The 100137-nt window shown below is 60.2% G+C and carries 86 protein-coding genes, 1 tRNA gene and 5 pseudogenes; 51 read left to right on the forward strand and 41 right to left on the reverse strand.

From position 1 onward, the window contains the following. From F4827_RS29350 to F4827_RS29365, 4 genes are all read left to right on the forward strand, one after another. The coding region (locus tag F4827_RS29350) for a hemagglutinin repeat-containing protein (protein ID WP_183730799.1) at nucleotides 1-1884 on the forward strand (1884 nt) is incomplete at its 5' end. A gap of 9 nt (nucleotides 1885-1893) precedes the next feature. Next, entirely contained in the window at nucleotides 1894-2244 is a 351-nt protein-coding gene (locus F4827_RS29355; RefSeq protein WP_311735608.1) for a hypothetical protein, read from the forward strand. After that, complete coding sequence (locus tag F4827_RS29360; protein WP_183730805.1) at nucleotides 2244-2603, forward strand: DUF6572 domain-containing protein; 360 nt, start codon at nucleotides 2244-2246, stop codon at nucleotides 2601-2603. The genes F4827_RS29355 and F4827_RS29360 overlap by 1 nt, the downstream gene beginning before the upstream one ends. Before the next feature lie 73 nt (nucleotides 2604-2676). Then, a complete protein-coding gene (locus F4827_RS29365; protein ID WP_183730808.1) occupies nucleotides 2677-4404 on the forward strand; it encodes a ShlB/FhaC/HecB family hemolysin secretion/activation protein in 1728 nt (575 codons plus the stop codon). A gap of 238 nt (nucleotides 4405-4642) precedes the next feature. Here F4827_RS29365 and F4827_RS29370 read toward each other — a convergent pair. The 8 genes from F4827_RS29370 to F4827_RS29405 all read right to left on the reverse strand — a co-directional run bounded on the left by F4827_RS29370 (nucleotide 4643) and on the right by F4827_RS29405 (nucleotide 12794). Beyond that, nucleotides 4643-4719, reverse strand: a tRNA-Met gene (locus F4827_RS29370). 193 nt (nucleotides 4720-4912) lie between these two features. Then, nucleotides 4913-5848, reverse strand: a complete 936-nt coding sequence (locus F4827_RS29375; protein ID WP_183730811.1) for an amidohydrolase family protein — start codon at nucleotides 5846-5848, stop codon at nucleotides 4913-4915. A gap of 1 nt (nucleotide 5849) precedes the next feature. Further along, nucleotides 5850-7163, reverse strand: a complete 1314-nt coding sequence (locus F4827_RS29380) for an MFS transporter (RefSeq protein ID WP_183731064.1) — start codon at nucleotides 7161-7163, stop codon at nucleotides 5850-5852. Nucleotides 7164-7480: 317 nt separating this feature from the next. Continuing rightward, nucleotides 7481-8644: a porin gene (locus F4827_RS29385; protein ID WP_183730814.1), complete on the reverse strand. Its 1164-nt coding sequence runs from the start codon at nucleotides 8642-8644 to the stop codon at nucleotides 7481-7483. A 69-nt stretch (nucleotides 8645-8713) separates the two neighbouring features. Beyond that, the gene (locus tag F4827_RS29390) at nucleotides 8714-10090 is read right to left on the reverse strand and encodes an MFS transporter (RefSeq protein WP_183730817.1); all 1377 of its coding nucleotides are present in this window, start codon (nucleotides 10088-10090) and stop codon (nucleotides 8714-8716) included. 91 nt (nucleotides 10091-10181) lie between these two features. After that, a complete protein-coding gene (locus F4827_RS29395) occupies nucleotides 10182-11117 on the reverse strand; it encodes an SMP-30/gluconolactonase/LRE family protein (RefSeq protein ID WP_183730820.1) in 936 nt (311 codons plus the stop codon). Nucleotides 11118-11142: 25 nt separating this feature from the next. Further along, a complete protein-coding gene (locus tag F4827_RS29400) occupies nucleotides 11143-12093 on the reverse strand; it encodes a hydroxyacid dehydrogenase (RefSeq protein WP_183730823.1) in 951 nt (316 codons plus the stop codon). Further along, on the reverse strand, nucleotides 12093-12794 hold the full coding sequence (locus F4827_RS29405; RefSeq protein WP_183730825.1) for an RraA family protein: 702 nt from the start codon (nucleotides 12792-12794) through the stop codon (nucleotides 12093-12095). The genes F4827_RS29400 and F4827_RS29405 overlap by 1 nt, the downstream gene beginning before the upstream one ends. 191 nt (nucleotides 12795-12985) lie before the next feature. On the opposite strand from F4827_RS29405, the gene F4827_RS29410 reads away from it, so the two are divergent. After that, a complete protein-coding gene (locus F4827_RS29410) occupies nucleotides 12986-13708 on the forward strand; it encodes an IclR family transcriptional regulator (protein ID WP_183730828.1) in 723 nt (240 codons plus the stop codon). 166 nt (nucleotides 13709-13874) lie between these two features. On the opposite strand, the gene F4827_RS29415 is transcribed toward F4827_RS29410, so the two are convergent. The 4 genes from F4827_RS29415 to F4827_RS29430 form a co-directional block, all read right to left on the reverse strand. Next, nucleotides 13875-15005 (reverse strand): amidohydrolase, encoded by a 1131-nt coding sequence (locus F4827_RS29415; RefSeq protein WP_183730832.1) that lies wholly within the window; start codon nucleotides 15003-15005, stop codon nucleotides 13875-13877. Nucleotides 15006-15007: 2 nt separating this feature from the next. Further along, complete coding sequence (locus F4827_RS29420; protein ID WP_183730835.1) at nucleotides 15008-16315, reverse strand: MFS transporter; 1308 nt, start codon at nucleotides 16313-16315, stop codon at nucleotides 15008-15010. 87 nt (nucleotides 16316-16402) lie between these two features. Further along, the gene (locus F4827_RS29425) at nucleotides 16403-17677 is read right to left on the reverse strand and encodes a CaiB/BaiF CoA-transferase family protein (RefSeq protein ID WP_183730838.1); all 1275 of its coding nucleotides are present in this window, start codon (nucleotides 17675-17677) and stop codon (nucleotides 16403-16405) included. Beyond that, entirely contained in the window at nucleotides 17674-18657 is a 984-nt protein-coding gene (locus tag F4827_RS29430; protein WP_183730842.1) for a hydroxymethylglutaryl-CoA lyase, read from the reverse strand. The genes F4827_RS29425 and F4827_RS29430 overlap by 4 nt, the downstream gene beginning before the upstream one ends. Before the next feature lie 137 nt (nucleotides 18658-18794). Between F4827_RS29430 and F4827_RS29435 the strand changes: the two genes are divergently transcribed. Beyond that, complete coding sequence (locus F4827_RS29435; protein ID WP_221303861.1) at nucleotides 18795-19592, forward strand: IclR family transcriptional regulator; 798 nt, start codon at nucleotides 18795-18797, stop codon at nucleotides 19590-19592. Nucleotides 19593-19877: 285 nt separating this feature from the next. Here the strand turns inward: F4827_RS29435 and F4827_RS29440 are convergent, their stop codons facing one another. Beyond that, the gene (locus F4827_RS29440; protein ID WP_183730845.1) at nucleotides 19878-21203 is read right to left on the reverse strand and encodes an epoxide hydrolase family protein; all 1326 of its coding nucleotides are present in this window, start codon (nucleotides 21201-21203) and stop codon (nucleotides 19878-19880) included. A 357-nt stretch (nucleotides 21204-21560) separates the two neighbouring features. On the opposite strand from F4827_RS29440, the pseudogene F4827_RS29445 reads away from it, so the two are divergent. Further along, nucleotides 21561-22002: pseudogene (locus F4827_RS29445) on the forward strand (transposase); the annotation flags it as partial. 29 nt (nucleotides 22003-22031) lie between these two features. Here the strand turns inward: F4827_RS29445 and F4827_RS29450 are convergent. Together F4827_RS29450 and F4827_RS29455 are read right to left on the reverse strand one after the other, a co-directional pair. Beyond that, nucleotides 22032-22469 carry a hypothetical protein gene (locus F4827_RS29450; RefSeq protein WP_183730848.1) on the reverse strand — a complete coding sequence of 146 codons (438 nt, stop codon included), beginning with the start codon at nucleotides 22467-22469 and terminating at the stop codon, nucleotides 22032-22034. Next, a complete protein-coding gene (locus F4827_RS29455; RefSeq protein ID WP_183730851.1) occupies nucleotides 22466-23020 on the reverse strand; it encodes a Tautomerase enzyme in 555 nt (184 codons plus the stop codon). Before F4827_RS29455 ends, F4827_RS29450 begins: the two co-directional genes overlap by 4 nt. Before the next feature lie 105 nt (nucleotides 23021-23125). Between F4827_RS29455 and F4827_RS29460 the strand changes: the two genes are divergently transcribed. The 7 genes from F4827_RS29460 to F4827_RS29490 all read left to right on the forward strand — a co-directional run bounded on the left by F4827_RS29460 (nucleotide 23126) and on the right by F4827_RS29490 (nucleotide 29534). Beyond that, nucleotides 23126-24163 carry a GlxA family transcriptional regulator gene (locus F4827_RS29460; RefSeq protein ID WP_183731070.1) on the forward strand — a complete coding sequence of 346 codons (1038 nt, stop codon included), beginning with the start codon at nucleotides 23126-23128 and terminating at the stop codon, nucleotides 24161-24163. A gap of 215 nt (nucleotides 24164-24378) precedes the next feature. Beyond that, on the forward strand, nucleotides 24379-24861 hold the full coding sequence (locus tag F4827_RS29465) for a MarR family winged helix-turn-helix transcriptional regulator (protein WP_183730854.1): 483 nt from the start codon (nucleotides 24379-24381) through the stop codon (nucleotides 24859-24861). Nucleotides 24862-24938: 77 nt separating this feature from the next. Next, nucleotides 24939-25931, forward strand: a complete 993-nt coding sequence (locus tag F4827_RS29470; RefSeq protein ID WP_183730857.1) for a carbon-nitrogen hydrolase family protein — start codon at nucleotides 24939-24941, stop codon at nucleotides 25929-25931. A gap of 51 nt (nucleotides 25932-25982) precedes the next feature. Next, nucleotides 25983-27008, forward strand: coding sequence for an alpha/beta fold hydrolase (locus F4827_RS29475; RefSeq protein WP_183731073.1), 1026 nt, complete (start codon nucleotides 25983-25985; stop codon nucleotides 27006-27008). A gap of 325 nt (nucleotides 27009-27333) precedes the next feature. Continuing rightward, a complete protein-coding gene (locus F4827_RS29480) occupies nucleotides 27334-27546 on the forward strand; it encodes a hypothetical protein (protein WP_183730860.1) in 213 nt (70 codons plus the stop codon). Between the two features lie 21 nt (nucleotides 27547-27567). Further along, nucleotides 27568-28920, forward strand: a complete 1353-nt coding sequence (locus F4827_RS29485; RefSeq protein ID WP_183730863.1) for an epoxide hydrolase family protein — start codon at nucleotides 27568-27570, stop codon at nucleotides 28918-28920. A gap of 146 nt (nucleotides 28921-29066) precedes the next feature. Next, complete coding sequence (locus tag F4827_RS29490; protein ID WP_260175480.1) at nucleotides 29067-29534, forward strand: DUF6130 family protein; 468 nt, start codon at nucleotides 29067-29069, stop codon at nucleotides 29532-29534. A 177-nt stretch (nucleotides 29535-29711) separates the two neighbouring features. On the opposite strand, the gene F4827_RS29495 is transcribed toward F4827_RS29490, so the two are convergent. The 6 genes and pseudogenes from F4827_RS29495 to F4827_RS29520 form a co-directional block, all read right to left on the reverse strand. Then, nucleotides 29712-30401: a hypothetical protein gene (locus F4827_RS29495; RefSeq protein ID WP_183730869.1), complete on the reverse strand. Its 690-nt coding sequence runs from the start codon at nucleotides 30399-30401 to the stop codon at nucleotides 29712-29714. A gap of 465 nt (nucleotides 30402-30866) precedes the next feature. Continuing rightward, nucleotides 30867-31418: a GNAT family N-acetyltransferase gene (locus tag F4827_RS29500; protein WP_183730872.1), complete on the reverse strand. Its 552-nt coding sequence runs from the start codon at nucleotides 31416-31418 to the stop codon at nucleotides 30867-30869. Between the two features lie 120 nt (nucleotides 31419-31538). Further along, a pseudogene (locus F4827_RS36045) lies at nucleotides 31539-31855 on the reverse strand (phage integrase N-terminal SAM-like domain-containing protein); the annotation flags it as partial. Nucleotides 31856-32103: 248 nt separating this feature from the next. After that, nucleotides 32104-33009, reverse strand: a complete 906-nt coding sequence (locus F4827_RS29510) for a class I SAM-dependent methyltransferase (protein WP_183730875.1) — start codon at nucleotides 33007-33009, stop codon at nucleotides 32104-32106. Nucleotides 33010-33352: 343 nt separating this feature from the next. Then, on the reverse strand, nucleotides 33353-33988 hold the full coding sequence (locus F4827_RS29515) for an SRPBCC domain-containing protein (RefSeq protein ID WP_183730879.1): 636 nt from the start codon (nucleotides 33986-33988) through the stop codon (nucleotides 33353-33355). A gap of 39 nt (nucleotides 33989-34027) precedes the next feature. Beyond that, on the reverse strand, nucleotides 34028-34867 hold the full coding sequence (locus F4827_RS29520) for a PA4780 family RIO1-like protein kinase (protein WP_183730882.1): 840 nt from the start codon (nucleotides 34865-34867) through the stop codon (nucleotides 34028-34030). 413 nt (nucleotides 34868-35280) lie between these two features. On the opposite strand from F4827_RS29520, the gene F4827_RS29525 reads away from it, so the two are divergent. Then, nucleotides 35281-36483 carry an MFS transporter gene (locus tag F4827_RS29525; RefSeq protein WP_183730885.1) on the forward strand — a complete coding sequence of 401 codons (1203 nt, stop codon included), beginning with the start codon at nucleotides 35281-35283 and terminating at the stop codon, nucleotides 36481-36483. 359 nt (nucleotides 36484-36842) lie between these two features. On the opposite strand, the gene F4827_RS29530 is transcribed toward F4827_RS29525, so the two are convergent. The 3 genes and pseudogenes from F4827_RS29530 to F4827_RS36050 all read right to left on the reverse strand — a co-directional run bounded on the left by F4827_RS29530 (nucleotide 36843) and on the right by F4827_RS36050 (nucleotide 38735). Next, the gene (locus F4827_RS29530; RefSeq protein ID WP_183730888.1) at nucleotides 36843-37412 is read right to left on the reverse strand and encodes a GNAT family N-acetyltransferase; all 570 of its coding nucleotides are present in this window, start codon (nucleotides 37410-37412) and stop codon (nucleotides 36843-36845) included. A 105-nt stretch (nucleotides 37413-37517) separates the two neighbouring features. Further along, nucleotides 37518-38039 (reverse strand): annotated as a pseudogene (locus F4827_RS29535) (integrase). 166 nt (nucleotides 38040-38205) lie between these two features. Next, nucleotides 38206-38735: pseudogene (locus F4827_RS36050) on the reverse strand (GNAT family N-acetyltransferase). 209 nt (nucleotides 38736-38944) lie between these two features. Between F4827_RS36050 and tnpC the strand changes: the two are divergent. After that, nucleotides 38945-39876 (forward strand): annotated as a pseudogene (gene tnpC, locus F4827_RS29550) (IS66 family transposase); the annotation flags it as partial. A 42-nt stretch (nucleotides 39877-39918) separates the two neighbouring features. Next, nucleotides 39919-40389: a GNAT family N-acetyltransferase gene (locus tag F4827_RS29555; protein ID WP_183730898.1), complete on the forward strand. Its 471-nt coding sequence runs from the start codon at nucleotides 39919-39921 to the stop codon at nucleotides 40387-40389. 16 nt (nucleotides 40390-40405) lie between these two features. Here F4827_RS29555 and F4827_RS29560 read toward each other — a convergent pair whose 3' ends face one another. Further along, nucleotides 40406-40585: a hypothetical protein gene (locus F4827_RS29560; RefSeq protein WP_183730901.1), complete on the reverse strand. Its 180-nt coding sequence runs from the start codon at nucleotides 40583-40585 to the stop codon at nucleotides 40406-40408. Nucleotides 40586-40629: 44 nt separating this feature from the next. Then, nucleotides 40630-41190 (reverse strand): GNAT family N-acetyltransferase, encoded by a 561-nt coding sequence (locus F4827_RS29565; RefSeq protein WP_183730904.1) that lies wholly within the window; start codon nucleotides 41188-41190, stop codon nucleotides 40630-40632. A gap of 323 nt (nucleotides 41191-41513) precedes the next feature. On the opposite strand from F4827_RS29565, the gene F4827_RS29570 reads away from it, so the two are divergent. From F4827_RS29570 to F4827_RS29605, 8 genes are all read left to right on the forward strand, one after another. Continuing rightward, complete coding sequence (locus F4827_RS29570; RefSeq protein WP_183731080.1) at nucleotides 41514-41837, forward strand: helix-turn-helix transcriptional regulator; 324 nt, start codon at nucleotides 41514-41516, stop codon at nucleotides 41835-41837. Then, entirely contained in the window at nucleotides 41831-42910 is a 1080-nt protein-coding gene (gene arsB / locus F4827_RS29575) for an ACR3 family arsenite efflux transporter (protein WP_183730907.1), read from the forward strand. The genes F4827_RS29570 and arsB overlap by 7 nt, the downstream gene beginning before the upstream one ends. Nucleotides 42911-42928: 18 nt before the next feature. Further along, the gene (gene arsC / locus F4827_RS29580) at nucleotides 42929-43363 is read left to right on the forward strand and encodes an arsenate reductase (glutaredoxin) (protein ID WP_183730910.1); all 435 of its coding nucleotides are present in this window, start codon (nucleotides 42929-42931) and stop codon (nucleotides 43361-43363) included. After that, the gene (gene arsH, locus F4827_RS29585) at nucleotides 43356-44078 is read left to right on the forward strand and encodes an arsenical resistance protein ArsH (protein WP_183730930.1); all 723 of its coding nucleotides are present in this window, start codon (nucleotides 43356-43358) and stop codon (nucleotides 44076-44078) included. The genes arsC and arsH overlap by 8 nt, the downstream gene beginning before the upstream one ends. A gap of 109 nt (nucleotides 44079-44187) precedes the next feature. Beyond that, a complete protein-coding gene (gene chrA, locus F4827_RS29590; protein WP_183730933.1) occupies nucleotides 44188-45423 on the forward strand; it encodes a chromate efflux transporter in 1236 nt (411 codons plus the stop codon). Nucleotides 45424-45773: 350 nt separating this feature from the next. Further along, a complete protein-coding gene (locus F4827_RS29595) occupies nucleotides 45774-46145 on the forward strand; it encodes a phosphonate transporter (RefSeq protein WP_183730936.1) in 372 nt (123 codons plus the stop codon). Further along, nucleotides 46142-47482 (forward strand): sensor domain-containing diguanylate cyclase, encoded by a 1341-nt coding sequence (locus F4827_RS29600; RefSeq protein ID WP_183730939.1) that lies wholly within the window; start codon nucleotides 46142-46144, stop codon nucleotides 47480-47482. Before F4827_RS29595 ends, F4827_RS29600 begins: the two co-directional genes overlap by 4 nt. Nucleotides 47483-47548: 66 nt before the next feature. Beyond that, nucleotides 47549-48340, forward strand: a complete 792-nt coding sequence (locus F4827_RS29605; RefSeq protein ID WP_183730942.1) for an EAL domain-containing protein — start codon at nucleotides 47549-47551, stop codon at nucleotides 48338-48340. A 72-nt stretch (nucleotides 48341-48412) separates the two neighbouring features. Here F4827_RS29605 and F4827_RS29610 read toward each other — a convergent pair whose 3' ends face one another. The 4 genes from F4827_RS29610 to F4827_RS29625 form a co-directional block, all read right to left on the reverse strand. Next, nucleotides 48413-49027, reverse strand: coding sequence for a hypothetical protein (locus tag F4827_RS29610; protein ID WP_260175481.1), 615 nt, complete (start codon nucleotides 49025-49027; stop codon nucleotides 48413-48415). Between the two features lie 567 nt (nucleotides 49028-49594). Further along, a complete protein-coding gene (locus F4827_RS29615; protein ID WP_183730948.1) occupies nucleotides 49595-51067 on the reverse strand; it encodes an aldehyde dehydrogenase family protein in 1473 nt (490 codons plus the stop codon). Between the two features lie 553 nt (nucleotides 51068-51620). After that, nucleotides 51621-52571 (reverse strand): agmatinase, encoded by a 951-nt coding sequence (speB, locus tag F4827_RS29620; RefSeq protein ID WP_183730951.1) that lies wholly within the window; start codon nucleotides 52569-52571, stop codon nucleotides 51621-51623. A 135-nt stretch (nucleotides 52572-52706) separates the two neighbouring features. Beyond that, nucleotides 52707-53546 carry a helix-turn-helix transcriptional regulator gene (locus F4827_RS29625; protein WP_183730954.1) on the reverse strand — a complete coding sequence of 280 codons (840 nt, stop codon included), beginning with the start codon at nucleotides 53544-53546 and terminating at the stop codon, nucleotides 52707-52709. Between the two features lie 291 nt (nucleotides 53547-53837). Between F4827_RS29625 and F4827_RS29630 the strand changes: the two genes are divergently transcribed. The 10 genes from F4827_RS29630 (at nucleotide 53838) to F4827_RS29675 (ending at nucleotide 68078) form a co-directional block, all read left to right on the forward strand. Continuing rightward, nucleotides 53838-54185: a cupin domain-containing protein gene (locus F4827_RS29630; protein ID WP_183730957.1), complete on the forward strand. Its 348-nt coding sequence runs from the start codon at nucleotides 53838-53840 to the stop codon at nucleotides 54183-54185. Between the two features lie 132 nt (nucleotides 54186-54317). Continuing rightward, on the forward strand, nucleotides 54318-55757 hold the full coding sequence (locus tag F4827_RS29635; protein ID WP_260175483.1) for an FAD-binding oxidoreductase: 1440 nt from the start codon (nucleotides 54318-54320) through the stop codon (nucleotides 55755-55757). Between the two features lie 59 nt (nucleotides 55758-55816). Further along, nucleotides 55817-56746: a LysR family transcriptional regulator gene (locus F4827_RS29640; RefSeq protein ID WP_183730963.1), complete on the forward strand. Its 930-nt coding sequence runs from the start codon at nucleotides 55817-55819 to the stop codon at nucleotides 56744-56746. A gap of 244 nt (nucleotides 56747-56990) precedes the next feature. After that, a complete protein-coding gene (locus F4827_RS29645) occupies nucleotides 56991-58586 on the forward strand; it encodes a cytosine permease (protein ID WP_183730966.1) in 1596 nt (531 codons plus the stop codon). Nucleotides 58587-59064: 478 nt separating this feature from the next. Beyond that, nucleotides 59065-60399: an argininosuccinate synthase gene (argG, locus tag F4827_RS29650; protein ID WP_183730969.1), complete on the forward strand. Its 1335-nt coding sequence runs from the start codon at nucleotides 59065-59067 to the stop codon at nucleotides 60397-60399. 424 nt (nucleotides 60400-60823) lie between these two features. Further along, nucleotides 60824-63331 carry a type VI secretion system Vgr family protein gene (locus tag F4827_RS29655; RefSeq protein WP_183730972.1) on the forward strand — a complete coding sequence of 836 codons (2508 nt, stop codon included), beginning with the start codon at nucleotides 60824-60826 and terminating at the stop codon, nucleotides 63329-63331. Nucleotides 63332-63344: 13 nt separating this feature from the next. Continuing rightward, on the forward strand, nucleotides 63345-64256 hold the full coding sequence (locus F4827_RS29660; protein WP_183730976.1) for a DUF4123 domain-containing protein: 912 nt from the start codon (nucleotides 63345-63347) through the stop codon (nucleotides 64254-64256). Between the two features lie 41 nt (nucleotides 64257-64297). Further along, the gene (locus F4827_RS29665) at nucleotides 64298-64987 is read left to right on the forward strand and encodes a DUF3304 domain-containing protein (RefSeq protein WP_183730979.1); all 690 of its coding nucleotides are present in this window, start codon (nucleotides 64298-64300) and stop codon (nucleotides 64985-64987) included. 26 nt (nucleotides 64988-65013) lie between these two features. Continuing rightward, entirely contained in the window at nucleotides 65014-66741 is a 1728-nt protein-coding gene (locus F4827_RS29670; protein WP_183730982.1) for a DUF2235 domain-containing protein, read from the forward strand. Nucleotides 66742-66920: 179 nt separating this feature from the next. After that, nucleotides 66921-68078, forward strand: a complete 1158-nt coding sequence (locus F4827_RS29675; RefSeq protein ID WP_183731083.1) for an aldose epimerase family protein — start codon at nucleotides 66921-66923, stop codon at nucleotides 68076-68078. A gap of 210 nt (nucleotides 68079-68288) precedes the next feature. Here the strand turns inward: F4827_RS29675 and F4827_RS29680 are convergent, their stop codons facing one another. Together F4827_RS29680 and F4827_RS29685 are read right to left on the reverse strand one after the other, a co-directional pair. After that, nucleotides 68289-68552 carry a hypothetical protein gene (locus F4827_RS29680; protein WP_183730985.1) on the reverse strand — a complete coding sequence of 88 codons (264 nt, stop codon included), beginning with the start codon at nucleotides 68550-68552 and terminating at the stop codon, nucleotides 68289-68291. A 36-nt stretch (nucleotides 68553-68588) separates the two neighbouring features. Next, entirely contained in the window at nucleotides 68589-69488 is a 900-nt protein-coding gene (locus F4827_RS29685; RefSeq protein ID WP_183730988.1) for an NAD(P)-dependent oxidoreductase, read from the reverse strand. Nucleotides 69489-69975: 487 nt separating this feature from the next. Between F4827_RS29685 and F4827_RS29690 the strand changes: the two genes are divergently transcribed. The 5 genes from F4827_RS29690 to F4827_RS29710 all read left to right on the forward strand — a co-directional run bounded on the left by F4827_RS29690 (nucleotide 69976) and on the right by F4827_RS29710 (nucleotide 74776). Then, nucleotides 69976-70896, forward strand: a complete 921-nt coding sequence (locus F4827_RS29690) for a LysR family transcriptional regulator (protein WP_183730990.1) — start codon at nucleotides 69976-69978, stop codon at nucleotides 70894-70896. Nucleotides 70897-70978: 82 nt separating this feature from the next. Next, nucleotides 70979-71653 (forward strand): histidine phosphatase family protein, encoded by a 675-nt coding sequence (locus F4827_RS29695; RefSeq protein WP_183730993.1) that lies wholly within the window; start codon nucleotides 70979-70981, stop codon nucleotides 71651-71653. A gap of 15 nt (nucleotides 71654-71668) precedes the next feature. Then, complete coding sequence (locus tag F4827_RS29700) at nucleotides 71669-72685, forward strand: phosphotransferase (RefSeq protein WP_183730996.1); 1017 nt, start codon at nucleotides 71669-71671, stop codon at nucleotides 72683-72685. Between the two features lie 48 nt (nucleotides 72686-72733). After that, complete coding sequence (locus F4827_RS29705; RefSeq protein WP_183731000.1) at nucleotides 72734-73495, forward strand: SDR family oxidoreductase; 762 nt, start codon at nucleotides 72734-72736, stop codon at nucleotides 73493-73495. A 42-nt stretch (nucleotides 73496-73537) separates the two neighbouring features. Further along, nucleotides 73538-74776 (forward strand): acyl-CoA dehydrogenase family protein, encoded by a 1239-nt coding sequence (locus tag F4827_RS29710; RefSeq protein WP_183731003.1) that lies wholly within the window; start codon nucleotides 73538-73540, stop codon nucleotides 74774-74776. 122 nt (nucleotides 74777-74898) lie between these two features. On the opposite strand, the gene tssH is transcribed toward F4827_RS29710, so the two are convergent. From tssH to F4827_RS29730, 4 genes are all read right to left on the reverse strand, one after another. Then, nucleotides 74899-77613 (reverse strand): type VI secretion system ATPase TssH, encoded by a 2715-nt coding sequence (gene tssH, locus F4827_RS29715; protein WP_183731007.1) that lies wholly within the window; start codon nucleotides 77611-77613, stop codon nucleotides 74899-74901. Between the two features lie 151 nt (nucleotides 77614-77764). After that, nucleotides 77765-78250 carry an Hcp family type VI secretion system effector gene (locus F4827_RS29720; protein ID WP_183731010.1) on the reverse strand — a complete coding sequence of 162 codons (486 nt, stop codon included), beginning with the start codon at nucleotides 78248-78250 and terminating at the stop codon, nucleotides 77765-77767. Nucleotides 78251-78341: 91 nt separating this feature from the next. Continuing rightward, entirely contained in the window at nucleotides 78342-80165 is a 1824-nt protein-coding gene (locus F4827_RS29725) for an OmpA family protein (RefSeq protein ID WP_183731013.1), read from the reverse strand. Beyond that, entirely contained in the window at nucleotides 80162-80905 is a 744-nt protein-coding gene (locus tag F4827_RS29730) for a DotU family type IV/VI secretion system protein (RefSeq protein WP_260175482.1), read from the reverse strand. Before F4827_RS29730 ends, F4827_RS29725 begins: the two co-directional genes overlap by 4 nt. A 562-nt stretch (nucleotides 80906-81467) precedes the next feature. Here F4827_RS29730 and tssB point away from each other — a divergent pair. The 3 genes from tssB to tssA all read left to right on the forward strand — a co-directional run bounded on the left by tssB (nucleotide 81468) and on the right by tssA (nucleotide 85272). Then, nucleotides 81468-81980 carry a type VI secretion system contractile sheath small subunit gene (gene tssB / locus F4827_RS29735; protein WP_183731017.1) on the forward strand — a complete coding sequence of 171 codons (513 nt, stop codon included), beginning with the start codon at nucleotides 81468-81470 and terminating at the stop codon, nucleotides 81978-81980. A 73-nt stretch (nucleotides 81981-82053) separates the two neighbouring features. After that, the gene (gene tssC, locus F4827_RS29740; protein WP_183731021.1) at nucleotides 82054-83589 is read left to right on the forward strand and encodes a type VI secretion system contractile sheath large subunit; all 1536 of its coding nucleotides are present in this window, start codon (nucleotides 82054-82056) and stop codon (nucleotides 83587-83589) included. Between the two features lie 90 nt (nucleotides 83590-83679). Then, nucleotides 83680-85272: a type VI secretion system protein TssA gene (tssA, locus tag F4827_RS29745; RefSeq protein ID WP_183731025.1), complete on the forward strand. Its 1593-nt coding sequence runs from the start codon at nucleotides 83680-83682 to the stop codon at nucleotides 85270-85272. 97 nt (nucleotides 85273-85369) lie between these two features. Here tssA and F4827_RS29750 read toward each other — a convergent pair whose 3' ends face one another. From F4827_RS29750 to tssC (F4827_RS29770), 5 genes are read right to left on the reverse strand one after another with little or no spacing between them, the layout of a single operon-like run. Next, the gene (locus tag F4827_RS29750; RefSeq protein ID WP_183731028.1) at nucleotides 85370-85648 is read right to left on the reverse strand and encodes a PAAR domain-containing protein; all 279 of its coding nucleotides are present in this window, start codon (nucleotides 85646-85648) and stop codon (nucleotides 85370-85372) included. Nucleotides 85649-85678: 30 nt separating this feature from the next. Next, a complete protein-coding gene (gene tssE, locus F4827_RS29755) occupies nucleotides 85679-86110 on the reverse strand; it encodes a type VI secretion system baseplate subunit TssE (protein ID WP_183731031.1) in 432 nt (143 codons plus the stop codon). 7 nt (nucleotides 86111-86117) lie between these two features. Continuing rightward, nucleotides 86118-86807, reverse strand: a complete 690-nt coding sequence (locus F4827_RS29760; protein WP_183731034.1) for a DotU/TssL family secretion system protein — start codon at nucleotides 86805-86807, stop codon at nucleotides 86118-86120. Then, complete coding sequence (gene tssK, locus F4827_RS29765; protein ID WP_183731037.1) at nucleotides 86804-88150, reverse strand: type VI secretion system baseplate subunit TssK; 1347 nt, start codon at nucleotides 88148-88150, stop codon at nucleotides 86804-86806. The genes F4827_RS29760 and tssK overlap by 4 nt, the downstream gene beginning before the upstream one ends. Before the next feature lie 13 nt (nucleotides 88151-88163). Beyond that, nucleotides 88164-89492 (reverse strand): type VI secretion system contractile sheath large subunit, encoded by a 1329-nt coding sequence (tssC, locus tag F4827_RS29770; RefSeq protein WP_260175484.1) that lies wholly within the window; start codon nucleotides 89490-89492, stop codon nucleotides 88164-88166. Between the two features lie 1045 nt (nucleotides 89493-90537). On the opposite strand from tssC (F4827_RS29770), the gene F4827_RS29775 reads away from it, so the two are divergent. From F4827_RS29775 to F4827_RS29810, 8 genes are all read left to right on the forward strand, one after another. Then, nucleotides 90538-92892 carry a type VI secretion system Vgr family protein gene (locus tag F4827_RS29775; protein ID WP_183731043.1) on the forward strand — a complete coding sequence of 785 codons (2355 nt, stop codon included), beginning with the start codon at nucleotides 90538-90540 and terminating at the stop codon, nucleotides 92890-92892. 1 nt (nucleotide 92893) lies between these two features. Further along, nucleotides 92894-93766 carry a DUF4123 domain-containing protein gene (locus F4827_RS29780; protein ID WP_183731046.1) on the forward strand — a complete coding sequence of 291 codons (873 nt, stop codon included), beginning with the start codon at nucleotides 92894-92896 and terminating at the stop codon, nucleotides 93764-93766. Nucleotides 93767-93769: 3 nt separating this feature from the next. Then, on the forward strand, nucleotides 93770-94237 hold the full coding sequence (locus tag F4827_RS29785) for a toxin VasX (RefSeq protein WP_183731049.1): 468 nt from the start codon (nucleotides 93770-93772) through the stop codon (nucleotides 94235-94237). After that, nucleotides 94234-95496 carry a hypothetical protein gene (locus F4827_RS29790; RefSeq protein WP_221303863.1) on the forward strand — a complete coding sequence of 421 codons (1263 nt, stop codon included), beginning with the start codon at nucleotides 94234-94236 and terminating at the stop codon, nucleotides 95494-95496. The genes F4827_RS29785 and F4827_RS29790 overlap by 4 nt, the downstream gene beginning before the upstream one ends. A 2-nt stretch (nucleotides 95497-95498) precedes the next feature. Beyond that, nucleotides 95499-96605, forward strand: coding sequence for a DUF6708 domain-containing protein (locus tag F4827_RS29795; RefSeq protein ID WP_183731055.1), 1107 nt, complete (start codon nucleotides 95499-95501; stop codon nucleotides 96603-96605). A gap of 42 nt (nucleotides 96606-96647) precedes the next feature. Then, nucleotides 96648-96899, forward strand: coding sequence for a PAAR domain-containing protein (locus F4827_RS29800; protein ID WP_183731058.1), 252 nt, complete (start codon nucleotides 96648-96650; stop codon nucleotides 96897-96899). A gap of 9 nt (nucleotides 96900-96908) precedes the next feature. Beyond that, complete coding sequence (locus F4827_RS29805; protein ID WP_183731061.1) at nucleotides 96909-98141, forward strand: hypothetical protein; 1233 nt, start codon at nucleotides 96909-96911, stop codon at nucleotides 98139-98141. Further along, the coding region (locus F4827_RS29810) for an ImcF-related family protein (RefSeq protein ID WP_221303864.1) at nucleotides 98141-100137 on the forward strand (1997 nt) is incomplete at its 3' end. The genes F4827_RS29805 and F4827_RS29810, both read left to right, overlap by 1 nt.

Raw genomic sequence — 100137 nt, forward strand, 5'->3', positions numbered from 1 at the left:
CTAGTCAACACGACCGACACGGATTCGACGCGAAGCACAAACGAGTCCAGCAGTGGAAGCGTCGGAATTTCGTATGGTACGAGTGGCTTCGGTGTTGACGCTTCGATGTCGAAGGCGCACGGCAACGCAAACAGCGATTCCGCTATCGCAAACAACACGCACATCAATGCGGGTAACTCGGTCACGATTCTGTCGGGCGGCGATACGAACATCATTGGCGCGAACGTGAACGCGCGTCAGGTCAATGCAGATATAGGCGGCGATCTGAACATCGCGAGCGTGCAGGACACGATGACCAGCGCGGCGCATCAGGAAAGTTCGGGCGGCGGCTTCTCGGTCAGTCAGGGTGGCGCAAGCGGCAGCTTCAGTTCACAGCATGGCGACGCAAGCGGTAACTATGCAGGCGTGAACGAACAGGCCGGCATTCAGGCGGGCGACGGCGGATTCAACGTCAACGTGAAAGGCAATACCGATTTGAAGGGAGCTACGATTGCGAGCACGGCGGACGCGGCGAACAATAACCTCTCGACAGGTACGCTCACCTTCAGCGATATCCAGAACAGTTCCAGCTACAACGCGCATTCGGGCGGTATCGGCGGCGGCGTGACAATGGGTGACGGCGGGTCGAACTACGCAACGCATGGCAGTACGTCAGGTTCGAATACGGGCGGCGTCGCGCCGATGTTGAGCCAGAACGACAGCGGCAGTGATAGCGCGACGACGCGCAGCGCTATCAGCGCCGGCACGATCAGTGTGACGGACGCGGCCCACCAGACGCAGGACGTTACGAGCCTGTCGCGCGACGCGACGAACACGAACGGCACAGTCGCGAAGACGCCAGACGTGAACAACATGCTGAACCAGCAGGCCGACACGATGCGGGCGGCACAGGCTGCGGGTCAGGTCGTGTCGCAAGGCATCGGCGCATATGCGGACAAGAAACGCGACGACGCGGCGGACGCTTACGACGCAGCGAAGCAACGTGGCGACAGCGAAGGCATGGCGGCTGCGGAGGCGGACTACAACAACTGGAAGGAAGGTGGCGACTCGCGCGCTGAACTGCACGCTGCGGGCGGCTCGCTGATTGGTGGGCTTGGTGGCGGGACCGCGTTCAGCACGGTTGGTGGTGCGGCCGGCGCGGGCATCGCCTCGAGGATGGCCGAGACGTTGAACGATATTTCGAAGGGTGTAGCGTCCGCGACGGGTTCGGACCTGATCGGCAACCTTGCCGCCAACATCGCTGCGGGTGTAGGCGGCGCTGCGGTCGGCGGAACGGCGGGCGCGGCGATGGCGTCGAACGTCCACCTGTATAACCAGTCAGTCGACGATGAACGCGCGTTGTCGGGCGACCCTGCGAGGAAAACAACGTCTCTGTTCTCGCTGGCAATGCAAGGCATTGCGAACGGCTTGAGTGCGATTGTTGGTATGGGTGGTGGCGGCCCGCCCGCTTCACCGGGTATGGCGATGGCGCAATCCTCACCGGGGCCAGCCGCGAACGTTGCTTCGGGCCTCGCCGGATCGTTGTCGAACATTGCGATTTTCAATAGCGGAAACGACGTAAAGTCTGGTGTTCCCGGCAGCGACTTTACGCCGAGCCCCGACGTCACGGGTCCGTATGTGCGACCATCCGGTGCAGGTCCGAATGCCGCGCAAAAGGCGTCAGTTCAAGGCAAGCCATGTGTCGATTGCGGTACTGTTACGGGAAACCAAGTGGCCGATCACATTGATCCGTTGGTGGTGCAATACTATCGCGATGGAGCAGTTGATGTTCCAGCCCAAAGCTCTGTCGATGCAGTTCAGCCGCATTGCCCAACATGCTCCGCTGTCCAGGGTGGGCAATTGGGAGCATTTGGAAAAATGATGCGAAATTATTTTGGGTTTTAACCAATGAACGTGAACCTCAACGACAAGCAAAAGGACGTTTGCTCTCGCTTCGGCGCGTCTTTCGTAGGCTGTGATCTGAATCTAAAGGTCGGTATTTCGCGCAATGTTAAAGATGGCCTGCGTCCCCTGAACGGCCTCCGCGTGAGCCCTGAAGGTGATACGTGTGGATGGTATATCTGGGCTGGCGAGAAAATGTCGGAAGAACCCGATTTCTTCGTCCCTTTGCACGCAGCACACTTGGAGGATTGGGCGCCTTTGGTGATGCCGTATCTTGGTTTGCCACCGGGTTGGCGTTTTCTTGTTACCGAAGCCTACGAAGATGTTTGGGAAGACAAACAATTGCTAGGCGATGAACAGTGATGACAATTTCTGAAACAAACGTTGTTGACGTTATCGGCATCGACGCACCCAACGGCATCGCTCGCTTGGGAATATCCGATCATCTGGAATGGGATCAGGCGGAACAGGATCATCTTGCATTGCTACAAGACAAGATCAACACCTATCTGGTCTATCTGGAAAGTGGACAGGTCTACGAAAACAATCCCAATACGCGGGATTGCAAATTTGTCATTGAGATTGTTTCGAAATACGACCTATCTCCGCGGGCCTTGGATTTTTTCAGAGAAGCAAGGGCTATTGTCCTTGGGGCCGGCTTTGAACTTGCCTACAGGGTTCCACCCTCCGGTGAGTCGTCTCGGACAAACGACACTCATTGAACATCTAAAAACGCTAGACGCTTAATCAGCACGCCGGATTCCTTACAGGGTCCAGCTCTATCTCGCATCTTCTATGAAAATCAGAGAGAGCCTGGCGGCGTTGCCGCTAACGGCTTTGGTCGCGCTCGCGTCCAATGTGCAGGGGCAAAGCCTCGGCGGCATCGAAACCGAACAGAACCAGCAGCAGCGCCGCGACGCGCTGCAGCGCGAAGCTGCGGTATCGGCGCCTGCCGTGCGCTCGACCGTGACGAAGATCGAAACCTTTCCCGCGCTGCCGACCGAAACGCCGTGTTTCCGCATCGACCGCTTCGCGCTCGACGTGCCCGACACGCTCTCGGCCGCGGCACACGCAAAAGGCGCATCCGCGCTGCCGCTCGATCCGTTCGCTTTCGCGCGCGAATGGCTTGACCACTACAAGGGGCAATGCGTCGGCAAGCAAGGCATCGACATACTGAGCAAGGCATTGCAGCAGGCCGTGCTGAGTCGCGGCTATGTGACCACGCGCGTACTCGTGCCGCAGCAGGATTTGTCGACAGGCACGCTGTCCTTCGCGCTCGTACCGGGTCTCGTGCGAGAGGTCCGGTTGGCCGATCCTTCCATGTGGGGAACATGGAAGAACGCGTTTCCGGTCAGCGGCGGCGACCTGCTGAACATGCGCGATCTTGAGCAGGGTCTGGAGCAGATGAAGCGCGTCGCGAGTCAGGACGTGGACATGAAGATAGAACCGACCGAGATACCCGGCGAAAGCGATGTCGTCGTGTCGGTCAGGCGCTCGAAGCCCTGGACGTTCGTCGCGTCGGTCGACAATTCGGGTACGTCGTCGACGGGCAAGTGGCAAGGCAACGTCAGCCTTGGCATCGACAACCTGCTTGGCCTGAACGACGTATTCACGGTCGGCGCGAATCAGGACTTGTCGTTTGGCGACAAGTCACTCGGTTCGCACGGATTCAATGGTTCGTACTCCATCCCGTTCGGCTACTGGACAGCGACGCTGTCGGGCAACACGAACACGTACTACCAGAACATCGCGGCCGTGAACCAGACCATCGTTTCGAGCGGCAATTCTCAGACGGCCGCGCTGCGCATCGCGCGCGTACTCTCGCGCGGCCAGAATGACGTGCTCGGCGGCTATGTGCAGCTATCGAAGCGATTCGGCGACAGCTTCATCGACGACACGACGATACCGACTCAGGCGCGCAACAACACGTTTCTGGAACTCGGCGCGACCGACCGGCATTACTTCGGTGCTGCGCAGTTCGACGGCACGCTCGCCTACCGTCAGGGCATCGGCGGGCTTGGCGCGACGCCAGACCCGTATGTCGACGGCCCGACGTACCGCTTCCACATGGCTGTGCTCGATGCGAACCTGTCGGTTCCGTTCGCCATCGCGAACCAGTCATTCCGGTATGTGACAACGTTTCACGGGCAGTTCACCAACGACACGCTTTTCTACATCGACGACCTGACCATCGGCAGCCGGTACACCGTGCGCGGCTTCGACGGAGAAACGATGCTCGCGGCCGAACGCGGCTTCTACTGGCGCAACGAATTGCAATGGCCGGTGTTCCAGACGGGACAGACGTTGTACGCAGGGATCGACTACGGGCGCGTGTTCGGGCCGAACACGGCGTTACTAGCGGGGACGCAACTGGCGGGGGCAGTGATAGGCATTCGTGGCGGCGTGCCAACGAAGTATGTCGGCGTCTCGTATGACCTGTTTGCAGGGACGCCGATCTACAAACCTGGAGGATTCCCGACCGCGCGATGGACGGTCGGGTTCCAGATTACGGGACAGTTCTAGGCGTGGGCTTGCGCGACGCCGAACGCAGGACGCGTCGCGCTGAAAGCCAAACGCGTTCGCGACAAGGCGATGGAATTACGGGAAGCATTATCGGGAGACGCAACAGCAGAATCACGACAGATTATCGCGAAGCTGATGGGACCGATTGGGATTGAACTGCGAGACGGCGCGTACTTCGCGGCCTTTGATGATGTTTCTGAACGGTTGCTGCTCTCAATCGGAGAAATGTCTCCAATGATGGTTGCGGGGGTAGGATTTGAACCTACGACCTTCGGGTTATGAGCCCGACGAGCTGCCAGACTGCTCCACCCCGCGGCGCGAAGTGTACAGGCATGTCTGCGGCGCGTCAATCGAGTTCATGCAAGACTGGGTTGTGGCTCAGCGGACAAAGGGGTGCGGGCGCTTAACCCCGGGGCCTCTGGAAGGCGCAAAACCCGGGGGAACCTCACCGCGCCGAACAGCGCGGCGGCATCAGCACCTATGATCCTGGCGCACGCGCTTTCAACGACTAGACCGTAAAGCCATAGAGGCGCGCCGGATTCTCCGCGAAGATCATCTGTTGCCAGTCGGCGCGTCCGATCCAGGAGGCGATTACGTCGACCAGCGCGGCATCGTCGGGCTTGGTCGCCTTTTCCGTGGGATGCGGCCAGTCTGTGCCCCAAAGCATGCGCTCGGGCGCCATCGCGATGAACGCCTTGGCGACTGGCGCGACATCGGCGTAGGCGGGCGCGCCGAGCTTCGTATCGACATACGGTCCCGAAAGCGTGACCCACGTTCTGCCGGCTTCGACAAGCCGTCGCGCTGTTTTCATCGCTTCAGATTCGAGCCCATCCGGCTGCGGGATATGCGCTATATGGTCGAGCACCAGCGGGCAGGGCAGCGCACTCAGATGCTTTGCTAGCGCAGGCAGCTTCGCGCCCTGTACGACGAGTTCGATATGCCAGCCGAGCGGTGCGATGCGTGCGGCAAGCGGCGCGAGCATGTCGATAGTCGTCGCGCCCGGATAGCTCAAATTGAAGCGGATCGCGCGTACGCCTGCGTGGTTCATGAGCGCGAGATCGGCATCGGTTACGGAAGTATCGACGACGGCCACGCCGCGTGCGTTACCGCCGAATTGCGCCAGCGCGTCGAGCAGACAGCGGTTGTCCGTGCCGTAGGTCGAGGGCGTCACGCACACGTTGCGGCGCACGCCTAACCGCTGCTGCAAGGCGCGATATTGCGCGACGCTCGCGTTGGGCGGGCGCAATTGCGTGCCGGGCGCGCTCGGAAAGCGGTCGTCGTAGATATGCATGTGGCAGTCCACAGCGCCTTCGGGCAGGCGAACGTCGGGCGCTTCAGTACCGGTGGACCAGGTTTCCATGGCGTCGGCGCGCAGCGGAACAGCGGTGGCAAGCGCGCCGGCACCCAGCGCGCCCAGGAAGGCGCGGCGATCGAATCTGCTCATCTCACGCCACCCCGATTTCGCTTTGGACACTGCCGCCCGAGCGGCTCAGAAGCAGCAGCGTGACAACGCTCACGAGCGTGAGAATGCCGAGCGGCATCAGCGCGAGCGCATAGCTGCCGGTGGCTTCCTTGACCCAACCGTACACGTTCACCATCAGCCCGCCGCCCAGCAGATTGGCGATGGCATTGATGGTGGCGAGTCCGGCCGCCGCCGTGGTGTTCGACAGCATGCTGGAGGCGAGCGCCCAGAATGGGCCCTTGAATGCGTACGCGCCCACGAGTACCGCGCACAGCATCGTCATGGTCGGCACGAGCGAGCCGCTTAGCGAAGTGCCGAACAGGCCCAGCCCGATCAAGAGCATCGGAATCACGGTATGCCAGCGGCGTTCCTGACGGCGGTCCGAGCGGCGGCCCCACCATACCATCAGCACCGATGCGAGGGCGTAAGGCACGGCATTGAGCAGGCCGGTCTCCATCACGCTCAGCCCGTACGACTTGAGCAGTTGCGGTTGCCAGACCGACAGCGTACTACCCGCGCCCGAAGCGCAGACATCGACCAGCGCAAGACACAGCACATAGCGATTGCGGAAAAGCTTCGTGAGCGGCATCGATGCGACCTTCGCTGGGGCCCGCGCTTCGCTGGCGATTTCCGCGGTGAGCCATTGACGTTCTTCGTCGCCGAGCCAGCGCGCGTCGGCGGGCTTGTTGGTCAGCAGCGCAAGGCACGCGAAGCCCAGCAGCACGGTGGGAATGCCTTCGAGCAGGAACAGCCACTGCCAGCCGCGCAGTCCCGCGAAGCCGTCCATCTGCAGCAGAGCCGCGGAAATGGGCGAGCCGATAAAGCTCGCGGCCGGAATCGCCACCATGAACGTTGCCACGATGCGCGCGCGATAGCGCGCCGGCACCCAGTACGAGAGATACAGCAGCACGCCCGGAAAAAAGCCGGCTTCCGCTGCGCCGAGCAGAAAGCGCAGCGCGTAGAAAGCCGTCGGCGTGCTGACGAACGCCGTCGCCGCTGAGATCAGGCCCCACGTAATCATGATGCGGGCGATCCACAGGCGCGCGCCGTAGCGTTGCAGCGCCATATTGCTCGGCACTTCGAAGAAGAAGTACGACACGAAGAACAGACTGCTGCCGAAGCCGAATACGCGACCGGTGAGGCCAAGGTCGTGGTTCATCTGCAAGGACGCCATACCGACGTTGCCGCGGTCGATGAACGCCAGCAGATAGCAGATCATAAGAAAGGGCACGAGACGCCAGACCACCTTGCGGATGGTGCGCTGATCGAGCGCGGTGGCGTCGGGGCGGGATTGCATGTGCATGGATGTCTCCTGCGTTTATTGTGCGCCAGAGCGACGCTGCCTGATGTGATGGAAAACGTTGATGTAGGCGTGTTGCCCCCGGCGAGATCCAGTCCGTGGGCCGTGGCGGCGGTGGGGCTGGAGAGGGCGGCACTGCACATCGACCTTCGGGACGATGCGAAGGCCGTTGCCCTCAACGTCCCGGCGCAGTTGAGGGTGAGGGGCATCGACAATCGGCAGGTTGGGCTCCAAAGCGCTTTCCTCGCGCAGCGCGAGCCAGTCGTCGCGGACGGGAAGAGGCGGAGCGTGGACAATCTGCATGATTCGCCTGTTCAGAACTTCTTGCGCATGCCGATCACGAAGCCCGTCTGGTCGTCGTTCGCCGCGACCGTGCCGTAACCGTTCACGCCAAGCGCCGAACCGCCCTTGTTCCGCGCGAATGCGGCAGTGGCGTAGATATCGGTGCTTTTGGAGAGCAGGTAGTCCGCACTGAGGACACCCATCCACGGATCGGCGCTTGTCGAGTGCACGTCCTGGTAGTAGGCCGCCGCCGTGACGAAGAACGCGGGCGTGAACATGTAGTTCGCGCCCGCCCAGTACAGATTTGCCGAACTCGATTGCGAGCCGCTGTTGGTCACGAGGATCGGATTCGCCGGCAGGAACGCGCGCGAAGCCTGCAGATAGCGATAGCCCGCAAAGGCCTTCAATCCGCCAATCGCGTACGTTGCCGCTGCGGTGGCGCGGCGCTCGGTTCCCGTGTTGGTGGCGACCGTGTTGCTGTTGCGCTGCTCGTACGAGAGGCTCGCAGCAAAGGGTCCGCCCGCATAAGTGAGCGAGCCGCCGAAGTAACGCCCCGTGAGTTCGGCACCCGGCACTTCGCTGCCATAGCCGGTGTCGTAGCGCGTGCTGTACATCGCGGCGACGGTAACGGGACCCAATACGCCCACGTATTTCGCGGAGTTATCCACGCGGCCCGCCATCGCATAGTCGATCGCGAGCGTGGAATAGCGCGAGGACGCGCCCATCGGATCGAATACGACGGCCTGATCGTAGAGCAGCGAATTCTGGCGGCCGAGCGAGAGCGTCTGGCCTCGCGCGGTGAGCCCGACCCACGCCTGACGACCGAACAGTCGCGAGGTGGTCGAGGCATTCGCGCCCAGCCCTTTGGTCGCTTGTGCGCTGGTGCCGTCGTTGACGTTGAAGCCGTTTTCAAGGGTGAAAATCGCCTTGATGCCGCCTCCGAGATCCTCGACGCCCTTCAAGCCCCAGCGCGAGCCGGAAAGGTTGCCCGACGCTTCGCGCGTGAGCGCGCCACCGGTTTGCGTATTGTTGATATGTTCGATACCCACATCGACGATGCCGTACAGCGTCACGCTGCTTTGTGCATGGGCCACATGCGGCGCGAGCGCAAGCGTGGCCGTCGCGGCTGCCGCGGTGATCGTTGCGCCCGATACGCGCTTGATGGCATTCGAAGTGTGGAAGTAGCGTTCCTGCATTGTGTCTCCGTTGATGTGTTTGTGTTCTTTTGGGGCGAAAAGTGAGCAGCGATATAACTCAAGGCGCGTTCAGGCGTGCGATTTTTCTCCCACGCCCGCACCGGGATCGCCGAGCCACGCGATCGTCACGCTGCCGATCAGCAGCACAGCGGCCACGGCGAGCAGCGGCGCGGTAAAACCGCCGGTGAGATCCTTGATGGCGCCGATCATCGACGGTCCGACAAAGCCGCCGAGATTGCCGATCGAGACAATCAGCGCAATCCCGCCTGCTGCAGCGCGACCTGTCAGGAATCCTGATGGAATGGCCCAGTAGGTGGCCTGAAACGCGAGAATGCCGCTCACCGTGAAGCACAGCGCAATGAGCTTGAGGAGCGGTGCATCGAGCATCGTGCTGATGGCGAGCGCTACGGCGGCGATGCAAAGCGCGCCAGCGACGTACGGAATGCGATGCGCGGAGCGATTCGCCCAACGCGCCCATGCGATCATCACCACCGCGCCGATCGCATAGGGAATGGCCGTCAGCCAGCCGATCATGGCGTGGCCTACGCCAAACTGTTTGATGATCTGCGGCATCCACAGTCCCGTGCCGATCGAGCCGACAATGCCGCAGAAGTTGACGAGCGCGAGCACGAACACGCGCCAGTTGGTCATGGCGTCGCGCAGGCTGGAGCCGTGCTTGCCCGCGATGCTGCGCTGCTCGATGGCGAGTCGTTGCGCGAGCACATTCTTTTCGTCGTGGCTCAGCCAGCTTGCTTTTTCAGGGCGATCGGTGAGGATGAAAAGGCACGCGATGCCCAGCGCGATTGCGGGCAACCCTTCGATCAGCAGCAACCATTGCCAGCTGCGCAGCCCGTGCGCGCCGCCGAGTTGCAGGAGCGCCCCGGACACCGGCGAGCCGATCATGTTAGCCACCGGGATGCCGACGAGGAACGCAGCGGTCACTTTCGCGCGCCACTTGCCCGGAAACCAATGCGTGAAATAGAGGTAGATGCCCGGCGTAAAGCCAGCTTCGGCAACGCCCAGCATGAAGCGCGCAGCGGCGAAGCTTTTCGGCCCGGCGACGAAGGCCGTCGCCATCGAAATCAATCCCCACGTAATCATGATGCGCGCGATCCAGATACGCGCGCCGACCTTATGCATGATCAGATTGCTGGGGATTTCGAACAGAAAATAGCCGATGAAAAATAGTCCCGCGCCCAGCCCGAATTGCTGCGCCGTGAGGCCGAGATCCTTGTTCATGGTGAGCGCGGCGAACCCGACGTTGGTGCGGTCGAGGTAGCTGATCACATAGCACGCGAAAATGAACGGCAGGATGCGGCGAAATGCTTTTTCGAGCGTACGTTCGCTGGCGGCGTACTGATCGGCCGACATCGGCGTGCCGGTCGTTTGATGCGGGCTTGCCGCCTGCGTTGCGCTCTCTGCGCGGATGGGCTGGGAAATGTGCATGTGTGCTCCTCCGTTGCATCTCGGTCGGATGCAACTTGCTGTACTGGAGCCGGCGGGCGCGTCGGCGCTGCCGGCTGTTGCGACAGGCGCGTTACGCCGCTTCGCTGTGTCTGGCACGGTGCGGGAGCGGGCCCGCAATCTCCATCTCGGCCTTCAGCACGGTGCCGGAGACGGATTCGGTCATGAACAGCGTCTTCATGTCCGGGCCGCCGAAACACAGATTCGTGAGCGAAGCGCCTGCGGGACTGAGCAGAAGCGCTTCGGGTTCCGCAAGGTGGTTTAGCACCCATGCGCGACCGAGACCGGGGTTGGCGACGAACAGGCGTCCGGCGCTGTCGACGGTCAGACCGTCCGGGCCGCTCGGGCCATACGAGGTAAAGAACTGGCCGACCTTGCTGACCGAACCGTCGGCCTGAAGCGGCACGCGCCACACGCAGTTGCCGCGCGTCATCGCGACGTACAGCACTTTCTCGTCGGGCGAAAGCACGAGGCCGTTCGGGCTCGGGCAATTGCCGAGCAGCATGTCCAGCTTGCCCTCGGGCGCGAGCCGGTAGACGCGGCCAGTCGGATCGTGCAGACCGGTTTGCCCCTGGTCCGTGAAGTACAGATTGCCCTTCGAATCGAACGTGAGATCGTTCACGCCGCGAAAGCGCTCGGTGTTGCGGCGTTCGAGGTACGGCGTAATTTCGCCGCGCGCGATGTCGAGCAGCATCAAGCCGTTGCGGTAATCCGTGATGAGCAGCTGACCTTCGTCGACGAGCTTCATGCCGTTCGGCTCGCCGTCATATTCGACAACGAGCTCCCATTCGCCATCGGTCGAAATGCGGAACACACGGCCGTGCGGAATATCGGTCACATACAGATAACCTTGCGTACTCCACACCGGACCTTCGAGGAAGGAATCGGTCGGCTGGCCGCCGCGATTCGCACGCGACCAGTCCGTCTGCACATTAGCCTTGCGGAAATGCTCCGGCATGCGCGTGAAAACTTCTGCGTGACGGACTTCAGGCTGCTTGAGATAGAACATATCGAACCTGCGATTTTGGTCAGGACTACGCAGCGCTGCGCGCATGTGAATCGATAACGTCGATCACATTTGCGGCTGCACCTTTGCCCATGTTGACGTAGGCCGCGTCGCTAACGCCGCCGATGTGGGGCGACAGGATGGCGTTCGAAAGACGCTGAAAAACGTGAGGCGAGGACATCGGTTCGACGTCGAAGCTGTCGAGGCCTGCCGCGAGCAGATGACCGCTGGCGATCGCATCGGCCAGCGCCGGTTCGTCGATCAATCCGCCGCGCGCCGTATTAACGAGAATCGCGCCGCGCTTGAACTTGCCGAGCGCTTCAGCGTTGATCATCTGGCGGTTTTCGTCCGTCAACGGGCAGTGCAGCGACACGATGTCCGACGCAGCGAAGAGGGCGTCGAGCGCGACCAGCGTCACGCCTGCGGGTGCTTCTTTCGCGTACGGATCGTAGGCGAGCACGTTCATGTCGAAGGCCACGGCTACCGCCGCAACGCGTCGCCCGATTGCGCCCAGGCCGACCAGACCGATGGTGCGGCCCGCGAGTTCGAGCGACTTGTGCGTGGACTTGTCCCAGTGGCCCGCGCGCATACGCGCGTCGAGTTGCGGTACGGAGTTCGCACACGCGAGAATCAGCGCCCACGTGTGCTCCGCGACCGCTGCCGCGTTTGCGCCGACCGCCGCGCGCACGGCGATGCCACGCTCGGCGGCGGCTTTCTGGTCGATCACGTCGATGCCGCTACCGTGCTTGGAGATGACCTGCAGATTGCCGCCGCAGGCATCCATGACCTTTGCATTGATCTTTCCGTAACGCACGATGATGGCGACAGGCTTGTGCGTGGCGCACAGCGCGATCAGGTCGCTCTCGGTCGGTGTGCGGCCGGCGAAGACGATCTCGAAGTCGCGCAGCATCTGAAGCGCATCGGGCGCGAGATCATTGCCGGTCACGATGAGCGAGGGCTTTGGGGTCGCGGCGTTCATCACAGAACCTCGCCTTCGGCCAGCATGCCAGCCGCGCGCAATTCCTTGTCGAGCCACGCCGGACGCAGCGCTTCGCGCTTGCGGATGGCCGCAATACGTGCGGTTTCTGCATCGACCTTCTTTTGCGCCAGCACGAGAATGCGCTCGACGTCCTCACGCGGAATCACCACGACGCCATCCGCATCGCCGACGATCAGATCGCCCGGATTGATCGTCGCGCCACCCGCCGAGATCTGATAGTTGACGCGACCGGCGACGCTTTTCGTCGGGCCGCACGGGTTCAGGCCGGCGGCAAACACGGGGAAACCGTTCTTCGCCAGTTCGGCGGAGTCGCGCACTGCAGCGTCGAGCACCAGACCGCCGAGGCCGCTTTCCTGTGCCTGCGTCGTCATGATTTCGCCGATGAGCGCGCACGCGAGGTCGCCCTTGCCATCGACCACGATGACGTCGCCCGGTTGGGCGATGGCCAGCGCGGCGTGGATCGCCAGATTGTCGCCCTGGCGGACTTCGACGGTGATCGCCGGGCCCGCGAGCTTCATGCCGGCGGCGACGGGCTTGACGCGGCCGTGCAGCGTGCCGCGACGACCCGCGACATCGGCGAGAATTGCGGCCTGGAACTGCGAGGCGGCTTTCACGAGTTCAGGAGAGACGCGCGTGATTTCGCGAACGATAGACGGCGTGTTGCTGGAGATAGCGCTCATTCGATCAACCTCTTTTGGTGCGTTGTACGTAGTACAACTGTGTTGTACAAAGTGAAATCACTATAGCGGTGCGGTGTAGTGCCTTTCCATCGGCGTAAACCCTCCACCCTGTACAACTATGTTGTACAGGGTAAAACAAATACGCCGTCGTTGTACCATGTACAATCGGCGCAACGAGAATCGGAGGGGAGATGGGAAACGACGGAGTGCAGGCAGTCGAAAAGGCGTTGTCGCTGCTCGATATCTTCAAGCCGGGCGCGGAATCGCTGTCGTTGGCCGCGCTGTCTCAAGCGTCGGGCATGCACAAGACGACGGTATATCGCCTGATGAATTCACTTGAGCGGATGAACTACGTGATCCGCTCGGAAAGCGGTTCCTATTCGCTCGGGCCGCGCGTGCTGTATCTCGGCAAGCTGTATGAACAGTCGTTTCATCTGTCGTCGGTGGTCGAGCCGGCTTTGCAGGCGCTCGCGGCAACGACGAAGGAAAGCGCGTCTTACTACGTGATTGACCATGGGCAGCGTCTTTGTCTGTTTCGCGTGGAGCCGTCCGAAGGGCTGCGCGAAACGCGGCTGCCAGGCACGCTGTTTCCGCTCGACGATACGGCGATCAGTCTGGTGTTGAGGTTCTGGGGCCTCGGCGAAGCGGTGTTCGACACGACGCCGGAGTTGCCGCTTTTCACCTCGGGCGCGCGCGATCAACATACGGCGGCCTTTGCAGCGCCGATTTTTGGTGCGGGCGAGAAGTTCATGGCGGCGCTCACGCTGTCTGGACCGGCGTCGCGGCTGGATGCGGCACGCACGTCGGGTGATGTCGCGGCGCAGATACTGCGATCTGCGTTGGAGCTGTCGAGAAAACTGGGTGCAAGCGTCGGTTTGTGTGAGCGGATGTACGGCGATATGGCGTCAAGGTAATAGAGGCGCTTTTAGGCTACCCGAGCCGTTGCGGATGTTCGAGTCGTCGCGATTCCAACGGCAGGAATCAATGGTGGATTCAACCGGTCGATGCAACACCTAAATCTAAAGACTGATCGGCGGCCGGAACACGCAAAGTGGCAGCCCGCCGAACCAGCAGACTCACCTACTCAAGCCGATAGACTTTACTCACCGTCCCGCGGAACAAAGCCTCCCGTTCATCAGCACTGGCATCCACCGTCAATTTCTTGAATGCATTCCATCCGTTACTGAACGGATATGAACCCTTGTCCACCGGGAAGTTGCTCTCGAACATGCACCGGTGCGCACCGAACGCTTCGAAACACGTGTGCATCCACGGCTTCCACGCTTGCGCGAGTTCATCCGATGACGGCGGACGCTCGCCCTTTTCAAACTCGAATCCATTGATCCGCATGCCAAGCCCGCCCACCTTCACGTAGACATTCGGCAACCGGGCGAGGTCGTGCATCGAACGGGACCAGGCATCGAACACTTCCGCGCGCTGATTCGCGTAGCTGGCAATGCGGACCACACCGCCGCAATGATTGATGATGAAAGGCGTCTCGGGATAGGCCTTCGCGAGGTCGAACAGCTCCGGTAACTGCGGGAAAAACAGCCACGCGTCGTACGACAGGCCCAGCGGGCCCAGTTGCGCTACGCCGGCCCGGTAATCGGGCGAGAGCAGCAGTCCGCGCGGTGCCGCCGATAATGGATTGACAAGTGTCTGGTCGGCGTCCCAGGTGACCAGATGTCGAATGCCACGCAGCCGCCCATCACCCGCTTGCAGTTCGGCTTCAAAAACATCGCGTACAGCCGCTCCACGGCGTAGATCTGCGTAGCCCACCATCCCTTTCGCGACCTGCGGCGTGCCCGTTTGCAAAGGCGCCGTGACGCCGGCGACATACTCGATCTCTCCGACCGGGCGCAACGGCTCGGGCCCCTCCGGGCGGTACCTTGTCAGCGCCTGCATGTAGACCGACGCGGTGATGTTATGACCCGTTCGAACATCCTGGAGATATTCGTCGAGAAGATACGTCCAGCCCGGGCGGTCGTAGAAGTGATGGTGTGCGTCGATGATCGGCATTTCCGGCTCGATCGCAGTTTCGGTTCCGCAGGCGAGCCAGTCGGGGCGAACGGAAAGATAGTTGCCGGCTGTAGTCACGGGATGCGTTTCCTCTTTTGCAAATGCCTGACGCGTGGTCAAAGCTGGGAACATCAGTGATGACGCGAGTGCGCCCAGTAGTTGGCGGCGTCCGGACGAGTGCCTTTGGCCCATGACTACTCACCGCGTCCGAAGGCATGGAGAGACAGCGTCAGCAGCGTCGTGATGCCTAGCACGATCGCGAGACCAATCATGCCGGCCGAGAACGTGCCGAAACTGTCTTTCAGATATCCAACCAGATAGGGGCCAGCAAAGCCGCCCAGCGCGCCGATCGAATTGATAAGAGCAAGGCCACCGGCAGCCGCCTGTCCGGAAAGGAACCGGGAAGGGAGCGTATAGAAAATCGTTCGGCCTGCGATGGTGCCGATCAGTGCCAGCGTGATGCCGGCCATCGCCGGAAGCAGATGGTGGAAGTACGTCGAGACGCCGAGCGCGATAGCACCGATCAGAAGACCAGCCGCCAGATTAGCGACCGGACCGCCGCGGCGATCGACCCGCTTTGCCCACCAGAGAAGCGCAATCGTGGCAAAGAAGTAAGGCACCGAAGACATCCAGCCGGTTTGCGTCACGCTCATCCCATGAGCCTTCAGCATCTGAGGCAGCCAGATTCCGATGCCATAAGAGCCCATCGTAAAGCCGAAGGAAATCATCGCCAGGATGTAGGTGCGCACATCCTTCAACGCCGCGCCGAGATTTTTCTCTTTCCGACGGGATGCGCCTTCCCGATCGAATGCGCCTTGCAGGGCCTGTCGTTCCTCGGGAGTGAGCCACTTTGCATCGGCGGGCTTGTCAGTCAATAACTTCAGCACCAGAAAGCCGAGTATGCAGGCAGGCAAACCCTGGACGACGAACATCCATCGCCAGCCTGCCAGCCCCAGCGTACCGTCCATATGGAGCAACCAGGCCGAGAGAGGGCCGCCGACCAGCGACGACAGAGGCGTCGAGACGGTGAACCATGCCAGCACGCGGGTGCGGTAGTTGGCCGGGAACCAGACCGCGAGAAAGAAGATCACGCCTGGAAAAAAGCCAGCCTCGCCGATACCGAGCAGCAAGCGGATCGCATAGAAACTCTTGGGCCCGACCGCGAGCGCGGTGGCGGCCGCGAAAAATCCCCATGTGATCATGATTCGGGCGAGCCAACGTCGCGCACCGAAGCGGTAAAGCGCCAGGTTGCTCGGGACCTCGCATACACAGTAGCCTGCGAACATAATCCCCGCACCCCAGCCAAACTGCGTGGCGGTCAGGCCAAGATCGCGATTCATCGTCAACGCTGCAAATCCAACGCTCGTGCGATCCAGATAATTGAAGAAGTACGCAAGCGCGAGCAGCGGGATGAAACGCCACGCAGCTTTGCTGACCGCGGACTGCTCAAGCGTGGAACGCTCTGCGCTGCCCGCCGCGAGGCTCGATGAAATGGAAGTCATGTCTCGTCTCCGGACGAATCACGGCGCGCAGCAGGGCACGCTGCCCTCTGCGGCTCACGGATTCTTTGTGTTTGTCGCTACGTTACGTCAGGCGCTGGCGAGTTCGTTCGCCGATGGGTTCAACGCATCGCCCGGCTGCGCTTCGCGGCATTTGACGACGCCAGCCTCGGTCAGTTGCCGAAGATCCTCAGTCGTATACCCAAGACCCAGCAGAAGCGCCTGGGTATCCTGACCAAGCGAAGGCGGTGCCGCGCGCAGATGCAGGCGCTCACCATCGAGCGTCAATGGCAACAGCGCCGTTCTCGTCGTGACCGCTTGTCCGGCGCCGCTCGCGTCCGGCGGCAGCGTCACCTCGGCAAGACCGCCGGTTGCCAGCAGGTGCGGGTCATTGAACAGATCCTGCGGTTTCGTGATCGGCGCATAGGGAAGCCCGCAACGTTCGAATATTTCGCTGATTTCAGCGGCAGTGAATGCTTCCATATGCTTGCGAAGTTGCGGCAGCAACCATTCGCGCGCCTGCACGCGCTGATTGTTGGTGGCGATCCGAGCGTCGGCCTTGAGATCGGTGAGACCGAATGCGTCGCAGAAGAGCGCCCATTGCGTGTCCGACACCACTGCAAGGAAAATCTGCTCGCCGTTTTTGACCGAAAAAACGTCGTAGACCGCCCAGGCCGAAATGCGGCTCGGCATTGGCGCGGCAGCCTTGCCGGTCACGGCGTACTGCATCATGTGCTGGGCGACGAGAAACACATTGTTCTCGAACAGCGCGCTTTGCACTTCCTGGCCACGGCCCGTGCGTTCGCGTTGAGCAAGCGCTGCCATCGCGCCGATCGCGCCGAACATGCCGCCCATGATGTCGTTGACGCTCGTGCCGGCGCGCAGCGGTCTGCCCTCGGGTCCCGTCATGTAGGCGAGGCCCCCCATCATCTGCACGACCTCGTCGAGCGCGGTGCGATGATCGTAGGGACCGGGCAAAAAGCCCTTGTGCGACACGTAGACCAGACGCGGATTGAGCCTGGACAGCGCGGCATAACCCAGGCCAAGTTTGTCCATCGTGCCGCTCTTGAAGTTTTCGCTGAAGACGTCCGCCCTGGCCAGCAACTTGTGAACGATCTCAACGCCGCGCGGATCCTTTACATCGACGGCAATGCTCTTCTTGTTGCGGTTGAACGTGCTGAAGAAGCCCGCACCCGACCCGCGCAGGGCGCGTGTACTGTCGCCAGCGATCGGTTCGACCTTGATCACCTCGGCGCCCAGATCGGCCAGCACCATGCCGCATGTCGGCCCCATCACCATGTGCGTCATCTCGACGACGCGCAGGCCGCTATACGGCAAATTCGCGTTTGTGTTCACTTCGCTCATTGCGCTACTCCAGTCAGGCAGCCTTCGGGTTGCGGCGCGCTGGGCGCGCGGCCGTCTGCGTACACGAACCCTTTCGGCAGCCCCGCGTCCTGCACGTGCCCATAGAAAGCTTCGCCGGGCAGCGCGCGGGCGAGAATCGCACGCGCGGCGATGAGTCTGTCGATGTCCACGCCGGTGTCGTAACCCATGGCTTCGAGAAGGAAAGCGAGGTCTTCCGTCACGATGTTGCCAGTCGCGCCTGGCGCGTAGGGGCAGCCGCCCAGACCGGCCTGACTGGAATCGATCGTCGTGACACCTGCTTCAAGCGCCGCGACGACGTTGGCAAGGCCCTGGCCACGGGTGTTGTGGAAATGGGCGCCGCCTGCCTTGGTGCCGAATTCCGTTTGCAGCCTGCGAAACAGTCGGCGTACCTGGGCCGGATTTGCATAGCCACTCGTATCCGAAAGCCCGATTTCGTCGACGCCGCACTCGGCCATGGCCTCGCACATGCGCATCGTCTGGTCGTCGTTCACAGCGCCCGCGATCGTGCAGCCGAAGGCAACCGAAACGCCCGCTTCAATCTGCACGTCCGGAAACCGCTCATTACGCAGCGCGACGATATTGCGGACTTCTTCGATCATCTGCTCAGTGGTTTTGCGGATGTTGGCGAGCGAGTGTTCGTTAGTCACCGAAACGGGAAGTGTGACCTTATGCACGCCCGCTTCGAATGCGCTCTGACTTCCTCGGAGGTTCGGCGCGAGCACGGCGACGTGCAGATCCGGGATCGAGAGGGCGTGCGCGACGACTTCCCCGATGTCGGCCATCTGCGGCAACAGCTTTGCAGGCACGAAAGAGCCTACTTCGATTTCCTTGAGGCCGGCAGCGGCGAGCGCGGAGATCCACTGCAGCTTGGCAGCAGTCGGCATGACGCTCTTGATGCTCTGGAGGCCATCGCGTGGCCCAACCTCACTGATCAGCACTTTCGGATGTGACGTACCCATTTGCTCACCTATGTTCTATCTGATAGATCGGTATTCTGTTGGAGAGAACTATAGATCGAGCTCGGGTCACTTGTAAGGAGGGTAAACCCAAAAAATAGAACTTGAGTTCTGCCAGATGGAACAGTAGGATGGCGCCTATGAACATCACGACAGAGACGACCGGTTCCGAGGGAGCGCCTTCAGTGGCCGAACCTTCGGATCAAGTCGGGGAAAATTCCAGTGGCGTTGCCGTCCTTGACCGGGCCTTCGCGATCCTCAACGCCTTCGGGCCGACGGACGATCAGTTGACGCTCAGCGAACTTTCGCGCCGCACGGGTTTGTACAAAAGTACCACCCTGCGCTTGCTGGGCGCACTGGAGCACGGCGGCTTCATCCGCAAGTTGAACGACGGGCAGTATGGGGTGGGCCACCAGCCCTTACGTCTGGCCGCGCTTTATCAGAGATCCTTCCAGGTGGGACCGGTCATCGAACCGCTTCTCCAGGAGTTGAGCCGCGATCTGGGGGAAACCGCATCGTTCTATGTGCGACAGGGCGATAGACGCCTGGTGCTGTATCGCGTCGAGCCGACACGAAGCGTGAGGGTGTCGATCCGCGTCGGGGAGGAGTTCCCGATCGACAGGGGCGCGTCGGGCAAGGTGCTGCTTGCTTTTACCGAGACGCTCGATACGCGCTGGAGCGAGGTGCGCGACGCGCTATGGGCAGCGTCCTATGGCGAACGCGATCCCGAGACCGCATCGGCGTCGGTGCCTGTGTTTGACGCAATGGGGGAGGTGGTGGGCGCTCTTACGCTATCCGGACCGAAAGAAAGGTTTGGCACGCCTACGATGATCAATGCGGCTGTGGCGGCGTTACTTGATAGCGCAAAGCGTGCGACCGTGGCCCTGGGTGGCAAAGGTGGCCGGTACGATGCCGCTATCGCCGGATGCAAGAGATGAAGCGCGTCGGGCGCGTTCGGATTGATTGATGGGCATTGTCGAATGTCCAAAAATAGCGCCGATTACGGCCTCATGCGTTTCCCATGTGCAACTGCGCCATCGAAGTAGGGCGAACAACCGAGTGCGACCCGTTTCGGCGCTTCAGTCCCCCCGCTGCGGGTGTCACCATCGCACATCAGATCGGCCGTTTTGCCGGTGGCTTCCTGTTCGGTCGCGGCTAGAGACCTCTCATTCATGCTCGCTGGCTGCGGGTGACCCTCGACGGCATCGCCCGCACATTTGCGTTCAACGCAGCGAACGGAAGCTCACGCGAACCTCTTCTGAGAAAGCTTGCGGCTGCTCCCAGGCCGCAAAGTGTCCGCCTTTCGGGAGGCGGTTATAGTGAATCAGCTTGGGATACGCTTTCGCGGTCCAGCTTTGCGGGGCGGCGTAGATCTCATCCGGAAAGACGCTGACGGCAACCGGGATGGCAACGTGCTTCGGGGCAAAGAAATTGAGTTTGTTTTCCCAATACAGACGAGCCGAAGAAATTCCTGTGTTCGTGAGCCAATAGAGCGTGACATTGTCGAGGATGTCGTCCCGCGTCAGCCCCTCGGACTGACCGTTAAACACACGTGCGATGAGTGCCTGGCTGCTCGTATCGTGGTCGAGCATCCACGCCGCAAGGCCTACAGGCGAATCTTCAATCCCATAAAGCGTCTGCGGGCGATTCTGCATTTCCAATGCGTAGCCAAGCCCGTGCCTGTAGAAATAGTCGAGTTGATCAAACGCGCGCTTCTCATCGGCCCAGAGACCTGCTGGCGCCGGCTCGCCCAACTTGAGTGCCTGCGCGATATCGTCCGGTACGGTAGCCGGCATGTTGGTGTGAATGCCGAGCAGTTCCGGCGGCGCCAGCAGGGCCATCTGCTCCGTGACAGCATTTCCCCAATCGCCGCCCTGCGCGACATATCGCGTGTATCCGAGACGCTTCATCAGTATGACCCAGGCCCGTGCGATGCGAACGGGATCCCAGCCGGTCGTTGTCGGCTTGCCTGAAAACCCGTAGCCCGGAAGCGAAGCAATCACTACGTCGAAGGCGTCCGATGCAGTCGCGCCATGGGCCGTCGGATTGCTCAGCGGATCGATAATCTTCAACTGTTCGATGATCGAGCCGGGCCAGCCGTGCGTAATGATGATCGGTAAGGCATCCGTCCGTTTCGAACGAAGGTGAATAAAATGAATATCGAGCCCATCGATCTCGGTGACGAACTGCGGCAGGGCATTCAGCCTCGCTTCGACTTTGCGCCAGTCGTAATCGGTCGCCCAGTAACGTGCGAGGTTCTGCATCGTCGCGAGCTGCACGCCTTGCGACGCGTCAGTCACCGGTTCCTGCTCAGGCCACCGGGTCGCCTTGATACGCCTCTTCAAGTCGCTGAGTTGGGATTCCGGCACATGCACGCGAAGGGAACGAATAGCGGTCTTGTCACCGCCGGTCGACTGTGCGACTTCAGTGATGGATCGATTCGTATCTGCGAAAGCAAGCTGGCTCAATGAGCCCGCAACCGCGGTTGCCGCGGCTACACCAAGAAAACGGCGGCGCGAGGCAGTCTGGGAAAGGATATCGTTTTGCATACAAGCTCCGATTTGCAATATGTACGAGTAGGCGGAGCGATGAATGCCACAGCAACGCAATATCCCGGGCAAGCACTTTCATCATTGCCCAATCGAGCCACCTATGCAGGCCAGCAGTTGGCAAGCCTCACATCGATACCGCCTTGACCGACCGAAAACCGTAGTTCGCGGTAGTTGAAGCGATTGTGTGTAAGCAGGTCACTCGGGTAAACGCCCACAACAGAAGAACACTTGTGTCTGTCGGGAACAAATCCGTCGCATTGATTCCAACGGGAAGCGCGGAGCGCTCCGGCTGGTTAGCGAGGGCGTTCTCATCGTCCAATGCCAAGGATGGGCTGGTGTAGTCGATGACTATTTCCGCGTGCATATAAGCGTAAGCGGGGCAGCAAGGTTCACATGGCGGTCGATACGTTTGGGCAGCTGCTTGCTGTACACATTACACCGGCCAACGAGCAGGAGCGCGCCCAGATTGGCGAACGCGCGCGTCAGGTCCTGGAGGTCACAGGCCAGACGGTGAAGGTCGCGTTTGCCAATCAGGGCTATACCGGTGAGGAAACCTGCTCAGGCAGCGCTGGACGAAGGAATCGAGCTTGAGGTAATCAAACCGCCGGAAGTAAAAAAATGCTTTTTTCTGTTGCCACGCCGTTGGGTGGTCGAACGCAGCTTCGGTTGGCTGAACCGCTTCCGCCGGTTGGCACAAGACTATGAGCGATTGCCCGAAACCCTGGCTGGATGGCATTTCGTCGTATTCGCCGTGCTTGTACTCGTCCACTTCGCAGCCCTTAATACAAGTGTCTAACATGCTCTAGCACAGAGGCCGTCGTCAGATTAAGAAGAAGCCGTTTCATCTGGCGGACAAGATTCCCGTCCCGTCAGATAACAATCGCGGAAGCGTTCGTCGACGCGTTCCCACATCAGTCTGGAAAACAGCATTGCCGCATCGAGCGGGCGATGGTTAATGACCACGGAATCCGTCTCGCCCTGTTCGTTCATATGAGCGACGACCACCGTCTCGATCGGCGTGCCCTGAACCTGTGATCGATAGGACTCCATATACAAGCCGTTTCCAATCACGCCCTTGTAGCTGTGATGCTGGAACTCGTAGAGGGAGACTGCGTGTTTTATGACGGACAGAATGGCGGCGCGTCCCTCGATCGGACGCTTCAGCACGGTGGCTTCGAGCGTCGCGTTTTCAGAGAGGCTCGCCAGCCAGAGCGGCGGGCCGCCAACCGGCGCCATCACGGAGGCTGTATCGTTGAATTTCATGCTGAGCGCTCCAGTTTCGGCGTGCTCGGGATGCCTTCGCCAGCAGCATCTAGCACTGCTTCGAGTGTAATGCGCAGCTTTTCCAGGCGTCGTCGCGCAAGGCGTCCAATGCCCTCGCCGCGCTCGGACTCGCCCTCCAGCAGTGCATGGATATCGGGCAGCGACCAGATCGCGCCGCGCGTCCCCCATGCGCCATCCGGTATCTCGGTCGGGAACACCCAGACGCGCGGCGCGACGTCATCGAGCGGCCGGTTCTCCGCGCGCGCTACCGCTTCCGTGACCTGTCTGACGAGCAACCGACGCGATTCGTCTGTGTATTGTCCTTCGGGCGCAGACGGAATGATCCGGTAGCGTATCGTGTTCGTGCGTTCCCCGCCGATGTAGATCGCAGCCGGCCGATGAAGATGGAACACGGTAACCCGCTGTGCGATCGGACTCGCGGGATCGTACCCTTCCGCCTTGATGAGGATGTCGGTCAGTTCCTTCACGAGGCGCGCTTCGGCCTCGGGCGTCAAGGCATCTTCGGGCCACAGTGCATCGATCATAGGCATGGTGCTGCTCCTGCTTTCAGGTCATTGGATGTGGCCATGATCGAGCTTTACTCGCGTACCCGGAAGTGGCAGCATCGCCATTATTCAAGGAATTTCAGACACGCAATGACCATCGTTCGCATCTGGGTTTACGACGGAATTCTCGCATCCGGCGTCGCGGGACCTGTTGACGTTTTCAGCGCGGCCAATCAGTTCCATACCCGCGAGGCCGCGCCTGGCAAGACATCCGCACCCTTGTTCACATGGCGCGTGGAGTCGCTCGACGGACAGCCGGTCACCGCTGCGTCGGGTCAGATCATTCACGTCGATGGCAGGATCGACCCGCGCAAACGAACGGACGCCGTTCTGCTGACCGCACCGTTTTTCTCGAACATCGACGAGTTCATCGGGCGCCGCGAGCAGTTGAACGCGCTATCTTCCGCGCTGAGGCGTCAACGAAAGGCAGGCGCCGTGCTGGCGGCATATTGCACGGCCAATTACCTGCTCGCCGAGGCCGGCCTGCTGGATGGCCGCGCCGCTACGACTCACTGGGCGAGAGCCGCAGACTTCGCGCGCCGTTATCCGCGTGTCGAAGTTCGCGCACAGGAACTGCTGATCGCACAGGACGGCATCCTTTCGGGCGCTTCCGTGACTTCATATCTGAATCTCGCGGTGCGGCTCGTCGAAACATTCGCCGGTGAAGCGCTCGCCACACGGACGGCGAAGGCACTCTTGATCGACATGAACCGGACTTCGCAGGCTTCCTTTGCAACGCTGCTCGACGAACATGGGCATACCGACACGCTCGTCGCGCGCGCCCAGAAGCAGATGGAGGTTACGTTGCAGCAGGGGTTCAGCTTGAGCGAGCTGGCTGCGTCGCTCGCTGTCAGCGAACGCACGCTGAATCGCCGTTTCAAGGAGGCGGTCGGGCTTGCGCCGTTGGCGTATCTGCAGAATCTGCGTATCGAAGTCGCAAAGCGCTTACTGGAAACACGGCCAATCGGGCTTGAGGCGGTAAGTCAGCGTGTCGGCTATGGCGATATCAGCACATTTCGGCAATTGTTCAAGCGCAAGACCGGATTGTCGCCGCGTGAATATCAAATGGGGTTTTCGCGTGCCCCAGCGCAGAATTCAGAAGCCGAGTCAGGCCTCAACGACGGTTGAAGTCGTGCGAGCTCATCGCGCCACCGCGCTCGCAGTTACCTACCTTCTTTCCCCACACTATCCGTTTGTATCCCAACGTATCTACAACAGATAGGGATACGCACGCTTACGCACAACCGATTTTCGGACACAAGCGCGATACGTTCGTCCGCTCAAATACGCCCATCGCGAGCAGAACACCGCACCGCAAAACTGGGCTGACCGAGATAGTGCATATGCAACACGAGCCGAAGGGAACCGTTGAACTGGACCGCGCCGCGGATGAGCCATTGAGCCGCCGGATCGCGCGCAATTGTCTGATGACGCGCGCCCGGCAGATCTCCCGTGTCCTGACCTCGCTCTATGACGATGCGCTGTGTCCGTTCGGCATCGTAGCGCCGCAGTTTTCATTGCTCGTGCTGATTGCGGAGTTCGGGCCCATCAGCCGCTCGGATCTCAGTCGACGCAATTATCACGAGCGCTCGACGCTGACAAGAAATCTGCAGCCGCTGATTGCGCAGGGATGGGTTGCCGAGGACGTTCCGGCTAGCGATGGTCGAAGCCGGCCGCTTTCGCTCACTCACGAAGGCAAGGCGCTGCTCGATAGCGCGGCCTGCGCGTGGTCGGCGGCACAGAGCCACGTGACGCGCCTCCTTGGCGAAAGCGGCGCCCATGCCCTCATGAATATCGCGCGGGAATTGCCGCTGCGCGTGGTCTGAAGTTTTTTTAGTCGATGTTGCATATGCAATATCGACCCACCCCTGTTATTCCTCCCCCCTTCGTCCAGGAGTTTGAAATGAAAGTCGTCAAAGCCGCTGCCGTCCAGTTCAGCCCGGTGCTCTATAGCCGGGAAGCAACCGTCGCCAAGGTCGTGCAGAAGATCCACGAACTCGGCCAGAAAGGCGTGCAGTTCGCCACCTTTCCCGAAACGGTCGTGCCTTATTACCCTTACTTTGCGGCCGTCCAGACCGGCATCGAGCTACTGTCAGGCAAAGAACATCTGCGCCTGCTCGAGCAGGCCGTGACTGTGCCGTCCGCTGCTACCGACGCCATTGGCGAAGCCGCGCGCAAGGCCGGCATGGTGGTGTCGATCGGCGTGAACGAGCGCGATGGCGGCACGCTGTACAACACACAACTGCTCTTCGATGCCGACGGTACGCTGATCCAGCGCCGCCGCAAGATCACGCCCACCCATTTCGAACGCATGATCTGGGGGCAGGGCGATGGCTCGGGCTTGCGGGCAGTCGACAGCGCAGTTGGCCGCATTGGCCAGCTCGCGTGCTTCGAGCACAACAATCCGCTCGCACGCTACGCAATGATCGCCGACGGCGAGCAGATCCATTCGGCGATGTACCCTGGCTCTGCCTTTGGCGAGGGCTTCGCCCAGCGTATGGAGATCAATATCCGTCAGCATGCGCTTGAGTCCGGCGCTTTCGTTGTCAACGCAACAGCGTGGCTGGACGCAGACCAGCAGGCGCAAATCATGAAGGACACGGGTTGCGGGATCGGTCCGATCTCGGGCGGCTGCTTCACCACGATCGTCTCTCCTGACGGCATGCTGATGGCCGATCCGCTTCGCTCGGGTGAGGGCGAAGTGATCATCGACCTCGACTTCACGCAGATCGACCGACGCAAGATGCTGATGGACTCTGCCGGCCACTACAACCGCCCCGAACTGCTGAGTCTGATGATCGACCGTACGCCGACCGCGCACGTTCACGAGCGCGCTTCGCACCCGGTGATCGTCGACGACCAGGGTTCCGACGATCTGCATACCCAGGCCGCATGAACCTGCGAACCACGAATACCCTCTATAGAAGGAGGATTGGTTGTGAAAGCAATGATCAGGACCGGCATCCTTGCGGCGCTGATGGCGATTGTCTCGCCCGGCCATGCGCAGACGTCTGCAACGCATACCTCAGCCGCCACGCCTGCACACAAGCCCGTGGCCGCGAAGACCGACGTCTCGGACAGGACGCTGGTGAAGTCGCTGCCCGGATTCAGAAATGGCTATGCAACGGTGAATGGCGTACGGCTGCATTATGTCGTCGGCGGCAAGGGCGAGCCGCTCGTGCTGCTGCCCGGATGGCCCGAAACGTGGTGGACCTTCCACAAGATCATGCCTGCGCTCGCCGGGCATTACACCGTGATCGTGGTAGATCTGCGCGGCATGGGCGCATCATCGAAACCCGCTGACGGCTATGACAAGAAGACGATGGCCGCCGATATCCATGAACTGACGCAATCGCTGGGCTACGACAAGGTTACGATCGCGGGGCACGACATCGGCTCAGCCGTGGCCTTCGCCTATGCTGAGAACTATCCGGACGCCACCGACAAGCTGGTGATGATGGAGTTTCCGCATCCCGACGATAGCCTCCAGACGCTTCCGCTTTTACCCGCCCAAGGCGCATACGGTGACAGACTGGGGTCGGCACGCCCGAACCTGTGGTGGTTCGCGTTCAACCAGGTCAGAGGTTTGCCGGAGCAACTACTGGCAGGCCGTGCCCGGCTTGAACAGGACTGGCTCTTCCACTACTTTCTCGTGAACGAGAACGCAGTCGACGCGCGCGACCGCGCCGTGTACGCGCGAGCCTATGAAAGCGCCGCCGCAATCCGTGCGGGCAATGCGTGGTACCAAGCTTTTCCTCAGGACGTCATCGACAACAGGGAATATGGCCAACTGCAAATGCCCGTTCTCGTGATGGGTGGCCCCGCATACAAGTGGATGAAGATGGTCGTCGGACAAAGGGCGGTCAATATAAGCGCCGTCGATATCGAGAACAGCGGGCACTTCATCCAGGAGGAGCAGCCCGAACTGGTCACGAAGACAATGCTCGGCTTTCTGCAAGGCGCAGGCGGATGAGGGCTCAATCGTCGCGTTCAGTAATCAAGGATTGCAAACAATTTCTCGCCTTGATGTGCATATGCACATAGATAATTGAAATGAACCCGGCTTTGTGGCCCGATTCGCGCCGCTCGCGCGGTCTGGCTTCGACATCAATGAACTCAACTCGACCGGTAACTGGAATGACAACTCAACTTGTACACGATAGGCCCGTTCTGGTGACGGGGGCCGCAGGCGCGATATCGGCAAGATCGATAACCTGACGGGTCTCGAATCGACGGATCTCGAACATGCCGCACGCGTCTTCTCGGAGGCACTCGGCCAGCCGATCCGCTACCGGAACGTGCCGGTCGCGCCATGGTCCGAAAAACTGCGCGAGCTCGGTATTCCCGATCACGTCGTCGCTCACCTGGCTGTGATGGCCGAATTGCATGCCCAGGGACGCTACGACCGCATGACGAACGACCTGTTCGAGCTCACGGGCCGCAAGCCCACGAGCATGTACGACTTCGTGAAACTGCATGCAGCAGACTTCACGCGCAAGGAAACAGACTAATCGCCGCTTGAGACCCATACCATGTCAAACAACGCTCCCCAATCCTCATCGCGCCGGCATTTCGTCGGCATGGCCGCTGCGGCGCTCGCGGCAGGCTCGCTGAGCCCGCTCGCTTTCGCGGACACCCTCCCTGCCGTCGGCACCGCCACGGAGCCTGCCAACGGCGACAAGACGGCAATTCGACCGTTCCGCGTTCACGTTCCTGAGGCGCAGCTCGTCGACATGCGTCGGCGCATCAACGCGACGCGCTGGCCGGATCGTGAGACGGTGCCCGACGAATCGCAGGGTATTCAGCTCGCCACCATCCAGGGTCTCGCTCAATACTGGGCGACCGGATACGACTGGCGCAAATGCGAAGCGCGGCTGAATTCGTATCCGCAATTCATGACTGAGATCGACGGACTCGATATCCATTTCATCCACGTGCGCTCGAAACACGACAATGCAATGCCGTTGATCGTCACGCATGGCTGGCCCGGCTCGATCATCGAACAGTTCAAGATCATCGATCCGCTCGTCAACCCAACCGCGCACGGCGCGCCGGCTTCGGATGCCTTCCATCTCGTGATTCCCTCTTTGCCGGGTTACGGCTTTTCCGCCAGGCCTGGCACAACGGGCTGGGGACCGGAGCGCACCGCGCGCGCGTGGGTCACATTGATGAAACGCCTCGGCTATGAGCGCTTTGCATCGCAGGGCGGGGATCTCGGTGGAATTGTCACGAACATCATGGCCAAACAGGCGCCGCCCGAACTGATCGGCATCCATGTGAACTTTCCTGCTTCTGTTCCGGCGGAGATACTCAAGTCGCTGACGGCGGGCGATCCGATGCCGGCTGGTCTATCGGACGAGGAAAAGCACGCCTATGAGCAGTTGAGCGCGAACTTCAGGAAGAAGCGCGGCTACGCTTTCGAAATGGGCACGCGCCCGCAAACCTTGTATGGTCTCGCCGATTCGCCTGTCGCGCTGGCTGCCTGGCTGCTCGACCACGGCGACGGCTACGGCCAGCCCGCGGCGGCGTTGAGCGCGGCCGTGCTCGGTCATCCCGTCAACGGTCATTCGGCAGGCGCGCTGACGCGAGACGACGTGCTCGACGACATCACGCTCTATTGGCTGACCAATACGGGCATTTCGGCAGCGCGTTTCTATTGGGAGTCGCACGCGAACTTCTTCCTCGCGGCTGACGTGAACGTGCCTGCCGCTGTGAGCGCGTTTCCGGGAGAAAACTACCAGGCGCCGAAGAGCTGGACGGAAAAGGCCTATCACAACCTGATTTACTTTAATAAGCCCGAAACGGGCGGGCACTTTGCGGCATGGGAAGAACCGATGATCTTCACGAATGAAGTGCGCACGGGGTTAAGGCCTTTGCGGGCGTAATGGGCGAAGCGCTTAGACACGCATGCACGCATGCACGCACGCGCGTCGCACCGCTCGTCGATGCGGTCGTGCCAGTCGGGTGCATGCGATGTCGAAGTTAATCGAACTCTCCCCTTGGGGATCAAATAGTGAGAACGCAATTGAACATGCTGATCAAGACGCTTGCCGCAGTTGCGGCTGGTGCCGTGCTCGCAACGAACGCCTTCGCCCAGAGCACAGGGGAGGTCGGCATCGCCTCGCCATACGTCGCCATCAACAACGAGCCCCGACCCAAACTGATTGTCGATCCCACGCCGCTTCCCGCAGGGCTGGCTCACGGAATCGTCTGGATCCAATATCGGGTGGAGAACGTGCACGTCGTGCCGGTGTTCGGGGCTGCCGCGCTCAACGTCTCACCACGAATTGGGCATCTGCACGTACACATCGACGATTTACCTTGGGGTTGGGTAGAAGCGAATGATGTCAATACGATTAGCGTCGCGGGTCTGCCACCTGGTCAGCACAAGATGCTTATCGAGTTGGTCGACGCGCAACATCACGTATTCGCGGAGTGTACGGAGTGCAGGCAGACTGTGACGTTCACGGTCCCAGAGGGCACGTCACATTCGCACTGAAGGGCCGACAAGGGGCTCTGCGCTGGTTCGTTGCGAATGACATCCAACCTATCCTGCGTTAAGACCGTTCCACCCGATGACTGGGTGTTCGTCTTCGACAATAGGACGGCCGGTTAGGGGGCAGAGCCGACGCCTGAATGTCCAACCGTTGACGAATGCGCGAGACAGTAGCGGCCGCTATTCGACGCGGTCGCTGCCGCCATCGGTGCGCTTTCTAAACAGGCCGGATAGCAGATGCTCAATGATTTTGGTAGCGCATATGCCAAGAACGAAGATCGCGGAGAAATACAAAGCGCCATAGATGGTTGCATTGACATCCGGACCCCTTAAGAATGCCAGCGTTGCGGCGACACCGTCTTTCACACCGGCTTGGTATCGGTCATCGGCGTTCCTGCCTGCAATCCGCCCGACGTAGGAAAACAAACGCCCAACGACGCCGTCGTCCCAGAATACGTCGAGGTCGTCATAGGTGTCGTTATATTGTCCAAAACATGATTCATTAAGCGGAGCACTGGAATTCTGGTCTGAACATTGGCTGGATGTGGCACCGTTGAGTGCTGGCCCTTGCGCAACTTGCCGGCAACGACCCGTCGTCAGAAAGGACCGATAGTCATCCGCCGCGATTTGCCGAAGTCCAGTGAGGTCGCTCAGGTAATCTTGAAAGCCCTTTGAGGACGAGTCGGCATCTTCAGAGCGTGAGCATGTCAGTTTGAATAGCGGTGCGCCGGCCGCCGCTGCGAACCAACCCGACGCATATCCGCCGACGGAGGCACCGATTATGAGGACGAATCCCATGATTGCTACGCCAGCAACCGCTCCCCCAACGAAGACGATTGCTTGCATGTAGCGATTCTTGGTAAATGACATCGCGCTCTCGCGTTGGAGCTACCGCCAGGCGGCACGTAGGCATGGCCGCGAGCATCGGTACGACCCCGTTGTTGGGATAGCCTCGATATCTTATGAGAGTGGACCGGGAAATGCTCACTGTCAAAGCGTATAGCGCGGGCGGAGTCGCCGACGATCGGCATGGTCGCCAGCCTTCCCAGGCGCTCCGGCCCCGCGTGGAGAATAATACTCCGAAGTGATCTACGGAACGGCCCATAGCGTGGTCAACGCCCAACCGTCTGCATCTCCCTTGGGACCGGACGCTTTGATGCAGCGAGTGGACGCGAGGCTATGTCAAAACGCGCACGATTACCTGGTTGGCACCGCAAAACTCAACGGCATCGATCACGAGGCATATCTGCGCTTCGTGCCTGGTTTGTAGAAGGGTGCAATTGCCTGGCCAAGGCGCGGAGCATGAAGTCTTCACCATATAGTTCGACGCGCCGCTCAGCGTATCTCGATCAGCGTGTAGTGGTATTCGTCGCTGATAGCACCCTTGAATTCATCCGCCGCCTTGACGTGTCGCTCACGCACGAATCCGAGCGCCTCAACAAGGCGAATCGACGCCTCGTTTCTCGCATCAATCTCGGCGAGAAACTGAACAACACCATATCTTTCCCGCAATCGCGGTAGCAGCGTTCGTAACGCTTCATTCGCGTAGCCATGACGCCGACTCCGGGCAAAGACAAAGTACGCGATCCAGGCCCGAAGTGACTGCAAGTCTATCGTCGCCTGCACATAGCCGTGCGCCACACCATCATGCCCGAGCATCGCCCAATTGAGCCACGCCTCATTACCATCGGGGGACCGTCGTGATTCGAGTTGCCGGTATCGAATCGCAAGGGTCTCGACGCTTATGGGTGGCTCCTGCGGAATATAGCGGTAGCAGTCAGGATCACTCAGCCCTTGAAAGAGGACCGCTGCGTGACGTTCGCTGATCGGCTCAAGAAACATTCGTTCCGTCGGCTGCGACGTATCATCGAAAGAGGAAAGTTCCAAGTGTCGATCTCACGAATGATTGTCTAGCTTCTCGTTTGCCAATGTTACAAGGGTAGGGTAACGGCGCTGAGTCTATCACCGAGAGGAACTTCAACAGATCGGCGACGCTCGCCGATAGACGGGCACGCGTATGGGTTGCATCGGCGCCAAGAGTTCGGGCTCGCGGAGCGTGATCTCGAAGAGGAACTTCAGCCCGGTGGTCGCGGTGTTCAGTGACACCGGCGACGTGCCGTGATCGACCAGATGCAACTGGTAACCATGCAGATCCTCGACGGTGGCAGTTTCAGGCGAGCGCCCGAGGTGTCGGGCGAACTCGCGGACGATGCGCGGGTAGTGGGCTTGTGTCTGTCGTGGATCATGCGCCGGCGCGACGGGCGCGACGGGCGCGACGGGCGCAACGGGCGCAATGGGCTCATGGTCGGCTGGGAGGAAGTCATGATGCGGCTCCTGTTGAAGAACGAGGCGGATTGCCTCACTCGCCAACATCAACCGCGCGAGCGGCTTCGTTCGTCGACCCTGAGCAGCCACTTGAATCTCTCGAAAGCGGACGGACGGACAGCTAATCGCGTGGATGTAACTTTTCCCTAATTCGCCGACGTTAAACCAGTCACCTGCTATGGCAGGCGACCGGTTTTTCATGCCTTCACATAACCTCTCTGCGACGTATATCTATGTCGCCGTCCGATTAACGCAGAGGCTTGACGCCACTAACGAGGTACATAAGCGCGGCACCGCCAAGCACAACGGTTCCGGCATCAATGGCCTGCTTATATCTCGTTTGGTTCTCGACACCCCTTGCCCAAAGTGCATCGAATCGAGCAGAATCGCCCCCCCCTGCTATAAAGAGTTGTAGAGTCGCGGACTTCTGGACCTCATTAGCCTGTTGCCATACCTTCATGTCGTCAATGATGGTCTGTTGCTCGGCTTCCTCGTACGGTGGATAGAGTGGGATGGCCTTATCGGATATCCACGTTCGTATGCGTTCGAGCCCAACCTGTTTGAAGTAACCTGGAACCAGTCCGCCAAGTGAATGATCTCCTTGCCTTAGTGCTCGACGTCCACGCTCAATCACCAATGCGAACTCAAAATCTTCCGCACATTCCTTGGCAGGGCGTCCGTCATCGAACGATGAACGCATCGAAGTAGCGCAAAGGTTATCTGGCTCTACGCAAAGTAATGTTCCACCAGGCTTCAGGACGCGAAGCATCTCTCGTATCGCGTACAGGGAATCGCTCACGTGAATCAGCACGGTCTGGCACGTGACGAAGTCAAAAGTGGCATCAACAAATGGAAGCGACATTGCGTCGCCATATTCGACATGAACATTTACCCCGCAGTCGCTCATCGCCGCTGTCCACGTGGAAGAACCGTGTAACCACTTAGGATCGGTATCCACCCCACGCACCATTGCACCGGGGGCCAAGTGGCGTCCTATGATCCGTGTCCAGTGCCCCAATCCGCAGCCCACATCGAGCGCGGTGTGTTTCGACGCCAGATTCAGCCGGTTTGCTATCAAGTCGATGAAATCCGCGTTCCACCAATGATCGCGGTAATCGCCGAAGTATTCTTCTGAATGACCTTTTTCACTCATCCTGTTGACCTCTTAATTGTGCATACACTCGATGGACGACCGAGAGCACACCCGGCAGGATATTCATGCTGGGTGGTCTATCTGTAGCAATACACACAAGATCAAATTACAAGGGCGAGTCCCCAATCCAATTGCGATTCCAGCTATCGACGGTAACGCGAAGAAAAATGGAGCGCAACCTGTCCATGATCGCGGAGGCCAGATTGAGGCCAGGATTTTAGGAGTTTTTAGGGGATGCAACTGGCGATTGTCAGCAATTCAAGGAGCCATGCCAACTGGTTGAAAGCGGCCGACCCGCGCCGGTGGCCATTGATACCGGTGGTGCCGCACGACAAGTGGACGCTCAAGAAGTTTTCGTTTCCACGCGCCGCTTAACCGCGTTATTCATCGCCTGAAAGTTCTGCCGAGTTGCCTCGATGACGTCTGTCGTCAATCGTCCAGCTAGCAATCCCGAAAAAGACTCCGTTTGCTCAAAACGGGTGCCACCCGTTACGGCCGTGAGGTGGATGCAATGTGTACCGTCGAAGACACCGCGAATCCAGACACTGCCACGCCAACAAAGGTCTTTTGGGGGACGAACGACCAGAACAGTCGGCTTGAACACCATGGAATCCGGTCCAATGCCTAACACGATGCGAATCGTCTCTCCTTCCCTAAGGTCGCCGTCAACACGAGTAATGAAAGGATTCCAGACGGGATACGCGGTGGTATCCGATACGACGGTCCAGACATCGGCAGGCGGCCGATCGATGAAAATGTCAGCCTGCGCACTACTATCTTCGTGGAGGACAAAAAGGGCTCCGACAACACCGACGACAATGATAGCCATGCCCTTGAGCAGCCATCCCCGCAAGCCCATATTCGCTCCGTAATTGGTTGTCATCGTGCTGCTGTAGTTATCAGCGCACAGATTGTTTACGATCTGGTCGGCGACGTCGAGTGTCTGAAACTGGCCGAGCGGTGACGTTTCAGGGTTCATATTCGTAGCACTACAAACAGGCTACCGCCCTGCGCTCAGCTACTGCTGTCGCTGCATTCGTGCGTCTTCCTCAAAACGTGTATCTTCGAGCTCCTGCAGCACGCCATCGAGATCCACAGGTCGCGTGTCGACCTCGATTCGGCCGGTCAATTCGGCATCGACATGCAGCCGGCCTGCTTCAAAGAGCGCCCAGATCTCCGTGCCATAACTAGCAGCGAGTATTTGAGGTGCAAATCGCCCGAAGTAGGCGGCCAGGTTGTCGACGTCACGCTTAAGCATTGAGGCGGCGTCATTGTTGCCGGCTGCGTCGACGGCCTGCGGCAGATCGATGATCACCGGCCCATCCGCTGCCAGCAGGATGTTGTATTCCGACAGGTCGCCGTGAATCACCCCCGCACAGAGCATCCGGACAACCTGGTTGAGCAGCAGCGCGTGCAGTTCGATGGCGCGGGCTTCAGTCAGATCGACATCGTTGAGCCGTGGCGCGACGTCGCCCATCTCATCGACCACCAGCTCCATCAGCAATACGCCATCGGTACAAATATAGGGTTGCGGCACCCGTACGCCTGCGTCGGCGAGCCGGAACAACGCGTCGACTTCGGCGTTCTGCCATGACGCCTCCTGCATCTGACGGCCGTAGCGTGTACCTTTTTCCATAGCACGCGCCTGCCGGCTGTTCTTGACTTTGCGCCCGTCCCGATACGAGGCGGCTTGCCGGAAACTGCGCTGCTTCGCGTCCTTGTAGACTTTTGCGCATCGCGTCGACTCGCCACTGCGCACGACGTAGACGGTTGCTTCCTTGCCGCTCATCAACTGGCCGATAACTTCGTCGATAAGTCCTTCTTCGAGAAGCGGTGCAAGCCGTTTGGGTATTTTCATACGACCACCAACTGCGGCTCGGGGGATGAATGGGCCGCTGAAGTATGCGCGATCACCATACCGATGGATTGAGCGGTCGGCGCTGCCGATCGGAAATTTTTTGCGTGAGAGACAGGTGGGTTCATGCCTGATTATAAGGTAAGGCGAGATGACGCAAGCCACTTGCCGAGGTTGCAGGCGAATTGTCGCGGCGGCTGAAGCTGCACGTAGCCTGGTCCGGCGGGAAGCGCCCGACCCATCGCAGCAGTTCGTTGGCGCCGCGCGAGCAATGGCTGTTAGCGGAGTTGTGCAGTCGTTCACACGGCAGGTTGCCGCCGTACCTGGAAGTTACCAGGGGGTACGAATCTGTCATTCGCCTGCACGGTAATATCCTGAGGGAACATCCCAATCCCCGTTGCGAGTGAAGATGCGAAATGCATGTTAGCCGATCTGCTTTTGTGAGTTCTATTTTTCTATCGCGTCTTGCCGATCAGATGCTCTTCTTTCTGGTCCCACTGGTAGTTTTTGCGACCACGCACGAGGCAACCTGGTCCGGGATTGCGTTTTTTGTAGAGGCTCTGCCGCGCTTCCTTGCATTTCCACTATGCGGCGTACTTTGCGATCGCATGTCGCCCGTTCGCCTTTTGCGTATAAGTCAAGCGAGCCGTGCGATTACCTGTCTGGTTGGTTTGGCGGGTTACCTGGTCTGGGGCGGATTTCCATGGCTTGTCGGCCTCTCTGCGGTCTGCGGCGCGCTCACCAGCCAGGGATTTGTTGCTCGTGAAGTCCTGCTGCCGCGAGTTTTCGCAGGGCAGAGCTTCGAGAAGGTGCTTTCTTACACGCAACTCGCCGATCAGTTGGGAATGGTGCTTGGGCCGTTGGCTGCGACCGCCCTCATGGGTTGGCGGAACTGGGAATGGGCGGTTGGCGGCGCGGGGCTACTGTTTATGGCTTCAGATGGACTCGTCGAAGTATGGCAGCGTACAACGTCGGCTCGCATACGTCCGCCCGCGCATACAACCGGTCCGCTTTACGCGCCGCTATGCACCGCAATTGCGCAAGTTCTTACCCTGCCTGGTCTCGTTCGCCTCGTGTTGCTCGCGGCCGCCGAGAACCTCGTCATCGGAACCGCGTTGGCTACGTCGGCTGCAATGGTCACGGGAACGTTTGGGCAAACGAGCGAGTTTTACGCTGCCTTGCAGGTCGCCGGCGCCATTGCAACAGTGTTGATTCTGCTGCTAGTCGCTCACGTCAAAATTTCTCGCGTACGGCTGGGTACGGTTGCGTTCATCGCGATTGCAGCGGGCGGACTCGCCATGGGGATGTCCACTTCGATAGCCACGTATACGATTGCGTTTCTCGTTGTGATTGGCTTCGACAAAATGTTTAACGTGTATATCCGAAGCTCACGTCAAGCGATCATTCCACCACAAGATTATGGAAAAACAACTGGTGTAATTGTCCTGTTGAACAATGCGACGCAGCCGTTGGCTGGGTTGCTGGTCGGACTAGCGGCGGGCAAGAGTTCGATTTCTCTCGTTGTCACGTTGACAGCGGCAGGGATGATAACTTTGGGTGGATTCGTTACTGTGATAAGCGTGGCCAGAGCACGTTTGCACGCATCGAGGTGCTACTGAACGCGATCTGCAATGGAAGATGTGAGAAAGATAGTGAAAGGTCAGGCTCGGCTTCGGCCATGAACGGTCCGTCCACATGTTTCTGCGAACGTTCGCTCAAAACGAACAAGCCGCCTTTCGGCGCCTATTGTCTTCGAGAGCCCTCCTACGAATTTTTTCCGTCGTGGCATCCCACATACAATATTATTCAATAATCTCAATCTGATTTTTGATATTCTCCGTGCTTATGCTCGTCCACTTTGCAGCCCTTAACAAAAGTGCATAACACCTTCTAGGGGTAGGAGGACCCTCGAAAACCTCGCAAAATCCTACCTCGAAAAATTTTCAACAAAATCGGCCGACCAGAGCCGCCAGATTCGTCAGCGGTCCAGTTCGATGCGGAAGCGAAGAGACTCAGCGAATCCATAGGCCGCCGTCTTTCGGAAGCGCTCGATCAAGACACCATCGCATGCTGCGATAACCCGCTGCGAGGCTATATTTTCGGGGTCGACCGTTAGCTCGACGTAGGACAACCCTTGCAGCCTCGCTTCGCCGAGCATCAAGTTTAGCGCCTGCCTGGCGTAGCCGTTGCCTCTCTTCCACGGCACGACGGAGAAGCCGATATGTCCAGGCACGTTCGGCGGCAATTCGGCTGTTCCAGTCTGCCAACGAAATCCGATTGCGCCGCTAACATCGCCGTCCCAGATCCATCGGACAATGCTTGGCAGACGGGCCACGGTCGAGCCATCGGGCAAAGGAATGGGGCCTCCCGATGCAGTTGGATCGTCCAGCCCATCGACAAACGCCTGCGCGTCCACTTCGATGGCGCGCAATTGTTCGCGCGCAGCGACCTCCCTGCGGACATTGTCGGGTGACCATCCCGTCATAAGAGCCGAAACGTAGCTCGGCAGCAATGCGGTCGTGGGTTTCAACAATTCAATTGCGCTCATTTTTTCGGTACGCGTCAAAGAGCAGTGATTGTCAGTAGTTCGAGCGGTGCCGCGAAATGTCCCAAAATGGCCGGACAGCGTTTGAGCGCCGCCCGGCAGCGTCGGTCATACGTCGGTCTGCTCCGCCATCTCGAATGCGTCGTCGATCTCGATACCAGGATATTGCACCGTGCTGTCCAGTTTGCTATGTCCGAGAAGCAACTGTACCGCCCTCAGATTCTCTGCGCGACGGTAGATCAGCGATGCCTTGGTCCTGCGCATCGTATGCATCCCGTAAGCCGCGTCGTCAAGTCCGATTGCACTGAATCACGCCTCCGAACTCGCGGGCGTCTGATCGGTGATCTCGAACTGGACCGGACGCTGCGTCTTCTGCTGCATGACGGTTGCCCGGTTCGTCACGCGTGAGCCGAGGCAGACGTCGGAGACTCGCAACTTCGTCAGGTCACACGCCCGCAACTTGCTGTCGATTGCGAGGTTGAACATAGCGAGGTCCCTCATCTCTGAGGCCAACTACAGGCGTATACGGATTGCCTGGATCTTTCTGAGCTTGAGGGACGGCTTCTTGCCCGTCAGCTTTCCCTTCTTCCAATGCGCGTGCCCTGCGCTGCCGGTAGCAATGGCTTCCATGACGATCTCCTTTCGACGGAAGGAGAAACAATTTGCGCCCGGCGCCACAGGGCAATGAGCGACCCTGAACAGCCCTTCGACTTTCTCTAAAGCAACCACTCAATCTTACGTTTCAGGTATCTTCGCCTACCGGTACGCGCTCCGCGCTTTCGGCGAGACGCAAGCCTTAAGTTTTGTGTTTCGGAATAAGCAACTCAAATATTAGCGTGTCGCGCCACTCGCCCCTGATAAGCACGTTGTTCCTCAAGCGACGCTCTTGGCGCATACCGATTTTCTTAAGGATGCTGATGGACGCCGCGTTCTCGGGTCTGCATGTTGCGAAGATGCGCATGACGTTGGCGATGCTGAGCACGTGTTCGACAAGGCGCTTCACAGCTTCGGTACCGTACCCATTCCCCAGTAATGCGGATTGAGGGAGTAGCCAATCTCAGCTTCTGACCCATCGGTCGATATTGCCGCTAAGACACTACCGATCAGGGTCTCGTCATTCAAGACTACAGCAAGTGTAAACCGTCGCCTCTCCGCAATTAAAGGTTCATTTGCGGACGCTTCGACGAATTCCGTGGTTTCCAACAAGGTATTCGGTCCCCACGCTTGGTGCCTGACGACATCGGTGGAGGACGCATATTCGTGAACAGCGTCGCGGTCGGCAATTGTGAAATCACGAAGGAATAAACGGTCTGAATTTAACCTCATGATGCCTCGTTAGAAGTCGTTGGCGTTGGTAGCGATAGGGTCGGGCGGAAACTGTCTCGTCATTGTCAACAATCTTTCGGCTTGCGTCGACAGGCAGTTCTTGGCCGGCCAGCGAGCGACGACTGGGCGCAGCGATTTCTTTCGGCACAAGTTTTTTGCAAAAGGCATGGCCCGACGGCGGATTCAACCGGTCGATGCAACACAATGAACGCTGCTTCGGCGGCGACATCTCGTCGAACACTCTGGCGGGCAGCGTCGTCCGCGTTGGCCTTGCCGCGCGGCCCGTGATCAACCCGATGCGCGATGGTGCTGCTCGACTCGGAACTCATCTACGGCGACGAGACGACCTTCCAGGTGCTGAAGGAGCCGGAACGGCCACCTCAATCGAAGAGCTATCTGTGGGCGCAAGTCATCAACTCGGGGACCGCCCTTCCGGATGCTTTCGTACTGGCCAGGGCGTGGCGCCCAGCATGCGCAGCTGCTCTATGCGGGCGTGAAGCCTGTTGCAGTGCTGATGACCGACGGCTATGAGTTATACAACGGCCTCGCTCGTGATCACCAGCTCGTGTATCTCGGTTGCTGGGCGCATGTCAGTCGCGGATTCATCAAAGCGTAAGAGACCGTGCCGAAGGCAGCGCGCACGCTGGACCTGCTGGCTACACGGTTCGTAGGGTTGATTGGAAAGCTGTTCGCTGTCGAGGTGCGCGCAACGAAGTTGGCAGCGCAACGTCGGCAGCGGCCACGTGCTCGCTACAGCAGTAGCGTGCTCGCCGTCGTCGAACACTCGATGGTCATGCAACTGCCGACGATCGTGCCGTCGAGTTTGCTTGGCAAGGCTCTCCGGTACATGCGTGGACAGTGGCCCAGGCTGGCCCGCTATGTCGAGAACGGGAACTGGCCCATATCGAACAACCTGTGCGAGAACGCAATCAGGCCATTCGTCATCGGACGGAAGGGATGGCTGTTTGCCGACACCGTCGCCGGCGCACAGGCCAGTGCGAATCTTTAATTACTGGTCGAGACCCGCAAGGCGAATGGCATCGATCCATACGATTACCCCCGATGGCGGTTCCAGCGCCTTCCGCTTGCAAAGACGGTCGACGACTACGATGCGCTACTGCCTTGGAAATTATTACCCTGAGCTAAACTGAGCAATCGCACCGCTTACAAACTCCGCCCCCCGATGAATGACAATCTGATGAACAGGGTTGCGCTGGTTCCCGTCGAAGAAAGCGCAGCAAAGACGCAGGAGCTCTTCTCGCAGTATGAGGCTGCTCTGCGAGATCACATCGATCTGGCGTTCGGTTGGGATGATGGGTTTCAACGACGTCGATTTGCAGAGTCATACGCGCACTCCGATATACGACTGATCCAGGTCGGTGCCGACACAGCAGGTTACGCGGTCATCAGGATGCTAGACGACGCGATTCACCTGTCGCTTCTGATACTGAAACCAAGCTTCCAGCGACAAGGAATCGGAAAAATCATTCTGAGATCGCTAATGTCAAAGGCCGAGCGGACTGGAAAGGACATCACACTGTCTTGCTTCCTCTCAAACTCAAAGGCTGTTGCGTTCTACGAATCGATGAAATTCCAGGTCGCGTCAACTGATGAATACTTCGTAGACTATCGATTCCCGGCGTCTACCAAGTAGTCTCATCCGGTGAAGCTCACTCCGTTTCATACGCACTTGCGGCGTCGTTTGATGACCGCTTACGTTCTTTTGACTGGGGCCATTCAAGGACGAATTGGTCAGCTAACACCACCTGCACGGATGCAAAGTCGTTTGAACCCATGAGCGTCCAGAACTCACGGACAAGCATCGAGATATCGTTGGTGTCGTTAGTCATCGTTGCTGCGTTCGGCAAGTTGAAGGAGTTCTGATTCGAGATTGTCAGCGATTATGCCGCCCATGTCGAATGTCGCTTCCTGGCCGGTCATCGCTGCATGCGACGGGCATATCTCCGGCATTCGTCAGTTGCTTTCCCATCTCGAACGCACGAAGCTCGTAGCCAAGTTCCCGGTACAAATCGACTGCCGGTTCATTAAACGCCCAAACGGTCAGTCTCATGTCGTTGGCACCATTTTTTCGCGCCCAGTCTTCTGCAAGTTTCATCAGCGTACTCCCGACGCCGCGCCCCCGCAGTCGTTCCAAAACAGCAACTGAGCCAATCCGGCCGACGATCATTGGCTGCAACAAAGGACTTACCGGTTTTACCAATTGAACGGTGATAAAGCCGATCGCCGCGCTGCCATGCTCTGCGAGAAACATGGCTCGATCTTCTCCTTGGAGGCTAGATAGCCAGTGCGGCTTGTCTCGGGCGAACTCTGCAGTGGCGTTTGCATAGATATCAGGACGTGCCTCGTGGTGGACCGCATTCAAGATTTGTCCCAGTTCGCAGACAGTCAAAATGTCGTCGGGACTTGCGCGTCGATAGCTTATCGAGTCGATCATCTTCGGCTCTTCACGGTGGGTAAATAAAAAAGGCGCCGTAGGCGCCTTGGTCGTTTGCAAATGGAGTTGGACCGGTGAGGTCGAGTTCCCTGCTATGGACGTAACGAACCACGGCGCAATAGTTCGCGACCGTGATGATGAGATCGATTCGGGACGTTACGGAATTCCATGCGGCTTATGTTCGCACATCTATTTAAATTTGTGAACCGGCCGACCTGTCAAGGCGACCAGGATGCGCTCACAGGGATCGCAACAACTTGCAAACCATCGGCCCCGGCCTGCGCTACCTTGCCGTTTCCAAATATTTCGAGTATATTGGAAATATGGAAGAAAAAGATATCGTTCGTGCCTTGGCGGCTCTTGCTCATGACCTGCGCCTGCGCGTGTTCCGCATGCTGGTTGTCGCTGGCCCCGAAGGGCTCACGCCCGGCACCGTCGCGGCACAACTGGACGTGCCCAATGCGACGCTCTCCTTTCACCTGAAGGAACTGATGAACGCAGGTCTGGTCACGCAGGAGCGCGACGGACGCACCTTGATTTACCGGGCCGCCTACGACCAGATGAATGCTGTCCTCGGTTTTCTGACCGAGAACTGCTGTCAGGGTCAGTCCTGCCTGAGCCCGAGCGCAGGTTCGTGCCAATGCTGAACGAGAATGCCCCCAACATCGCCGCCGTGCGCCAAAGCGCGTCGAAGCCGGCAATCGGATTCTTCGAGCGCTACCTGACGGTATGGGTTGCGTTGTGCATCGTCGCGGGCATCCTGCTCGGCCAGGCGCTACCGGGCGTCTTTCAGGCAATCGGACGCATGCAATACGCCCAGGTCAATCTGCCGGTGGGATTGCTGATCTGGGTGATGATCGTGCCGATGCTGATAAAGGTCGATTTCGGCGCGCTGCATGAAGTGCGTCAGCATATCAAGGGCATTGGCGTCACGCTCGTGGTCAACTGGCTCGTCAAGCCGTTCACGATGGCGTTTCTCGCGTGGCTATTCGTTAAGCAGCTGTTTGCGCCGATGCTGCCCGCGGCGCAGCTCGACAGCTATGTGGCCGGGCTGATCCTGCTGGCGGCAGCGCCTTGCACTGCAATGGTGTTCGTCTGGAGCCGCCTGACGGGCGGGGATCCGCTCTTCACGCTCTCGCAGGTCGCGCTCAACGACAGCATCATGGTGGTCGCGTTCGCGCCGCTCGTTGGCCTGCTGCTCGGTATATCGGCCATTACGGTGCCCTGGGCGACGCTGTTCACCGCGGTCGCGCTGTACATCATCATCCCCGTGATCCTCGCGCAGATCCTGCGCAAGGTGCTGCTCGCGCGCGGCGAGACAGTATTCGAAGTCGCGATGGCTAAGATCGGCCCTTGGTCGATAGCGGCGTTGCTAGCCACGCTGGTGCTGCTGTTTGCCTTCCAGGGCGAGGCCATTCTGAAGCAGCCTCTCGTGATCGTGCTGCTCGCCGTGCCGATCCTGATCCAGGTGTTCTTGAATTCGGCGTTGGCTTACTGGCTCAATCGCGCAGTCGGCGAGAAGCACAACATCGCCTGTCCCTCTGCGCTGATCGGCGCGTCGAACTTTTTCGAACTGGCTGTCGCAACCGCCATCGGCCTGTTTGGTTTCAATTCGGGCGCGGCGCTCGCCACAGTCGTGGGCGTGCTGATCGAAGTGCCAGTCATGCTGCTGGTGGTGCGCATCGTCAACCGCACGAAGAACTGGTACGAGTGCGCCTGAACGTTACGGAAACAAGCAATGAACGAAGTCACCATCTATCACAACCCGGACTGCGGCACCTCGCGTAACACGCTCGCGATGATCCGCAACGCGGGTATCGAACCTGTTGTCATTGAATACCTCAAAAACCCGCCGTCGCGCGAAAAGCTCGTCGATCTGATTGCGCAGTCGGGCTTGAGCGTGCGCGAGGTGCTGCGCGAGAAAGGCACGCCTTACGCGGACCTGCATCTGGACAACCCGGCGCTGACCGACGACCAGTTGCTCGACGCGATGATGGCGCACCCCATTCTCATCAACCGGCCTTTCGTGGTGACGTCGATGGGCGTGCGCCTGTGCCGTCCGTCCGAAGTCGTGCTCGAAATCCTGCCCGACGCGCAGCGCGGTCCGTTCAGCAAGGAAGACGGCGAAGTGGTGATTGACGCAGAGGGCAAGCGTGTCCGCTCCCATGAATGATCTCGCGACGGAGCTTCCGCAAGTCGATGCGGCATTGTTCCGCGTGCCCGATATCCAGCGCCTTCAGGCCACGAAGGCTTCCGCACACGCGCCCCGCATCCTCCTGCTTTACGGTTCGCTGCGCGAGCGCTCGTTCAGCCGCCTGCTGAGCGAAGAAGCCGCGCGCCTGCTTACGGCGATGGGCGCTGAGGTCCGCACGTTTAATCCGGGCGGCCTGCCGCTGCCTGACGATGCGCCCGATACGCATCCCAAGGTGACCGAGTTGCGCGAACTGGTGCTGTGGTCCGAAGGCATGGTCTGGTGCTCGCCGGAGCGCCACGGCGCGATGACCGGCATCATGAAAGCGCAGATCGACTGGATTCCTCTTTCGGTGGGCGCGGTGCGGCCGACGCAAGGCAAGACGCTCGCGGTGATGCAGGTGAGCGGCGGCTCGCAGTCGTTCAACGCGGTCAATCAGATGCGCGTGCTGGGGCGCTGGATGCGAATGCTGACCATCCCAAACCAGTCGTCGGTGGCCAAGGCATTCATGGAGTTCGATGAGTCGGGCCGCATGAAGCCTTCTGCCTATTTCGATCGCGTCGTGGATGTCATGGAAGAACTGGTGAAGTTCACGCTGCTGACGCGCGACATCGGACCGTATCTGGTCGACCGCTACAGCGAGCGCAAGGAAAGCGCCGAAGAACTGATGAAGCGGGTGAATCAGAGCAACATCTGAGCTGTGCACCTGGCAGATGTCCTGCGGAGCAGTCGATCGGTAGCGCAATGCCGATAATCGCAACTGGCCGACGACAATCCACTCTCACTTGGCACGCTGACGCTACTTCATGTCCATCGATACCCCGGCAGTGCCTTCCACCCGCCATCACTCCGCCATTACGGTCCTGCTCGTTTTCCTGAAACTGGGGATTTCGAGTTTTGGAGGACCGATTGCGCACATCGGTTACTTTCGGCGCGAGTTTGTCGAGCGCCGGCGCTGGCTGGATGAGCGTACTTTCAGCGATCTCGTCGGCATGTGCCAGTTTTTGCCCGGGCCGGCGAGCAGTCAGGTTGGTTTCTCCATCGGGCTGCTCAAGGCTGGCTGGCGCGGCGGCCTCGCCGCATGGCTTGGCTTTACGCTGCCTTCGGTTCTGCTGATGCTCGCGTTCGCGGCTGCGGCGCCGGACCTGGGTAGCCGAACCGGTGATGGAGTTGTGCATGGGCTAAAGCTCGTTGCGGTGGCGGTGGTCGCGCAGGCGGTCTGGGATATGGCGCGAAAGCTTTGTCCAGACCGGCGGCGCGCCGGCATCGCGCTGCTCGCCATCTTGATGCTCGCGGGATTGGCGACGCCCTTTGCGCAGGTGCTGGTGATCATCGTGGGTGCGCTGCTTGGCCTTTGTTTCTGCGCAGCGATAACCGCAACGTCCCATGAGCCGCAGCCAGAAACGGTGGCGGAATGGCGAGGGTCGCGCAAGGTATCGGGCGCGGCGCTCGCGCTTTATCTGGGCCTCCTCGCCGGCTTGCCGGTATTGGGCACAGCGGGCGGACAGGGATTGCGCCTTTTCGATGCCTTCTATCAGTCGGGGGCGCTGGTATTCGGCGGTGGTCACGTCGTGCTGCCCTTGCTCCAGCAGCGGACGGTTGCACCCGGATGGGTGTCGCCCGCGGCATTCCTCGCAGGCTACGGTGCTGCGCAGGCCGTTCCCGGCCCCTTGTTCACGTTCGCCGCGTATCTCGGCTGGGTGAGCCACGCAGGACCCGGCCACGGGTCTGGTGCCGCCATCGCGGTCATCGGCATCTTTCTGCCAGGCCTGCTGCTGGTCGTCGCGGCGCTGCCGTGGTGGCAGGCGATGCGTGAGCGCCCCCGCATGGTGGCGGCGCTTGCCGGCGTGAACGCCGCCGTTGTCGGCCTGCTGGCTTTCGCGTTGTATTCGCCGGTCTGGACAAGTGCGGTCCGTTCGCCTTCTGATTTTGCGATCGCCGCCTGCGGTTTCGTGGCATTGGTGAAATGGAAAGCGCCGCCGCTCGCGGTCGTGCTGTTTTGTACGATCGCGGGAATTGCGGCGAACATGTTGCTCACCTAGAACACCTAACGAACTGGCTGCAGCCATTCCGCGAGCCACGCTGCACGTTCTGGAAACGGGACATGCCGGTTGTGCCGACGACCCTATCGCGTTCGCCGGGATGGTAGCCGCGTAAGCATAGCGACACAGTGGTTCACAACCAACTCGAAATTGGGCCAGCGCGGATTTTCAAACCGACCATCGAGGGTCCGCGCTAAAGTTTCATTTTTGTCAGCCGATAATATGTCATGCGGGATTTCATCCTGTTATTCCGTTTTTGCTGGTATTTGCGTGAAGCCGATGCTACGTGATGATTGGCTAAATAGTTAGACGAAGCAAGCCAGGTGGACTGAGGCCCGACAGGGGGAAGTGTGAGGACTGAATTTGAATACGTGCGGATAACAGAACTGGCTGGACTGGATGCTGAGACGTTGGATGCATTGCCATTCGGCGTGGTCGGATTTACATCGGATGCGATGGTTACCGTCTACAACGCCACCGAGTCGAGAAACGCCGGATTGAGTCCGCAGCGGGTACTGGGCAAGCATTTTTTTGAAGAGGTTGCGCCATGCATGAACAACTTCATGGTCGCGCAACGCTTCGATGACGTGGATGAGCTTGACGAGATCATTCCATACGTTTTGACCCTACGCATGCGCCCGACTCCGGTGCGTTTGAGGCTGCTGAAGGCTCGGGGCTGCACGACGCGATTTGTCCTGATTGAGCGGAGTGTCGCAAATTGAGCGCGCCGAACACGGTCCAGAACGACCTGGAGTCCGAGTACGAAGCGTTGCTTTCATTCATGTATCTATCGCCGGTGGGGATTGTCCGCAGCAACAAATCAGGCTTCGTCGACATGATGAACCCTCTTGCCGCCCAGCTGCTAATGCCGCTGGTGAAGGGAGGGAATATCCAGAATATTTTCGATAGCCTTGCTTCGGTCGCCCCGGAGCTTCGCAATCTGGTGGCCAGTTTCAAGGCGGAGCGTGGGCCAGTGTGTGAGAACCATCGGGTTTTCGTGACGCCGGCCAAGGATGATGCTGTTGTTCTTTCATGTTCCATCATCAAGGTTAGTGCGGATGTTCTGATGATGGTGTTGACGGACATCTCCCGACAGGTCGCCGCCGAGCGTCGAGCGCGGCAGACCGAGTCCTGGCTCGCCGGGATTTATACGAGTGTCAACGATTTTGCGGTTTTTACGCTCGATGCTCAAGGCTGCATCGACAGCTGGAATCCATCTGTCGAACGCCTGACAGGCTTTGATGAGGCGGAAGTTATCGGGCGCATGCTGTCACGCTTTTATGCCGACGATGAAATTGTTTTGCACCGCTTACCTGAGCACATCGCACTGACTCGCGACGAGGGTTGGCACGTGGAGGAGTTCTGGTGCGAAACGAAAGCGGGTCGGCGCTACTGGGGACAGGTTCTCGTTGCTGTGCTCCGGGAAGAAGAAGGTAATGTCTCTGGGTATTCGGTCGTTTTAAGGGATATTACGGAACGAAAGGTTCACGGCGACAACCTCGCACGTCTGCTGACGACAGACCACCTGACAGGCGTGACCAACCGCGCCCACTTCTTTGAAATTGCGGAATCTGAGGTTGCACGGGCCGAACGGCATGGCCGTGCCTTGTCACTGGTCATGCTGGACGCCGACCACTTCAAGCGTATCAATGACACCGCCGGGCATCAGGCTGGCGACGAGGTCTTGAAGCGGATTGCTGATGAGGCGAAAGCGCTGCTACGAATGTCCGACATCGTCGCGAGACTTGGCGGCGAGGAATTCGTTCTACTGCTGCCGTCTACAACGGCAGGCGAGGCGATGGTGGTCGCAGAGCGACTGCGGGTTGCTGTCGAGCGGGCATTTATTGAAACGGCCGCCGGGCAACTGAACGCGACGATTAGTCTTGGGGTAGCAAGTCTGGGCGATGCAATTCCGACGCTGCAGGACTTGCTGGCTGCCGCTGACCGCGCCCTCTATGACGCAAAGCAAGCAGGGCGTAATTGCGTACGCGGCGGCATTGTGGAATCAGAGGGAGTAGCTTTTTCTGCAAGCGAAGAAGGCAAAACGGCACGGACCTGATAGTAGCCGGGCCATGGGGCCAATAGATGCAATTCCAAACAGCAAATAACGGCGGCTTATAGACAGATGGCTTCTTTCAAGGTTCATAGGCACGACGAGGCGACCGGTCAATCGAACGGATGTTCTGGATGCAAGGACGGAGCGCGCTTGCCAGTTGAAATAGATTTTGCGTTTCAGCCAATCGTCGATGTGACTGCCAGAACTGTTTTCGCTTGCGAGGCGCTCGTACGCGGTCCGAATGGCGAATCTGCGCTTTCTGTGCTCTCGCAAATCGATGATGCATCGAAATACCGGTTCGACCAATACTGCCGGCAGGTTGCAATCGCCAGTGCCGCCGCACTAGGTCTCGACGCGTTCCTCTCCATCAATTTCATGCCTAACGCGGTTTATAGGCCTGAGGTCTGCATAAGAAGCACCCTGGAAGCTGCGCACGCGAATGGTTTCCCGATTGAAAGAATCATATTTGAGACTGTCGAGGGTGAACATCTGGCTGATCGCACTCACCTGGTCCAGATTTTCAAGGCTTATAAGGAATACGGCTTTCTGACCGCAATTGATGATTTCGGAGCCGGTTATTCGGGACTCGCTCTGCTGGTGGATTTTCAGCCCGATATTATCAAGCTCGATATGGCGCTTCTCCGTGGCATCGATACCGACACGGTGCGTCAGCATATCGTGCGAGGTGTCATATCAATGTGTCATGACCTCGGCATCCGCGTGGTCGCGGAAGGCATCGAAACCAAAGGCGAACGTGACTTCTTTATTGCGCACGGAGTGAGTCTGATGCAAGGCTATTTTTTCGCGAAGCCGGCTTTCAAGTCCATTCCGACAATTAATAAAACGTCGTATTTCGCCTGATGCCAGGTCGTCGGTCGACTGCCTCAAGCTGCGCGCGGCGCTCGACTCCAGTCGCACGGTTCATCCGGGCGTTCAACGGTGCGCTTCACGCGTAGCCGCGAAGCCAACCCCAAGAATCCAGCCTTCGATTTCAGCCACGGTTCGCTCGGCAGGCGTTAATGGCGGGTTCAGCGCCAGTTGAAGCCGCCCGTCCTCGTCAGCGAGGCGTAACCAGTCGGCGATGGTATACGCGTCGAACTGGTCGTCGGTCATGTTCTCCGGCGTGACACGTCCGCGCCTCCACATAGACGGGTAGGCCTCGACAATCGCAGAGCGGCCAGCAGGGATATCCCATCCGTCGAACGGCCAGAAGCGAACTCGTTCTCCGAGTTGACGGTGCAGATAGAGCAGCCATGGAATGCCGGAGTGGGTTGACTTGGCTACGCTGCCCTGCACGTCAAAATGGAACACAGACTTGGCCTTGCACCGTTCTTCGGCGATGCGGCGCCAGCGCGGGCTTCCTTCACGGGCGCTGCCATTTCCAATGAGGCCGTCTCGCACGAAATCGACATAGACATGTTCTTCGTCTGTCGGCCAGTGCGCCCGGAAGTCCTCAAGAAACGCATACCAGTCTGGTTCGAGCTGATGGACTTCAAAGTAGCGCAGCGGAAATGAAAAGCTGTGGTCTATACCAACGATGGTTGGCACATCCTCTTTCAGAAGATGAGCGAGCCAGAGTGCGACTCCTCGCCGGCTCCAGTATTTGCGCGGGCCAGGCGGGGGAAGGACCTCTTCTGGCAACTCGCCAGGAGTCTGGGCAATATACACACGGAGCCCTTTCAGGCTGTCTGTAGGCGTGCGGGCACCCGAGTAGTCAATCCCTACATATCGACGAAAGGCAGTAGCGGGCATTTCACATTAGTTGGAGCCATTCTCGTGACCATGGTCATCGCGGTCGAACAAATCAATTACGATTCATTGAGCGGATGGCGGGATTATATCTTCTGCAGTAGATCTCCCAATTTCAGATATTACGGCGCCTGTGCGTCTTTTGACGAGTGCACTGAATTGGCCAGATGCGGGCGTGCTGGTCGGCGCGGCCGTCGTTGGGTTCGTGGCCACGGCGGTGGGACCGGAAGCGTTGTTCTGGATGTTGTTGGGACTGCTTTGCATCGTGCCGTCTCGTGCCTTGCGGCGCGACGCTGGTGACGCCCGCGCCGCAACGGCAGACCGGTCTGCGCGGGATCAAGGCGTCGTCGTCAGGGCACTCGCACGTCAAGCAGCATCGGTCAACGCGTGGCGCAGTTCCTGATAGCTGCGCAGCCCGGCAAGCCCCAGTTCACGGCCGATACCGCTCAGACCCAGCCCGCCCCAGCATACTTGCGGGAAGATCAGTTGCGGCGTGTTGACCCACACGAGGCCCGCGCGCAACTGCGACTTGTAGCGGCGCGCGGCGTCATTATCGGCGGTGACGACAGTGGCGACGAGGCCATAGCGCGTGTCGTTGGCCAGAGCGATGGCTTCTTCGTCGGTGCAGAACGACTTCACGCAGGCCACGGGGCCGAACACTTCGTCGTTCCATAGCACATTGTCCACGGATGGTTCCGCGACCACGACGGGGGCCATGAAAAAGCCCTCGGCGCAGGCTGAATCGAGTTGACCTGAAAACGCCACCGCTGCACCCGCTTCGACGCCTTCGGCCACCAGTGCCTGCACACGTTCGCGCTGCGCTGCCGAGACCAGCGGACCCATCGCCACGTTTTCCGCCGGCGGGGCAACCACGATTGCGCGCACTGCGGTTTCGAACGCGGCCATGAATTTGCGGTAGACATCGTCGTGTACGAGAATGCGTGCCGTTGCCGAGCACATCTGGCCTGCGTTCGTGAATGCGCCGCCCACGGCCAGCGAGACCGCGCGTTCGATGTCGGCGTCGGCGCGCACGATCAGCGCGGATTTGCCGCCGAGTTCGAGGGTCACGCGCTTCATGTCCTGCGCGGCTGTCTGCATCACTTTCTTGCCTGATGCGGTGCTGCCGGTGAACGAAATCTTGTTGATCAAAGGATGGGCGGTGAGTTGCGCGCCGACCGCGCCGCAGCCGTTGACGATGTTCACGACGCCGTCTGGCACGCCGGCTTCGGCGATGATCGCGGCCAGCATGTGTTCGACCGGCGAGGTGAATTCCGAGGGCTTGAGCACCACGGTGCAACCTGCCGCGAGTGCAGGGGCAATCTTCCATGCGGTGGTGACCATCGGGAAGTTCCACGGCACGATCAGGGCGGCCACGCCAACGGCTTCGTAGAAGCGCTCGCCTGTGACGGTGTTGTCGGGCAGCGTGAGGGATTCGGGGGCGAAAGTCCTTGCCTGCTCGCACAGGCCCGCGTAATAGTCGAAGGTCGCGGCGGCGTCGCTGACGTCAAGGTTTGCTTCGAAGGGGGGCTTGCCGCTGACCTGCATTTGCATCGAGGCGAGGCGGTCGCGGTCGGCTTCGATGAGTTCTGCGATTTTTTTTAGCAGCCTGGCGCGGAAAGTGGGCGTGGTGGCGCGCCATGTTGCGAGGGCGCTGTGGGCTGCGCGCACTGCTGCGTCGATTTGCTCTGCCGTTGCATGTTCTTGCCAGCCGATCTGTTCGCCGGTGGCGGCGTTGTGGATGGGGGTCGATGTTTGAGGCGTTGCGCTGTGGTGCGGTTCGCCCGCTATGGTTGCTGCTGGGAACTTGAGGGCTTTTTGGGTGAGTTCTTGGGGTGACATGGGGTGTCTCTTTTGTGATTCTTTCGTGAATTGCCTGCTATCGTGTCGGTTCGCAAGCGTTGCCCCTGTGCGGGGCGGCCCCCCCTTTTCTTTGCCGCGGCAAAGAAAAGGGGGGAAAAGAAAGCCGCTCAAACCGCCAGTGCTTCGCGGTACACCTACAGCCTATAAAACAGAGTGGCGCCCGGGCAGCGTCCGCACCACGCGCCCAATATCGGAGTGGAAACGCCCGCACATCCGGGGGCGCTGCGCGCCCCGTTGGGCATAGCAGCAAACCTTCGGTTTGCGCTTTCCCTGGCATACCCAACCGTTGCGAGCGCAGCGAGTAACGGGATGAATGACTGCTTTGTCACTCCGATATTGGGCGAGTGGTGCGAGCAATGCCCAGTCACCACTCTGTCAAACGGTTAGTGGTGGACGGCGTCACATTAGCGGTGTGAGCGGCTTTCTTTTGCCTATCTTTTCTTTGCCGCTGCAAAGAAAAGTAGGTGCCGCCCCGCACAGGGGCAACGCTAATAGACCGACAAGAAATCAAGAAAATGCCAAAAAACAAGGCTTACCGATACTTAACCCCAGGCAAAACACAAAGCATCTCAAACGCAAGATTAGCGCCAACAAGCGCGGTCGTTCCGGCCTGATCATAAGGCGGCGACACCTCAACAAGATCCGCCCCAACAACATTCAAACCCTTCATCCCGCGAATAATCTCAAGCCCTTGCTGCACAGTCAGCCCACCAACTTCAGGCGTCCCCGTCCCCGGCGCAAACGCCGGATCCAGCCCATCGATATCAAAGCTCAGATAAACCGGCGTATCGCCAACGCGCTCACGCACCTGAGCCATCAACGGCGCGAGCGATTTATTCCAGCACTCCTCAGCCTGCACGACAGTAAACCCTTGCTGCCGACACCAATCAAAATCGTCCGCGTGATACCCCGTACCGCGCAAGCCAATCTGCGTGACCTTATCGCATTGAAGCAGCCCATCTTCGACAGCACGCCGGAACGGCGTTCCATGCGCGATTTTCTCGCCGAACATGGTGTCATTCACATCGGCGTGCGCGTCGATATGCACCACGGCCACCTGGCCGTACTTCTTGTGCAGCGCGCGCAAGATCGGCCACGCGATCGTGTGATCGCCGCCCAGGGTAATCGGCCGGCAGCCATTGGCGACCATCGCGTCGTATGCCTCTTCGATCAGCCGGATCGAATCCTTCAGATCGTACGGATTGGTTGCGACGTCACCCATATCCGCCACTTGCAGCGAATCAAACGGAGCGGCCCGCGTTGCCATGTTGTACGGTCGCAGCAGCACCGACTCAGAGCGAATCTGGCGCGGCCCGAAGCGCGCGCCCGAGCGGTTCGAGGTGCCCAGGTCGAGCGGCACGCCAACGAAACAGGCGTCGAGGCCTTCGGTCGTCTCGGCCTGCGGCAGGCGCATCATCGTGGCGATGCCGCCAAAGCGCGGCATGTCGTTGCCGCCCAGCGGCTGGTTGAGTTCGCGTTCCATGTGGGGTGTCTCCGATCGTTGGGTGCTATCGAGTGATGCAGGTGAAGCGATCGGCCGATGGTAGGCGAGGCGGGCGCTGCGCGAATTACGAAGTTGAGATGTTCACATCGACGGCAATCGATGCAAGAGGCGTGTTTACAACGCTGCCAGGCGGGGCGATGCATGGCCCCAGCCGATCAGTTCGCGCTTGGTGCGCACGCCGAGCTTCGCGAACGCGCGTTTGACGTACGACTCCGCCGTGGCGGTGCGCACGCCCAGGATCTCGGCGGCTTCGGGCACGGTTTTGCCCGTGATGAGATGCGCGCAGATCTCGTATTCCCGTTTGGACAGCTTCACGCCATCTGTCGCAATGCGCGCATCGAATTGCGCGAGCGGGTGCAGGTACGAGGTGGGGTGCGCCACGCGGCGGGCGGCGCTGGTGGAGGCGTGCAGTTCGAGCAGCGGAAACAGGAAGTCGCTCACATGACGAAAGCGGTTCATTTCCGCGAGCGAAAACGGCGGCGCGTGCAGCGCGCGTTCGAGTGCGATGGAGTGCTGGGCATGCCGCGTGCCGCGCGCGAGCACGCACTCATGGGCGATCAGCGCTTCGTCGAACAGGCGCTGGCGGAATTCGCCGGGCGGTATCGCGCCGATGTCGCGCACCACCAGCATCGTGCCGATCTTGCCGCGTATGCCCGCAAACAGCGGATCGCTTTCGTAGAAGCGGTCGTAGTAGAGCGTCATCACGTCGGAAATCGTGCCCGAATCCATGCCCACGCCGCCGCTGCCCACCCACTCACAGCGAAAGCCGTTTGGCATGTTGCTGTCCGCGCGGGAGCGCTCGATATGGACGACGTTCAGCGGCACCACTTCGTTGAGCAGCAGCGTGAGGCGCGGCACGAAGTCCGGCGTGCCGACGGCTTCGATGACATTGCCGAGCGTTTTGAACGACAGCGGGAAATTCGATTGTTCTTGAGGGGGTACGGGAATCAGCATGGCGCGCCCCTGAATGAAGGCCAGTCGATTATAGCCGAACGGCGGCATGCCCCGTTAGACGGGGTTTTCAGGGGTTTTCTGCGTTTTGGGGCGTTGCGCGTTGGCATCGCCAATGCAGGCGCCAAAAAGCGTCAGATCGAGTCCGCAGGGTCATTAAAAGCGCACGCAAAACGCACGCAAAACGCATCTTGCCCCCCCCGAGGGGGGGCATACCGGGGCAGCACGACCCGGCAACATTGCCGCACCGATTCAATGAACACGTCGATAACGACATCTGACACAGGAATAACCATGAGCAAGCTGATTCAGGACATCAAGGAACTGGGCGCAGGTCTGGGCGAATTCACCAAGCTGGAATACGGCATGGACGAAGGCGACTGGCGCGCCGCCGAAGGCACGAACGGCAACTACGTGATCGGCTTTTGGGAAGGCAAGGTCGGCTCGGTCGAGTTTCCGGAAACGGGCGCGGACGAAGCCTGCTGGCTCGTCGAAGGCAAGGTCGCGCTGACCGACGTGAACGGCGCGCGCAGGGAATTCTCGGCTGGTCAGGGTTATCTGCTGCCGAAGGGCTTCGCCGGCAAGTGGGAAACCATCGCCGACGCCAAAAAGTTCTATGTCCTGCTCGAACCGCAACAGTAAGCGTAAAAGCAACCATCGCGATTTCCCGTCGCAAGCCGCGCTGCCCGCATCGGGCGACAGGCGCGGCGTCGTCCCTCCGCTTTATGCAGTGAAGCCATCATGAGCGATAGCGCGCAACTCTACGAAGCCGGCATGGGTGCCTCCGCACCGGCCGCCAAACGCGAATCAACGCGTAATCCTGCTGCCTTGGGCGTGGAAGAAGCGCTTTCGGGCACCAGGCTTTCTCCCTACTGGCTCGACAATCCGGCGCAACCGCCCGCCGAGCCGAAACTCACGCAAGACACCCGCGCCGATCTGCTGATCGTGGGCGGCGGCTTCACGGGCCTGTGGGCCGCCGTGCAAGCCAAGGAACAGATGCCCGATCTGGACGTCGTGGTGATCGAAGCAGGCCGTGTGGCGCATGGCGCATCGGGCCGCGCGGGCGGCATCATTTCCACCTCGGTGATGCATGGTCTGCCCAACGCCGTGCGCGTGTTCCCGAACGATATCGCGCAACTGGAAGAGTTCGGCCATCGCAATCTGGATGGTTTCGAAGAGACGCTCAAGCGCTACAACATCGACGCCGATATCGAATGGAACGGCGAGATGACGGTGGCGGTGGACCCGGATCACGTCGAGCATCTGCAGGCCGACTACGAGCTGCACACCGCATACGGACACAACGTGCAACTGCTCGATGCGCAGGCCACGCGCGAGCAACTGGATTCGCCGCTGTTCGCGGGCGCGCTCTGGTCGCGTAACCGCAGCGGCATCGTGCATCCGGCGAAGCTCGCCTGGGGCCTCAAGCGCGCGGCGCTTTCGCTGGGCGTGCGGCTCTACGAATACAGCCCGCTGATCGAAGTCAAGGACGAAGGCGCGACGGTGTTCGTCAAGACGCCCGAAGGCAGCGTGCGTGCGCCGCGCGTGCTGTTCGGCAGCGGCACCGCGAAAGTGGGTATCGCCGATATCAATCGTCGTGTTTTGCAGGTGCGCGATCACGTGCTCGCCACCGAGCCGCTCACTGAAGAGCAACTTGCGCGTATTGGCTGGAAGAACCGCCAGGGCATTTATGACACCCGCACGCAGCTCAATTATTTCCGCCTGACGAAAAACAACAACATCATCTTCGGCGGTCTGGTGAGCTATCACTTCGACGGCGATCCGAATCCGCCGCAGGATGAAAAGCGCGAAACCTATTACCGTCTCGCGCAGGCTTTCTACAACACCTTTCCGCAACTGGCGGACGTGCGTTTCTCGCATGCGTGGGGCGGCCCGATCGATTACTGCTCGCGCGGCTCGGTGTTCGCGAAACGCTATCTCGGCGACAAGGCCGTGTTCGTCGCGGGCTATACGGGCTTTGGCGTGGCGGCAAGCCGCTTCGGCGCGTTCATGGGCCTGAATCTGCTGTTCGATCGCGACAGCCCCGAACGCGAACTCGATATCGCCAAACTCAGCCCGACCTATATTCCGCCCGAACCGGTGCGCTGGCTCGCGGCCAAGGTGACCTTCCACGCCTTCGACGGGGCGGACGCCGAAGGCGGCTGGAAGCGGGCGTGGATCAAGGGCATCAAGGCCCTCGGTTTCCCGATGTGATGTAAGCGCAGGGCGGCGTCTCGCATCGGCCAGACGCCGCCGCAGTCAGAAGAAGCGGCATGTTCTCCAATACCTCCGATCTCGACCTGCGCCTCGTGCGGGTCTTCCTCGCCGTGGTGGACGCGCGCGGCATCACCGCCGCCGAAGCGACGCTCGGCGTGCGCCAGTCGACCATCAGCTCACAGCTTTCCGCACTGGAAGCGCGTGTTGGCTTTACGCTTTGCGAGCGCGGGCGCGGTGGCTTTCGCCTCACCTCGAAGGGCGAGCGCTTTGTCAGCTCGGCGCGCGCGCTGGTGGCCGCGACTTCGCAGTTCGTCGCTCAGGTGCGCGATATCGACCGCAAACTCGTGGGCACGCTTTCGATAGGCCTGATCGGACAGGCTTCGCATGTGGAAAACGCGCGCCTGGCAGAAGCGATCGGCGCGTTTCGCAAGCGCGACCAGGCGGTGCGTTTCGCCATGCGCGTGGCGCCGCCGCAGGAACTGGAGGAAAGCCTCGTGAACCAGCAGCTCGATCTGGCCATCGGCTATTTCTGGCATCGCGTGGCGGGACTGTCGTACACGGAGCTGTTCAGCGAGCGCCAGGTGATCTGCTGCGGACGCGGTCATCCGCTCTTTCACGAAGGGCCGCACGTGACGCTGGACGATCTGCGCGCGCATGACTGGATCTGGCGCAGCTATCCCGTGCCAGAGGAACTGGCGAGTATCGGCGAGCGCCAGGTCACGGCGATCGCGGACAGCATCGACGCGGCCACCGTGCTGATTCTGTCCGGCAGCCATATCGGCTATTTACCCGAACATCACGCACAGCCGTTCGAACAACGCGGATTGATTCGCGTGCTGGGACGCACGGCTTTTGGCTTCGACGTGCCGCTGCATCTGGCCACCAAACGCGGTGCGGGCGATAAGCCGATCGTGCGCGCCTTCTGCGAAGACCTGCTCAACGTATATGGCGCGCAAGGCGTGGAAGAAGAGCGTGCCTGCGCCTGAGAGACATAAAAGAACATCAGATAAAAATAACCGATGTAGATGCGCGCGCAACGAAAAAAACAAAGCAAACAAACATTGGCCGCGCATGAAGTGAACGTTTGAAATACGCAATATGGCGCGCATTCGAGTGCTTTAGAGTGACCGCCAGAGTTGAGAACAGTGCGCGGCTCCGACCGCGTGACGGGATAACGGCAAGGCGCAGTACAAACGCAGGCCACGCCCAAGCCCCAAGGAGTGAGACACCATGGCAGACAACACCAGCATCACCCAGATCGAAACCTTCGGTTTCGAACGCATCCCCGACAAGTCGCGTTATGCGCGGCCCATCGATCTTTTCCGGCTGCTGTTCGGCGGCTGCAATACCTTTTCGACTTCCGTGCTGGGCGCGTTCCCGGTGCTGGTCGGCCTGTCGTTCGAGGCGAGTCTGTGGTCGATCGTGATCGGCGTGCTCGCCGGCACCTTCATCCTTGCGCCGATGAGCTCGTTCGGGCCGCGCAACGGCACGAGCGACCCGGTTTCGTCGGGCGCGCACTTCGGCATTCATGGCCGGATCGTCGGTTCGTTCCTCGCGCTGCTGACTTCCATCGCCTTCTTCTCGCTCGCGGTGTGGAGCTCGGGCGACGCGCTGGTGGGCGGCGCGCACAACATGATCGGCATGCCGCAAAACGGTTGGACGCTGGGCTCGGCATACATGGTATTCGCCGTGCTGGTGCTGGTCGTGTGCATCTATGGCTTCCGTTTCATGCTGTGGGTGAACAAGATCGCCGTGTGGGCTGCGAGCCTGATGTTCGTGGTCGGCGCGTTTGCGTTCAAGGGCGCCTTCGATATTCATTACGCCGGCACCTTGCACCACGGTAGTGCGGGTTTCTGGGCCGCGTTTATCGGCGCGACGCTGGTGGCGCTGAGCAACCCGGTGTCCTTCGCATCGACGCTGGGCGACTGGGCGCGCTACATTCCGCGGACCACGCCGCGCTATCGCGTCATGGGGGCGGTGTACGCCGCGCAGATCGCCACCTTCGTGCCGTTCTTCTTCGGTCTCGCGACGGCGACCATCATCGCCACGCACGCACCGGGCTTCATCGCCTCGAACGACTATGTGGGCGGATTGCTGGCGGTATCGCCGCGCTGGTTCCTGCTGCCGATGTGCCTGATCGCGATCATCGGCGGGATGTCGACGGGCACGACTGCGCTGTATGGCACGGGCCTCGATATGTCGAGCATGTTCCCCAGGTACCTCAACCGCGTGGGCGCCACGCTGCTGATCGGTACGCTGGCGATTGCCTTCATCTTTATCGGCCGCTTCGCGTTCAATCTCGTGGAGAGCGTGTCGACGTTCTCGACGTTGATCTGCACGTTCAGCTGCCCGTGGATGGCGATCATGGTGATCGGCTATATGCAGCGCCGTGGCTTCTATCTCGCCGATGATCTCCAGGTCTTCAATCGCGGCGGCCGCGGTGGCCACTACTGGTTCACGCATGGCTGGAACCTGCGCGCGATGGGCGCATGGCTGCCCGCTGCGTTTCTCGGCCTGTCCTTCGTGAACTTGCCGGGCCAGTTCGTCGGGCCGCTGGGCAACCTCGCGGGCGGCTGCGATCTGAGCGTGCCGGTGTCGTTCATCGTAGGCGGCGCGCTGTACCTGGCGCTGCTGTGGCTGGCTCCGGAACCGGACGGCGTGTACGGTCCGCAAGGGCGACGCTTCGTGCGCGGCGGCCAGGCGGCGGCTGCGGCGACGCCTGCGCCGGTGACGGCCCGGGCTGCGGCGAAACCGGCCCGCAAGCGTGACGAGCAGGAAACGGCAGGCATGCGCTCGGTGCAAGGCGTGCGCGAGTACGCTGAATAACCCCGATAAGCGGCTTTGCAGGCGAAGAAATGAACGGCCGACGCGCGTAGCGTCGGCCGTTTTTGCTTTGCCAACGCTTTCCGGCGCTTTTCTGGCGATTGCGCCCTTTCTCCGTACGAGCGGCAAGCCGCGTCTTGCGCTCGGAAAAGCGCTCCGAACCGCCCGATTTACCCGAAAAACCATTGAAACGGTTCGGGAAAAGCCTGAAAGGCCTTAAAATCTCCCGTCCCGTGCAGGATCGCTGTGCTGATCCCGGCCTTTTTTGCCGTCCGCCAGGACGCGAAAGACCGGACGGGGACGCATCGATGCGGCTGCCGGAACCGCCGGACGTGGCGCGAGACGCGGTCGCAGCGCCGGAGGGCAGGGCGCGATCGGCTAAACTGTAGGGCTTGCGCGACCGGATTCAACCGCGCCACCACTTTCAAACCCGTTGCGGCACTAGCGGCGGCGGGTCAATGCATAGACTGGATGAACAACCATGAGCACGATTCTCGAATCTCTTCCGACCGGCCAGAAAGTCGGCATCGCGTTTTCCGGCGGCCTTGACACCAGCGCCGCGCTGGTCTGGATGCGCAAGAAGGGCGCCGTGCCCTACGCTTACACCGCCAACCTCGGCCAGCCCGACGAAGAAGATTACGATGCGATCCCGCGCCGCGCGACCGAATACGGCGCAGAAGGCGCGCGCCTGATCGACTGCCGCGCGCAGCTCGTCGCCGAAGGCATCGCTGCGCTGCAAAGCGGCGCGTTCCACGTCTCGACCGCCGGCGTCACGTACTTCAACACCACGCCGCTGGGCCGCGCCGTGACCGGCACGATGCTCGTCGCCGCGATGAAGGACGACGGCGTGAACATCTGGGGCGATGGTTCGACCTACAAGGGCAACGACATCGAGCGTTTCTATCGCTATGGCCTGCTCGTCAATCCGGATCTGAAGATCTACAAGCCGTGGCTCGACCAGACCTTCATCGACGAACTCGGCGGCCGTGCCGAAATGTCGGAGTTCATGAACCAGCAAGGCTTCGCGTACAAGATGTCGGCTGAAAAGGCCTACTCGACGGACTCGAACCTGCTGGGTGCGACCCACGAAGCCAAGGATCTGGAGAGCCTGGAATCGGGCATCAAGATCGTCAACCCGATCATGGGCGTGGCGTTCTGGCGCGACGACGTCAAGGTCGATCGCGAAGAAGTGACGATCCGCTTCGAAGAAGGCCAGCCGGTCGCGCTCAACGGCAAGACCTTCCCGAACGCCGTGGAACTGCTGCTCGAAGCGAACCGCATTGGCGGTCGTCACGGTCTGGGCATGAGCGACCAGATCGAAAACCGCATCATCGAAGCGAAGAGCCGCGGCATCTACGAAGCTCCGGGTCTGGCGCTGCTGTACATCGCTTACGAGCGTCTCGTGACCGGCATCCATAACGAAGACACCATCGAGCAATACCGTGAAAACGGCCGCCGTCTGGGCCGTCTGCTGTATCAAGGCCGCTGGTTCGACCCGCAGGCCATCATGCTGCGCGAATCGGCGCAACGCTGGGTCGCGCGCGCGATCACGGGCGAAGTGACGATCGAACTGCGCCGCGGCAACGACTACTCGCTGCTGAGCACGAAGTCGCCGAACCTGACGTACCAGCCGGAACGTCTGTCGATGGAGAAGGTGGCATCGACGTTCTCGCCGCGCGACCGTATCGGTCAGCTGACGATGCGTAACCTGGACATCACGGATACGCGCGACAAGCTGCGCGTGTACTCGCAGGTCGGTCTGCTGAAGGGCGGCGATAATTCGGCGCTGCCGCTGCTGAAGACGGATAAGGAATAAGGTTTCGGTCTTTAGCTGCTTTTAGTTTGAAGAGCCCGCTTCGGTTTTTGCCGGAGCGGGCTTTTTGTTTTTTTGGCGTACTTTGGTTTGTTGAATGGCGCACTAGAATATCGATTATTGAGCTGGCGTTGTCATCGCTTTAAATTGCCAATTGTTCATGCAAATTGCATGTTTGCTTAGTGGTTTCAAGATGATTGCACAAAAAATGGTCATATTTTCCGGTTCGACGCCCCCATCTAAAAGCCCGGTATTATTTACTTTTTAATGGGTATGTCCCGGCTGTTATCGCCAATACTCGATTTAATTCTTACTCTAAAAATCTCGCCGGCGTTGCCCTGATCGGTTTCATCAGATATTCTTCCTCGCATTAATAAGAAGGAGCAGCGGTGTGCAGCCGTCTCGCTCGAACACTCTTAATGCAGCCATGACCGATCTGTCCGCGTTCGCGCAGGGTACGTTTTTCATGCAGGACAAGCGCCTGCTCGCGTTGAGTTTTCCTCACAACGATCCACCCTCGGCTGTCGATTCCTATGGCCGGCGTCGCGCATTCACGTTAGTTGTCGAACGACTCGTCGCTCACGAAGGGCTCGGGATCGACTTCCGTTTCGAGCTGACGCTGCTTGGAAATGAAGCGGGTGTCACGCTCGATGACATGCTCGGCAAGTTGCTGGCGGTCTCGCTGGTGCGACCCGATGGCGGTATGCGCTATTTCTGCGGCTATTGCACCGAATTCTCGTTGGTGGGAAGCGATGGTTCGATTGCGCAATATCGCGCAGTGCTGCGGCCGTGGAGCGAGTTTCTCAAGACGCGCATTAATAATCGCTTGTTTCTGGGACAGTCGTTGCAGCAACAGATCAGCACAGTGCTGGCCGATTATCCGACTCTCGCGCCCGCGTGGGAGTGGCGCGTGCGTGGCGCTGACCCGTCGCGAACCATGAACGTGCAAGGCGGTGGCCTTGGGGAGAGCGACTGGAATTATCTCGTTCGCCACCTTGAGGCGGTTGGCTATCTGTATTGGTGGGAGCACGGCGAGCAGGGTATGCGGCTCGTCATTGGCGATGACAGTACGGTGCAGTGCGATCCAGTGGACGGCGTTTCGACGCAGATCCGCTTCCAGTCTCATGGCGGACCTGCGGAAGAGGACGCCATTTCGAGCTGGTCTGGCAAGCGGGCTCTGTCGGCCGGCAGCTATAGCGCCACGGCGTTCGATTTCAAGTCGGCTTGCGCGACGCATGTGCAGATCCCGACACTTCACACCCCGGGCGTCGCGCCCGCTGGCGACCATCACGAATACGTCGGGCATTACGGGTTCAGCAAGGACGATCACTCGGGCGATGCCGTCGCGCGGCTGCGAATGGAGGAGATCGAGGCGGCCTCGCAACGCTTCGAGGCCGAGGGCAATCACCACGGCATACTGCCGGGTCGCTGGTTCGAACTGGCCGACCATTTCAGCAGTACCTCGGCGCGCGCGCAGGACAGCCAGTTTCTGATTGTTGAGGCCCGCCACGAAGCGGCAAATAATTATTTGCAGGCAGATGGCCGCAAACCCGAATACCGCAATCGCTTCGAAGCCCTGCGCCGCGCTACGCCGTGGCGACCGGGACGCGGCCTGAACAGCACGCCGCTATACATTCAGGCGCCACAAACCGCGACGATTGCCGGTACCAGCGATGCGGGCAGTGTCGATGTCGACGAATACGGCCGCGTGCGGGTGATATTCCACTGGGATCGCGCGTTGCAACAAAGCGCGCGCATTCGCGTGGCCTCCGGCTGGGCCGGCGGCGAAAAGGGCATGGTGGCGCATCCGCGCGTGGGTAGCGAAGCAGTCCTGATGTTCCTCGACGGCAATCCCGATCGTCCGCTCGTCACGGCCACCACTTACAACGGCAACCGCATGCCGCCGTGGTCGCTCCCGGACCAGCATGTGCTGACCGGCCTGCGCAGCCGCGAACTGTCTGGCGACTCAGGCAACCAGGCCGGTGGGCGATCGAATCACATCCTGCTCGACGACACGGCGCAACAGTTGCAGCTGAAGTTGCGCAGCGACACCGATGCCAGCGAACTGACGCTTGGCCACAACGTGCGTATCGACGATACGCAGGGGCGTACCGATCAGCGCGCACGCGGCTTCGAACTGCGTACCGACGCACACGGCGCCGTGCGCGCCGCGAAGGGCCTGCTGATTACCAGCGAGGCGCGTCCCGAAGCTCGCGCGCATGCTACCGATATGGGCGAGACACTCACGCGCCTGGATAAAGCGCAGGATCTGCATGGGACGCTGTCGGGCTCGGCGCACGAAGTCAAGGCACAGGAGAGCGGTGATCAGGATGCCGTGCGCGATGCGCTGAAAACGCAGAACGAATCGTTGCGCGGCAGCGGCGGCAATCCTCAGCAAGGCGAATTTCCCGAGTTCGCGCAACCCCATCTGACGCTGGCCAGTCCGGCGGGGATCGAAACCACCACCGCGGGTTCGACGCACGTTGCCAGCGATCGGCATATCGCGCTGACGAGTGGAGAGCACACGAGTATTGCCGCTGGGCAAAGCATGCTGGTCAGCGCGCATGACGCGGTGCGCGTGGCCGCATTCGAGAAGGGCATCAAGCTGGTGGCGGCCGCGGCGGACATCGACATCGAAGCGCTCAAGAACAGCATCAACGTGCTGGCAAAGCTCGACGTGAAGGTCGACGCCAACCGTATCACCTTGACCGCAAAAGAAGAAGTCCTGATCAATGGTGGCACGAGCTATACGCGCTGGAATAGCGAAGGCATCACGCACGGCACCAACGGTGCATTCACGACGCACGCCGCGTCGCACAGCTTCATCGGCCCGGATAGCCTGCCGGTTCCCGCGCAGGCGCTACCGGGTTCGGCCTGCGCGCCGTGTATGGTCAATGCCGCGTCAATGGCATCGCCTTTCGCTGCCAAGGCCTGACGGGGAATGATGCATGACGTCTGAAACTCAAGCCGATCCGGCGCGCCGGATCATTGAAACCGCGCTTGCGGGCACCACTGGCCTGCACGCCTACGTGCTCGTCGATGGTGCTTTGCTGCAGACCCAAAGCGCCGCGCAACAGGAGCGCTGGCCGTTTTTTCTCGCGCTGCCGCTGCTGGCAAATGCCGATCTGGATGCGCAGGCAGTGGGTCCTCTGCTCTACGAGTTGCCGTCGGCCAGCGAGTCTGACGATACCGGCGCGGCCGTTGAAACGGGCATCGTCTGGCCGGCTTCCAGTGTGATCGTTTCGCGGCTCTCGCTTAATGAACTGGCCACGCATCTCAGGCCGATGCTCGATGTGCAGCTTGAGCAGATGGACAGCACGATGCTGATGCGTTTCTTCGATCCGCGTGTGCTGCCCTTCTGGCTCGACATGCTGCCGATGGAGCATCGCGCGTGGCTCGCACGCGGTGTGCATGACTGGATTTATCTGGATGCGCATCAGAATCTTCGTTCGGCGCGTATCGAAACGGCTCACAAGCCTGGTGAGATCGATGTGATTGCGCAGTTCCCTCTGCACCTGTCGCAGCAACAAGAGGACGATCTGCTCGCCGCCTGTTACCCGTACACGATGATCGAGCGCCTGCGCAGTGAGTTTGGGACGCTGATGGAGCGAGTGCCTTTGGCAAAACAATATGACTTCGTGCGTGACCAGCTCGACCGGTGCCGTGCTCATGGTGCGGAGAGCCCGGCATCGTTGATCACCTGGTGCGAACTGGCGTTGCGTTACGGGCCGCATTTCGACGAGCATCCGGCCATGCAACCGGCAATCGCGGCGCTCGACGACGGCCAGACTTTCTCGCAGGCCCTCGCGCTCGTGCCGTCCGGCGAATGGGCGCGTATGCAGGCAGAAGTCGCAAACTAAAAAACGAATCCAGGATCCTGAAAGGGACGCCACACTATTCCATGAAACTGACGACGCGATTTACCTGCTTCACATTACTGACACTGCTGGCACTCGTGACTTCTGCATGCAGCCGCGGCTCGACCGACGGCGGGAAGCTGAGTTTCGGAACGAGTTCCGATAGTAAGTGGGACGATCCGAATATCGACATCATTACCGCGGGTTCGTACAACTACACCGACTACGATATTTACGACGTTTTTCTCCTGCCGCCGGATGCTAAAAGTCTCGACGATGCGGCGAGTGCGGACGGTGCGAGTGCCACACCTCAGTCCTACACGCAATGGGAGGGCGGCCCCGGCAGGCGGCCCAGTCTTGCGTGGGATTTTCGCTGGAAGACGCCAATGAAAATGAAGGTCTGGTGGCAACGTGTTGTCGACGAGAAACTGATGTATGCGTCAGGCAAGAACTATGATCCTTACACGCACCGGGAAACTGAGCCAGGGATGGCATGGTGCGAAGGAGAAATCACCGTTACGCAGCCACCTATCAAGGACAAGAGTGGCGGTCTGCTGCTCCACTTCTTTCCTGACGGGCGTGTTGAAGGCGACATGAATCTCGTTACTGAACGTGATCCGGTGAAGGCTGACATTACCAAACGCAACGCGCTACCCAAACTGACTGGTCGGCCCTGCCTGAAGGAAATACCGAATCCGTACTATGGCCGCAAGAAGCCTGTTCAGTGGAACTGAGTGGACGCCCGAAACGGAGTACAACAATGAGCAACGCGCCCATCATCCGACGCATCACCGACCTAACGCCCGCAGAACACGGCACTCGCCATGACAATCGCGAGGCGCTCGATTCGGCAAATGTCGAAAAATGCAAGGTATGCCCGAAGCCGGTCTGGTTCACGGCATTCTTTGACGGCACTGGCAACAACTACGGTGCGGACGGCAACGGTTCGAAGGACGTCAACCTGGTCAAGTACAGCAATATTGCCAAGCTTGCGCAGTTCGCGCACGTAGGAGATTCGTCCGCCTCGCGTACTGCGAGCCGCTATATTGAGGGCGTGGGCACGCCGTGCGCCAAGGTCGGCGACTCCGGCGAATGGCTGGATGGCGCGCTTGGTATGGCTGCGGCGAGCAAAGGCGAATTGCGGATTCGCTGGATGCTCAATGAACTGAACAAGCACGTGAGCGCCCACATGCCGGCCGTCAGCCAGATCAACCTCGCCGTATTCGGCTTCTCGCGCGGCGCGACTGAAGCGCGGGCCTTCGTGCGGATGCTGAATGAACGACTGGCTGAGAGCGACCAGAACAACCGCCTCTGGTGGCGGCAGCCGAACATGAATGGTGCTCGCCCGGAAGTGGTCGTCTATTTCATGGGGATTCTCGATACCGTTTCATCGACCGGCTTTGGCGGCAGCAATCTTGAGAGACAAGTGGAATACAGACTGGGCCCGCTCCTGGGCGGTTGTCTTTACTACTTTGCCGATGAAGGCGGTCATGCAGCCTGGGCCAACGACCTGCGAATTCCGGCTCATGTGCGTCAATGCGTACATTTCGTTGCATCGCACGAGTGCCGGGAAAAATTCCCGAGCGATTCGGTGCGCGAGGATAAGACGCTGCCGTCGAATTGCGTGGAAATTTTCTACCCGGGTATGCATTCCGATGTCGGCGGAGGCTATACGCGCAATACCCAGGAAGGGCGCACCAACGAACTGGCCAATGTGGCCCTGAACAACCTGTATATCGAAGCGTGGAAGGCTGGGGTGCCATTCAAGCCGCCAGCGGAAGTGATGAAGGACGCAGGCCCTCTGTTTGCGATTTCTCCCGAACTCGAAGACCTCTGGAACGTCTACATGGCGCAGGGCAACCAGCAGGCTGGCGGTCCGGCGCCGGGCAGCAACCGCCTGGAAATCAACATCATCTGGCACATGAACCGCTATTACCAATGGCGCGCAAGCCGAAGCCGGCGTTTGCACGACGGGCGCCTGAAGCCGCCAGGAGGCGTCGATCATTACATGGCGATCACTGATCGAGAGTGGAACGACGACTCTGACAATATCCGTCGCATGGCTGGAGGTTTCCTGACGTCGTCCATCTCCGACCAGTGGAAGGCAATCGACGCGGCTACGCGCGTCACAGGCAACTGGCTTGGCGCTCTCGATCCAGTGCTTCGTCAGAAGTTCGACCGTTTCTTCGACGTCTATGTGCACGACTCGATCGCCGGCTTTAAAAACCAGATGGCGGACAGCTACGTGAGCATTGCGGAGGGAAGCCGCTGGACGATAGGCCGCCGATACTTCATGGGCAAACGCGGCAAGAAATTCTTGTACTGGACCTATGCGGGCGACAAGGCCGCGGAGGCCGCAACGCAAACCGCGATGCGCGATCCCGCCACTTCATCGCAAACGGGCGCAACGGCGGATGCGCAACTGGCGAGTAACCAGCAGGCGACGACGGGACAGGCTGCTCTATCCGATGCCACATCAGCGGCATAAGTGCAGCGGCAGAATCAGGACGCGCTTTTCGGACGCTTTTCCTGTTCTGGTGCCGACGCACTTTCCCGCTTCACTCTCCACGCATAAACAGCGCTTTCGCATTCGACAAACCAGGCGTGCCACTTGCTCCATCGCCGGGCTAACCCCGGAGAACATCGATGGAACATTCTTGCGCTGCCATGCGCCGTGCATTCGCCGCTGCGCTGCTATCCTGCGCCTCGTGCGGCGCGGCGTTTGCTGCCGGGAGCGCAGCCGCGTCTTCCAGCGTCGCGCTGACCCAGGCGCCCTACGGCACGACGAAAAGCGGCCAGGCCGTCACGCAATACACCTTGAGCAACGCTCATGGTGTGACGCTCAAAGTCATCAACTACGGCGCAATTGTCACCGAACTCGACGCGCCCGACCGTCACGGCCAGCCTGCCGATATCGTGCTCGGCTTCGGCTCGCTCGCCGATTACGAGACTTACAACGGCGATATTCATTTCGGCGCCACGATTGGTCGCTACGCGAATCGAATCGCGAAGGGACGTTTCAGACTTGATGGACGCGAATGGACGCTGCCCTTCAACGATGGGCCGAATACGCTGCACGGCGGCCCCCACAGCTTCGATACGAAACTGTGGGAAGTGACGCAGAGAGGCAGCAACGGCCAACATGCGAGCGTGACGCTGCGCTACGTCAGCCCCGATGGCGAGAACGGATTTCCCGGAACCTTGACGGTGGACGTGACTTATACGCTCGGTGACGACGATACCGTGCGCATCGACTATCGCGCGCAAACGGACCAGAACACCGTCGTCAATCTCACCAACCATAGCTATTTCAACCTCGCCGGAGAAGGATCGGGCAGCGTCGAGCATCAGATGATCCAGATCGCCGCGCAACGCTACACGCCGACCGATTCGACCTCGATCCCGACGGGCGAAATCAGTCCTGTGCAGGGCACACCGCTGGATCTGCGCGAACTCACGCCGATTGGCTCGCAGTTGCGATCGTCGTTCGAGCAGATGCGGATCGCGCGCGGCTACGATCAGAATTGGGTGCTCGACAACGGCAATCGCGCGCAGCCGGGTTTCGCGGCGCGGGCGTACGATCCGGCTTCGGGGCGCGTGCTCGACGTGTATACGACGCAGCCTGGCCTGCAGTTTTATACGTCGAATAGCCTGAATGGAGGCGCGGTGGGACGTTCGGGCGTGAGCTACCGGCAAACCGATGCGTTCGCGCTGGAAGCCCAGCACTTTCCCGATTCGCCGAATCATCCCGCGTTTCCGACGACCGTGTTGAAAGCGGGTGAGACGCTGCATGAGACGACGATCTGGAAACTGGGCGCGCGATAACGTCGAAGTGACCTGGTTTCGCCTTCTTGCAATTGCAGAGTTCGTGCGCGAATACAAGGAAAAGAGCCTGAATATTATGGATGACGAAGTATTCGCGCTAGGTGCACTGCTCGGCAGCCAATGCGTTCGCGGCTTTTAGTGGCATTGGTGATCGGTGATCTGGTACGGCGGAGAAGCGAGCGGCGCGATTGTCGCGATTGGCGTTCTCAATCACGACAACGCCTTGTTCACCAATTCCATCGGCAGGATCGCTGAAGTCTTGAGGCAGATCCGCCCGCAAATCCCGCACCCCAGCCGCTGGCGCGACAACGTGCGCAAGGTCGCGCCATCGACATAACCGGTTTTGGTAGCAATCGCTTCGATATCGAACCCACTGCCGTGCAGCAGTGATTGCGGGCGCTCCACGCGAACCTCCTGAAAGTGCGCCAGCGAAAGGCCGCGATTGTCGCGGCTTTTCCTTTCGCACAGACTCATAGCGCTTCGCGGCGCGTTGTTGAATAAATGCACACGTCAGCTTCGCGTGCGAAGTTTAACGGCCGCCGTGCGTTGTTCGATCGCGCGCACGACCGCTACCATGTCCTGCTGGCCGAGACCGAGCGCTTCGGTTTCGCCGTAGAGCGCGTGACAGATATCGAGGAGCGGCGAGGCGATATTCGCGCTGCGCGCGGCTTCGGCCACGAGGCGCGCGTTTTTCAGCACATCGGTGATGGCCGCCTGCACGGAGAAGTTCTGCGCGGCGAGCTTGTCGATCTTGACGCGCGAAACGTCGCTGGCCATCGGACCCGCATTGAGCACGTTCGCGAACATGGCGAGATCGATACCGTGTCGCTGCGCAAAATGCGTCGCCTCGCTCAGGCCCGTCACCATCGTGATGAGATACAGGTTGACGGCGAGTTTCATCGTCAGCGCGGCGGGGACTGTGCCGCAAACAAAGCTCTCGCGGCACAGCGGCCGCACCAGCGTGCGCACCGCCTGCACGTCGTCGCTCGCACCCGCGAGCATCACGACGAGCTGGCCCGCCTCCGCGGGTTTGCGCGAACCGGACACCGGCGCTTCGACATATCGCCCGCCTGCGGCTTCGATGGCGCCACCAAGCGTGCGTGAATATTCCGCCGAATTCGTGCCCATGTTGACTATCACGTGGCCGCGCACGCGCGCGCCGAACGCGGGCGTGCCACGGCCCAGCACTGTGTCGATGGCCTGATCGTTGGCCAGCATGAGGATCACCGTGCTGCAGGTCGCGAATACGGCATCGGCGTGCTCGGCGGTGCGTGCGCCGGCTTCGCGCAGGGCGTCGTAATGGTCCTTCGAGCGGCTCCAGACCGCGAGCGGCGTGCCCGCGCGCGCGAGATTGAGCGCCATCGGCGTGCCCATCACGCCCAGTCCGATAAATCCGGTTTCCATTTGCATCGCGTGGCTCCTGGGAGTCCTGGGAGATCCTCGTAGAGCGGCGCGCGTATCGGCGCGACCGGACGGCGCATAGGATACCGTGCGCGCGAAAAGGTTAGCGCGACCGTGTCCGGCGCGCGTTGCGGTCGATCGCGTCGATCAAGGTGTCGTTCAGCGCTTCGGGCCGATCGTGACCCATGCCGTCGATCGGCATGAAATCGGCGCCCGGGACCGTGTCGGGGGCCTCTGCGCCGCAAGCTGCCTGCCGAGCGCGCCGGGATCATGCGCATACCGGCGTTCCTCGCGCAGCGAGGCGCGATGGCGTCGCTCGTCAAAAGGGAAATGCCGTGCCGCCGATGCGGCGCGCGGACGTCAGGCTGTGTTCGACGAACCTGGAAACGCTGCGTATTTTCATCCGGGTATAAATGGACGTCAAATGCGGCGAACCGGCGCGCGGTATAGTCGCGCTCAATGCCTGCTCACTCGCCCAGCGCCGGAAGAACCCCGCATGCCACTCTCCAGGATCGACCTGAATCTCTTCATCGTTTTCGAAGCTGTTTATCGCACGCGCAATCTCACGCGTGCGGCGGAGTTGCTATTCATCACGCAGCCTGCAGTCAGCAATGCGCTGGCGCGCATGCGCAAGACCTTTGATGATCCGCTGTTCGTGAGCACGCCAGCGGGCATGGTGCCTACGCCCGTTTCGGAGAACATCATTGGCCGGGTGCGCGAAGCGCTGCAATTGCTCGATTCGAGTATGCATGCGGGCGAGCGCTTCGATCCGGCGACTTCGCAGCGCACGTTCCGCCTGAGCATGAACGATTTGACCGAAGCGATGTTGCTGCCCGCGCTCGAAGAGGTGTTACAGCGCCTCGCGCCCGGTATCCGCATCGAGAGCTATTTCACGACGCGCCGCGAAGTGCCCGAGGCGCTGGCAAGCGGCGAGGTGCAACTGGCGATCGACGCGCCGCTGATCGACGATCCTCAACTGGAGCAGGCACCGCTGGGCAGCGATCACTATGCGTGCCTCGTGCGCCAGGATCATCCGTTCGCGAAGAAGAAACTCACGCTCGACGATTATCTGAGCCTGGGCCATATCCACATCTCCAGCCGCCGCCAGGGGCCAGGTCTCGTCGATTCCGAACTCACGAGGCTCGGGCTTCGTCGCAACATCCTCACGCGCGTGCAGCACTATCTGGTTGCGCCGCTAATCGCCATGCGCACCGACCTCGCACTGACCGCGCCGCTCGCGCTGCTGCAACGCTATGACGCGCGCATCCTCAAACTGCCGTTCGACCTGCCGGGCCTTGAGTCGCATGGCTACTGGCATCGCAGCGTGGCAGGCGATCCCGCGCACCGCTGGCTGCGCGAACAGATCGCCCGCCTGATGCGCAAGAAGAACCTGCAACCGTTCGACCATCACCGCTAGTTATGGCGGAATATAAATAGAATAAATTTCCTGAATGCCGTAGCTCCCGTTATCGTTTCAGCCATCTTCACGCGAGGACGGCATGGCGGATCTCTATCTGGTACGGCACGGGCAGGCGTCGCTGGGCGCCCAGAATTACGACGCGTTGTCGCCCTCGGGGCGCATCCAGTCGACGTGGCTCGGCGAATATTTCGCGCAGGCGGACATGCAGTTCGACCGCATCGTGACCGGCACGATGCGTCGCCACGAGCAGACCGCCGAAGCATTGCTCGAAGGCATGCGCGCGCCGAAAGTCGAGATCTTGCAGGACCCTGATCTCAACGAATACGATTTTCACGCCTTGCTTGCCGCGCTCGAAGCGAGCGGCCTGATGCTGCCCGCGCCCGCTGACGGCAATGTCAAGCACTTCTATAAAGCCCTCAAACACGCGTTGCTGCTGTGGTCGGAAGACCGCTTGGCGGGCGCGCTGCCCGAAACATGGCAGCAGTTTCAGGCGCGCGTGGCGCGAGCACGGCAAGCGATCCAGCGCATGGGCGGCAGGCGCGTGCTGGCGGTCAGCTCGGGCGGTGCGATTGCCGTATTCACGCAGCAGATTCTGGAGGCGCCGGCCTACGCTGCCATCGCGCTCAATATGCAGATTCGCAACAGCAGCGTGAGCCAATACGTCTTCAATGAAGGCGGCATGTCGCTGGTTGGCTTCAACGCGCTACCGCACCTCGAACGCACCGAGCGCCGCAAGCTCGTCACTTATGGTTGATTTGCACTTTCACGCATGAATAGCCCAATTCAATTCGATATCGATACACTCACGCGCTATCTGGTGGCGCATGTACCTGGGTTTCGGGAACCGGTGACCTTCGAGAAGTTCGCTGGAGGCCAATCCAATCCTACCTTTTTGCTGACGACACCTGGCGGGCGCTACGTCCTGCGGCGGCAGCCGCCGGGCGCGCTGCTCAAATCCGCGCATGCAGTGGACCGCGAATACCGCGTACTGACGGCGCTGCATGAGACTCCGGTGCCGGTCGCGCGGTCGCTGCATCTGTGCGAGGATCGCGACGTCATCGGCAGCCTGTTTTACGTAATGAGTTTCGAGGACGGCGAGACATTCTGGGACCCGGCGTTGCCCGAAGTGAGCGTCGAGCGCCGTGGCGCGTACTACGACGCACTGCTCGAAACCATGGCGGCGCTGCACGACGTGAATGTCGATTCGGCGGGTCTGGCGGATTATGGTCGCGCGGGAAATTATTTCGCACGCCAGATCGATATCTGGACCACGCAATACCGCGCCGCGCAGACGGGCGAGCTTGAAACGATGGAAGCACTGATCGCCTGGTTGCCCGCCAAATGCCCAGCGGAATCCGGCAAGCCCGCGCTCGTGCATGGCGACTTTCGTATCGACAACTTCATCTTTGAGCGCGGCATGCCACGCGTGCGCGCAGTACTCGACTGGGAACTGTCTACGCTCGGCAACCCGCTCGCGGATCTCGCTTACTTCTGCATGTGCCTGCGCTTGCCGCGTCACAGTCATATCGCGGGACTGGCGGGATTGGATCGCGCCGCGCTGGGCGTGCCGGACGAAGAGGCGATCGTCGCGCAGTACTGCAAGTTGCGCGGTATCGAAGCGATCGAAAACTGGAATTTCTATCTGGCCTTCAGCTTCTTCCGCCTCGCTTCGATTGCGCAGGGGGTTAAAAAGCGCGCGCTCGGCGGTAATGCATCGAACGACAAGGCGCGCCAGGTCGGCGAAATGGCGGGCGCGCTTGCGCAAATGGGCGTCGCAATGATTTGAAGGCCGATCACCATACGGTTCATTCAAGAAATATCGAGCTTAATTAAGATGACTAATCTATTTGATCTGAAATCTAAAATCGCGCTGGTGACCGGTGCGAGCCGCGGCATCGGCGAAGAGATCGCGAAACTGCTGGCGCAGCAAGGCGCACATGTGATCGTTTCAAGCCGAAAGATCGACGACTGCGAGGCTGTGGCGCGTAGCATCCGCGAAGCGGGCGGTAGCGCCGAGTCCTTTGCTTGCCACGTAGGCCGAATCGAGGATATCCACACGATTTTCAGCCATATTCGTGAGCGACATGGTCGGCTCGACATTCTCGTCAATAACGCTGCAGCGAATCCGTATTTTGGCCACATTCTGGATACCGATCTTGCTTCGTTCGAGAAAACCGTCGAAGTCAATCTGCGTGGGTATTTCTTTATGTCGGTGGAAGCGGGCAAGCTGATGCGCGAACACGGTGCAGGCGCCATCGTCAACACGGCATCTGTCAATGCACTGCAACCGGGCGACCGGCAAGGCATTTACTCGATCACCAAGGCAGGCGTGGTGAACATGACGCGCGCATTTGCCAAGGAATGCGGGCCGCTGGGCATTCGTGTGAATGCGCTGCTGCCGGGCCTCACTAAAACGCGCTTCGCGGGTGCGCTGTTTGCGGACCAGGCGCTTTACGAACACGCGGTCGGCAAGATCCCGATGCGCCGTCATGCCGAGCCGCGCGAAATGGCCGGCACGGTGCTGTATCTCGTCTCCGATGCGTCGAGCTATACCAACGGCGAGTGCATCGTCGTGGATGGCGGCTTGACGATCTGAACGTCGCAAATTGCGACAAGCAACCCGATAGAGGAGAGCAGGATGGACTTCGCATATAGCCCGAAAGTCGAGGCGCTGCGCGCCCAGTTGAACGCGTTCATGGACAAACATATCGTGCCGCGCATTCATCAGTGGCATGAAGAGGTGAATGCGGGACAGTATCCCGTGTCGTTCATGGAAGCGCTCAAGGACAAGGCGCGCTCGGACGGACTGTGGAATCTTTTCTTGCCGCATTTGCGCGACGACGAGCCGGGTATGCGGCTGAGCAACCTGGAATATGCCCCGCTCGCGGAAATCATGGGACGTGTTCCCTGGGCATCCGAAGTATTTAACTGCAATGCACCGGACACGGGCAATATGGAATTGCTCCATATGTTCGCTACGCCTGATCAACGCAAGCAATGGCTCGAACCGCTGCTCGACGGGAAGATCCGGTCGGCCTTCGCGATGACGGAACCGGCAGTGGCCTCATCGGATGCGACGAATATTACTACGCGCATTCGCCGTGATGGCGACGATTATGTGATCGACGGGCGTAAATGGTTTATCACCAATGCCGCGCATCCAAACTGCCAGATCTTTATCGTGATGGGCAAGACCGATCCCGATGCGCCAAGCCACAGTCAGCAAAGCATGATTCTCGTGCCGCGCGATACGCCGGGCGTCACGATCATCCGCAATATCACGGTGGTGAATCACACGGCGCCTGAGGGGCATTGTGAAATCGAATTCAAGGGCGTGCGGGTGCCGAAGGAGAATCTGCTTGGCGCGGAAGGTAGCGGATTCGCGCTGGCGCAGGCGCGGCTTGGGCCGGGGCGGATCCATCACTGCATGCGCTCGATTGGCGCGGCGGAGCTGGCCCTGGAGTTGATGATCGAGCGTGCCCAGGCGCGCACGGCGTTTGGCAAGCGTCTGCATGAACATGGATCCGTGGCGGAATGGATTGCGAAATCGCGTATTGAAATCGACCAGGCGCGTTTGTTCGTGCTGAAGGCTGCGTGGATGATCGACACAGTGGGCGCGAAGGCCGCACGCAAGGAGATTTCGATGATCAAGGCGCTGGTGCCGACCGTGCATACCGCCGTTTGCGAGCGCGCGATGCAGGTGTTTGGCGCGATGGGATTGAGCCCGGATACGCCGCTGGCCGATAGCTGGACGTGGGGGCGCGCGCTGCGGTTTGCAGATGGCCCGGATGAGGTGCATCTGCAAAGTATCGCGCGGATGGAGATTCAGGCGCGGCCGTTTAAAGAGGGGAGCGTGAGCGGGTATTTGAGGGGGTGAGGGGGGGAGGCGCGGAGCGCCTTTTAAGTCCCCCGCAGAATCGGCGAGCCCGCTCTGACGACTATTCCATGGCCGGACGCATTCGAGGGATTCTTGCGTTCAGCCATGGTCGCTTGAGCGTGTCATGCCCCGGGTGACGGTATGTCCCCGCGCTCTACGAAGTCGATGGTCAGGTTACCCTCGGCTGAACTTGACAGGGTGATCGTCGCGGGCGCGGCGCCGCTTGCCATGCGCGTGAGCAACTCGCGCGATACGGTGGGCAGGATGCGCTGATTGAGGAACGCGTCGACGTTGCGTGCGCCCGACTCGCGCGCGAGGCAAAGTTCGGCCATCGCCGCGATGAGTGTGTCGTCGCAGACGAGTTCGACATGGTGCTGTCGGCGCAGTCGCTCTGCGACCTTCGCGAGCTTCAGACGGATGATGGCGGCAAGCGCATCGACGTCGAGCGGACGGTAGACGAGCGTCTGGAAGCGCGCGAGCAGCGCTGGCGTAAAGTGCGTCACGAGTTGCGGGTGAATGACTTCGAGTAGCGCCGCCTGAGCGATGTCGGGACTGTCGGTGGTTGCTTCGTCGATCTGCGCGCTGCCCAGGTTGGACGTCATCAGGATGACGCAGTTGCGGAAGTCGATCTCGCGTCCTTCGCCATCGCGCATGGTTCCGCGGTCGAACACCTGATAGAAGATATCGAGCACGTCGCGATGGGCCTTTTCGACTTCGTCGAGCAGCACCACGCTGTAAGGGCGCTGACGCACCGCTTCGGTCAGCACGCCCCCGCGGCCGAAGCCCACATATCCGGGGGGCGACCCCTTGAGCTGCGATACGGTATGCGATTCCTGGTACTCCGACATATTAATCGTGGTCAGCGCGGCCGCACCGCCAAAGAGCAGATCGGCCAGTGCCAGTCCAGTTTCGGTCTTGCCGACACCGGAAGGACCAACAAGCAGGAAGACACCGAGCGGCGCGTGCTCGTTTTTCAGTCCCGCTTTCGCCGTGCGCAGGCTTTCCGCGAGGGCCGCCAGCGCTTCGTCCTGGGCAACGACGCGCTCCGCGAGCTGGGCTTCAAGCGTCAGAAGCCCCATTAGTTCGTCTTCGAGCAGGTTGCCGACCGGCACGCCGGTCCATTCGGCTACCACGCGCGCGATTGCCTGGGCGTCGACGTCCGCAAAGATCAGCGGCGTTTTGCCTTGCGCGCTGGCGAGTGCCTCTTGCGTGGGCGCCAGGGATGCATGGCCGCCAGAGGCGGCCTTCTCGCGCTGTTCGAGCAGCGCCCGGACGAGTCCCAATTCCTGCATGTAGCGTTGCTGGAGACTGCCCAGCCGGGCCTTTGCATCGATGAGTGCAGCATCCAGTGAGCTCCGTTGCCCCTCGACGCTTTCGATGCCCGCGCGCTCGTCATCCTCGATCATCGTGAGTTCCAGCTCCAGTGCAGCGACTTCAGCGTGCGCACGCTGCAGTTCTGCCGGAGGTGAATCTAGTCCCATACGCACGCGTGCGGCCGCCGTGTCGATCAGATCAACGGCCTTGTCGGGCAGTTGCCGGGCGGGGATGTAGCGGCGCGAGAGCCGGACCGCGGCGACCAGCGCCTCGTCGCGGATATGCACGTTATGGTACTTCGCATAGCGCTCCTTAAGACCGCGCAGCATAAGGCAGGCGGCTGTGTCGTCGGGCTCGTCGACCTTGATCATCTGGAAGCGCCGTTCGAGCGCGGCGTCGCGCTCGAAGTACTCCTTGTACTCCGACCAGGTGGTTGCGGCGATGGTGCGTAGTTCGCCGCGCGCGAGCGCGGGCTTGAGCAGGTTCGCCGCATCGGCGCCGCCCGCCGCGTTGCCCGCACCGATCAGTGTGTGCGCCTCGTCGATGAAGAGCAGGATCGGCACACCCGAAGCCTGTACTTCGTCGATCACGGTCTTCAGGCGTTGCTCGAATTCGCCCTTGACGCCTGCGCCCGCCTGGAGCAGCCCCAGATCGAGCGTGAGGATGCGCACATTGCGGATCACGCTCGGCACCGTGCCTTCGGCCACACGCAGCGCGAGGCCTTCGACGAGTGCGGTCTTGCCCACGCCGGGCTCGCCGACGAGGATCGGGTTGTTCTTGCGACGGCGCGCGAGCACGTCGACCATCTGCTGGATTTCGCGGTCGCGTCCGAAAACCGGATCGATTTTGCCTTCGCGCGCCTTGGCCGTGATGTCGATCGCGAAGCGTTCGAGCGCGTCGCCTTCCACGGGGTGCCGGGCCACGGATGCGGATGGCACCGTCGCTGCACGTGGCGCTTGATTAGCCGCGGTCGTTGCCGCCGCGGGTGATTCGCGGAGCGATTCCGGACTGTCCGCCGGGTTTTCGCATGTCCGGTTTGCGAGGCGCGGCAGCAGGCGCTGGATCTGCGCGCTGCTGATGGAGAGTAGCGGCCAGGCGTTGTTGGCGCGCAGCACGTGCGGCGCCTCGATGATCGCCTGCAGGAGGTGGCCGGAGCGGATCACCGGATCGCCAGTCGTGTCCCGTGTCGACGCATGAAACCAGGCGTCCTGGAGCACAGCGGCCAGTTGTGGGGAAAGGCTCGGTCGCCCACGCAGCTTACGCGGTGTGTGATCGATCGCCCTGAGCAGCGCCTCCCATACCGCATCGCCGTCCAGATCGTAATGGTTCATGATGGCCGGGATATCGCCGTCTCCAGCCTCGATCAGCTTGAGCAGCCAGTGCTCGACTGAAATTTCGTCCGCCAGACGCCCCTGGCACAGGCTTGCTGCAGCTTCAAGCGCATTCGCGCAATGGGGATTGAGTCGTTGAAGAAGCTGGTTCGCATCACGGGGGGAAGGGTTTCGGTCGTAGTGCACGTTCATGTTCGGGCCGCTCGCGCAGGTCAAGAGGCAGCCGCCGCCACCTCTTGATCTGTTTATTGAAAGGCCAGTCCGCAACATCAGCGGACCGGCGAAGAAGGGCCGGTATCGCCTGGGCAAAGTACCCATGGACCGACCCTCAGACCACTGGAGATCAGGAGCGCTCGTTCCAGGTATCTTTGTGGATGATGTTGCCGTCCTTGTACGACCAGGTGATCGTCTCGTAGCGCAGCTCGACTTCTTCGAGGTGGTTGTGCTTCTCGTAGTCGGGGATCTTGATGTCGAGCATCTTCGGACGCACTGCTACGACCTTCACGTTATCGAGTTTCGTGTTGAAGTATTCCTTCTCCTTGCCCGCGTCGTCGATCTTGTACCACCTGATCTCGGCCGACTTCAGCGTCTGGCCGCTGGTGACGGCCTTGTACAGATAAGGCGTCGACGCATCGGTTTCCTTGATCAGCGTGATCGGCGCGTGCACGCGCGTACCCGTCAGCTTGCCCGTGTTGCCATCGGTTGGAATGTGCAGGCTGTGATCGAATGCCGTGATTTCGATGCTGCCTTCGCGACCCTGAACCGTGACCGAACCCTTGATGTCCGCGCCACCATCGTCTTTGAGCCACATGTATGACGGAATTGCCATTTTTCACTTCCTCTTCTTGCTGCGACAATCGCCCGGCGTCATCCGCCGGGCTACACAATCCCGAAGCCCTTGCTTCGGGGACTAAAACGCGTCATCTGTCTGATCGGGCTGCGCCTGATGCGGGGGCGGCCTGCGTGGTTGCGGTTTGCGCATCCGGGACGAGCGTGATCTCCACGCGGCGATTTTTTGCCCGCCCGGCTTCCGTGGTGTTGTCCGCAAGCGCACGGGTATCGCCATAGCCCTGGATCGCAAACTGCGTGGCCACCAGCCCGGATGCCTCGATGAGCCAGTTCCGCACGGCTTCGGCGCGTGCCGTTGAGAGCTTCAGATTGCTGACTGGGTCGCCCATGTTGTCGGTATGGCCTGCCACGAGGATCCGCTTGCCCGGATGCGCCTTGATCATTTCGAGCGCGCTCACCATCACGCGGGTCGAGCCGTCTTTGAGTTGCGCCTTGCCGCTGTCGAAGAGCGACATGCTGTCGAGCGTCACAATCTGGGGAGGCGGCGGTGGCGGCTGATACGAGGCAATCGCCTCGTTGAGCGGCGGGATGAGCCTGGCGCCGCGATACAGACCGAACGAGAGGGGCAAGGGCGTGCCGGTGCGTGCGAAACGTTGAAGTTCATTGCGGTCGGCGACCAGCGCCTGCAGCGCGTCGCGCTTCGCCGCGTCGTGACTGGCCGGGATGACCAGGTAGCGGCCCAGATCCGCGCCGATGCGTGCAAGCAGCGTCTGGTTGTGCTGAGTCGAGAAGAGGCAGGCGGCGGCCGCCGCACAGGCCACTAACACCAGCGCGTGGGCGAGCGCGAGCACACGCGGTGACATCCAGAACCGGCGGGGCATCGCCCGGATCAGTGGCTGCGGGAGGGGCCATGGCATGGGTGAGGCCGCCGCGGGCACGCGCGACACTTCGGTGTGCCGCTGTACATCGCTTTCCCATGGACGGCCGGGCCCACACGCTGGTCCGCAGTCGATCCAGCCGACGCCATACAGTGCCCAGGGTGCAGCGGGTTGCCGCGCGTCAACGAGTGCGTGAATCACGACGCGCTGCGTCCAGCCCATGATGGATGCCAGGGCGGCGGCGCGCGTCGCCGGCGCGCTGCTGTCCGTCACGCGGGCGGCTTCATTGTCCGCAGCGCGCATCACGGTCTCGAAATGTCGCGTATCCAGCCCCAGGGTGGCAGACGACACTCCATACCACTGTGGTGTGGGAGCATCCGCCGACGGTACGGCGCTGTGCTCCTGGACAAGCGCCTGCGCGAAACTCCGCAGTCCGCCCGACACCAGGCGCTGATAGACCGCGACATAGCCGGGAAGGGGGCGTGAGCCCAGCACGCGAGCTGCGTCCGCCGTGGCCTGCCGCACCACGCGCAGCGACTGCGAGAGCGTGTCCTCGTCCGTATATCGGGCGGGGGAGACCGCCAGCACGATACCGTCGGGCGCCCGCCCATCGCGCCACTGCCTGATCGCCGTCGCAATGCGCGGCAGATCCTGGGGGCGGTCCACGCGCAGCCAGATCGCGCCCTGCCCGACATACGCAAAGCGCGCTCCGTTGTGGCGGTCGAACAGTGCGGGCAGATCGTCGCCGGTGACCAGCACGAGAGGCATACGGGTACGCAGGCGCAGCGGAATGTCGGCAGTCGCCTCACCCAGTGCGGCCAGTACATGCGCGTAATCCCGGCGCGCCACCGTGACTAGCCGCGTACGCCAGACCATCAACGCTGATCCGGCGATCAGGATGACCATGGTCAGCGCAGCGGCCAGTCCGATCGGCAATTGGCTCACCAGCCAGATGACGGCGAGTGCCAGCGCGATGGCAAACACAACCATTGCGCGCAGGGGATACCCCAGCCCATCATGGCCCGTCGCCGGTGTCGTTGTGTTTGCGGCCGTCAGCATCGACAGATCCGATCTCATGGCCGAACGCCTCCAGTCTCGACCTTCGCCGGGATGATCTGCGCGAGCTGCGTATCCAGCATCCTGCTTCCCATCGACCAGACGGTCAGTACAACCAGGAACCCGATTGCCACGGAGATCCACGGTGCAAACTGGCGGAGTTTCCCGGCAAGCCGCAACCCGGCCGCATCGGTCACGAATGGTTCGTCCACGGTGGTGCGAAGCGTCTGTAGTCGCGTATCGAGTGCCGCAATCAGGGCCGCACGTTTGGTCTCTCCCTCGCGGGCATAACGGCCCATGAATCCCATGCTGAGAATCGCGGCATAACACTCAAGCAGTCCGGCATCCGGCGATTGATCGTGCAGATGCATTTCGATGGCGTCAATGACTCGCCTGCCCGCATCATGGATGGAGAAGCGTTCGACCTGCATTGGATGCAGCTCCCACGCAGTCCGTGCGTCTTCGGGCAGATTACGCAGCGCCACTTCGTCGAGCAAGCCGCACTGGGCGAGCAGCGCTTCGTGCCGGACGTCCTCAGGGTAGTTCTCCCGTGCGACTGCATCCGCGAACTGTGCGACGAGCTGTGTGCAGCGCTCGCGAAACCGTGCGGCATTTTCGACGGTTCCCCCAGCGCTCAAAGAGGTCACAAGCAGCGCGGTATCGTGCAGCAGATCGCGCATGCTGACGTCGTCGGGGCGTGTCATCCCGGAGACGGGGTTTGTGGGTGGGCGCGTATTGCGGCCCAAGGTCAATGTGATCATGCCCGCCAATGTCCGGTGCAAATTCGGGTTATTTTTTCTGTTGCGCCGGAGATTCTATATGGCCCTTTTCGACTAGGTGTAGTGAATTATCTGACGTCATATCGGATTGGTCATTAAAAATCCTTTATATCAAAATAATGATTTAATTTTAATTACGCATTGCGCATTAACCTCGTCGTGTCTGTTGAGGTTAGTCAATAATTTTTCACTGAATGTTAGGGGTTGTGCGTTATATGACGCGTTTTTTCGCTTAAGTGAGTTGCTAAGTGTGGTTGTTGAGTTAAAAGAAATATCCGGAAATTGTGCGTTGTAGCAAAGAAATAAATTAGAGATAAGGATCGTGTAAATTCAAGATTATATTTTTATCGTTCTCTGCGCGAAGGCTTTGACGGAGTGCCGGTAAACCTGTTTAATAGGGGCCGCCAATAGGGTCGCATGAATGAAATCCGGTCACTGAGCGCAATCTGGATGAGCATCCGCGGCGGTGCGTATGCGGAATGCTTTTCTGTCGCCGCGTTTCATTTTTTGCGGAGAGTGTGAACGTTATTTGTAAGGATAACTGATGGACAGCTTCCAGAGAGAAATTCCTAAAAGTCGTGTCTCAATAACACTCGATCTGCACACGGGCGGAGCGCAGAAAAAGGTTGAACTGCCGCTCAAGCTGCTGGTTGCGGGCGACTTCAGCGCAGGCCGTGAGCAGGCGCCGCTCGCTGAGCGCAGGAAGGTCAATATCGACAAGAACAATTTCGATTCGGTGCTCGCGGACTACGCGCCGGACCTGAAGTTCGCGGCGGAGAACACGCTGGCCGCCGACGGCTCGGAACTGTCGGTGAACCTTTCGTTCCGATCGATGAAGGACTTCGAGCCGGAACAGGTGGCCCGCCAGATTCCGGAACTCCAGGCGCTGCTCGCGATGCGCAATCTTCTGCGCGACCTGAAATCTAACCTGCTCGATAACGCCACGTTCCGTCGCGAGTTCGAGAAGGTCCTGAAAGACAGGCGTCTATCCGACAAGCTGCGCGGCGAACTGGCGCAACTGGCGACGGCGGCCACGCAGCCTGAAGGCCATGCCTGAACGGCGTTGGCCAAAGATGGTTTTCACTGCATTTCGTCACCAGACAGCGTTACAGAATCCGACAGGAATCCCGATGAAACAGAATGAATCCCGCCAGGGCAAAGCTGAGACAGTCGTGCTCGACGCCCCCGACAGCGTGTATGCATCGCTGTGCAGCAAGATCAATTTCAAGCCCGTCGCCCAGGCGCGGCCGATGGAGGCGTTTCGGGACAGCGACACGCTTTCCGAAGCTTCCGCCGATGAGCGCATCGCGCGCGGCATGGGCGCCTTCCTTGAACTGGTCGCAAAGTCGAGTCAGCCGGTCGAGCGTCTGGACAAGTCACTGCTCGATTTTCATATCGGCCAGCTTGACCGCCAGATCAGCCGTCAGCTCGACGCGGTGATGCACGCAAAGGCCTTCCAGGCATTGGAAGGCCGTTGGCGCGGCCTCAGGATGCTGGTTTCCAAGACCGACTTCCGCCGCAATGCGCGCATCGAGGTGCTCGATGTATCGAAGGAATCGCTGCAACGCGATTTTGAGGATACGCCTGAACTCATCCAGAGCGGTCTGTATCGCCTCACGTACATCGAGGAATACGACACGCCAGGTGGCCAGCCGGTTAGCGCGATGATCAGCGATTTCGAGTTCGAGAATTCGCCGATGGATATCGCCCTGCTGCGCAACATCTCGAAGGTGGCGGCGGCCGCCCACATGCCGTTCATCGGCTCGGTGGGCGCGGCGTTCTTCGGCAAGCAGTCGATGGAGGAAGTGGCGGCGATCCAGGATATCGGCAATTACTTCGACCGCGCCGAGTACATCAAGTGGAAGAGTTTCCGTGACACGGACGATGCGCGCTATGTGGGCCTGACGATGCCGCGCGTGCTCGGCCGTCTGCCATACGGTAAGGACACGGTGCCGGTACGGGCCTTCAATTATGAAGAAGCGGTGACGGGCCCGGATCACGACAAATACTGCTGGGTGAACGCTTCGTTCGCGTTTGCGGCCAATATGAGCCGCAGCTTCGTCAATAACGGATGGTGCGTCCAGATCCGGGGGCCGCAGGCGGGCGGCAAGGTCGAAGATCTGCCAGTCCATCTGTACGACCTCGGCACCGGTACCCAGGCGAAGATCCCGACCGAAGTGCTGATCGCCGAGACGCGCGAGTTCGAATTCGCGAACCTGGGCTTCATTCCGCTCTCGTTTTACAAGAACCACGATTTCGCGTGCTTCTTCTCGGCAAGCTCCGCACAGAAGCCCGCCCTCTACGAGACCAAAGAAGCCACCGCCAACAGCCGTATCAACGCACGCTTGCCGTACATTTTCCTGCTCTCGCGTATCGCGCACTACCTGAAGATGATCCAGCGCGAGAATATCGGCACGACAAAGGATCGGCGTCTACTCGAACTTGAACTGAATAACTGGATCAAGGGGCTCGTCACCGAGATGAAGGATCCGGGTGATGAGCTGCAGGCTTCGCACCCGCTGCGCGAAGCGAAGGTGACCGTCGAGGACATCGAGGACAACCCGGGCTTCTTCCGCATTAAGCTCTTCATCATTCCGCACTTCCAGGTTGAAGGCATGGATATCGGCCTGTCGCTGGTGTCGCAGATGCCCAAAGCCAAGAGCTGACCGAATGTTGTCGATGTGAACGGCGCCGGGGCAGGCTAAGGCCCCGGCGTTATCTTTTCTTCTGCCTGTTTGTCTGTTGGGGATTCATTGATGCTTTCCGGCCTGCTTAGAACCCTGTTTCCGTCGCGAGATGTGGAGCAGCTCACCCGCTCGCGTCTCGACACCTGGGGCAACTGGTTAGAGCCGTTGCCTGGCGATCATGGCGTGGGACGCGACCCAGGTTACGAGGACGCTTTCTTTGTGCTGAAGGATGAGGCCACCCGGCTTTCGGGCATCGACGACGCACTGATCGTGCAATCATGCGAACAGTTGCTCAAGGAAACCGGCAAAGATCTGCGGCTGGCCGGATACTATGCCGGCGCGCGACTGAGGCAGGATGGTGCAGCAGGTTTTGCGGACGGGCTGGAACTGGCTGCTGCGCTCGTCGAACGGTTCGGGGAAGCCGTCTTGCCCGTGCGCGCCGAGGCCAAGAAGGGTGCGCTGGACATGCTGTCCACGGCGCGCATGGTCGAGTTGCTCGACAGAAGCAGAGAGGCTGCATCGCCGGAGCGCGAGCGCGCGCTCGCGCGCTCACTGGCTGCGCTCGATGTACTGGTGACGCAGACAGCCACATGGGCAGAGGCCGCGCGTCCGAACCTGCAATCCCTGATCTCGCGGTTCGATCGGCGGGATGAACCCACCGGTGAAGCCGACACTGCGCAGGCAACGCCATCCCCCTCAACGGGCGCGAGTACATCCGGCGCGATTGCTTCGACACGCGATCTGCTGGAACAGACACGCACGATGGCCAAGTGGCTGCGTGACCAGGAACAGGGCTATCTGCCATCGGTGCGGCTTGTGCGCTGCATACGCTGGGATACCCTGCACGAAGTGCCGCCCGCAGACGCCGCCTCGCATACGCGGCTCGCTGGCCCCCGTCCCGAACTGCGCGCGCAGATGAAGCGCCTCGTGCTGCAGAAGCAGTGGAACGAACTGCTTGAGCGGGTCGAAGGCGCGTTCATGGAGGGCGTCAATCACCTATGGTTCGATCTCCAGTACTTCCAGCATGTGGCGCTTGACCACGCGGGAGCGCCGTACAACGCGTGGCGCGAGCTGCTGCGTGCGGACTTCGCGCTTTTCCTCGAACGCTTACCCGGCATCGAGCGGCTGTCGTTCAATGACGGTACGCCGTTCGCGGACGATACGTCGCTGGAGTGGATTGCGCGACACGCGGTCGTGCGAGATATCGAGGCCGGGGAGGCCTTGGCGCCGTTGCCCGTCTCGGCAGACAGCCAGGAGGGTGGTGCTGGAGATTGGCCCGAGATTGAGGCGCAGGCGCGGGATCTCACAGCACGCGATGGCATCGAGGCGGCCTTTGCGTGGCTCGAAGGCCTGCCCGGCATGAAGACTGAGCGGCATCGGTTCTTGCAGCGTTTTGTGATGGCGCGTCTCGCACAGAGCGCCGAGCGTGCCGATACGGCGATGGCGCTGCTGCTGGAACTGGATGCGGCTGCGGTATCGCTACCGCTCGTGCGCTGGGACCCGGCACTGGTGTTCGAGATCAAGCTACAGCTATTCAAGGCATTGAAGGCCGCGAGCAACCGCAAGGACGCGGACAAGCCCGGGATCGCGCGGCGGATGGCCGCGCTGCAGGGCGAGATGACGGTGCTGGACCCAACACGTATGCTTTCGCTGGACCAGTGACGGGGTGCCGATTGGCATCTGCTCCTGTACATGCCTGGCCGGCCGCTGAGCTACTGGATTTCGCCGGTTACCCATCAGCGGCATTGTCCGACCGTGTCTACTCGTCGTAGAACCCGGAACGGGCGATCACGCGGTTCTCCCCTCGCGGACATTGGCAGGCCACGATGTCATTGTCTTTCACGGCAGCGGCATTACCCGTCAATCCCCAATTTAGTGCCGACCCCAGCATCGGGCCATTGTGCCCGCAGCGCGCGCACGAGGCGAGTCCCCGGTCTTTCGCGAGAGCGCCGTTCTCGTCGGAGAAGTTCTCATCACCGTCGAGCACCATGCCTCCGGTGGTCGTCATATTGCCCTTGACTGCCAGCATCGTTGCCATGCTATATCTCGCTGATGGGGTGAAAGGAAGTCAATACCGGTCGAGTGCGGCTTGCCGCATCTTCAGTCGCGTCCTGCCGTCTGGCGTAAATACAGTGTCGAACCGCACGAGCCCTTCATGGCGCAAATGGCAGGCCAGCGTAAAGTTGACCGTCATGCCGGGCTCCGGCGTTGTCACCTCGATCTCGACCGCCTTCAGGCGCGGCTCATACTTGAGCAAGGTCGATTCAATGGCGTTGCGCAGTCTGTGCGTCGATGAAGGCAGATGGCGGTAGATTTCCGACAGGTCGTCGAGCCCGAAGTCCGGGAGGTGGACAAGCGAGCCGCGCCGGCTGTTCAGGATCCGTTCGACGTTGTCCCGTACCGAAAGAAAGGTCTGCTCTTCAACGGGGAAATCGTTCACGATCGAGCCATCGGCAAAATGCCCCGTGATCCGCTCGAAAAGTCCGGGTCCTGTACGCATACGTTCCTCACTGCGCCATGCCGGCGATCGACGACAGCAGCCAGCGGTCGATGGCGAACCAGACAAGTCCCGCGGCCACGCACGCCATGAGGACCAAAGCGAGCGGCGACAGGGGACGTCTTCGCCAACGCGACGGGTTCACCACAATCGGGGCCGACAGATCTGGCTTGGTTGTGCCGACGCTTGTACCTGTGCCAGCGCCCATGGCCCGTGCAAGACGCTCGTCTATCGCGCGGATGAGCCTGGTGCGCGCATCAGCCTCGTTCGCTGCATAGCGCCCCTTGAATCCGAGGCTCAGAATGGCTGCAAAGATGCCCAGCAGGGGCAGGACGGGCCTGGGCTCCCGCAGGCGCTGGCCGATGCGCCGCAGCAGTTCCTCGCCGGCATCATTGCGGCCAAACATCTTCACCTGAAGGGGTTCGCGTTCCCAAGCATCGCGCGCTTCTTCGCCTAGTCCGTTGAGTGCTGCCTCGTCGAGCAGGGCGCATTGCGCATACAGCGCATCATCGATCACGTCGCGTGGATGGCCGCGTCGCCGCAGTTCTTCACGCAGCGCGGCGACCTGCTCATCGCATCGCTTTCGCAGATCGCTGAGCAACGGCGGGTTGACATCGCGCAGTTCCACGACGATACGCGCCGTATCGCGCAAGGCAACGGGCAGCAGGTCCTGCACGGGTCGGGTCGCGGCGATCGTCATGACGGCAACACCGCGTAGAGCTCAAGCTCGGCTTCGGGAATCGATGCCGGCAGATAGATCTGGCACGTTCGGGCGCTGATCATCCGCGCAAACGCGGGGTCCGTGCTGTCAACGGCGAAGTACTGGTTCTCGATGCGCACGGGAATGGCGGCCGGCAGACGCGATACAGGGCGCAACGGGATGCCGGCGAGCGCTGAGTTGACAACCTGCTCGACCTCGTCCGGCGCCCCCATCTTGCACAGTCTCGGCAACTGGTCGAGCAGCGCGTGAGCCGGCATCGACGCGCGCACCGACAGGTAGTAGTCCGTATCCTCGGTAAGTCGCTCGTCGTTGATCTGGCCGCGCCACATCGAGGTGCGCAGCCGCTCAAGCGTGATGGGCACGACCCGCGAAGGAATCACGGCATCCAGCAGTGCGCGGATCAGGGATTCCAGCTCCTCGAATACCGGTTCCGGCGCTCGATGGTCATAAGCGGGAATGGCCTGTAGCGTCTCTGTTGTCGAGAACGTAAGGAGCGACCCGGCCAGCCGCGCGAGCACAGCGTAAAGCCGTTCGGGATGCTGATCGGGCGCCTGGGCAAGACGCGCCAGTTCCGGCCACGTGCTGTTCACCGAATGCAGCAACCAGAAGAGCGCAACGTCGGACACCGCATAGTCCGCGATCTGGTCCGAGCGCTCCTTGCGGCGCACCGCAAGACTCGCGCTCTTTGCCGTCAGGATTTCGGACAGGCGCCGCACGCGTTGCGTGAGCCGCGTGCTGGCCGAAAGGAGAAGACAGGGCGGCACAAACGTTTCATCCTGCTCGAAGCGGCCCTGCGGCGTACGCACGAGACGCGCCACCGGGCACGTAATGTAGTCGTCCGGCTTCTCGAAGTCGAACAGCAGCGCCACGATCTGACGCTCGACGCTGATCTCTTCCTTTCCCTCGCCATTGATATCGGCGACATGGAGGTATTCGCGCGTCACGCGCCGGGGCCGCGCGTGCTTCTCGCCGGGCTCCACGCAGTTGCTGCCCTTGGGATCGACGAGGGCCACCCCGGCCAGCACCGTTACCGCATCGACACCGCCAGGAACGTCGGCCAGACTGCGCGCGCCCGGCAGCCAGTCGGCGGTCTCGCTGTCGATCAGCGTGCCATCGCGCAGCCGTGCCGTGAGTCTGGTGAGTTGCAAACGGTCAACGGCGAGCGCCTTTGCATCCAGTGCAACAGCGCAGACGCCCCAGGCATCGGGGCTGGCGATGCGGGCAATCTGGTCATTGGCAAATTGTTCCCACAGCGCCTGCTGCTGGAAGTGCTGCGGCGTCATGAAAATGCCGCGCGCCCAAAGGGGTTTCGTGATTTCCATCGTGGATAAGGATTCAGGTAAGGGGGGCGGGCAGGTCCCGTTTTTTGGCCTTGGGCATCTGTGACATGAGCGACAGGCTCACATCCATGCCCTCGATCTGGAAGTGCGGAACAACGTAGAGCGCGACGCGAAAAAAGCCGGGATTGTCTTCAATGTCGTGCACCTCGACACGGGCTTCTCGCAAGGGATGGGAAGCCTGCAGTTCATCGCCTGCATCCTTCATTTCCGTAACGAGTTCCTTGACCCAGTTGTTGAGTTCGAGTTCAAGCAGGCGCCGGTCTTTGGTCGTACCGATATTCTCGCGCTGGATCATCTTCAGGTAGTGCGCGATACGCGAGAGCAGGAAAATGTACGGCAGGCGTGCATTGATACGGCTATTGGCTGAAGCGTCCGGTGTGTCGTAGACCGTGGGTTTCTGCGTCGAATGCGCGGAGTAGAAGCAGGCGTAGTCATGATTGCTGGTGTACGAAAGCGCGATCAGCCCGAGCCCGGCGAATTCGAATTCACGGGTTTCGGGAATCAGTGCGTCGGTCGCGATCTTGCCCAGCCCCCCTGTATCGAGGTCGTAGAGATGGACCGGCAGATCTGGAATCAGGCCACCGGCCCTCGGGCCCCGGATCTGAAGACACCATCCGTTGCGAACGAAACTTCTCACCAGGTTCACGGCGAAGGCAAATGCTGCGTTCGCCCACACGAACGCGCGACTTCCGTCACTACGGACATCCTCGACGTAGTTGAAAGCCCGTACGGGGGAGGTGTCGGCTCCGTACGGAAGGCGCGCGAGGAAGCGGGGCAGCGTTAGCCCGACATAGCGTGCGTCCTCCGTTTCCCGGAATGCCTTCCATTTGAGATACGTTGCGCGCTCGAAATAACCGGGCAGATCGCGTATTCCCGCCACTTCCTCCATCGACGTCCGACCAAAGAACTCTGGCGAAACAGCGCCAATAAAGGGCATGTGCGCCGCAGCCGCGACCTTGGACAGACTGCGCAACAGCGCAATGTCCGGCGCACCCGCATCGAACGCGTAGTTCGCAATGATCGCCGCAAAAGGATAGGCGCCTGGCGTGTCGTATTCCTGGGTGTAGGTCTGGATGAAGAGGCCGCTCTGCGTCAGATCAGGAGCATCCTCAAAGTCCTGGCGCAATGTTTCCTTCGAAGCGTCAAGCACCTCGATCTGCACCCGGCTGCGAAAGTCCGTCCGCTCCACCAGAAACTGTAGCCCACGCCATCCCGATTCGAGCGTCTGGAACGTGGGGTGATGCAGGACGGCGTCGACCTGGCTGCCGAGCATGCGGTCGAGGGTAGCGAGGTCGTGATCGATGTGTAGCGTGTTCACGCGCATATGCTCATGCGCAAACACGCCAGGATTCGTGGCCTGAATGTCTCGCGGAGTATTGTTTTGGGCGCTTGCGCTCATGGTTCCATGTCTTATCTGTCCCGGCTTTGCTTAGCCAGCGATATTTATCACGGCGTCTGTCTCATAATCATATTCGAGCATCAAGAATGTTCATGTTATGACGGGCCGCAACAAATATCGCCGGGCGGAATTTGCAATGCTTCAAGCGGAGTACGAGTCGGCATAATTTTTCCTCTAAATAGCCGTTGTGTCCGCATTTAAGTATGAATTTGTCTTCTTCATGATGATTCATATCGCGGTTAAGATGCAGTGATAATCAGATTGAGAGTAGATATGGCAAGTCTGTCTGACGCGAGCAGGGCAGTTCGTAAACAGTCCGACGCGTACGCCTGGCCGCAAGGATATTTTCTCGATGTGCCGGGATTAGATAGCGCGGCGTAGTTGTCCGTCGTGTCGTTCGAGGCTGTTGAGAAAATGGGCGAGCCTGATGTCGTCACCTTTGAGGTAACCCAACCGCAGCGTTTCGCACGCGCGGACTAGCTGAACCACGACTCGTCCTTCAGATCGGTCCCGGACGACGGCTTGCCAAGAATATTTTCGCCTCCATCCAGCACGCGACCACCCGCTGTCGGGAGATCTCCTTTCAATGCCATCATCTTTGTCGTCTGGATTTTGCTCCTGGTTTGCCGGCAAGACGTCCCGTATCAGTCCGGCGCGCTGTGTTCTTCGATTGGCGTGAATCGCGGATTACCGGGCTGCAGGCGACGTGCCGCTGAGTTACCCCAGCCCCACTGGATTTAGGGGTTTCTAGCACGTAGCCCATCTCAAAACCAGCGCGAAATGCAGGCGGTTACGGCGATTTGATCGAAGGTAACGCGACCTCATTAAAAGCTCCCCGACCCCTTCACTGCGGGGTATGCCGCAGTGTACCTTCCATCCAGCGATACATGGGTGCCGTGCATGCTGGCTAATCAATTCATTGCGCATGGCCTGAGAAAGCATTACTGGTCCGGTTGGGAGATGTTGCACAATGGCAGGCTTGTATGATGAAGAAAAGCAGTCCTTATCAAGCCTGACGGCAATCCCGGGTCGCCAGGCGTACTTTCTCGATGTGCCGGGGACGGAAAGCGCTGCCGCGTTGTCGGTCGTGTCGTTTTCCGCCACCGAAAAGATGGGCGAGCCAAACGTAACCACCATCGAACTGACCCATCCGCAGCAGCTTGCACGCACCGAATATCTTAATCGCGATGCGATATTCAGAATCGTTTCTGACGATGGTGTAACGAGAGCGTTTTCGGGCTATATCGAGCGATTTTCCACCGTGCAGACCACGAAAGACTACACCAAATACCAGGTGGTCCTGAAGTCTCACTTCGCACGTCTGCAGGCCGGCACCAACACCCAGGTTTTCCAGCATCTCACGATCCCGCAGATTATCCAGAAGATCCTGCGTACGCACGGCATTCGCGAACACCAGATGCTGTTCCGGCTGCGTGGCAGCTATCCGAAAGTGCTGTGGCGCTTCCAGTACCAGATGTCGGACTTCGACTATGTGCATATGCTCATGGAGAAGAGCGGCATCTACTGCTACATCGTCGAGACCGAATACGGCGACCAGATCGTCTTTGGCGACGATATTGATCATTATATCTACGACCCGCGGTTGATCGTCCCGTACCGCGAGGCGTCCGGGCTTGAAGCAGGTGGGATCGAGGCCGTCACGACGTTAAAGACCCACACCGAGATTGTGTCGCAGTCAGTTCAGGTCGCTGACTACAACCCCGAGTCTTCCTGGGAACGATACAGAGATCAGGCGAATGTTGCGCCTCAGGACCCAACGACTTACGGCCAGCCGTACATTTACGGGACTGGCCACCTCGATCAGCAAGGTGCCAGGTGGCAGGCGCAACTCCGCCATGAGGCAGCGCTGGCCCGCCAGGTGATCTACGAAGGCGAGAGCAACATCGTCGCGCTGCAGTGCGCGCGCGTGCTCGAAACCGATATCGTGTTGCCCGATGCGCCGCAGGGGCAGATGATCACCGAAATCACCCACAGCGGTGCGCGTGAAAAGGCTTATTCCAACAGCTACAAGGCCATCCCTGCCGACCGGCGCTTCCGCTTGCAGTTCGAACCCGGGAAGTGGGCCAAAATCGCCGGCACGCTTAGCGCACGCGTGTGCAGCCCGGATAAATACACCTATGCTTATTTAAACGCCGCGGGCTATTACGTCGTCCGCCTCGATGCTGATTTTGGTGACTGGCCAAAGGGTGGCGAGAGTGTGCCGCTGCGGCTGGCGAAACCCTTCGCAGGCAAGTTGCAGACCGGCATGCACTTCGTCGCGCTGGATAACGACGAGGCCAAGATTACCTTCCGGGACGGTGACCCGGATAAGCCTGAAATTAGTGGCTTCCATCACCATTCGCAGGCGCGCGACCTGGTGACGAGCGACCGGCGCTGGCTGTCCCGCAACATGATCCGAACGCAGAGCAACAACAAGCTGCGCATGGAGGATTGGGAGGGACAGGAGGGGATCAAACTTAGCACCGAACACTCGGGAAAATCGCAACTGAATCTCGGCTATCTGGTGAACCAGAAGCTTGAGTACAGGGGCGAGGGTTTTGAGCTTCGGACTTCGGGATACGGTGCGATTCGATCAGGAAAGGGCTTGCTGATCACGACCAGCGATCGTTCGAATGCACAGGGCAGGCAATTGGACATGCAGGAGCTAATGCAGCAGCTCCAGGCGGCCAGTACGCTGACGGAGCGTCTCGCACAATGTGCCGAGAAAGCCCAGGCAGAAGCCGCAGACGTCAAGGCCATGAACGATGTGCTGCAATCCCAGATTAAAGATTTGCAGCAAGCGGTGATGTTGCTGTCTTCAGCTTCCAGTATTGCAGCCGCAACGCCAGAGTCAATTCTGCAAAGTGCCGGGCGTAATCTCGCCTTCGTCGCAGGGCAAAACGCGGACGTTGGTGCACAGGGCAAGATCACGATGACAGCCGGAGAGCTGATCAGCCTGTTTGCGCAACAAATGGGTATCCAGTTGATTGCGGGTCATGGCAAGGTGGATCTGCAGGCTCAGAATGATGCGATGTCGCTGACCGCGCTTAAGGATGTCTCAATCGCCAGCGTTGACGGGCGGCTGGTTCTCTCTGCGGCGAAGGAAGTGTGGATTGGGGCCGATGGCTCTTACATTCGTATCAGCGGTAGCCGCATTGAGAACGTTACTTCCGGGGACATCCTCGAGAAGTGCGCGGTATGGGACAAACCCGGTGCCTCATCTGGCAAGGCCGCAGCAGCACTACCTCAGTCTGACGCCGTGTTGTGCGCGTTGAGGGCTGAACAGGCGAACGCAGGCCACGGTGCTTTGATGGGAGGGGCTTAGTATGTCCACCTCTCACGATCGAAGCGGGAATATTGCAGCGGCGCGCTTGAGGTACGTATTGATTGACGCTGCGCGGGCCGACAGTTCGTATTGGAGCGATCTGACTTATCTGCCAATCGTTCCAGAGCGTTTTCGCGCCCAGCCAGAACTGTTCCCAATCCTCGTTGACATTCACGCGTTGGGCGCAGAGGGACATACGAAAATCCTGCAAAGAGCCGCATCTTCAGAGCAGCAGGACGGCGTGCAGTATATCCACGCGTTCCTCGACGCCGCGACTGAACCCTCGGCGCTAGCGGCCCATCTGATTCGACGTATGTCTGTCAGACGTCCTGATGGCGTGGAGGACGTTCTGCGCTTTTATGATCCATTTGTGTTCCGGCATTTGCGTTGGCTTTTGGACGTCCATCAATTGGACGGCCTGCTCGGCCCGGTGAGTCAATGGTACTGGCCTGAGCCTGATGGCATGTGGCATTCGCAATTGCGCGTGTCGGACCACGCGAGCCTGCGTCCTTTGCGATTGACACCTGAGCAATGGCCCACGCTGTTGAGAATGGCGGATCTCAATGTGGCGCTCCGGAAGCTCTCGCATCTTGGTTTCATGCAACAGCATGATACAAGCACTGCCCAGCAGATCGACAGGCTCCTGGCGGAGGCGTGGGGGGGGCACGGCATGAGTGATCGGCAGGACCGGCTGCTCTTCGCCATACAGGCAAGTTATTACCACCGCCATATTCATAAGCATCCCGTGCTCCAGAGTCGCTTGAATCAGGCAGCGACGGGAGCCATGACATTCGTTACGGCTTGCGCCGATCTCGACGATCCCAAAATGCGCCAGTTGGCAGAAGAACTCGAACAAATTCACGCAAACCAGTAAATCATGAACGCTACTGCTTCTCAAATGCCGCAGCAGAATTGCCCGTTTTGCGACAAGCACGGTTTGCCCATTCTGCCGGTGCGTTACACCATCGCCCGGGCCGACAAGGGCAACGCGCCGGCGCTTGCCGCTCCCTTTGGTGCCGACGTGACATCTATCGACCTGCCGGCCAAAATTGCGCGCTACACAATGCGCCTGCTGCGACCCGGTTACCTGTATGTGTTTGATGAGAAACGCAATGAGTGGCGCGGGTACATTGTCAACACGCAGAGCTATCTTTACGCCTTTGACATCCATGCCAAGGTATCGGGTGTTGTTGGTGAAAAGGAGTTCAACAACGCCTGCAAGGCAAAGAACGATCCGTACCTTGCTCGCTGCATTACGGTAACGGACGCAGCAAATGCGACCCGTGTCTGGCTTGGATTCAGTGACACCATGTGGACTCCGGCGGTGCTCCAGAGGCGTGGTTGACGCGGGCACTGATGCTTAATCATGAGCCCCTGATCAAGGCGTGGACTGACGCGGCGCGCGAACAGGCCACAACGTCAGCATTGCCGTGGAAGGATCTGATTGAGAAGTTTCACGACAAGTTCAAGGACGTGATAGTCGAAGGAAGTGAGCACCACCTCGAAAAGCCCTTGGCGGACGCCGTGGCGCGGTGCGTCTACCAGCTAACTGGCGCTGGTGTCCAGACCCTGAGCAAGGCAATAGACCAGGGGCTGACTGCGGTTGGCGAAAAAATACCCCTAGGCAAAAGTAAATGGTTGATGGGTGTCGTGGGTTGGGTTGCGCACGTTGGCAATCCCAACTTGGTTGTCGTGGACCTCCGTGGCCAGTTAAGCCGCAAAGATGCCGCACGTATGCTGGCGGGCATGCTGGCGGCTATGTCAGGAGATGACGCGCAAAAGTTTCGCAGCGGCGCGCGAGCGGCGCTGGACAAACTGGCGGATGCTGAGGGCACACTTCACCCGTATCACGGCGTGATGCTGGTGGATCAGGCGAAGGCCAAGGAACTGGCGGGATTGTCGGGGTCGGCGCGCCAGACCGCGATGGCAGGGCTGCTTACGCCAGCCCAGTTCGACGAAATCATGGAGACCAGCGCAGGCAAGCTCGCCAACATGGATTTCAAGTCGGGAGTCGCGCAGTTATTTTTTTCGTCGCTCACGCTTCGCAGCGCCTACCAGGACATGATGAAGGCGGCGCCTGCGGACGCGATGGCTAAGGGAATCAATTTCGCGGCCGGGGTGGTGGGGCTGGTTGGGACAATGGGGCAGGCTGCGGGGGCCTTGTTAAGCAAGGCAGAGTGGGGCGCAGCGAAGACTGCGAGGCAGTTCAAGTTCATGGCGATCGAATTGGAGACGCGGGCGGGCTGGTTTATTGGAGTGGGCAAGTTGATGGGGGTGCTTGGGGGCGTGGTCGCGGGGGTGCTGGTGATCATTGATGGCTGGAAGATGAAGGGAAATCATCCTGTTCTTGGCTATTTGAATATCACGCTTGGCATTTCTTCTGTGATTGCCGCGTGCCTGATGCTATTTGTGGGAATTGCCGGCATCGCATTTTTGGTGGGACTGGTTATCATGGCCCTCATGACTGTTATTGCGTGGTTGACACCGAACGCGTTGCAGGACTGGCTGGCGAAGTCACTGTACTTTGGCAAGGGTGGTGATGGGCCTTTTGATGGCCCGGTTGCGCAGACTGTTGAATTGCAGGCACTCGCAAAAGGAAGCTAATTATGTACAACGGCTGGATGCGTCCATTTGCGGTGAACCGCATCTTGTTACCAGAAGAGCGCAAAGAGGCATTGCGGCGCGAGGCTCAGGCGGAGGTAGAGCCTGGGCAACACATGGGTTTGATTCGCCTAAACTCGACCTATATCGACTGGATTGATCGACGGTTTCGTTTTCGCGGGATGCTAAACACGTCAATCGCAACATTGGGCGGACTATTTGTTGTGGGTTTAGGACTCTTCGTGTTCGGGGACTCGATACTCTTCGATTGGACGTACAGCGACTGGTTGCTTCGTGTGTGCCTCAGTTTCGGAGTCTGTTTGTTTGCATTTGGATCAAGTTATGTTCTCTATTACACCGCACTCCGCTACGACTACCACACCTATACCCACTATCCCATCCGCTTCAATCGCAAAACGCGCATGGTGCATGTATTCCGGCACAACGGGCCGGATGGCGTGCTGAGTGTGCCGTGGGAGTCGGTGTATTTCCACCTTGGTCACGGTAGCGGCATGCCATTCCTTCGCGACATCCGAGGCGAAGTGATGGAGGGCGACACGGTAAAAGATACGTTCGCGCTCGGCCACGCGATGGAAAGCGAAACGCCGGTCCGTGAGATGTGGGAGTTCATCCGCCGCTATATGGATCAAGGTCCGGAGGCGGTAGCCGATAGCCCAATGGCGAAGTACATAGCACTGTCGGTCACACCAACGCTAAAGAACTGCATGCTGTTCGCGGTGAGTTTCACCAACGCGACAACGCCATTCAAGCGGGCGCTACTTTCGCCATTTATCGTGCTGTTCACGCTGACACGCTGGGTGGTGTTTCGCACCAGCCAGGAGCCGGTATTTCCGGCTGAGGTGGAGATGACCTGCGAGGTTGCGCTGAACGATCCGAATGTCTGGCCGGTTCCGGAATCGACGGGGCAGTTTGCTGCCGAAATTCCAGGCGTGATGAAGTATGCGGAGGCGAAGGCAAGACGCAGTTGGGAGCGAGAGCGTCAGAAGGAGCTTGAGAGTGCGCGCACGTCGAAGTCGGTGGAGGAGATGGCGCGCGAACTCGAACGCAAGGCGACGAGGAGAACCTTGGGAAAGAGGTCATCGCGGCGATGAACGCGTCGCTTCTTTTAGCAAACCTGATCCAGGAACGTGAAAATGAATAAGCTGATCCGGTTGGGTGATGATACCGATCATGGCGGCAAGGTGATCAGTGCATCCGAAACTATGCGCTATGAGGGACGCTTTGTTGCGCGTAAGGGTGACGAAGTTTCCTGCCCGAAGCATCCCGACGTGCGTCCGAATCGCATCATCGAAGGCGACGAGTCGATGAATGACAATGGCATCCCCGTCGCTCGGCAGGGGCATCGCGCAATGTGCGGATGCCGCCTGATTTCGAGTCTGATCTAGCGGGACGATATGCCTGTCGAATTGCCGTATCCGCAGCGGGAAACCGCTGCGCCTAAAGCGCCCAGGCCGATTATCTGGTTGATGATTTTTCTGATCATCCTGGCGATTGGCATGATCACGATGTTGCTTACCTGGCCCAAAGACCAGCCCACTTACACTCCCTGGTTCTGGGTACGTCTGCTGTTGCTTCCAGCGCTCGCTGGAAGCTTGGCGTTTGGATTTCGTCAGCTTTACTACGAACAGGAATCGAAGCGTTATGAAGCAAAAAATATGCAATTGGCAGCCGATCGTGCGGAGGCGATTCAGTTTGCCCGGGAGCCGCTTTCCATCGTTAGCAGTGCGTATCTGAGTGCATTAGGCGGCTCCGATGTCGCAATCGAAATTGCAAAAAAAGCGCAAGCTTTGCAGTCGCAGAAGTCCGCGGTCGGGAGCGCGGTCGTCCGTCATACCCGTTTGGAGCGCATCGGCAACCTGTCCGAGGGCGATCGGTACGAGGCCTGTTTTGTGGAGCTGCTGGAGAGGATGGACGAGACGCTGAGCGTTCTTCCAGAACGGGTTCCGCTGGAGGTCTATCTTCAGATTCCCCACGATGCGGACTGGGATGACATACAAGCGCAGTGGAGTTGTTGCTGGAGCGAGTTCGGATATCGGCCGGTAGAAGCCGCGCCGCTTTCGAACGAAGAGGGCGTGATGGCTCTAGACGCGTGGCTCGATATTGAGGGTGGGCCTGCGCTGGAAAAATTCGCTCTTTTCGTCGCGGTGCAACTCGATAGCAGCCCACGGCCTAATGGCGCAGAAGCTGCGACGGCGCTGCTGTTTGGCTGGGCCCCGCTGGTAATGCGCAAGGGGCTGACGTCGAAGGCTTTCCTGCATCGTCCAGTTGATGCTCGCGACGATACTGTTCGCGATGCGCTGGAGCGCGCTTTGATATGGGGCGACGCCGAAGCGGGGCAGGTTCATGACCTCTGGCAGGCGGGGCTTGAGCGTGCGGATAAGGCAGCGCTGCTCGACGCGTCATCTGATCTGGAATCGGGTGTTTCCGAGGGGGAAGGATTCCCAGGAGTTCACGACATTGATGTGGCCATTGGTGATGCGGGCATTGATGCTGCATGGCTTGCAATCGCACTGGCTGCCGAACACGCTGTGCTTACGGCGAAGTCGCAAGTCATGGCAAGCAGGGAGCGCAGTCTGCGGCTGGCCGTCATACAGCCCGCAGGTGTCTCACAGGAAGCTAAACAATAATGAGTGAGTCAAAGCTAAAGCTTTCGGGCTATTGGATCGTCGTCGTGACGCTAACGACGTTCGTCGCGGTGCTGGCCTGGTTTCAGGGGGAGAAGTTTCACCCGTCGCCCGTGTTCAGGGTAGTTGTTGTGCTGCTGATCGGAGCGGCTATTTTGCTCGCGCGTGGGCTTATCACCTCTTCATGGCAATGGAGCGCGAGCCTGGCTGCCCGGAAAGTGGGGCGCCGCTATGTTCGCGCTTCGTCTGCCCGTGCTGGTGCGACAGGAGCAGACCGAGCCGCAATCCGGCGAAACTGGGCCGCGGGGCTGAAAGCGTCACTGCGCAATCGCATGGGATGGCGATGGTGCTATGGCATGCCATGGTTGCTGGTGGCGGGAGATGACTCGACGATTTCGCGATTGATGCCCGAACTGGGCGAACAGGGTTGGCTCATCACTGACCAAGCCGTGCTGCTGTGGGGCGGAGCGGGCACGGACGGCCGCCTCGACGAAGGTTGGCTGCGCCAGATCCGGGGATTGCGTTACCGTCGCCCGCTGGACGCTATCGTACTGACGATCGACGCTACTACGCCGCTTCAGGGATCGGGAAGGGGCACCGGGTCCTGGGCGATGAGCATTGCGCGCATTACTGACGTGCTGCGCTGGTCCGCACCGATCTACGTGCTGGACGTTGACGGAAACGATGCCGTTCATGCTGAAGGCGTCCCAGTTGCTGGTTGCGAGTTTACTCGACCTGCGTATACGGCGGACGCCCGATCTGTTTGGGCCGCGCTATTGTCACTACGTGACCGCCTCGCTGATGAGAGTGTTTGGCGCTTAAGCCGCGACGACAACGACCGGCAGGCCGCCGACCTCTCCGCGCGGCTTGATACGCGCAGCGAGCCGCTTGCGCAATGGCTGGCGGGCCTGTCCGCATGGCAGCGCCGGCCCTTGCCTGTCGCGGGAGCTTTTTTCACTGCGTGGCCGCTCGCAAACGCTTCCAGCGCCAGTAGCGTGCAGGGCGGCGACCGGCCGCTGTGGCGCTATCTTGCGGAGGCCTCGAAGCATACGTCCGGCCGTCGCACCTGGACCCACCCGGTCACGGTGCTCTCCACGGTTGCCCTGGTCCTCATCGGTATCTGGAGTGCTGGCATGCTCATCTCCGGCATGAACAACGCGCACGAGGTCATGCTGACCAGAGAGTCGCTGCAGGCGCTCCACCGCGCGAACGACACTCCCGGCCGTCTGCGCGCACTACTCGCTCTCCAGCAACGCATCGCGCTGCACGAAGCCCGTGTGCAGGAACACACACCGCTGCTGACGCGCTTCGGCCTGAACCACGACCGCGCGATACTCAGCGCACTGTGGACGCCTTACGCGCGTGCCGCAAAGCCTCTGCTCATCTCCCCCGTCCAGCAGGACATCGAAGGCCAGCTCGTCGATCTTGGCCAGATGTCGACGGCGCAGGTCGATACCCAGAGCAGCCAGGTAGCACAGGACGGCCAGCAGGCGCTCAAGACCTACCTCATGCTGGCCGATCCGCAGCGCGCCGATTCCACCTTCATGACGCCCCAGCTCGGGCAGCACTGGAATCCCGATACCGGCCTGCGAGCCGGCGAGAAACTCGACCTGTCCGCGCAACTGCTGGGTTTCTGGGCGCAGCATTTCCCCGCGCATCCCGACTGGCGCATCCAGCCGCGTGAAGATCTCGTGGGCAACGCGCGCCAGACGCTGCTTGCGATCATCGGCGTGAGGAATTCCGAGGACACGATCTACCAGGGCATTCTCGACTCGGTCGGCCACAAGTACCCTGACCAGACCCTCGCGTCGCTGACCGCGGGCACGGACACGCGTGGGCTCTTCGCGACCTCAGCGACGGTGCCGGGCGTCTTTACGCGCCAGGCGTGGGAAGGCTCCATCGACGCCGCGATCGATGACGCAGCGAAACACAATGGCGTCGAAGGCAACTGGGTGCTCGGCAACTCCGCTAACTCCGTTAACTCCGGCAGCTCGCAGGC

It is taken from the genome of Paraburkholderia bannensis, from assembly GCF_014200455.1.
Taxonomy (GTDB): Bacteria; Pseudomonadota; Gammaproteobacteria; order Burkholderiales; family Burkholderiaceae; genus Paraburkholderia; species Paraburkholderia bannensis_A.

Coding starts and splice junctions, on each gene's coding strand:
- F4827_RS29360 (WP_183730805.1), top strand. CDS start 2,244: ATGACAATTTCTGAAACAAACGTTGTTGACGTTATCGGCATCGACGCA.
- F4827_RS29365 (WP_183730808.1), top strand. CDS start 2,677: ATGAAAATCAGAGAGAGCCTGGCGGCGTTGCCGCTAACGGCTTTGGTC.
- F4827_RS29375 (WP_183730811.1), bottom strand. CDS start 5,848: ATGAGCAGATTCGATCGCCGCGCCTTCCTGGGCGCGCTGGGTGCCGGC.
- F4827_RS29380 (WP_183731064.1), bottom strand. CDS start 7,163: ATGCAATCCCGCCCCGACGCCACCGCGCTCGATCAGCGCACCATCCGC.
- F4827_RS29385 (WP_183730814.1), bottom strand. CDS start 8,644: ATGCAGGAACGCTACTTCCACACTTCGAATGCCATCAAGCGCGTATCG.
- F4827_RS29390 (WP_183730817.1), bottom strand. CDS start 10,090: ATGCACATTTCCCAGCCCATCCGCGCAGAGAGCGCAACGCAGGCGGCA.
- F4827_RS29395 (WP_183730820.1), bottom strand. CDS start 11,117: ATGTTCTATCTCAAGCAGCCTGAAGTCCGTCACGCAGAAGTTTTCACG.
- F4827_RS29400 (WP_183730823.1), bottom strand. CDS start 12,093: ATGAACGCCGCGACCCCAAAGCCCTCGCTCATCGTGACCGGCAATGAT.
- F4827_RS29405 (WP_183730825.1), bottom strand. CDS start 12,794: ATGAGCGCTATCTCCAGCAACACGCCGTCTATCGTTCGCGAAATCACG.
- F4827_RS29410 (WP_183730828.1), top strand. CDS start 12,986: ATGGGAAACGACGGAGTGCAGGCAGTCGAAAAGGCGTTGTCGCTGCTC.
- F4827_RS29415 (WP_183730832.1), bottom strand. CDS start 15,005: ATGGGCCAAAGGCACTCGTCCGGACGCCGCCAACTACTGGGCGCACTC.
- F4827_RS29420 (WP_183730835.1), bottom strand. CDS start 16,315: ATGACTTCCATTTCATCGAGCCTCGCGGCGGGCAGCGCAGAGCGTTCC.
- F4827_RS29425 (WP_183730838.1), bottom strand. CDS start 17,677: ATGAGCGAAGTGAACACAAACGCGAATTTGCCGTATAGCGGCCTGCGC.
- F4827_RS29430 (WP_183730842.1), bottom strand. CDS start 18,657: ATGGGTACGTCACATCCGAAAGTGCTGATCAGTGAGGTTGGGCCACGC.
- F4827_RS29435 (WP_221303861.1), top strand. CDS start 18,795: ATGAACATCACGACAGAGACGACCGGTTCCGAGGGAGCGCCTTCAGTG.
- F4827_RS29440 (WP_183730845.1), bottom strand. CDS start 21,203: ATGCAAAACGATATCCTTTCCCAGACTGCCTCGCGCCGCCGTTTTCTT.
- F4827_RS29450 (WP_183730848.1), bottom strand. CDS start 22,469: ATGAAATTCAACGATACAGCCTCCGTGATGGCGCCGGTTGGCGGCCCG.
- F4827_RS29455 (WP_183730851.1), bottom strand. CDS start 23,020: ATGCCTATGATCGATGCACTGTGGCCCGAAGATGCCTTGACGCCCGAG.
- F4827_RS29460 (WP_183731070.1), top strand. CDS start 23,126: ATGACCATCGTTCGCATCTGGGTTTACGACGGAATTCTCGCATCCGGC.
- F4827_RS29465 (WP_183730854.1), top strand. CDS start 24,379: ATGCAACACGAGCCGAAGGGAACCGTTGAACTGGACCGCGCCGCGGAT.
- F4827_RS29470 (WP_183730857.1), top strand. CDS start 24,939: ATGAAAGTCGTCAAAGCCGCTGCCGTCCAGTTCAGCCCGGTGCTCTAT.
- F4827_RS29475 (WP_183731073.1), top strand. CDS start 25,983: ATGATCAGGACCGGCATCCTTGCGGCGCTGATGGCGATTGTCTCGCCC.
- F4827_RS29485 (WP_183730863.1), top strand. CDS start 27,568: ATGTCAAACAACGCTCCCCAATCCTCATCGCGCCGGCATTTCGTCGGC.
- F4827_RS29490 (WP_260175480.1), top strand. CDS start 29,067: ATGCTGATCAAGACGCTTGCCGCAGTTGCGGCTGGTGCCGTGCTCGCA.
- F4827_RS29495 (WP_183730869.1), bottom strand. CDS start 30,401: ATGTCATTTACCAAGAATCGCTACATGCAAGCAATCGTCTTCGTTGGG.
- F4827_RS29510 (WP_183730875.1), bottom strand. CDS start 33,009: ATGAGTGAAAAAGGTCATTCAGAAGAATACTTCGGCGATTACCGCGAT.
- F4827_RS29515 (WP_183730879.1), bottom strand. CDS start 33,988: ATGAACCCTGAAACGTCACCGCTCGGCCAGTTTCAGACACTCGACGTC.
- F4827_RS29520 (WP_183730882.1), bottom strand. CDS start 34,867: ATGAAAATACCCAAACGGCTTGCACCGCTTCTCGAAGAAGGACTTATC.
- F4827_RS29525 (WP_183730885.1), top strand. CDS start 35,281: ATGCATGTTAGCCGATCTGCTTTTGTGAGTTCTATTTTTCTATCGCGT.
- F4827_RS29530 (WP_183730888.1), bottom strand. CDS start 37,412: ATGAGCGCAATTGAATTGTTGAAACCCACGACCGCATTGCTGCCGAGC.
- F4827_RS29555 (WP_183730898.1), top strand. CDS start 39,919: ATGAATGACAATCTGATGAACAGGGTTGCGCTGGTTCCCGTCGAAGAA.
- F4827_RS29560 (WP_183730901.1), bottom strand. CDS start 40,585: ATGACTAACGACACCAACGATATCTCGATGCTTGTCCGTGAGTTCTGG.
- F4827_RS29565 (WP_183730904.1), bottom strand. CDS start 41,190: ATGATCGACTCGATAAGCTATCGACGCGCAAGTCCCGACGACATTTTG.
- F4827_RS29570 (WP_183731080.1), top strand. CDS start 41,514: ATGGAAGAAAAAGATATCGTTCGTGCCTTGGCGGCTCTTGCTCATGAC.
- arsB (WP_183730907.1), top strand. CDS start 41,831: ATGCTGAACGAGAATGCCCCCAACATCGCCGCCGTGCGCCAAAGCGCG.
- arsC (WP_183730910.1), top strand. CDS start 42,929: ATGAACGAAGTCACCATCTATCACAACCCGGACTGCGGCACCTCGCGT.
- arsH (WP_183730930.1), top strand. CDS start 43,356: ATGAATGATCTCGCGACGGAGCTTCCGCAAGTCGATGCGGCATTGTTC.
- chrA (WP_183730933.1), top strand. CDS start 44,188: ATGTCCATCGATACCCCGGCAGTGCCTTCCACCCGCCATCACTCCGCC.
- F4827_RS29605 (WP_183730942.1), top strand. CDS start 47,549: ATGGCTTCTTTCAAGGTTCATAGGCACGACGAGGCGACCGGTCAATCG.
- F4827_RS29615 (WP_183730948.1), bottom strand. CDS start 51,067: ATGTCACCCCAAGAACTCACCCAAAAAGCCCTCAAGTTCCCAGCAGCA.
- speB (WP_183730951.1), bottom strand. CDS start 52,571: ATGGAACGCGAACTCAACCAGCCGCTGGGCGGCAACGACATGCCGCGC.
- F4827_RS29625 (WP_183730954.1), bottom strand. CDS start 53,546: ATGCTGATTCCCGTACCCCCTCAAGAACAATCGAATTTCCCGCTGTCG.
- F4827_RS29630 (WP_183730957.1), top strand. CDS start 53,838: ATGAGCAAGCTGATTCAGGACATCAAGGAACTGGGCGCAGGTCTGGGC.
- F4827_RS29635 (WP_260175483.1), top strand. CDS start 54,318: ATGGGTGCCTCCGCACCGGCCGCCAAACGCGAATCAACGCGTAATCCT.
- F4827_RS29640 (WP_183730963.1), top strand. CDS start 55,817: ATGTTCTCCAATACCTCCGATCTCGACCTGCGCCTCGTGCGGGTCTTC.
- F4827_RS29645 (WP_183730966.1), top strand. CDS start 56,991: ATGGCAGACAACACCAGCATCACCCAGATCGAAACCTTCGGTTTCGAA.
- argG (WP_183730969.1), top strand. CDS start 59,065: ATGAGCACGATTCTCGAATCTCTTCCGACCGGCCAGAAAGTCGGCATC.
- F4827_RS29655 (WP_183730972.1), top strand. CDS start 60,824: ATGACCGATCTGTCCGCGTTCGCGCAGGGTACGTTTTTCATGCAGGAC.
- F4827_RS29660 (WP_183730976.1), top strand. CDS start 63,345: ATGACGTCTGAAACTCAAGCCGATCCGGCGCGCCGGATCATTGAAACC.
- F4827_RS29665 (WP_183730979.1), top strand. CDS start 64,298: ATGAAACTGACGACGCGATTTACCTGCTTCACATTACTGACACTGCTG.
- F4827_RS29670 (WP_183730982.1), top strand. CDS start 65,014: ATGAGCAACGCGCCCATCATCCGACGCATCACCGACCTAACGCCCGCA.
- F4827_RS29675 (WP_183731083.1), top strand. CDS start 66,921: ATGCGCCGTGCATTCGCCGCTGCGCTGCTATCCTGCGCCTCGTGCGGC.
- F4827_RS29680 (WP_183730985.1), bottom strand. CDS start 68,552: ATGAGTCTGTGCGAAAGGAAAAGCCGCGACAATCGCGGCCTTTCGCTG.
- F4827_RS29685 (WP_183730988.1), bottom strand. CDS start 69,488: ATGCAAATGGAAACCGGATTTATCGGACTGGGCGTGATGGGCACGCCG.
- F4827_RS29690 (WP_183730990.1), top strand. CDS start 69,976: ATGCCACTCTCCAGGATCGACCTGAATCTCTTCATCGTTTTCGAAGCT.
- F4827_RS29695 (WP_183730993.1), top strand. CDS start 70,979: ATGGCGGATCTCTATCTGGTACGGCACGGGCAGGCGTCGCTGGGCGCC.
- F4827_RS29700 (WP_183730996.1), top strand. CDS start 71,669: ATGAATAGCCCAATTCAATTCGATATCGATACACTCACGCGCTATCTG.
- F4827_RS29705 (WP_183731000.1), top strand. CDS start 72,734: ATGACTAATCTATTTGATCTGAAATCTAAAATCGCGCTGGTGACCGGT.
- F4827_RS29710 (WP_183731003.1), top strand. CDS start 73,538: ATGGACTTCGCATATAGCCCGAAAGTCGAGGCGCTGCGCGCCCAGTTG.
- tssH (WP_183731007.1), bottom strand. CDS start 77,613: ATGAACGTGCACTACGACCGAAACCCTTCCCCCCGTGATGCGAACCAG.
- F4827_RS29720 (WP_183731010.1), bottom strand. CDS start 78,250: ATGGCAATTCCGTCATACATGTGGCTCAAAGACGATGGTGGCGCGGAC.
- F4827_RS29725 (WP_183731013.1), bottom strand. CDS start 80,165: ATGAGATCGGATCTGTCGATGCTGACGGCCGCAAACACAACGACACCG.
- F4827_RS29730 (WP_260175482.1), bottom strand. CDS start 80,905: ATGATCACATTGACCTTGGGCCGCAATACGCGCCCACCCACAAACCCC.
- tssB (WP_183731017.1), top strand. CDS start 81,468: ATGGACAGCTTCCAGAGAGAAATTCCTAAAAGTCGTGTCTCAATAACA.
- tssC (WP_183731021.1), top strand. CDS start 82,054: ATGAAACAGAATGAATCCCGCCAGGGCAAAGCTGAGACAGTCGTGCTC.
- tssA (WP_183731025.1), top strand. CDS start 83,680: ATGCTTTCCGGCCTGCTTAGAACCCTGTTTCCGTCGCGAGATGTGGAG.
- F4827_RS29750 (WP_183731028.1), bottom strand. CDS start 85,648: ATGGCAACGATGCTGGCAGTCAAGGGCAATATGACGACCACCGGAGGC.
- tssE (WP_183731031.1), bottom strand. CDS start 86,110: ATGCGTACAGGACCCGGACTTTTCGAGCGGATCACGGGGCATTTTGCC.
- F4827_RS29760 (WP_183731034.1), bottom strand. CDS start 86,807: ATGACGATCGCCGCGACCCGACCCGTGCAGGACCTGCTGCCCGTTGCC.
- tssK (WP_183731037.1), bottom strand. CDS start 88,150: ATGGAAATCACGAAACCCCTTTGGGCGCGCGGCATTTTCATGACGCCG.
- tssC (WP_260175484.1), bottom strand. CDS start 89,492: ATGCGCGTGAACACGCTACACATCGATCACGACCTCGCTACCCTCGAC.
- F4827_RS29775 (WP_183731043.1), top strand. CDS start 90,538: ATGGCAGGCTTGTATGATGAAGAAAAGCAGTCCTTATCAAGCCTGACG.
- F4827_RS29780 (WP_183731046.1), top strand. CDS start 92,894: ATGTCCACCTCTCACGATCGAAGCGGGAATATTGCAGCGGCGCGCTTG.
- F4827_RS29785 (WP_183731049.1), top strand. CDS start 93,770: ATGAACGCTACTGCTTCTCAAATGCCGCAGCAGAATTGCCCGTTTTGC.
- F4827_RS29795 (WP_183731055.1), top strand. CDS start 95,499: ATGTACAACGGCTGGATGCGTCCATTTGCGGTGAACCGCATCTTGTTA.
- F4827_RS29800 (WP_183731058.1), top strand. CDS start 96,648: ATGAATAAGCTGATCCGGTTGGGTGATGATACCGATCATGGCGGCAAG.
- F4827_RS29805 (WP_183731061.1), top strand. CDS start 96,909: ATGCCTGTCGAATTGCCGTATCCGCAGCGGGAAACCGCTGCGCCTAAA.